The organism is Paenibacillus oryzisoli (assembly GCF_001653565.1).
GTDB classification, from domain to species: domain Bacteria; phylum Bacillota; class Bacilli; order Paenibacillales; family NBRC-103111; genus Paenibacillus_E; species Paenibacillus_E oryzisoli.
The window spans coordinates 1-111,085 of sequence record NZ_LYPB01000045.1; the positions used below are offsets into that span (position 1 = coordinate 1).

Sequence of the window (111,085 nt, forward strand, 5' to 3'; positions counted from 1 at the left end):
CTAGCTACAAAGGTGGCCTGGCCCCTCCCTTGGTTGGACTTTCACCAACTAGATAATGCGTGCCTCTGGGCACGCCACATACAAAAAGGGCAATCTCTTCTGTAGAATAACTTCTACTTGAGAGACTGCCCTTATTTATTGTGAGAGGATTATTTAATAACTTTCAGTAACCGCTTAGCAGTACCGTTCTGTGTTTCAATGATCTCGTACACATGAATCGTGAACGGATAGGAGAATTGATCTGTTGAGAAGTTCGATACATCCATCATTTGAACGCCACTCACTAATTTGTTAGGACCTGCAAAAGAAGCATCTTTCGCACCAACGAGACGTCCTGCTGGATCAATAATTTCAAATCTTAACTTCGAGAAGTTGTTGTCGACAACGACATTCTCTTGTTGTGTAATACTTAAATCCATTCTTAACTTATACGTGTATGTCAACTGTGCAGTCGTTTGCATGCTCGTTGAGATATCGTTTATTTTCAAATCAAACGGATACAAGGAAAGTGGTGCATCCGCTTCTTCCTTCTGCAAATCCGTTTGCAGCGCAGCAATCGTCGTCGTATACGGAGCTGCAGCCTTTGCGTCTAATATTTTCAGAGCAAAGCTTTCACTATCTTCGGATTGCGGAACAATATAGGAATAGCTGACCACATAGCTGAGTCCAGGGTTCAGCATGCTAGTCACATTGGTTTGACGATCACCTTGGTAGGAGGCGCCTAGCTTGCTTGTTAACTCTGTCAGGAATACTGGAGTTGCAGTTGGTGTTGTGCTTGTGTTCGTTAACTTGAATTTCGCGACTGCCGTCTTGTAGCCTTCACCTGGGTTCTCATGCAAATGCAGTTCCATCAAGGAGACTTCAGTACTCTTATCAATCACTTTGCTTTGTGCGTTGAAAGAAATCGGTTTACCGATCGTATACGCTTCTGGAGCTGTACTCGCCCCATCTACCGGCCAGTTGATCGCAAGTTTAGCTGTTGCTAGTTCTACTGGTTGACCGCCATCTTTCGGAACAAACGTATCTGTCGATAACACGACCAAATTCGTTAAGGTCACACCGCTTTCCACTGGAATCGCGTAGTGGATGTAGGTTGTTTCTCCAGCTGCCAAGGCAACTGGCGCTATTTCTGTTCGTTTACCCTCATAATTCTTCGACTCTGATTGAGCATCCATGCGGAAAGCAGGTACCGTTTCACGGCCCCCTCCTGGATTGTTCACAAGCACTGTCACAACTGCTACACGACCTGCAGCCGTGTTCTGTAAGGAAGATTCAACCGTCTTGTACGTAAGGCCTGAATTCACGCCAGCAATCGTGAAATCTTGTCCCCACCCTGTACGTGCGATGCTTTCCAAGGCTGCACTGCCCGTACCGCCATACCATACTTGATTCGTTGGCATAGAAAGCAGCGTCGTTTCTACTTTCGGATACGCATATAAATCAACATTCACGAACGAAAGTCCCTCAATTTTGCCGATTTCCTTCGAATCTACGGATGCGTAATAGACAAGCTCTGCAATTTCCTTCGGTTGCAAGGAAGCTTTATTGCCTGCACTTGGTTTCAGCGTGTAAGAGATTCCGCTCGATGTCTGCACGCGAAGCTCATGCTCAGGCACGCGATTCTGCGCTGTGCCGCCATTGTACAAGCGAACCGTCACAGCAAGCTGTGACCCCGTCGCTGTCGGTGTTTCAGCTACGCTTTTGATAGCAGCGCGAATATCTTTCGTTAAACCATAATTCACAGTTGGTGCGACAACAGTTGGCGTGGAAGGCTCCGCAGCCCATGCTGCGGTTCCTCCTTGAACGATCATTGCTCCCAGCATAATAGCTGTTAGACTGGACTTCCATGGTCTTTTCTTCATGTATAACGTCTCCCTTAAAATGAATTTCAAAGATGCTATTTGGCAGCTGGTGATGCCGTCGGTTGAGTGGATGGGGATGGGCTAGTCACTTTTTGACCGTCTTTCAATGTATTCTGTCCTGTAATGACCAACTGTTCGCCCTCTTTAACACCTTCCAGTACTTCTTGGAACTCGCCATTAATGCGTCCAAGCTTCACTTTGCGTTTCGTATATTGATCACCCTGTTGAACGAATACGAACGTATCGGATTCTTCACGGATGATACTCAGTGTAGGCACGACAGCAACCTTCTCTTCTGTCTCTGTTGTTAATTGAACTTGATAACGACCACCTGGTTGAATCGTACGATCTGGATTCGGAACTTCCAATTCCAGCGTATACGTTTTGGAAGTAGCACTCATGATTGGCGCTAAGTAGCTGATCTTAGCTGTGCCCTTCTTATCAGGTGTATTCGGGTTATAGTACACGAGTTCCTTCTTGTTTTTCACAAGTTGATAGTTTGTTTCTGCTAGTTCTGTTTTGATTTTGATCGGATCGATCTGCTGGATTTGACCCACTTTACCTGCTTGAGCAGATGCTGTTTGACCAACCACGACAGTGAAATCTGTTAGAACACCGCTGCCTGGTGCTTTCACTTCGTAATTCTCCAAAGAACGAGTAGCATCCTCTAAAGATAGACGTGCGGACTCTGCTTGCGTTTCAATTGAAGAGATGGAATCCGTATTATCGAAAGCAGATAGCTTGCTTTGCGCAGCATCTAAGCTCATTTGAGCGTTGTCCAACGCTTGTTTTACTTGATCTACCTGGCGTTGCACGACACTACCTGCTTCAAAATCATTTCTAATTTTGTTGTAATCTTGCTGCGCATTATTCAATGCCGTTTGCGAGCGCGCCACGTTATCGGCCAAATCCTTCCGTGAATTCACTTTATTATCTCTTGCTTGCTGCAAGGAATCTTGTGCACTCTTCACTTGCAGCTCGCTTTTGCGCTTATTGGATAGGGCATCTTTGTTATCAATAACGAAAAGAACATCGCCTTTCGTCACATATTCCCCTCGTTGTTTCAGAACACTGGTAACTTCACCGTTCGCTTTCGCCATCACATCAAGCGTTGTTCCGGCAACAACATCTGCCACCTGTTCAATCGGATTACTTATTTTCTGAAGCTTGATTACTTCTGTTTTGACCGGTTTCGGCGTCAACTGGACTGTCGCTGCATCCTTAGCCCCTGGTGCAGAGCAGGCTGTCACCAACACCGTTGCTGCGGTTAACAGCGTGATGACCCCCATCCAGCGATATTTGCTATGCCCTCTTCGTGAACCTTCGTTAATCATCGATGTGCCTCCTTATACCTCTAACGAACTCGTTGTCATTTTTTCTTTATTCTTCTCACGGTTAAACATACGGCTAGCACGGTTTTTCATACTCTCAATCAATTCATAAATAATAGGTACAACAACCAGAGTCAAGATCGTCGAAGATATCAAACCGCCAATAACGACAACTCCAAGGCCTTTACCGATCAATCCGCCTTCTGCAGAGATCCCGAGTGCGAGTGGTACTAACGCCATAATGGTTGCTCCGGCTGTCATAATAATCGGACGAAGTCTGACTTTCCCTGCTTCAATCAGGGCATGACGTACAGTATAACCTTCTTCGCGCAGTTGTTGAGCACGGTCAATTAGTACTATCGCATTCGTAACGACGATACCTATTAACATGAGGAACCCGATCATGGAAGTTACAGTTAATGGTTCCCTAGCTATGACGAGTCCTAGGAGCCCGCCAATAACAGCTAGAGGAAGAGAGAAGATAATAGCAAATGGAGCACCTAGATTACCAAATGCCAAAACCATAATCAAGTAGACTACGAAGACTGCTGCAGCCATAGCAACGAACAACTGGGTGAAGCTCTCAGTAACATCTTCAGATACGCCTGTAATTTGCGGTGTCACACCCTCTGGCAATTCAAGCTCCTTCAAAGCTGTCCCTAACTTTGCACTTACCGCTGTTTTATTATCGGAGTTAATTTTCGCTGATACTTTCACAAGCTGTGCCTGATTCTCTCTTGCAAGCGAAGCAGCGCCTTTTGTTTCATTGATTTTGGCAACTTCCTTCAAAAGAATGGTCGAGCCATTCTGAGCCGTCAACGGAATATTGCCCAACTTCTCTAGAGAATTTTTGTCCGTTTTTTCCAATGAAACCGTTGTTGTATATACAATATTATCGAACTTCATATCGCCTAGGTTCTGATTTGAAATCCATGTGCGTGCCGCATCTCGAACAGATGCCGCGCTTAAGCCGTAAGCTCTAGCCTTCTTCTGATCAACGGCAATTTCAATCTCAGTTTTGGCATCACTTAGATTATCTTCAACTTCAGCCAGTTCAGGGAAAGTGTTCAATTTCTCTTTCACCATTCTAGCCGCCTTCTCTAATTGAAGCTGATCATCCCCCTGGAGTGTGTAAGCGAAGTCTGTACTCGATACCCCGAAATCACCTTCCATGGACTTAGGCTCAACTTCGGAACCAGCCGGCAGCTCTGATAAAATATAAGCCGTCGTTTGCTCTTGTACTTTTACAGGATCCACATTCTCATTGACTTCAAGGAAAATCTGGGATGCATAAGGCGTCTGCTCATCATCATTTCCTGCGTAACCAACAAGCGCTTCAACAAATTTAAATACGGGCTCACCTTTTGAATCCTTCAAGTCTAGTAGAACAGTTTCAATTTCTTTCGTTTTGCTATCTGTTGCATCAAATGAAGTCGAATAAGGCATTTTTAATTGGAAATACATGATGTGGGAAGGAGCTGATGCAGGTAAGAAAGATATAGATAAGAACGGAATCGTCCCAGCCATGGTCGCAACGAGCAAGACTAGTGCAACTAGTAACGTTTTGATCTTATTTTTCAAGCTCCACGTTAGTGCTTTTTCATAGAACATAGTTAACTTCGTAGGCTTAGACTCATCATGCTGAACCTTTCCTGGCTTGCTGCGCAATACTAGTAATTTCGAGAGCATCGGAATAACCGTTAAAGCTACGATTAAGGATGAAAGAAGTGCGCAAGCAATCGTTAGGGCAAACGGCCGGAAGAAACCACCGACAACCCCTGTTACCAAAGCAAGTGGAGCAAATACCCCAACGGTAGCTAAAGTAGACGACGTAATCGCCATCGAAACCTGTTTCGTTGCTAGGGCAATAACGGACTCTTTGCGTTCCTGCGCTTTTTCCAAGGACGCATAAATGTTCTCAATAACGACAATCGAGTCATCGACAACCCGCCCAACTGCGATAAATATACCGCCAAGTGTCATCGTATTCAGTGTGAGGTCTAGCGTCGACATTAATAATAAGGTGATCAAAATGGAGAGCGGAATCGAGACAAGCACGATGAGTGTCATCCGTACATTCCGCAAGAACACTAGGATCATCAAGGATGCAAGGACGGCACCTACGATCCCTTCGCGGACTAGTCCAGAAATCGATTCTTTAATTTGATCGGCACTATCATAAGTACTCTTGAATGTAATGTTCGGTAAAGTTGTTTTCCATTCTGTAATGTTCTTCTCGATTGCTTCAGAGAATTCAACGGCGTTCGCACTTCCGGCTTTATATAGAATCATACCAATCGCCGGTTTGCCATCGAGACGTCCATTGAAATCAGATTCAGTGATGGCTTTGACTTTGGATACTTGATCCAGAGTAACGATGGCGCCTGTAGGCGTCGTAATCTCTACCTTTTGGAGATCATATAAACTGGATAAATTACCGGTAACGCGGGTCATCTTGCTATTCCCATCGATTTCAACCGAACCGATTGGTGTCTTCGTCGCCGCGGTATTAATAGCGTTGCTCACCATGCCTGGTGACAACCCGTACACATCTAGTGCTGCTGCATCTAGCTCAATATCGAGCGAGGTATCTCTAGCACCGATAATGTCAATATGGTCAATCCCTTTGATACCTTCTAAACCTGGTTTAATCGTATCTTTGAACGTTTTATCAAGCTCTGTTTGGCTGACTCCCTCGTTCGCATAGGCGACTAAGTAATTCGAAGGGAAGGACGCGGCACCGAAGGTAGAAGCCTTAGGCGCACCTGCTGTAGCTGGTAAGGAAACCGTGGATAGAGCATCCTGTACAGCTAGTTTCTTTTTGTCGATATCGACATCTTGTTTGAATAAAATAATAACCATGGAGAAATTATCGCTCGATGTGGATTGAATGGAATCTAAATCTTCTAGATTCGCTAGTTTCTTCTCAATCGGTACGGTAATTTCATCCATAACGTCCTTTGGGGCGCCTGTGTAGGTCGTAGTAACGGCCACAACAGGGAAGGAAACGTTCGGCATGTTCTCTTCCTTCAGCTGTGTTGCTGAATACAAGCCGCCTACAAAAAGCATGATCATGATGATGAATAACGCGGAAACGTTTTTCATCGAAAAATGTGTGAGTCGATTCATTCCTGTACTCCCCTCAACTAATGATTGTGAGTTAAAGATACAGGTTCAATATGAACTCAATATGAACAAAACAAAAAAACTTGGTGTACATTTGGTGTACAATCCCAAGTTTCTTGTTCAACTCTTTTTAGTTGGCGAGTGCGTCGTCGGTAAAACGATGAGAAATAACGTTCCTTTGCCTACTTCACTCTGAACCTCGATCGTTCCATCGTGCATATCAATGATTTTCCTTACAATAGCAAGTCCAAGACCGCTGCCACTGTCACGCTGCCTGGCCTGATCCACTTTATAGAAGCGGTCGAAAATACGACCTTGTTCATCGATAGGAATACCAATCCCATTATCTTGAATCCATATTTGAACCCGGTCTCGCAGTGGAACGAGTTTGATATAGATATGTCCGCCAGTTCCTGTAAACTTAATCGCATTGCCAATCACATTCATCCACACTTGATTTAATTGATCGCTGTCTGCAAAGATTTTCACACGTGGCAAAGCCAGATCCATATCCAACTCTTTCAATGACCACTGAGGTTCATAGAATACAACAATGCGACGCAATTGCTCGTCCAAATCATAGATGGTTGGGTGAAACGGATGATGCTCGGATTCTAGTGAAGCCAGCTTCAGTAAATTTTCACTTAGACGAGATAAGCGTTCACTCTCGCGTTCAATGATTTCCAAGTACTTGTTCCGATCATTTTCAGCGATATCCGACTCTCTTAATGCTTTGGAGAAGCCGCGAATCGACGTCAGTGGAGATTGAATCTCATGTGACACGTTGGAAACAAAATCTTGACGCATCTGCTCCAACTGCTTAAGCTCGCCAGCCATATGGTTGAAACTCTCTGCGAGTTTACCTAATTCATCCTTATTATTCACATTCACATTGACGTTAAAATTACCTCGTGCCAGCTTCTCTGTCGCTAGAGTCAGCTTCTTCAAAGGGTTCACTAGATAGCGCGAAGCGATGAGAATAAGGATGCTCCCCACAATAAGGACCATGGTAAGAACCGATACGATCAATGTTTGGAGTTGTCTGCGTGCAGCATCTGTGATATTCGTATGTATGAATAACGCGTAGCTCTGATCGCCAACGATCAGCGGCACGCCGACTTTAATGCTGTTAATCCCCCGTAAAGGCGCACTGAAATCTAGGCTTTTATAGGTATGACCCTTCAATACGTCAGCAACTTCGGACACTTGTATGCGGGGCCTCCCTTTTACATCCACTGGAGACTGCCCTAATGAAACGCCGCTGGAATCAAATAGCGTAAACAAATAATTTTCATTCAGTCGATTGCTTCCTGCTACAAAGGAATAGAGGTTCTTAGGCTGCACTTCATTGCTTAATGTGACAATTTGATTGCCTACGGCTAACATCTCAGATTGAAATTGCGTTGATATCATGTTCGTAAAAAAGTACTCGGCCAAAGGAAATGCGACAAGCACACTGACCACTACAATCGCCAGAAAGGTTAAAACCACTCGCAAATATAGCGATTTGATCATACCTTCACCTCAAGCCTGTAGCCTAATCCCCGAATCGTTGTAATCTGGAAGGCTTCCGTGAAGAGCTCGAAGCGTTCTCGCAAACGTTTGATGTGCACATCCACCGTACGTTCATCGCCTTCATAATCCATGCCCCAGATTTGTTCAATCAGCTGCGTACGCGTAAAGATTTGACCTGCATGACTCGCGAACTTATAAAGAAGTTCAAATTCCTTCAACGGCAACGTAACCCGTTGGTCTAGATACCGCACTTCATACGTTGTACGATCGATGGTCACGCCGCCAATGAGAATGACTTGTGAGGAATGTATCCGATATCGCTTTAACAGCGCCTTGACTCTCATGACTAACTCTACGGGATCAAAAGGCTTCACTAAGTAATCGTCGGTACCGAGCTGGAAGCCCTTCACCTTATGAACAGATTCACTCTTCGCGGTCACCATCAACAATGGGAGTTCTGGGTAATGGGATCGCAATTCACGGCACAACTCCCAGCCATCCATCAACGGCATCATAACATCCAATACGACCAAATCAGCTGGCACGGATTCCATAAGACTCAGCGCTTCTTGCCCATTGCTGGCTTCCACGACCGTTAGGCCTTCTCCTGCCAAATAAACGCGAATCAACTCTCGGATGTCCGCGTCATCATCAACAACCATAATTCGTGTCATGCAGGCACCGCCTTTCTCAAGCCTTACTCCTATGGTAAATAAGCGATGGGGTCTTTAGAGCCCGCTTCTTCGAAACCTTTTAAACGCAATCGGCAGCTATCGCATTCGCCACACGCTTCAGCTTTACCATTGTAACATGACGTTGTCAGTTCATACGGAACACCGATCTTCAATCCTTCTTCTACGATCTTCGCTTTCGTCCAGTTGATCAAAGGTGTTTCAATCGTGATACCTTTTCCTTCTACACCCACTTTGGTAGCTAGTGCTATAACCTCTTCGACTTTATGAATGAATTCAGGTCGACAATCTGGATAACCACTGTAATCTAGCGCATTCACCCCGATATATATGGCACTAGAGCCCGTTACTTCTGCATATGAAGTTGCAATAGAGAGAAATAAAAGATTACGTCCCGGTACGTAGGTTACAGGAATTTCTTCCGTCTCAGGCGCATTCGTCACATTAGGAACTGCAATCGAATCGTCTGTCAGAGCACTCCCACCGAAATCGCGTAGGAAATCTAGCTTAATGATTTTGTGACGAGCCCCAACCCCATAATGCTCAGCAACTTGCTTGGCATTCTCAATTTCAATCTTATGACGCTGTCCATAGTCAAAAGAAATCGGAAACAATTCATAGCCTGCTTCCTTCGCTAGTCCCATACATGTCGTACTATCTAAACCGCCGCTGAGTATAATGACGGCTCTCTTCGTATTCTCACTCATGTTAAGCACCTCTTTATCATAATTTGAAAATGGCACTGTACACTTGGTGTACAATGCCTGCAGGCTAGACGCCTCGCATCGCTGGGTCCCAGATAATCTTATGCAACTGCATATTCAGCTTCACCTTCGATAACCCTTCGGCTAGCATCAGGTCTACCAACTTGCGCGGCGGCATGGTTTCCCACACGGGGCTGAACATCGGCAGCGCTTTGGTTGGATATTTCTGCAGTACGCTGACTGCTGTTTGGAAATCGAGATCGCTGCCGATGACGAACTTCAGTTCATCTTGCTCGCGCAGCAGCTCGAAGTTACTGTAGATCATCCGATCCATTTCACCGGAATCAGGCAGCTTGAAGTCCATCACGTAGCGAACCTTCGGGGATGATACTTGCGCGATGAATGGTGCTAAGTGAATCGCGCCATTCGTTTCGATGTGCAGGTCATCAACCTGCGCCAGTTCAGCGATCGCTTCAATCAGCGCGAGCGATTTGTCGCCATACAGGAGCGGCTCGCCGCCTGTTAGGCAAATATGCCGGGAGCGGAACGTCTGTACCTTGCTGATGATTTCAGCAATGGTCATGACGTTCTCGGCTTCCGCCGGTGGGTAGCTGTACGTGGTGTCGCACCACGAGCAGCGGAGGTTACAGCCAAAAAGACGGACGAAGATCGTCGGAAACCCGGCACGGGTTCCCTCCCCTTCAACCGTCTCGAAGATCTCTACCATGGGAATGCGGATATCTCGCATTACAGATCCTCCTCCATCATCGAGCGTGTGATGGCTGCATAGCTAGTCGGCGTTTCCCATAGGCGAATCTCGTCCAATGAAATGGCTGGATAGAGCTTCTCATCGAGCAATGCTTGATGAATTTCTTCATAAATCCAAACCACCATATTCTCAGCCGTCGTATTCATCGGCGGCAATACGTCGTTCAGATAGCGATGATCCAAGCGATCAATCACGCGTTCTTTCGTAATTCGTTTGATATCTCCAAAATCAATTGCGATCCCTCGGCTGTCTACTTTACCCCGCATAATCACTTGCAGCTTATAAGTATGGCCATGTAGACTTTTACATTTCCCCTCATAACAATGCAGATGATGCGCACTGTCAAACGTAAATTCTTTGGAAATCAAAACGGATTTATGGTGATATTTCAATTGATTCTCTTGGATGTCACGCCCCAATTCTTGCACACTTCTTGGGATTTCATAGCTCATTATTATCACCTCATATTTTCAAAAAAAACAGTACTCTAAATTATATCATAAATAGACAGTTTGTCACCTTACTAGGATGGCATGGAAGAATTTCGCTCTTTCTTGGGCAGCCAATCTAAGTGTCCACGGATTTCTTGCATCCGTTCATTCTCATTACGCAAGTCTGCTTCAATTAATGCAATTAACCGCTCGATTTGTCCTACAACTGAATCAGGAAGTTCCACTTCTTCAAGTGATTTCACAATATAGAGTAAGCATTGCAGAGTTTCGTCCATAAGGCCCTTCTTTTTCGCTGTCAACACGACTTCGCTCAAAAAAACAAGGTGATTCAACTCTTCTTGCGTTAATTTCAAGAGGAACAACCCCTTTCTTTTTCCATTATCCAACATTTTACGACAACGGGAAAGACTCTCTTGACAACCACAACTATAACATTTATGATTACAGTAATTTGTTACAAAGTTATTTACAGTTCTTCGATCGATTACCACCGAGATACGCGAATGCTTTTCGATAGTTGAACAACACTATATAGAACTTATACTATCCTTGGAGGGATCCCTTTTGAGCACACAAGTACAAAATGAAGTTTTGAAAGTAATCGAAGACCGTCATTCCGTCAAGCAATACCAAGCAGGGCACACAATTCCGAAAGCTGATCTTGATCAAATCCTAACTTCCGCTTCCTTGGCACCATCTTCTTGGAATCTGCAACATTGGAAGCTTCTTGTTATCGACGATCAAGCACAAAAAGAGAAATTGCTTCCAATCGCTTATGGTCAAAAGCAAATCGTAGAAAGCTCCGTTGTTATCGCTGTTCTTGGTGACCTTGAAGCAAACAAAAATGCACAAGATGTTTTCGGACCAGCTGTTGCTGGCGGGTTCCTCCCACAAGCTGTGATGGATACGCTAGTTGGACAAATCGAAGGCGCGTACCAATACCCGCAAGTTGCTCGCGATGAAGCGATCCGTAACGCATCTTTGGCAGCAATGAACTTGATGCTTGCAGCGAAAGCACTTGGCTATGACACATGCCCAATGGGTGGTTATGATGCTGGTAAATTCGTAGAAGCATTCAATGTTCCTGCTCGTTATGTCCCTGTCATGTTGATCAGCGTTGGTTTGGCTGCTACGCCAGCACGCTCGGGTGGTCGCTTTTCACTAGAGCAAATTACAGTATCTAACACTTTCTAATTAACCCTTCATATAAGAAAAGGCATGATCTCTCATGTTAGGATGAGAGATCATGCCTTTTTGCGTGCACTATTCAGTGAAATTGTTCGGTTTCAAACAAAATTTCATCAATTAGCTTATTCCGGTAAAGCATCGATAAATTGAACGTTTCGTATTCCTTCTCTTTATCTAACTCGTCTAATAATAACGTGGCAATCAATTCACGATCATCCGAATCTCCAGGTTCACGGAAATCAATAAATCCTGTAAGCTGCCGCGAACTAATATCGACCGTTGCAGTTCCGATCGGCAAACTGCCGTAGGATTGTTGATAAATCTCATAAGTTAATGTATCCATATCATCTCTGACCAGAATGATGGAATAGTCATCGCTTGTTGGTATCCACATCTCATCTTCCGACGGGATCTCATCCACCAAATCCAGCATATCGATATGGGTTAATTCCACCGTATCTACGGTCTCCCCATTAAAACTCATATGGAAAACGAACGAATCTGTTTGTTCTTCATTGAAATCTGCTACCATAAGCTCCGTCACAATATCCATCTCTTCATCAAAAGGATCGAATTTCCAACTAATATCCCCGATGACTTCGGATCCATAGATATGCAGGATGGCCTCTGCAATTAACTCGGCGTCTTTATCATACACATGATATTCGACACTGCTCCTATTTTCATTCACAATAACGAGTTCATAACCCTGTTCTTTCTTCCGTTCTTCCAGCATGTCCACCTGTTCCGAAGACAGTTCCGTTTCCTGATCCTCCAAGCTAATATCTTCCCCGCGCCACGAATAATCCAGCTCATCATCATGTAAAAGGTCTACATTCGATAGATAATCCCCTTGATACGTAGGTGGTTGAACGGCATGTTCGGTTACAATGACATAATCATAATCACTATAGCTAACCGTAACCTCACACTTGGCGATTCCAAGCGCATCAATCACATCCTGAATATAGGATTGAGCATAATCATAAACTGCTTGCTTATTCACAATCGTGATGGATTGCTGCTCCAGATGAATCGCGCCTTTGAGACGATCCGATTCCCTGTAGACTAGCGTTAACGTACCGACAAACTCCCCATTGTACATAATATCGCAGACTTCGCCGCCTGCTGTTTTCAGGTCGGGTCTAAGCATAATATCGGCCACGACTTCGTCGCCTCCTCTACAGATCTTGTGTCATTCTTCTGTAGCATGCCCATTATCAACCAAAATATGAGTAATCAGGACATTCGTCTATACACTTGTGCCCCAACTTACATATCTTATCTTATAACACTCACCACGAAAGGAGGGAATGTCCATGTCAGCAGTAGGAACTTCTTCAGCTGCAGTTCTCGTACTTTTTATCCTTCTTGTTATCATCACTAGCGCCTTCGTTATTTAATTTAATTAAGCTATAGGCAAAAAGACGATCATCAGCCCACTGAGGCATGATGATCGTCTTTATTTATTCGTTTGTTGTTCGGTTTCATTCAACCGCAGTCGTTCTGTTTCAATAGCGTTTAATTTAGGGGATACTATCTCGGATGCACCTGGTTTATCCTTGAATTGCGTGAAAATCTGTTTCGCTCGCGCAAGTTTCCCCGAACGTAAGGCCAACTCGCCAAGCGACATAGCCGCCTTCCACTCGCCAATGTGGTAATCCGCGCTGACACTGCCGCGGTAATTAGGTAGACTGGACAAGGACTGCTTAATACTCGTTTCTGCTAATCGCAGAAGTTCATCTGCCTGTCTCATTCTCACTTGCGCGAGCAAATAATGTGCATCAGGAAAATCAGGCGAATGTGCTAACGCTTTGTGGCAATATGCTTCTGCTTCCCCGTAGTTTTTGCGTTGCATATTAATTTGAATTTGGAGCCTGTATATTTCCGTCATTCGACCGAATAAAGGCATTTGGACGCCTAAGCGTTCAGCTTCAAGCAGGGCAGTTACCGCTTGCTCCTCTAGCCCCATTCCTAACGATTCTCGGCCGTAGAATAACCAGTGACCTGGATTCTCAGGCTCTTCTTTAATCATAAGCTTAAGCAAACGAAGGTTACGTTCCAGCTTTCCTTTGCTTTGAATCACAGTTGGATCATAGCCGTTATGATCCAGTCGGATTTTAACTGCTCTTCGATAGGTATCGAGCTGGTAGACCCCTTTGTCAGTGGCAATTTGCTCATGGATGCGACCATAGTACCGCAAACCTCTTTGAGCAGGAAACATCCGCACTTGTGAGAAATCATGTTGAATGGTCCCCTTCACCTTATTCAGATGCCAGACATGCAGGGCTGGGATAATGGGCAAATGGTCGAACATACCTGCAATCTCACGAATTGCCTGTACATCTTCCGGAATTAGCACCTCATCCGCATCAATCCAAATCACCCAGTCCGTTTGGACATGCTGCAGGCCGACGTTCCGCGCGCCTCCAAAGTTGTCCTCCCATACGATCGGAACAACCTTCACCTTCGGATATTGCCCAGCAATCCTACGGGTATCATCTGTGGATGAATCCACTAGTAAGATTTCATCCACAGCTCCTTGCAGAGCAACGATACACTTCGCGATGTTCGCAGCTTCGTTGTGCGAAAGAATCGCCGCGGTTACGGTAACCTTGGGAACAACCAGGAGATCATCGATATCAGGTCGCGGATCTCCGTGAGGCATCTGCTGCATCGCCCTATAGATGTGATTCACCCATTTGGCCTGCGGGTCCAGCAGCCACGCGCGGTCGAATACTCGCTTCGCAGCGCCTGCTTGCTGCTGTAGGAGCAGCGTTTCACCAAGCATCACCCAGAGCTGCGCTTCGAGAGGCTTCTCCTTGATGGCTCGGAGAAGCTCCGCTTCGGCTTCTTGGGGTTTGTTTGACTGGATGAGGGAGATGATGTGGTTATGGTTAGACATTATGGTTTAATGAACGGTACTTGGAATACTTTCGTACCATTGAAAGGATCGATATTCAGTTGAACTCCAGCTCCCTGTGCTGCTTCATATCGGAATACTGCAGTAACGGTCACGACCTGAGTATCTGGATCTTTCCAATATTCCAGAAAAACATCCTGTATTCGTTCTGAAGTTACGAAGTTTCCGAGTTCACCTGCTCTGTTCGCCCAATATGTATCGGAGACTTCTGGGTATAAACTTTTTATGTGGACTGTGGGAATGTTGGTGTTTGCCAAAGGCGTTTGTGCTGGAGAGACTAGTCTAAAATTAAAATCATCTAGATACAAATTACCAGGTATGGAATCGTGCGCATAAACTTTCACCTTCGAAATATTAGGGTTAATTTCATTAGCAAAATCGAATTTGAGATAATTATTTTCATATACGTATGCCGTAACTGAAATCGGAGTATTATTTTGAATGTCACTCGGAGTAACTAGCATTTTATTTCCATTAAATCCTTGATCGCTCTTATAATTCAATATGTAAGAACTAGTTAGTGCTGGATTGTTTTGATTATTGCTTTGATACATGTCAATTGAGGCAGGGAATGGATCTATCGTGGTATGCTGAATATTAACATCAATGTTCGTTTCTTTGTTTGAAGTCACAGCAGTAATTCCTCTGATATTCCGAACGGTATCTGTTGTACCCATCTGTTGGGTTAACAACTCATTTAACTTCGACCATGTAATCTTACTCGCATCATTGTCCAGATAAAGTGTGGCCGTATGAGGTGTATATAAACCATAATCAACAGAAACCGAATAGTCTAAATCCCCCTCACTATAGAAAATCTCATTGAGGTCAATTTCCGCGTCATTTGACAAGTACAGGGTAGAAGAAACGTCTGGCATTCTAAAATGATTTGCAACCACACTTGTTGGTTTAAATTGCGGTGCTGCTACATACGGATTGACGTGGATAGGAATATGTCCTTTCGTGAATCCCCCCTCATGATCCGTAACAATTACATCTAGGTAAGCAATTCCTTCTGTAACAGGCACAACTTCTTGGTCTACAAGTGTTTCACCTTCATAAATCGGTGTAACATTGATATTCGCATTGCTTTCAACAGAGACTAGTGAGAGACAACTACGTGTAATCTCACCGCCTTCTTCTCCTTCTTCTTCTCCATAACATAAATTACTATAATCATCACTGAAATAATTACCAATCTGATAGTTAATGGACCATTGGTCAATGGGGACCCCGACCTCAGCCTGAAGAACGGATGGAGATGTTGGTGTAATTTGATAAGGAGGGCTATTGTCAATATTGTAAGAGAACGGCTCCGTGTTTCCCACAGTTTCTGGAGCAATATTTTGAAGGATAGCAATCGTATTGTCCTTGCTTTGTGTCGACTTTACTAATAAATCAAATGCCTTTGTAATGTCAAATTTGTAAGCATCCGGATTCGCTGTATTAGCAACAACGGAAACTTTAAACGTATCTGTGAAATTCACATATCCTTCTTGTTCATCAGAATGTCCGATCCCAGATACAGTAAATGTTGCATCACCAATGTCTAAAGCCCTTACTTCGTAAATTCCTTCATCCCAAAATGAATAACCAGCCTTTACCTTATTCGACCCACTCATTGTGATATTTACGTAATCTGCTTGATATAATGCTTTGAAATCTAAATACTTCACACCATTTTGCGGTAGTACAATCGTATGTATTTTGTCTAGAACAACTGGGGGAGAATCTCCTATTGTAGTCGCATAACTGTACTGTGAAGGAGCTAGTACCAATGGAGCAGCTAAAACTGCTGTACTGGCAATCGTCCCAATCAACTTATTCTTCGAAATAAGATTTTTCTTCATCATTACACCACCATCATCTATTAGTCTTTCTCTCATTCTATCATACGAAATATGCCCGAAAAACCCCTTAAACGACAAAAAACCTCAAAATACGAGGTTTTTTCGCCGATTTCTTTTTAAAAACAGTACTTTCGTATGGCTTCATGAACACCTTCATCATTATTGGATGATGTCACGGCATCAGCTGCCTCTTTCACAGCATCTGGTGAATTCGCAACAGCAATTCCCAATCCAGCGAAATCCATCATTTCCAGATCATTGTAGTAGTTGCCAATCGCCATAACCTCTGAGGCTTCAATCTCTAAAGTAGCTGCCAACGCCTTCAGTGCGTTCCCCTTATTTGCCGCGGGATTCATCACATCTATGAACAAATCTCCACTTCGAATCATCCTCAAATTGCCATACAGCTTCTGAGCTTCCCAGTCCAGTTGAACACGATCCAACACATCCGGTTGCGCAAAAAGCGTAAACTTAACGATCGGCACCCCGAGCTCTGAAACAGAGGTAACGAGTTTAGGGTTGATGAGGAATTTTTGGTACATCAGTTTCTCATACTCACCTGCACGTTCGATATACATATTAAAAGCCGTACACACATCGAAGTGAATCCCTTCTCGGCGAGCATATGCCAACATACTTTCAATTTCACTAATTTCAAAAGAGAACTCATTTACCAATGATTGTCCTCGCTCATCCGCATGAACGGTTACTGCGCCATTGTGGGTGATCATCGTTCCTTCCAGTCCCAATTGCTCCAGGATCGGCAATGTACTAGCTGGTGCTCTCCCTGTACATAAAACAATATGACAGCCCTGATCATGAACCTCCTGTATCGTTTCAATCGTTTGATCCGTTAATTCATGGTGATCGTTAAGCAGTGTTCCATCTACGTCTAAGGCGATTAATCGATAATTCAAGGTTTTCTCTCCTCACTCTTGTCTTATCGACTAATTGTACCATAGGTGCCATAGCAGTTCATTGATTTTACAATAACAATAACGACTTCCCAGATCCTTTATCCATTATTGCACTCGATGAACTCCAACTGATTGCCCAGCATTCCCAATGATTTCAATAGGAATATCTTCCTTTCTCACAACACCATTCCTATACGTAATTTGAAAATGAATCGTCTGTGCACCTCGAGGTAATCCCTCCGTTAAGGATTGGAATCGGTTATCAAATAGTTCACCACTGAACATTGTGGAATCACTGGACTGTGGTTCTAACTTTGTAGAAACAGATAAAGCCTTACCATCCAAACCAATCGTATCCATCCATGCGATGACCTCGTCAACTGGGGCGGCTGCACTCTGACTCTTCACAACAAATATTTCCCCAGCATAAAATTGTTTCGGATTTACTTGGGTTTGGTGCCCTTTCTGATTATGAATTATCAACCAATTGTCCGTGTAAGTCACGATAGAATTGATGGTCAAAGGCACCGCGGCGATCGTTTTGACGACTGTTGATGTTAGAAACCCATCCGTAGCAGAGAGAGTAACGAGATAACTACCAGGATCAGTGAACTTTTGCACAAAATTTGATGTTGTAAAAGTCTTAGTAGCCCCATCTGGCCCCTGAATGATCCATACGTATGTGAGCATATCGCCATCAGGATCTATCGAAGCATTCATGCTCCGCACCTCATCCCCTTCCCATACTGGCTTAGGGGTCCAATCGAAACTAGCAACTGGTGGTCGATTGATATAAAGCCATGTTTGTGGTGAATAGTCTGACCAGATAATCCCATCGAATACCCTCACACGTACTCTTAATTTTTGACCAGCGGGTAAATCGGCATTTACAGTCCAGCTTCCAGTTGTTGAAAATGTGCCTTGATAGTACTGGCCTGAGTCTACAATCATGGTATCGTTGGCTTCATTCGTGATTTGAATTTGAAAATATGTAAACGTTGTGCCTGGATCGGGGTCTGTTTGATTCCATTTCAGTGTTGGCCGTAAAGTAGTAAATCGTGTTGGCGAAGATTGTGTACCGTCAGGATCCAACATCGTTGCAGTTGGAGGACGATTGGTAATAAGCCACCCTATGTTTGACCATGCAGACCAAGCTATTCCATCGAAAACCCTTACTTGAACTTGGTACTTCTGTCCTTGTGCTAACGCTTGTGAAGTTATCCATTCCTGTGTAGTTGCAGCTGTTCCTTGTGGTTTAATCCCACTGTCAACGTAAACATTTCCTATTTCATCTTTCATTACGACTTGGAAAGCGGCAAACGTTGTACCTGCATCTGGATCCGTTTGATTCCATGCATTCGTAGGCTGTTGCGTATTCACATGACTAGGATTTGTTTGCGTGCCATTTGGGAATGTAAGCACAGCTGTTGGCGGTAGATTGGGCAATGGGATCGTAATATTAATTGTTTGTTCTACCCAATCGCTCCAGGCACCGTATTCGTCTGCAACGGCAGCTCTAACGGTGTATAGCCCTGTTTCAGTGGGCCTCGTGAGCTTTCCTAACTGAGTTACGTCACTAGGTGTTGTATAACTGTACCTGTTGTTAAAAATACCTCTCGTGGTCTGATAATTTCTCCCTGTCGCTTCGGATGAATAATCTACCGCGCTAAGCCAGCGATCAGGGTCGTAGCCAGTTTCTGTCCATTGAATCGTATGATCTGCATTCTCAGCAATCGTAAATTGTGCTATTGGTCTTCTGTGAACAAGGATTGAATGAATTGCAGGATCGGACATTTTCTGAAACATGGCAAAGACAGGTGATGGATACTTAAATCCATCTGGTGCAGGATCATCCGGTTCTTGGAATTCAACTTTGAATATCCCGACCTTTGAAATACTAGGACTTGGCGATTGAATAGCAATGCCATTATAGCTGTTAGTTCCAACAGGATCGGATGCGCCGTCCCCAGCATTTAGAAATTTATAAGGTTCCATATTCGTAAATTTCCATTGGGCTAGATTAGGAATAGCTGGATCGTTCTCTATATCCGAATAACTTGTGCTATAGGTAATTGGCATATTAACAATCGCTTGATTGGCAACTGCCGTATCACCACTCTCATAAATCAAAGCATTGAAACCTTGAAGCTCAACATACGGGGATTCGGAGTAAAGTCCGTAAGATCCTGCATCCGCAAATGTATCATCGTAAGCATCAATGATTGGAATTCCAGCTGCGTAGACGATAATGTGATTAGCTCTTACCTTAGCTTTAATATCTGTGTATACCCCGATCTTCGAATTATAAGTCTTGCTCATAATCGTAGTTGAAACACCATTAACAATTTTGGTCAACTTGATTAGATTCGGTGTCATTTCGACTCTGTACATGTTTTTATTATCTTGCACTCTAAATCCGAGACCTGCCGTGACGCTATCGCTATACGTATTTAGATTAAATTTGGTTCTCATACTGATATCACCGTTATACAGACTAGCATCATTGTTAGACAGGAAACCATAACTGCTATTTCCAGTTGTGTTGTTTACATCTGTTTTCACAGACAATATCCATTCATATCTACTCTGACTACCACCATAATCTGAATTTCCTTGATACACAACTTTAATTGTGCCATCCTCTGTCAAATTAATGCTTTTTGTACCATATGTGTTAGTTCCATTTCCTGAATCAGAAAAATTCGAAAATGCTACTCCTGTTGGTATATCCACTTCTTTGACACCCGTAGTCATGTCAAAGGCTAGTATGTTTGTTTCACCGTTAGCCACAATCAATTTTCCATCTGAGGATATTGTAGCTTTTGGATTAGGTTGTCTATATTGAATGTCGCCATCATCTGGCCAATATTGAATTAAGTATTGGTATGTTTTCACTCGATCTACCGTCGTAGTTTGTCCAGTTCCTAGATCATAGTACATCAAATCCCAGAAACCATTCTTACCAACAGTGGTGTAATAACCAGGCTCTACCGTCTGCTTGATATAAGCAATGCGATTCTTAAAGGCTCCTAGGTAGTAAATTACATTGTTATGCGGATCAGAGGCATTCCCCCCACCTACCAAGTCTAGCAAAACAGTACCCGTAGTGGCATCTAGAACAAATTTTCTTAAACCATATCTAATAACAATCTTAGCGTCATTATCTGATATGTATTCTATAATGATGTTTTGGCTAAAATTTGCGATCGGATTACTATATTCCCATATCACAGCTCCGCTACTGTTATACTTGATTAGGGTACATGATGTTGAGGAACCATCATAATATCCCCAGTAACACTTATTCTTGTAGACGTTACCACTCAAATCTTTATTGAAAGGCGAGCTAATCTGCGTGGTTCCACGCTGAACAACATAACCATCCCAATCTAAGCCCCAATTTATCGAGTCCATGAGCACGCCATCTGTAACTTTAGGGTTTGGACCAGTAAACATGGTTGGATATGTACTTGGCTCTGGAGGTGGACAAGTAGGAGAATTAGACCATGCAGATCCACAAGTTAACGTTTTAATCTCCTTATATGCAGGAGTTACTAACTGGTTGGTATCGTTCTTCGTAAAATTCAAGATATCTGAAATTCTAGTTACGATATCATTATACGTACTAGTTTGCCAGTAGGAGTTATAGCCACCTTGTCTTTGAAATAACATATCTGAGTTATATTCCGTCTTAAAAGCCCATTCAACTTTTGGTATTACTGGCTCTCCCCAACCGCCATTGTTACTAATTTGTGTTGCGGCACTGTAAGTCGCTCCATAAGGCATTTGAGGATTGTCTTCATTATAAAAGTAGATGCCATCGGTATTTTGCGCTGATTTCCAAAGATGCTTGGCAATTCTATTCTCTTTGTTAAAAGTAGCATAATAACCATCTAAATCACCTGTATTACCACAATCACGACAATAACCTTTGTATGTGCTAAACCATTTTGTTACAACATTAGAACTAGTAATAGACTTATACGGTTCGTAATTCGTCATATTATTCGTACTTATGGAGTTGTCGCTTGCATTGTAATTATACAGTTTTGGTGCAGAAAAGCTTGTTGAAGAAGAGGCTGTCCACGTTGCCGAATTAACGATTGTATTGGCAGTTGGTGCAACAGTCGTTATGTTTGCAGGCTCAGGTTGAACACCAAAAGCTGAGAAATCTACTTCGGGCATTTGGTTAACCACTTCAAATGGGAAATCTTTATCCGTTGATTTCTTTAGACCAAGACCTTCTCTTAGGTGAATGTGAACATTACAAGTTTTTGCCACCTGAGTGGGTGTAAAGGTAAAATCCCCTCCACCATCAGGAGTAATATTAATTAGAGTGTCATCTGCTAATTGTCCATTATTATTGTTGTCGCAAGCTAGTGTAACTGTGTGCTCCGAAATTGGATCACTATCAGGGCTAAATGACTTGTCTTGAAAGGTAATAGGAACATTTCTTATCCCGATATCGTTATAGTCTAATTTTGCAACAGGTGGTAAATCTGCTAAGACGCTTAGAGTAGAATGCGCTGTGTTAAGTGACCGTAATCCTGCGCTATCTATTACATCAAGTTGAATGTCATAATCACCGAATGTTGGATATATAGGTAGCTTAGTTCCATGCCAGTCACAATTTGATATTGACCTAGATCTATAAGGACTGTAACTATTTGCACAACTAATATCTGGTGTATATGTTCTGCCTTCGACTACTTTTGGAGGTAATGTAATAATTGGGATTGGGTTGGGAGGAACAACGTTCATGCTTGCCGAGGTTTGTGACTGGTTACCACATGTATCTGTTGCTGTTACTTTAACACTATGATTGCCAAGAACATTCGCATTGAAATTATACGTCCATCCATTAGGTTCATGATCCCATAGATCATAATCAGCTTTAAGCTGTTTTACCCATGAACTAGAGCTACCAGCAAAATCCCAAGATAAAAAGTAAGGATCTCCGTCAGGATCATAAGGTTCATCGTGATCGCCCGGAAGCATAGCTGGTTTTTGAATGACCCGCAGCCAAACACGTTCATCTACAGCAAACATACTTTCGGGTGTGATGCTCCCACTGTCATAAGCATTAAACCAACCTATACGTACGACAGGTGGGCTATTTGCTCCTGCACAAGATGCTGGCGAAACTACTTGGAATGTTTTTGGCCCTGCATTAGCTTCTCCACCACATGTGGACGTTACTTTAAGTGAGACACTGACAGTTCCGATTGTCATCCAACCTGGATCTGGTGGTAATCCCCCAACATTAAATGAAAAAGCACTGGTATTCGAATACACTTTAGAGTTTCCATTTTGCGAGACCGTATAGGCGACTTGTTGAATACCACAACCCTCGCCACCCGAAACAGAAATTCCATCTGCTATAACACCGTTGTAACTTCCAAATTCAATTGAGGCTTTTTCGATTTTAAAATTGGCTGTAATGACTTCAGCTGGAGGGGAAACGGTACAAGAAGTTTTGGGAGTGATTGTAAGGGTTTTGGTGTTGTCGGAGTTGTTCGATTCACCTGAGATGGGATCAATAAGGATAGAGATTCCGTATGGGGACGTGCTTGTGAAGGATTTGGTGAAGTTTTCCGTTTTCTGCTGACCAGAACTGAGTCCTGTTGGGTAATTAAAAGTTTGGAAAGTTGAACCATCGATCAAAACCTTCACTTTAAATGCAGTTGTTATATCTGTACCACCTGTATTGCTTACTGTAAATGAGAAAGCAGTGGATGTATTAACTTGCACACATGAAGGGCTAACAATTGCACCTGCGACTAAGTTTGAAGCTCCTGATGGATCCTCATATACAACTTCGACTGTTGACTTATATTCGTATGAATATCCTAAAACATCAACAATAAAAGCGGCGAACCACACTTTAACCATAGCTCCTGTGCTTGGAGCTGGGGTCTGTTTAGAATCGAATTCATCGAGAAATTCTGTAAACTTTTGATTATATACAACTCTAAATCTACTTGCATCAGAACTATCCGATCTAACCTCTTTCACGTCTATTGTTTCTTCGCGGGGGAATCCCTTCCCCGTAGGTCCTGTTATTTCAGCCCCTTCATTGACTTTAGCAGTTCCAGAAGAAATATCAGGTTTTACCGCAGAATATGGTATCAATGTATTATCAATAGTACTTCTATATGACTGATCAATTGTTGAATCCAACCCCAAATCATGAACCCCTTGTGATACAAATGCACTTTCATTAGATGCACAGTATGGAACTGTCGGGAGTGAGTGTCCGTTTATGGTTTCGGTAGGTGCCCCTGTTGTCTGAAAGTGTATTCCATCCGAAGTACCTAATGATGGTCCACAGTTTATTCGATGGGTATTACCGTTTCCATCTTTAACATCAGCATACCAATTGTACTTGTGAGAGTCAGTAGGTATGTACCGAAACCACGCGTAATAACCTTGAGTTCCTACAGTATTATTTCTTGAGGCCACTGGAATGATAGCAATAGCTTGAATATCATTCAGAGCTCCAGAATAATTGTTTACTCCCTCGGCAGATGGCGGTGTAACATCTTTTCCATCGTGAAATATTCCCTTTATGATTTTTCCGGAAGGAACAGTTACATTAATCTTAGCACCCGAAACATAGTCGTACTTTGAATAATGCTTACCGTTAGCATCTGCACCTGTTCCATGAAAATCTATTGTAGCGGTCATACTCGTGACTGAGGCTGCAAATGCCTTACTTAACCACTCTCCAAAATATTGAGAGGGTAAAAGTCCGAAAATTAAAAGTCCTAACATAACAAGGCTAATAATTTTGTTCCATTTTCTAAACTTCGATAAACTCATAAAGTCACCGCCTAATTAACCTTTACAGGTGCGGTAATATCTACGATTGTTCTGCCATAAGTTTGTTGCGGTGGAATCGATGGTGCTGCAATATTAATTTGAATTCCCGCATCAGTTATATATCCGTTCTTAGGCATAACATACATATTTCTATCCCCTGGTCGATCTATGAATATGCGCCCCATAGTATTTAGAGTACCATTCTTTAATGCATCAACATCTGGACTTTTTATCCCTACAAAACTAAGTAAAGGAGAGGAATTTTCAGCATACAAGGATGTATCCTTGTTAAAATCCAGATGACTCTTAACTATAATTATATAGTAATCTTTCAAGTCAGATACTTTAAAATCTAATTTCCTAACCCCAGCTGCCCACCACTTTAATTTACTAATATCCCCGACAGCCGATCTATTAGGATCGTTTGGATTATCCATATCGACTGCAATGATTTGTTCAATCTGTCCTTTGTATTTTCCATCTGGTGTTTCCAGAACTAACTTCTCAGGACTAAACGGAGTTAAACCGAAGTGCTCGTCAGTGTTTTGTTTTCCACCAAAAACAGGAATCATAGAAAATATATTAGTCCCCTTTACTGCTAACTCAGCATTTCCGATTGCATACTGGTCAACTTCAAGTGTTCCACCTTTATTCACACTAAGAATACGTTCAATGATAGTCACTGATTGGGCACGCGTAGTAGAGTTTTCTGGCTCTAATGCACCCTTTACTAAACCTTGGATAAGTCCTATTTTCGCTGCGTTATACATGACCGAATCATTGTCTACTTGGATCGCTTTATTCTGTAAAGTCGCATCAGTTGCCCGCAATGAAATACGCGACATTTCCAAACGTGAAATCGGTGCATTCACATCATCTATCGAGAAATCGGATTCTCTAAGAATACCTTTGTTTATTGCGGCAGTTAGGTAAGGAGATGACCAATCCTCCCCTGATGAATTACTTTTTACAGGTTCCTTGATCGCCGTGACAACCATCTTCACAAACTCAGCTCGGGAAACATTATTTTCAGGCTTAAATGTAGCATCCTCATAACCGTCAACATAACCTTTTTTTACAGCACCTTCGATTGCAAACATAGCCCAGTGATCAGCAACATCCTTTAATTTGATGGTAGTGACTGCGCTCGAGGTTGGTAATGGAGAGTCGGCAGCTGAGGTTGAGGATTGGCAGGCTGTGAATAAAAATACACTGGAAAGCAACATATATGTTTTTTTCAAATTAAACTCCCCCTATTTCTGTATAACCAATTATTGTTAGTATCTCATGTCATAAATGTAAATGTCTACCTATTTTCGACATATTTCCTCTGAAAATAGCAAAACCGCCTAGCATCGCTAAAAATCAGCAATAACTAGGCGGTTCTTCCGCACCATTACATTTCACTATCAAGAAACTACCATAATTTAGTACTTTTGTATAGTTAATTTTGATTCTCGTTGGCTGTTCTTAAAGCCGTAAGCTCATCTGAGCTTAATTCCCTGACTTGACCCAATCCTAAAGCAGGATCAAGTCCCAGTGGGCCCATTGAAATTCTTTTTAGAAAAATGACTTGCTTGCCGACGGCCTGGAACATGCGTTTCACCTGATGAAACTTACCTTCCATAATCGTAAGTTCGATTTCAGAAGGAATTCCAGCGACTTCATTTCCGGTCTGTAGAATCTTCAAATCACCAGGCAACGTCTCATAACCATCATCTAATGTTACTCCATGGCTAAAAGCTTCCCGATCCGCCTCGTTAACTTCCCACTCAACTTTGGCGTAGTAGGTCTTCGGAACGTGCTTGCGCGGTGAGAGCAGGTTATGGGCGAGTTTGCCATCGTTTGTGAGCAAAAGGAAGCCCTCTGTATCCTTGTCCAATCGACCTACTGGGAACACCTCGAACGGAGCATATTCGTCGTCCAAAAGATCTACCACTGTGCGATCCCGATTATCTTCGGTTGCTGAGACGACCCCTTGCGGTTTGTTCATCATCAAATAAACAAATTCACGGTAAGTCACCACTTCACCATTTACGGTAATGATGTCCTTATCGGGATTCACCTGCATCCCGCTGTCTTTGACCTTCACGCCGTTGACATAAATTGCGCCTTCTTTGGCGAGGCGCTTAAGTTCAGAACGAGTGCCTACGCCTACATGGGCGAGTATTTTATCGAGTCGTTGTGTTTGTTTCATGACCGTTAGGTCCACCTCCAGCCGGGCGGATATTCGTTCTTCAGCATCCCGTCGAGCCATTTGCCCCAGCCGACGGGATGGTCGTCAATGCAGACTAGGCAGTAGCCTTTGGCTGCCTTCGTCTCTTGCGGATCGCGGAGTATTTCGCTCTCCGCGACTTCGAGCGTCTCGCCCTTTAGGTACCGAAGGGCTCGCTCGTCGCTCGAAGCCAAGCTCAACGCTCGCTTGGCTTCGCGCAACCGCAGTCCCATGGCTAGCGCATGGGACGGTTCAAATCGGCCGCGGTGCAGCGCGCCGATGTACCAACCCGGCCGCACGACTTTCAGTCCGTGCAGCTCGGGCAAGCCCGCCGGCGACGCATACGCGTGCTCGCCGTAACAGACAAGCCGCCTCAGGGCGAAAGGCTCGCTGCGCAGCAGCTCACCGGAGAACGCCTCCAGCGGCTCCAAGCTCACCCCCGTGCTAGGCTGCGCCTCAGCACGGCCCTTCCCCCGTGGCGCCTGACGGCCGCTACGCTTCCCAGCTGCCGCCACAAAGTCGGCAGCCCCCGCACTTGCACTCGCACCTGCACTTGCACTCGCACCTGCACTCGCACCTGCACTCGCACTTGCACTCGCACCTGCACCTGCACTCGCGCCAGCACCCAAAACCGCCAAAAAATGCCCCTCACCCCGCAACTTATGCGGCCACAATCTCGCCGTCCCAGCCACAGCATCCTTTGCCCTTGAACTATAACCATCCGCCTCGCACCACGGCTCCCTTAACCAATCCGGACGTCCAGGGCTGAATCCCTCAATCGGCACGACATCAAACGCAGGATGCTTGTCCAAAAACTCCGCGATCTGCGCCTCATTCTCCTCCGGTGAGAAGGTACAGGTCGAGTACACGATCCTTCCCCCAGGGGCCAACATCACCGCTGCTTGCGCTAATAGCTCCCGCTGCATCGCAGCGAATTCCTGAACAGAATGACGCTCCCATTGTCCCATCATTTCCTCTTCTTTACGGAACATGCCTTCACCTGAACAAGGTGCATCAATCAAAATTTTATCAAAATAACCTTGGAAAGCTGACAACATCCGCTCCGGTTTTTCATTCAAAACAACGGCATTTCGCACGCCTAGCAGCTCGAGATTTTTAACCAAGGCTTTAACCCGATCTGAATGGATATCGTTAACAACTAGCACACCTTCACCTTGCAGCTTCGCAGCAATCTGTGTCGATTTCCCGCCTGGGGCTGCGCACAAATCCAGAACCCGCTCCCCTGGTTTTACCTCAAGCAATTCCACCGGTGCCATCGCACTCGGCTCTTGGATATAGTAAAGTCCAGCATGATAATACGGGTGCTTACCTGGCCGTTCACCTTCTTGATAATAGAAACCATCTGGCACCCAAGGTATTGCCGTCAATTGAAATGGACTCTTCTCTATGAATTCAGCCCGCTCCACCTTGCCAGTATTGACTCGTAATCCATAAACTCGCGGCTCGTCATAAGATGCGAGAAACTGCTCAAACTCCTCTTCACCCAATAAATCAATCATTTTCTCCCTAAAAAGGGGTGGTAGCTGCTTCGCCATTCGTCATCTTCGCTTTCTATATAAAATCCCATATGATCAGACATTCTGTTATTTCTATGAACGGTGTAACGGTATTATAGCTGAGTTGTCACGAAACAGCCAATATTTTTACGAAATCCTACAGGATATGCTATACTTTTTATAGAAGATAGTAGAAAGTTCACATTATATAAAGAGGTGCATACATGAAGAAGTTGCTTATTTATTTAGGCATAGTTGTCATTTTATTCGGTGGGTTATACTTTGTTAATCAGCAATCTACCAAATCCTCGGATAAAGCGAATGCAGGTAATCCATATGGTGTTGCCGCATCCAAGCTCAATCCAGAGACGGTGAAACAATTAAACGATCCGAACTACCAGAACTTAATTTTACCAGCAGATTTAGATGCAAGATTAAAGAACAAAGAAACCTTCTTCCAGTACTATTATGCGTCAACTTGCCCACATTGCAAAGTAACGACGCCAGTTCTAGTTCCGATCCAGAAAGAGCTTAATCTTGATGTCAAACAATTCAATTTGGAAGAGTTCAAGGATGGTTGGAACAAGTACAAGATCGAATCCACACCTACTTTAGTTTATTACAAAAACGGCGTAGAAGTAGATCGCATTGTTGGCGGAGTTCCTGAAGCTGGATCTACAGTCGGCAATACACCTGAAGTGTTCAAAGCCTTTTTCAATAAGTATAAAGGTTAATGCCATTAATCAATTCACTTACAAAAGGACTTCTTCACCATCGGTGAGAAGTCCTTTCTCATTACTCATTACTCATGCTCACTACTTGTAGGTGGATCTGACCTCAAAATATTCAGAAGATCTTCCAACTCTTGATCCAGAACCTTAATGTCCAAATCATATGGAAGAAACAGTTCGTCTTTTAAATTCAAAAGCTTCGCCAGATAAACCTCGCTATCCTTCACTAATAAACCAAGATCGATGCCTAACGTATGATCCGGATACGGAGCCAACTTGTCTAACCCTGCACTAAAAAGTTTAATAGAACCGTTCGGATTGCCATTCCCATGATGATAAAGGCCTACTGCAATTTGCAGCAGACCTTGGTATAACGGATTTCGGCCTTCTTCCAACCAAAGCTCCTCCATCACTTCATGACATTCGAAATAATCTCGCTGATCGTTCCAATAATACAGAAAAGCGACATACAATCGGTCATATTCGCTCATGGATTAGTTATTATCTCCTTTTTTGGCTCTAGAAATGGCAGCCTCGATATCGGCAGATAAATCACTGAGTCCTTCTTCAGTTTCCCAGATCTCATTGAAACGTAATTGAAATTGTGCGGCTTCTCTTACACGATGATAGAAATATAGTTCTTGGATATTGCTCAGCACACGGTTAACTAGATTGGAATTATCTTCGAACATCCGTTGGGAAGCCATAATCTCGCCGCGAATACTCGACATCTCCTGATCTAGCAGATAGGCCGCCTCTGCCGCTTTACTCAAACGTGCCCGAACCTCACTAGGTAATTGTTCTTTATATTTATAATTCAAGGAATGCTCGATCGTCGCCCAGAAGTTCATGGCCAGGGTCCGAATTTGCACTTCTGCTAATATTTTCTTCATACCCAGAGCTGTTTGAACGGGATACTCAATGATAATATGAAAACTGCGATAACCGCTTGGCTTTTTATTCGTAATATAATCTTTCTCATACACTACATTCATATCTTGTCTACTGCGGATAAGTTCAGCAAGCACTTCTGTATCTTCCACGAATTGGCACATAATGCGAATGCCCGCGATATCTTCAATGCCAGACTCTAACTGATCCATTGGTACGCTCAAACGCTTTGCTTTCTCTAACACGCTTGATATTTTTTTGACACGTCCCGTTACAAATTCAATTGGTGCATACTCTTCACGACTTTTGAGCTCTCCACGTAATGTTTTGAACTTTACTTTCAACTCTTCTACTGCTTGCTCATATGGCAGTAAAAATTTCTTCCAGTCTCGTCCATCCATCCATGTATCCTCCATCCTGAATGAAACTAGTGCGAATCTACGCCTATTGCCTGGGAAATATGTGTGAATCCATCCCTCTTTAACAGTTCTTGCAGACCTTTGTTTATCTGGCCTAACAAGCCCGGTCCCTCGTAGATTATTGCTGTATATACTTCAACAAGGCTTGCTCCTGCTCGGATTTTGTCGTACGCATCCTGCGCAGTGAAAATCCCCCCAGCCCCAATAATCGGCAACTTGCCTTCCGTCAATTGATACACACGTCGAATCACATCTGTTGAACGCTTTGTAAGTGGCAAACCACTAAGTCCGCCAGCTTGTTCGCGATTCGCATGTCGTAAACCTTCTCTACTGAGCGTTGTATTGGTAGCGATGATACCCGATATTCCGCTTTCCTTAATGATTTGAACAGTAAGAACTAGTTCATCATCCGATAAATCTGGTGCTATCTTGACAAGTACCGGTTTCGCGGCACCGCCGTGCTTCTTATGTTGGACTTGCATCTCATCACGAACTGTAGACAACAATCGCTTCAAATCATCGCCATGTTGTAAATTACGCAAATCAGGTGTATTTGGTGAGCTTATGTTAACAACAAAGAAGTCTCCATATGTATATAACGCTTCGATACAAGCACGGTAATCTTCTTCGGCCTGCTCGTTCGGCGTAGATTTATTTTTACCAATGTTTACGGCAACTGGAATTGCTCGCTTTCCTGTCTTCTTCAGGTTGTCTGCCATCTCAGCAGTACCTACATTATTGAAACCCATTCGATTAATAAGTGCTTTGTCTTCTGGTAAACGGAACAAACGAGGAAGCTCATTACCTGGTTGTGGCTTGGGTGTAATCGTACCTACTTCCATAAAGCCAAAACCCATTTGAGAGAATCCTTTGACCGCTTTCGCATTTTTATCCAACCCTGCTGCAAGTCCGACTGGGTTGCCAAAGTGTAATCCCCATAACTCTTGCGTTAATTGCGGAGATACAGGGACCCCATACATGAATTTAAGCAATTGCTTGCTCCCTGGTACATTCCCAACAGCACCAAGGCCGTCGATGATCAAATGATGCGCCTTCTCCGGATCCATTCGGAACAAAACGGGCTTGGCTATTTTCTTATAAAGCATGTCCTATGCACTCCGTTCTCTAAGTACTCTAACAGTCAGTTTAGCTGACAATGTAGAAATATGCAATCCACCGCAGACCTTAAAACGTCTATTCACACAAAAAATCCCTGCTCCACAAAGGTTGCAAGGGAATACTCGAGCTTATTTATTTCACCTAAACTTCTGTACGTTGCAGCAAGCGCTCCAAATGCATCGTCAAGTAACCAGTCTCATCGTCCGGTACTTCTAATTGCAGTGAATCACTCAATAATAACGATAATACTTTTGCCTTCACGTAGGTATCGCCGTATTCTTCCTTAATTTTGGAAAGGAGTGAATTTTGAAGAGTTTTCTTTGACTTAACCCGTTCAATGACACCTTTTAAATGGGAGATGAAACGAAGGGTCGAGAACGAATCATCGAAATTAAAGCCAAGTTCCTTCGCAGATTCGATCGTTTGTGAAACCACTCTGACAACCGCAAGAGAATCGGATGCTTGCTCCTTCTTACGGGCACTATTGAAATGCATCGTCAAGAAAGCAACCTCATCCTCCGGTAATTTCACATCCAGATGTTCATTCAAGAACTCAACAGCCTTCTTAGCCACTTTATATTCCTCAGGGTACATGTAGCCAATTTCGTAGGCAAAAGGGTTCGTGATAAAGATTCCGCGCTTCTGTCTCTCCACTGCAAAGTTAATATGATCAACAAGCGATGCATGGATTGTTTCAGAGAAATCGCCTTCCAGCATGCTTTGTGCGTAGGCAATCACTTCTTCGGTGATTCCGATAATTTTCACGTCGACTGCATTTAGGATTTGTTCATAGTTTTTCAATACTTCTGATGTGTGTAGAAGGAACTCTTGCGTGATTTCACCTTCACTAATCATCATGCCTGGTGTTTTCTTGAATCCAATCCCCTTACCGAATGCAATGGAATTTTTGCCTGAACTTAAATGCGCCATTACCACGTTATGGGATAGCACATGTATGATCGTCCGTTCAATCATAAGACACCTCCCTATTTATGTTTTCGGGGTCCCCGCAAAGTAATGTCTAAACTCTTATCGAAGCAATTCGACGTAGTATGACAGCTTTGAATGGTAAGCTTAGACGCAGATTGAGCTAAAGCTCAATGCGGACGGGAATAGCTTTTGAAGGCATACGTCACTTTGTGGGGTATATTTAGGCTTGTCCTGATTATTTCTCATTTTGTACCTAGCAAAGGTTTGATGCTTTCACGAATTTGTTCCGACTCTGTCCCAAAAACAACGTGAACATTTCCTTTTCCTAACCGAATGACACCAATCGCACCCAATTCCTTTAGCTCGTTATCTTGCACAAGTACGTCATCTTTAACCAGAAGACGCAACCGCGTAATACAAGCATCAATGGAAATAATATTTGAAGCTCCGCCGATATGTTTAAGCACTTGTGTTGGTCGATCAGCCTTAGAAGGTTTTTCATCAACCGCTTCAATCTCAACACGTTGCTCCATGTCATCCTTACTTGATGCTTTCATCGGAAAGAAGTGTAGATACGCTCGGAAGGTTATAAAATATATCATAAAATACACGGCGCCAATGAGTATGATCCAATAGGGATTCGTCGCCAAGTGCCAATTCAGTACAAAATCAATAAAACCTGCAGAGAAACCAAAGCCCATTTTCACTTGAAGTATATTCATGACGAGCATCGAGAAGCCCGCAAGCAGAGCATGAATGACGTAAAGACCAGGTGCTACGAACATAAATGCAAATTCAATCGGCTCTGTGATACCTGTCAGGAAACTTGTCAATGCAGCTGTTAGCATCACGGGGGCTACAAATTTCCTTGTAGATGATGAAGTACTTCGTACGACAGCAAGTGCTGCTGCTGGAAGCCCAAACATAATAACAGGATAGAAACCTGTCATGAACATCCCTGCTGTAGGATCGCCTGCGAAGAACCGAGAAATATCCCCATGTACCATTTTGCCTGCTGGCGTTACGAAATCCCCTATTTGAAACCAAGCGATGTTATTAATCACGTGATGCAGACCTGTTGGAATGAGCAAACGATTCATGACACCATAAATGAATACTCCGATGTTCCCATTATCAACAACCCATAAACCTATTTCACTGATTCCTCGCTGAACAGGTGGCCAGATGAGCCCAACTACTACACCAAGAAAAACCATAACCAAGGATGTCACAAGTGGAACAAATCTTTTACCACCGAAGAATCCAAGCGACTTTGGCAGTTGAATATGACTAAATCGATTGAAGAACGTAGCAGATAGCATTCCTACCATCATCCCACCAAGCACGCCAGTATCCAAAGGCTCCGAACTGCCTGAAACCATCTGGAAATGTTTAAGAACGTTATCAAAGACCAAATAGCCAACAGCAGCCGCTAAAGCAGCAATGCCTTCTCCCGAAGTTAATCCGATCGCAATACCGATTGCGAATATAAGTGGCAAATTATCAAAAATTGCACTTCCACCTAGCTCAAAAATTTGAGCCACATGAACAAGGAATGGATCATTAAAAGACATTTTACCAATTCGAAGAAGAATGGATGCTGCCGGCAGCACCGCAATAGGGATCATTAGCGATCTCCCCATCTTCTGAAATGCATACATTACACTCATCAGATTCACCTATAGCCCACAAGTTTGGCCGTTCCTTGTTTGCTTTTACCTATCCCCATTATAGTAGAAAGAACACCCTCCCGAAAGGATAAATTCCTCTAGGTTAAGGTGTTTTTTCTATGCATTTCCATATACCGTTATTTCACAGCTCCAGCTGTAATCCCGCTTGCAATCTGGCGTTGATATATCATATATACGATCAATGTCGGCAATGTCGTGATCAGCAATCCTGCGAATAATGGACCCCATTCTACCCGATATTGCATCTCTGCCTGCATAACAGCGAGACCAATTGGAAGCGTGTACTTCGTCGGCTCATTCGTAAGAACGACCCCAAGGAAGTATTCATTCCAGTTATTCAACATGTTCGTAATCATAACCGTAATCAGACCTGGCTGTGACAATGGTAACATAACGCGGAAGAACGTGCCATAGTGAGAAGTTCCATCAATAATTGCAGCTTCTTCAATTTCTTTGGGCAGTGATTTGTAGAACCCAACGAGCAAGAAGATCCCGAATGGCAAGTTGAGTGCCGCATAGACGAGGATAAGCCCCAGCCAAGTATTAATGAGGTGCAAATCATTCAATAGAAAGAACAAAGGAATCAATGCAAGTGCGAACGGAATCATCATCGAGGAGATGTATATCGTAAAGAGAATTTTATTCCCTTTAAAATCATATCTCGCCAGAATATATGCCGTCATTGCTGCTAAGATCATACCCAGTAGCGTACTTCCTACCGTCACCACGATAGAGTTGAGGAAGTAGGTGCTGAAGTTGTATTTACTCCACACATACGAGAAGTTTGACCATAGCAATGGGAATTTAGGCAATGCCCATGGAGCATTTAAGAAAAATTGTTCATTATTTTTGAGCGCATCGAGCAACGTCCATACCAATGGATAGAGCACCGCAACACTCCATATGATTAGAATGATCCACACTAACATTTTCGCTAATGGATTTTTGACAGTCATAACATGGTTCCCTCCTTCAGTATCTTGGTCTATGATGACTTAGTGCATTTCGATGGTTTCTTGGCGCATGATACGTTGCAAGATCAGTGTCGTAATGAGTGACACGATAAGAATCATGACACCAATGGCCGCTCCATAACCGAAATGATACTGTTGAAAAGCCATCCGATACAGATAAGAACCCATAACTTGCGTTGTATTATCTGGTTGTCCCCCGTTGGTCATTAATTGAACAATAACGAAGGAACCGTTAAGCGTTGTAATTACAATATTAACGATGGAAACCTTAATCTGCTCCCAGATGAGCGGCATGGTAATATGGCGGAATTGCGCCCCTTGACCAGCTCCGTCTATATTAGCTGCCTCATAATAAGAAGCAGGAATATTCACGATTGCAGCAATCATTAGGATCATATAGAAGCCGATGCCCGCCCATATGGTAGGTGGCAGAAGCATCCAGATCGTATGCTGAGGAAATCCCAGCCAAGTAATATCTACCTTTTTCTCTGTAAAAAGTGACAAGAAAGCATTCAAGAATCCGATTTGCGGATTGTAAATGAAATTCCAAAGTACGCCGATAACAACGACTGAAATGACATTCGGGATAAAGAAGATCGCTCGGAAGAAACTGGAACCCTTCAGGTTAAATCTTGTTAACGCCACGGCGAAGAACGTCGCCAGAATCATAATTCCAATGACTTTACCGACAACTAGAAAATAGTCATTCCCAATGGCTCTAAGTACAATCGGATCTTTAAATAGTTCAACGAAGTTGTCAAAACCAATAAACTCGCTATTTTCAGACATCCCTGACCAATCATAGAAAGACTTCTGTAAGGCTTGTATAACGGGATAAATCGTAAATACGCAGAAGAAAAGAAAAGTCGGAATGATGAATGAAGCGATGAACAAATTCCGTTTCATTTTTTTCGAGTTGGTCTTCATTCTATCGTCACCGTCCTATCATTAAAATGGCGGAGAACGCCATAGGCAGCTTAGCCCTTGAAGTTCTCCGCACTGCTTCATTCAGTTCCTATTTCTTTTGTTTGGCTACAACATCAGATACACGAGTTACCCATTGTTCAGGTGTAATTGTGCCGATTGTCAGAGCAACTGTTGCATCTTGCATCGCCTTGTCTACGTCAGCAGCGAAAGAAACGGTTGGTACAACGATAGTGTCAGGGGAAGACAAGAACTTCGCAGCATCCTTTACGAAGTTAGGAGCTTTGGAAGATGAGATGTCACCCTTAACATTGGAAGGAGCACCACTTAGCTCAGCCCATTGAGAAGCTTGTGTCTTAGAGAACACGAATTGCATAAATGCTTTTGCTGCTTCTTTATTTTTCGCTTTTTTCGCAATTCCGAAAGTAGAAGTGGACGTGTTAGCTACAACTTTTCCACCTTTGTCTTGTGTGATGGATGGAATGAAGCCGAAGTCGAAACCACCAGGAACGTCTTTCGCCATTTCGTTAGGCAACCATAGACCGTTCGGGATAAAGGCATCTTTGTGTTGAAGGAACAAGGATTGGGAATCCGTGTGGTTGATTTGTACGGATGCTTTGTCGATGTAGCCTTTGTCACGCATTTGAACGATTTTGTTCAGACCTTTGATGATTGCTGGGTTTTTCCAAGCTTCAAGATTGTTTGTGGACATATCTTGCAGCAATTTGTAATCATTGTTGTTTGCAGATACGATCGCTGGAAGCAATACGCCGCCGTTGATGTAGTACGGATATTTGCCAGTGTGAATGAATGGATTAATGCCAGCGCCTTTAATTTTCTCACTTACAGCCAAGAACTCTTCGAAGTCTTTCGGCTCAGCCCAACCTTTGTCTTTGAAAAGAGCTTTGTCATAGAAAATCCCCCATGAGCTCATTACGAAAGGAATATTGTACGTTTTGCCGTCAAATTGTTGTGGCTTCTGTGCAAGCAAATCAATGATTTTCTCGCCATCCACGTTTTTAGCGTCTTTGATCCAGTCCGTCAAGTCTTCGAGTTGTCCGTCTGTCACCATTTGACGATCGAACAATTCAGGTCCATCGATGTATACGAAATCAGGTGGGTTACCAGCGATCCAACGGGGTTTCATTTGCTCGTTGATTTTTGGTCCCGCACTTTCCTTAATTTTCAAATCAGGGTTTTTCGCTTGGAAATCAGCAATAACTTTTTTCCACCATTTGTCGCCGTAGCCGCCAACAAAGTATTGGATTTCGAAATCACCAGTAAGTTTAGTTGAACCTGCTGCAGTAGGTGCCGCGGAAGCTGCCGTTGTCGGAGCAACAGATGCTGCTGGTTTTGTAGTTTCTGCTGGCGTGGATTTACCGCAACCTGCAGCTACGAGTGCCATTGACGTTGCCAAACCAATTGTTGACCATTTTTTCATGTTCATGTGATCATCTTCTCCCTTTTTTAATTCATCTACTTATTTATTGGTGAAGCGTGTACCCGGGTAGTTTAACTCTTGTTCGTTTGCGCGATCAACCCCTTTCATGCTTGGAAATTGGCAAAAGAAAAAGGGCATAGTTATAGAAGAAAACTTGCATTCCTTCTAATAACTAATGCCCTTGCGGTAACATGTTATTAAAACTGACATATTCAATTAGTTCAAGCGTTCTATGTGACTAAATCTTACAATAAAATGACATGAACGTCAATACTCTTTTTGAGACCACTCATAATTCTTATTCATTGTATGCGCATTCTTATGATATGATAGAATCATCTCGTTTAATCCTAATGGAAAAGGTGATTCTTATGGCCAAACGCAAACCAGTGACCGCTTCGCGCAGACAGAAAAACGAAATTAATTTGAAAGCGATTTACTGGACAGGATCGGTTTTCTTAGTAGTTATCATACTTATGACTTTACTGCTCATTTTGAACAAATGATTCATTTAAAGTGATTGAAAACTTCACATTTCGAATTGTAATCGCTTTCTATATGATTGTCAAGGAAAAACTTGCAGCAATTACATATGTCAAATTATTATCCCTTAAACCAAAAAAGGAGAGGCAAGCATACACTTGCACCTCCTTTTTTTCAATCCAGCCATTTATATTTCTTATTCGGATTGTTATCCTTCGTCTCCAGAGGCAAACCGATTGCTTGTTGAGGTATTCCACCACCAGCACCCATACCTTCACCCGTTACAGAGGGAGGTAACACTCCTTTCCCAATTGTCACTTTCGTTTGCCCGGGAACCATGTTATATAACTCTTCCACATCCTTCTGCAACATACGAACACATCCATGCGACTCGTCCTTGCCTACGCTCGAAGGCTTATTCGTCCCATGTATGGCATAGAGTGTATCTGACAATGTCATTCCGCGGCTGCCGAACTCCCCATTCGATCTACCATTCGGATTCCGCACTTTTTCACTGATTATAAAATCCCCTTCCGGTGTTTTATTCCCACCAAGACCTACCGGATATCGCCTCAGAATGAAATCTCCACTCACAACCGCCAACTGATGCTGTTCGGTATCAATAACAATCCTAAGCGGCTCTTTAAACGGATCTGGCGAGGCATTAGACTGAGAGCTGCTTGCTGCAAGCACCTTCTCTTCGTTCAATTGCTGAGTGTGTTCAGCAGTGGTCCCTCCCGTTACATTCGGCACCTTCGGTGCTTTTCCACTTGAAAGTTCAGCCACCTTTTGCAACGCAGCAGGGAATGCCTCTTTCATTTGTGGCGTAAGCCCTGGCAACAGATTATCTGGATATGGCATCGTCAATTGCTGGGGAATATCCGGTAAACCACCAGTTTTGCTTTGGTATGCCTGTATTGCACTTTGCAAAATAATCGCTTCTTCGCGATCATGCATCCAAGCTTGAATGATAGGCACTAGCTTTGAGCTATCTACCACCTCACAAGCGCATATTTGTGCCTGATAATACTTTAATACAGCTTGATTCCCCACTGTCCCTGTATGCTCAACGCTAAGCAAGGGACTGACGGATCGATACCATTCTTTCCATTGGCCATCTTTACTAGGGGGGGCATCCATAATCACAGATTCCCCTGTCCTTCTAACAGGAGGTTGTAGGATTTGTTGCAGCTTTTTCCCCCAATCCCCATCAGAGAAATACAATTTTAATCCGGGATTATCCACCTGAATCTCTGTATGCGTCCCAACCGCACCTCCAGCTACTGGTTGCTCCGCTGAATCGAACATACGTTCCAACCCATCTGATTTAGCAAGATCCATCCCAGCAGGAAGCAACAGTAGAATGAACATCATTAGATATGGTAGCCATTTCCGCCTTCTACGTGATTGGGATTGGCGAGCTTCGACCGCTGCTGCTTCTTTTAACAACTTCGGATTCGTCAAGTTAAGAGGCAAAGGCTCTTCCAATACTATTTTTTGTTGCTCAAATGCTTCATATATTTCCCCGGCCTGTGCAAAACAGTACGCCGCCTTACCCGCTTTCCCCTGAGCCGTGTACTCTCTGCCTAGTAAATACCACGCCATTTTGTGATCGGGATGCTCTTTAACATATTTCTTGAGATACAGAGGATCCTCGATCGGATTATGTTGGAAGAATTTTGTCACCTGATCCCTTTGATTATTCGATTTCAAGCTCTCAGTCCCCCAGTCCGATTTCCACTATTCTCCGTTTTTATCGGCAATCGAGGCACAAAGTTGAAGTCCCAATAAAAAAAGACTTGGTCAGGGAACACCCCTGCCAAGCCTCACTTTACTTATTTGTCTATTTCACGCGTAAAATTGCCGTTTGAACCTCTGCCTGCCACTGCACATCCAACCCAATCTGTTCAGCGAAGAAACGGACAGGCACGTAAGTACGATCTTGCTTCACATAAGGCGCTACATCTGTCTCCACTTTCAAATCTGGCAGGCCTGCTTGCATACGTGTGATCCCCGATTCACCAATGGTTAACTCTACCGTCAGGTCACCTTTGGAGAGCTGTACGACTGATTTACCAGCCCGTTCGACATAAGTCACTTTATAGCCAAAAGTTTCACTAATCGCACGTACCGGCACCATTGTACGCCCATCTTGAATTTCAGGTTGCGCATCGAAGGAAATAAGTTTGTTACCGCTGACTACCTTCACTTGTCCATCATTTGAAACCGTCTCAGGCAATTGATACGGTGTAATTTTGCGGATTTTGTTATTGGATGCATCAGCTACAACTAGATTACCTTGTGTTGACACCAGTACGTCTGACGAATTATAGAATGCTGCGGATTGCTCAACACCATCTGCCTCACCGGTTTGAGGCGTACCTGCTATCGTAGTTACTTGACCATTTAATAAATAACGCACGGAATGATTCAGACTATCCGCGATGAGTAAGCCACCCTCCGAGGTCACTGTCAAACCTTTAGGGAAGTCGAACTTCGCTTTTAATGCTTCTCCATCCGCATAATCACCACCTGCATATAACTCGTTCTTCCCATAGATCGCAGAAGCACTAACAGTTGGTGTAGATCCAGCTACCGTCGATACTTTGCCAGCATCCAAATCTATATAACGGATACGCTGATTTCCTGTATCACTGACGTATAGATTGCCTTTGCCATCCAGAGCTAGTCCGGAAGGTTCATTAAATGTCGCCGTAGAGAGGCTTCCATCGTGATATTCTCCAGCAAATGAAGCCTCACCTGGACGAACCTGGATAACCCGCGTAGTAGCCGCCGTAAGCGTTGTAACGCGACCATCTCCTGCGATTTTACGAATAGTATGATTGAGCGAGTCAGCCACATAGAGAGTGCCATCAGCGCTAGCCGCAATATCACTTGGATGATTGAAAGTAGCTTCTGAACCGTTGCCGTCTTTGTTACCAGGAATCCCATTTCCTGCAACTGTAGAGACAATCCCATTTACGTCGATTTTGCGAATAGCATGATTGCCAGCATCCGCCACGTAGACATTCCCTTTCGCATCCAGAGCTAGACCCATCGGCTCGTTAAAGAAAGCTTCAGACGCCTTCCCATCAAGGAGACCGCCGGTCGGGAAGCCTTGTGCATTTTTTACAACAGCAAGAGCAGGACCCGCAAAAGTGGTTACTTGACCATCTTTCAATTTGCGAATCACATGGTTGCGCGTATCCGCGATGAGAATACTTCCGTCAGCGAGTTGAAGCACACTTCCCGGTGAACGGAAGGCTGCCTGCAAGGCAGCGCCATCTGTATCTTCGAATTCACCAATACCTGCAAGAGTCGAAACGTCGGATAGAATTTGCCCTGTGCCCGACTTCAAACCGTCCGCATCTAAGCCAGCAGCCAAAGCAGACGTGCCTCCGATTAATGTGGCTGCAATTACGCCTGAAAATAAGATATGTTTTAAGGGTTTCATTGGAATCTCCTTTAATTCAACTGGTAAACTTAATGAGTTCGAATACTACGCTGGTGGAAAATCGATATTTGGCATAGGTGTCCCAGTGCCCACTGACTTCGATGGAATATTTGTTATTGGAACACTAATATTTTCGACTTCACCATTAGTCTGCTTGCGAACAATTACAATTTTACCAACAGTTATCGTTGTTGCCCCATAAGTTTCCATTGGAATACTTACTAGCCTTTTCGTTCCTGTAACTGAGTTATTGGGCACACTCCCAAAATTGGTCACTGCATATACAAGTTCGTTCTGTGGGCCTTGCGATTCATAGGCTCTGATATAATCAGCACTTGTAAGTGGATTAGTAAATATTGTTGAATTGGCAGTAAACGGTACCTCAGAATGATAATTATAATGAGCATTGAAACCATACAGTAAATGGATTTCTACTCCATAGATGCCCTTACCATAGCTATCGATGAAATCAGTCATATTGATATTGAGATTAAAGCGTGTATATGAAGGACCTTCTACATTCGGATTTGGCTCAACGACTGTATCCACAACTTCCATACTGACAACTGGTGTTGGTGCTGGTGCTGGCGTGCTGGTGTCTTCATCACCACCGTTATTGTTACCTGTACCTGGTTGCGTTGTAGTATCTTTCTTCGAATCAGCAGCGGCATTAAATTTATCTAACTCATCCTTAGTCATACCAGCTTTCAACTGCGCTGCCGCCTCAGCCTTTGCCTTCGCTTCTGCAGCTAGCTTCGCTTCAGCAATTTTCTTCTTCTCATCCTCTAGCTTTTTCAGAGCATCTGCAAGCTTCTGCTTAGCAGCAGCTTCTGCCTTTTCCTTCTCAAGCTTACTCTTTAACTTTGCTTCCTCAAGCTTTTTAAGTTCTTCTTGCTTTTTCTTCTCTAATTCAGGATCAACACCTGCTGTTTTATCCAACGGCTTCACCTTAGATAGATCAAGCTTCTTATCAGTTGAATCGATTTTTTTATTGACCTCAGCAATAATTAAGTCAACCGTTTTTTGATCGAGCTTACTGCTCGCAATAGCTTGCTTAGCAACGTTACCAATGAGATTATCTAAGTTTTGTTTTACTTTGTCGAGGTCAGACTGATTTGTAATACTCAAAGAATTTTTATCATTCGTAGACGTGCCATCTGTAATTTCTTTTTGCTTTTTCGCAATGAACTCATCGTTTTCTTTATCTATTTCTGCTTTATTAAGGATTAATTCTTTAATAATTTCTGGTGAAGCATTTTTAATGAAATCCTCTAGGTCGAAGAACTCCACTTTCAAGTCCAGATCATTGGTTTCTCCTCTAGAATCCAAAGAAATTTCTTGCGTTGGGTTCACGTAGGTAATGGTTGTGGTTTGTGTCTCTTCAGAGCTGGACGTTACAGTGGAAGCAGATACTCTACCTGAGCCTACAGCCATTTTGGTTTTACCAGAAACAGGATCAACGGAAACGAAGAATTGCGTTCCGCGTACACCCATTACCGCAGTTGGCGTTTCAACCTCAAACTCATCATCTGCACCAGCCAATGATTTAACTTTGACCCACATGGAACCGGCCCAAACTTTCAGCTTGGACTTCTTATTCCCGTTAGCAGAATTGAGATCAGATACATTAAGTTCGGCGTTGTCACCTAATGTAACATCAGCATCGCCACTAGCTAAGTTAAGTGTTACCGAAGAGCCAGCCCCTGTATAAACGGTATCTCCTTGGTTTAAGCTCATATTTTCATAAGCGTCATACGTTTTCGAACCGCCGCCTTTTTTAATCGTGACGTCACCAGACAAAGCCGAAATAATGGCTACCCGGACCGTCTTTGCATCCACTGGTTTTACCAACAACACAGAAACTAAACTAAACACTAAGCTAAAACTTAATAACACTGATATAAATGATTTCTTGGTCATTCCCACTCCGCATGCCTCCCAGCAATTTTATTTCTTTATATGGCCAATAACTTCATAAACTGCAACCGGTTTTTCTTTCCCTTTTACTTTAATTTCACCGATGGACTCGATCTCAAAAAGACCTTTGACACGCTCATAAGTCTGCTCACTAATCAAAATTTGCCCTGGCTTCGCATTAGATTCTAATCGTGCTGATAAGTTAACGGTGTCTCCAATGGCTGTATAATCCAACCGCAGATCTTCAGAACCGATATTACCAACAACCGCAGGACCACTATTGATACCTAATCCGAATTTCACACCGATGCCATAATTCTTAATTAGTTTCTGTTCTAGAATATCCGCTTGAGACTTCATCTCAATCGCAGCGCGAACAGCCATTTCAGGATGATTCTCATACTCAATCGGTGCGCCAAACATCGCCATAACGCCATCACCAATGAATTTATCTAACGTACCATTAAACTTAAAGATAGCTTTCGTACAGACATCTAGATATTCATTTAACACTTGAATGACCTGTTCCGGCTCTAGTCGTTCCGACATCGGTGTAAATCCACGAATATCAACAAATATTAATGAAATGTCCTTGCGACTTCCGCCAAGCTTTACATCTTCACCGGACTGCAGCAGCTCGTCTACAACGGTTTTGGAAACGAATCGCCCGAATATACCAGTAACCCGATTCCGTTCTTTGCGTTCTTCTAAGTAATGGCTGACTAGCGACCATACATAGATCGTTACTAGTGCAAATTGTGGATACACCAGCGGTAAGAATGTAGAACCGATACTATAGAATCCTAGCCACACTATGCCATATGCAACGAAAATTCCTAGGAAAATGAACAAGGCCGTCTTCCCATTGAATTTTTCGAATAAAAATATAGCTAACAAAGATATTAACAAAATAATAGCAATTCCAGCTGATTTCGATACATCTTTGAAGAATACACTCTCTAGTAACGTTTGAATCATATTGGCATGAATTTCAATCCCGAACATTTTAACCGAGGAGATTGGTGTTGGGTATTCATCCTGCATGGCCGTAACAAATGGACCCACCAGTACAATGCTGCCCTTTAGTGGCAGTGGTTTTGTACTATTCAGTACATCAACAAAGGATAGCAACTCATAACCTGTCGTCGCATCAACCTTTTGTCGAGGCTGTGTGAAGAACTCTGTCGTCACTTGATTTCTATCATTCGTTGGTAAGACTACGTTACCACGCTTCCATTCTCCAGTTGCTCCATCACGCTTTACCTTTTCATTGTCATCCAAAACAAAATTTGCGAGCGCGACACTGAATGCAGGTATGTACGTACCTTTCTCATCAGGCAAACCGACAGGCAGTTTACGTGCTTTGCCATCCTTATCAACAAATACATTGATATGGGCCATTTGGTCTCTTTTGGTTGTTAGGGTTGAGGAGGGATAATCAATTCTCTCAGGAACTAGTTCGCCTGCTGACTGTTGTTTGGAGGGATAATTAATCTGTACGGGCAAAATAATATTGGAATACTTCGCTAGCACATCAGCTAACGCTTTATCATCTGCTGGATTCTTCGATGGCTCAGCAAGCACAACGTCAATCCCAATAGCCGCTGCACCCGACTGTTCTAACTTCTCTATTACTTGTGCATATGTACTTCGATCCCACGGAAACTTTCCGATGGCAGATAGGGATTTCTCATCGATTTTAACAATCTTAATCCGATCATCCGGCTGACGCTCATCCAACGACTTTGCACCACGCAAAGTATCTTGGAGAGGGCCTTCTACAAAATAAAATAAACCACTAGAGTTCACCGTGTAGAAATATGTCGAAAACACCATCAACAAGAGTCCTACTACTAAAGTCTTAATCCATTTCTTCTTACCCATATAATCCTCCCCGAGTTTACTCCTTTCATTGTAAGATGCTAACTGTGAATTGGCAATAAATTGTTACAAATTTCCCATCATTTCATCAAAAAAAGAGCCCGTTCCCTCTCAGGAAACGAGCTCTTTCGACATTATGCGGTATTCCACAAAATGATTTTGAAATTATGATTAGCTAAAAGGTGAATCCGCAACTTTAATGGAGTCTGTTGGGCAGCCATCTTGAGCATCTTGTAGATCATCAAAAAGATCATCAGGAATTTCAGTAACCCCTTTGTTCCCATCGCCTTCAAAAATCACTTCTGCCAAACCTTCATCATCGTAATCATAGATATCTGGAGCTGTAGCTCCGCAAGCGCCGCAAGCGATGCACGTATCTTTATCAACAAATGTATACTTAGCCATGTTTTCTACTCCTCCTCTAATTATCCTCATTGTAAAATATAATATAAATACGGACAAAGTTCAAACCTTAAAATTGACAATTCACGAAAAACTGCTCAATGAAGTCTGCAATTCCGCGGATATCGTTCAAATTTAATCGCGGAAGCGCCAAATCATCATCTACATTTGTGAGATCAGTTGCAACCGCAATTAAGCTTGGAGCCAATCCTTTTAATAATTCCTTTTGTTCTATTGTACGATAAACACCTATTTTTGGATGCTTTTCCTTCTTGAACCCTTCAATAAAAATATAATCAAGATGGTCATACGCTGCTAATTGTTCTTCCAGACAGGGAGACTCCATCTTCTCATAGACATGTAAGGCATTCGGAGAAATAGTAACCACAACGTCGGCATCCCTCTCGACAAAAACGGTGGAATCAGCGCCTTGCACTTCCTTATAGTGTCCATGGGCATCGTGTTTCATTACCCCAATTCGATGGCCGCGATATTTCATTTCAACGAGAAGCCTAGCTATCAATGTTGTTTTCCCGCTATCGGAATATCCCGCGAATCCTAAGCAATAAGCCATGCTCCTCACTCTCCTAAGTCTTTATGAAGAGGATTATTTCGCAAATGATCCATTTGCAAGGACGTTCCTCTTACCTTGTGATTTCGAATTAAGGCAGATGGATCGTCACTCATCATTCCCGCAGTAAGAATGACACCTTCCCCGAATTTATCACGGAGTCCATCCATGACTTTATTAAGATTCTCCCTGCGCGGCTGTTTCTCGTAATCGAATAAATCCAACTGAACGTAGGATTCTTCCTTCGCAATCAGATTCTGCAGCGTGATGCCGAGGAGCCGAACAGGATTACCATCTTCCCACTGATGATCATACAATTGACAGGATGTTCGATAAATATCATCCATATGCTCAGTCGGCGTCGGCAAGGTAAGAGAACGGGTAATGGTCCTCATTTCAGGATCGCGAATTGTAATCTGAATCGTCGAAGTCATGAGTTCCTGTTTACGAAGCCTTCTCGCTACTTGATCCGCTAAATTAAGCAGGACGCGATGAATCTCAATGCGGTCCGTATAATCACGCGGCAGAGTCGTCGTGTGCCCGATAGACTTACTCTGCTCCTGCTCAGGATTCACAACCGAGGTATCAATCCCATTAGCTGATCGCTTCAAATGGGCCCCCATGACACCGAAATGTTTACTTAACAGTGTCTCATCCGCAATTGCCAACTGACCCAATGTAAAGATCCCAAGCCTGGTTAGTTTCTCTGCTGTTTTTTTCCCAATTCCATATAAATGCTGACACGGCTTATCCCAGAACACGTTCGGTACATCTCGAAGCCGCAAAACCGTAATCCCATTCGGCTTCTTCATATCAGAGCCCATTTTAGCTAGCAACTTATTCGGTGCAACCCCAATAGAACATGGTAAATTCAACTCTTGCATAATTCTCTTTTGAATACTATTTGCGATCTCTAGTGGCGTTCCAAACTGTTTGGATCCTGTGATATCTACAAAACATTCATCAATAGACATAGATTCTACCATTGGTGAATATCCATAGACTATCTGCATAAACCGACGAGAGAAATTTCGATAGAGATCAAAGTCAGGTTTGATTAAAATAAGGTCAGGACAAATTTTTAGCGCTTGCCTAACTTGCATGCCTGTCTTGATCCCTATTTTGCGCGCTGCATATGATGAAGTAACGATGATCCCTTTGCGCAGCTCAACACTCCCAGCGACAGCAAGAGGCTTCCCTTTATACACATCAGGTTCTACAGCTTCATGAACCGAACAATAGAAGGCATTCATATCAATATGTAAAATGACTCTGCCTTGCTTGGGATAATGATGTTCAACAGACACCATATTCATTACCTCCCAGGATAATTGATTCAGAATTCAGAGCCGTCTACTCGAGTGAAACATAACCAACCTGAGATGTCAAAAAAATAATCTTTCAAGGCATCACGATTTTACGTTATGATGTCTTTAGCTCTACATTTATGTTATAATCGTAAATTATACATTAGCGCTTTAAAGCAAGCGAAACTACTCACATATCGATGCACCAAAGTTACTTTGCTAGCTTTTGAAGGAGGAACCTATGCCAACATCAGTCAAAATCTTCGATACCACCCTACGAGACGGAACCCAAGGAGAAGGTATCTCCCTATCCGTAGAGGATAAAATCAAAATTGCCCGCAAGCTCGATGAGCTCGGGGTTCATTATATTGAAGGCGGATGGCCGGGCAGTAACAGCAAAGACATTGAATTCTTTGAACGCGCACGCACGATGACTTTCACCAACGCCAAAATTACAGCATTCGGAAGCACAAGACGGAAAGATTCGATTGCCGCAGACGACATTAATCTGAATAGACTCGTAGAATCCGGCGCGCAAGTCGCAACGATTTTCGGTAAGTCATGGGATTTCCATGTAACGACAGCGATTCAAACGACACTTGAAGAAAACTTGAATATGATCTATGACTCCGTACTCTTTTTGAAAAGCAGCGGCATGGAAGTTATTTACGATGCCGAGCATTTCTTCGATGGCTACAAGAATAATCCTTCCTATGCGCTGCAAACCATTAAGAAAGCTCAAGACGCAGGCGCAGATTGGATTACCCTTTGCGATACGAACGGTGGCTCATTGCCTAATGAGATCACCGCAATCGTAACAACAGTTACAGGGCACGTTTCTACGCCAATCGGCATTCACGCTCACAATGATTGTGAACTAGGTGTTGCCAACTCTTTAGCTGCCGTACAAGCTGGCGCTAGACAAGTCCAAGGGACGATCAATGGCTACGGAGAGCGCTGCGGAAATGCTAACCTCAGTTCAATTATCCCTAATTTACAATTGAAACTAGGTTATGACGTTATCACGGCGGATCAACTGAAATCATTAACATCTGTTTCCAGATATATTAGTGAGATCGCGAACATGCATATGCCGGTTAACCAACCTTATGTTGGCAACGCAGCATTTGCACACAAAGGCGGCATTCACGTTTCTGCTATTCTCAAGGATGCCAGCACATATGAGCATACGAAACCCGAATACGTTGGCAATAAACAACGCGTACTTGTTTCCGAACTTGCTGGCCAAAGCAATGTGTTGGTCAAAGCCCAAGAGCTTAATCTTGATTTCAACAAAGAGCATCAGAAAACCAAAGAAATCATCGAGAAGATTAAAGACATGGAACATCAAGGCTATCAATTCGAAGGTGCAGACGCTACGCTTGAACTTCTGCTGCGCGAAGCTTTTGAAGGACTAGAAGAAATTTTCACTTTAGAATCCTTTAAAATGCTTGTCGAGAAAACAGCGAATCATGCCGTTGTCTCCGAAGCCATTGTCAAGGTGAAAGTCCATGGTGAAACTATCTATACCGCGGCCGAAGGTAATGGTCCAGTTAATGCCCTTGACAATGCCTTACGGAAAGCTCTCGTTCAGTACTATCCGGACATTAAGAATGTTCATCTTTCTGATTATAAAGTGCGCGTACTGGACGAGAAAGATGCAACAGCCGGTAAAGTTCGCGTGCTTATGGAATCCACTGATTTCAACACAACATGGAACACACTGGGTGTATCCAGCAACATTATTGAAGCTAGTTGGTATGCACTTGTTGACAGCTTACGTTATGCCCTCATCTCCAGAAAACGCGTGGAGCCTGTTAACAAAGAGCAACAAGAGCGATTAGGCTTAGTAAATCATTAGTTAGCATACGAAAAAGCTGCAAGAGCACCCATTGCTCTCTTGCAGCTTTTTTGGTCAGCCTTCTTTTAGAAGGTTCGCCATCTTCTTGTCGAGTTCCTTCGGGGAAAGCACATGGATAATTTCCCTGATTACGCCATTTTTATCGATAAGAAAACTCGTAGGAATGGCAATAACGTTATAGGTATCGGCATTCGCCCCCTGTTTATCAAGCAGTACAGGAAACGGAAACTGATAAGTATCCACGAACTTTTTAATATTGTCCATTTTATCCCCCGGCGTCACATTTACCGCATAAAGATCAAACTTACCCTCATATTTCTTATACAAATTCACCAGATCAGGCGCTTCCTCTTCACAAGGACCACACCAGGATGCCCAGAAGTTCACAAACATCGGCTTTTCACGAGGCCCGCCAACTGAATAGTCCTTCCCATCCAACCCTTGCAGTGTAAACGAAGGCGCTAAGAAATTCACTTTTGCCGCTTGCTCGCTCGGCATGAGGGTTTGTTTATCTTCATTTCGCACATTTTGATAAATCGCAAAGCCCGCCAGCAGAACGACGAAAGCAATTACGATGAGATTCTTCTTCACAGTATCAACCTCCACTCTCTCTATATTATCTCCAAAGCAGCGAAAATTCCAACATCGCATTCCTGAAGTATGCTTTCATCCTATTTGGGAAAAGTAAACTTACTCTCTGCGATGAAAGGAACCACTGAAATGAAACCGACAGCTGCGAAACCGAGAGGGAAGAACCCGCTCAACCCAATGAGAATATACGAACACGAAGAAGATTCCTCATCCAACAATGCTAAGAACGAAACAAGCGAGAAAGGCAACGTTTGGCAATATATCGCACTTGCCTCCATCCCTTTGGTGCTAGTTCTCGGCAATTCAATGCTTGTTCCGATTTTACCAGACTTACAAGAGAAAATGGCCATTTCACGTTTCCAAAGCTCTCTCATCATCACCTTATTTTCACTGACAGCAGGCCTTATTATTCCAATTTCTGGTTATTTATCGGATCGCTTCACTCGCAAAGCGGTTATTATCCCTTCACTTATCGTATACGGCGCTGCCGGGGTACTAGCAGGGCTTGGCGCCATTTGGAACTCCTACCCCCTACTTATCGCTTCCAGAGCTATACAAGGCCTTGGAGCCGCAGGTACAGCCCCTATTGCCATGGCACTTGTTGGCGATATATACAAAGGCCCCAAAGCCAGCAAAGCCCTCGGACTTATCGAAGCCTCCAATGGAGTCGGCAAAGTAGTGAGTCCCATCCTAGGATCTCTTCTAGCACTACTCATTTGGTTCGCACCTTTTTTTGCTTTTCCACTGTTTTGTTTACTAGCTTTGCTTGCTGTTATTTTCATGATTAAAGAGCCCGCCAAAGAGAAAGAAGCCGAACCACTTAAGCTCTACCTGCAGCAAATTAAAGCCATTTTGAAAAGCAAAGGCCACTGGCTCATCCCTGCATTTATAGCGGGCTCGATCACCTTATTCATACTATTCGGTGTACTATTCTACCTCTCGCAGATTTTGGAAGAGAAGCCTTACAGCATTGAAGGTGTGCGCAAAGGTCTCATCCTTGCGATCCCCCTACTCTGTCTCGTCATTACTTCCTATACCACTGGAGCGAAAATCAAACAAAGCGGCAAGCTCATGCGCTGGCTCATGAATATTGGACTCGTGACCATGGTCGTGTCCCTCTCCCTAGCTATCTTTCTAAATGGGAACCTGTATGTGTTCATTGGTTTATTGTCACTGAGTGGGATAGGAACAGGGCTCCTGCTCCCATGTCTAAATACACTCATCACCGGATCGGTAGAGCGTGAGCAACGCGGGATGATTACTTCCCTTTATAATAGCTTACGATTTATTGGCGTCGCCTTCGGCCCCCCACTTTTCGGTTGGCTAATGAGCATTTCACACAAGACACTCTTTGTCACGGTCGCCTCATTATCGTTTGCGATGTTAGTTGTGGTGTTTTTCTTTATCAAACCCAAGGCAGAATTACAAGAACAATCATGATATACTAACCTCATATCTGTGGCATGTGAGGAGTGAGCGCTAGTGAGCATACTTATATCAAGGAAATCATATGACGACATGCTCACACACAGTATGCGTTCTCTCCCTAACGAAGCATGTGGCATCCTTATTCAGGATGCTTCTTCTTCTGAATATGACGTACACATCCACACATTCATCCCTCTTCATAATCATGCTGCACATCCAACACGAGAATTCTCCATCCATCCCGTCGAGCTGCTTCCCTATCTAACCGATAAACGTCGAACGGTCGTCGGAATATTTCATTCCCACCCTAAGGCTGCATCAATCCCTTCCGCTGAGGACCTTACAACACTTTGGCATACCATTCCAACTTATTGGATCCTTTCCCTGCAACAGAGAGAGAATCCTGACTTACAGGTGTACGCCCTAAAAAAAACCACCACAACCGCATATCACAAACTTTCGTTTGTCATCGGTCAATGATGGCTTAACAAAGCATATAAATCACCTAATGTGTCTACATCTCTCGCTCTTATTTCTTCCATGAACCTGGACCATAACTGCGCTGTCATGAGTGCATCCTCAAGTGCGTGATGTCTACCCGTAACCGGGATGTCATACGCATGTAAGAGTGAGTCTAAACCCAGATTTTTTCGTTTGGGCATGAGCCATTTTGCAATCATCATAATATCCAAAACACGATGGGATAAGCTCACTTTGGACGTACGCCACAAAGCCGAGTTCAAAAAACTTTTATCATGCCCAATGGCATGCGCAACTAAGATTTTCTGCTGCACGAACTCTAAGAAATCACTTAATACTCCGATTAAGTCAGGTGCATCACTGGCCATTTCATTCGTAATACCCGTCAACTTTACGACTTCATCTGGAATCTTGCGTTTAGGATTCACCATTTTATAAAAAGTATCGCCCATTTGCACTTCACCGCCAATTACGGAGACAGCACCGAACGAGATAATTTCGTCACCATTGTACGGAGAGAAGCCCGTCGTTTCTAGATCAAACACAACGATTTCCATCGCATGCAATGGAATTTCAAACAAAGAATCTTTACGTTGCTCTTTCAGCATCGACCGTATAAAAGCCATTTGTTGCGCACTTTGCGCATCAAACATCGAGGTTAAAGCTGGGGTCAAACCGCCCATTTTATACAAATGCCACATACGACCTGCTGGACGCATATCCTTCACGCGAGTCACCTCTCCCAACGCAATGAAACGTGATTTCCGATTCCGATATATCTACCTTTTTTCTCTCTCTATGTGTAAGTCTATCGATTTACTGACATACTTCTGCAACTGAATGCCCGTTCGTAAACATTGTTTTAATTCCAAACGAATCTCTTTGTTAAGTTGCTCTGCCGTAAGTTTACCTCTTGTTGTATATTTCTCTTCCTCTAATTGGAAGGGGGTTAGATCTCTTAGCTTTAATGCGATGGTAAAAGCCATCTCCCAATCATGGGCTAACTGTTCAGACACAAATCCTGTTACCTTCAACTGTTTAATTCGCTCAATCGTAGAAGTAGCTAGAATCCCTGCTTGAATAGCAAGCAGCCGAATCCCATTGACGATCGGAATATAGGCGCCATATTTGATATCAAATCCACCTGCATCTTCGCCATAACGCTCTGTAATCAAATGACTAAATATACCTAACGAAATCTTGTGATGTAACGTGTTTGACAACAGGTATCTCAAGAGTTCCGGATGTTCCTGAACATAATCTATAAACGATTGTTTCAATTTCTTGACCAATACCTCTGATCCATACATACAACGCATATCCGCCAATATGAGCAGATAGCGAACATTTTCCCAATCAGGTTCCATGAACCAACTAATCATCATCTCCGTGTATCCTTGCAGGGATTTACGCCATTGCGGATTACTGGAGATTACATTCCCTTCACAAGGCGGGTAGCCCAACACATCTAAACCACGAATAATATAGGAGGCCAGCTTATCAAAATATAGATCTAACTCATCTTGCGTGTGCGTTTCACTATCTCCATAAATGATTCCATTGTCCTGATCACTCCACAGCGTTTGCTCTCTTCTGCCACCACTGCCTAATAAGATAAAAGCATATGCAACAGGCGGCTTTCCGTAACCTTCATCTTCAAGTAGATGTTCCGCAATTTGCGTCGTTCTATGGATCAATGCATCATGTACTTGATTGATTTGTTGTCCCAGTTCAGATCTATAGGGAAAAAGGAGATGCTCCCGAAACATCTCATGCACCTGATCTCTGGTTATTCGCATCTCTTCGAATTGTTCGGAGAGATATATGCGTTCCAGGATCTGTTCCATTGAGAGATGATTCATGTTGCATCCCCTTTGCTCTAGTAGAAAGTATATGTGTTATTAAACGGACACACCGTTTTGAGCTGCTTTTTTCATTTGTTCCGGATAACCGTATGAACCATGCTCGGAAAGATCCAGACCAATGATTTCTTCTTCTTCTGTAACACGAAGGCCGATTGTGGCTTTAAGAATACCTAGAATAATGAAGGAAAGAACAAGTACGAATGCTAGAGCTCCAGCAAGACCAAGCGCTTGAACTCCTAATTGATGGAAACCACCGCCGTAGAATAAACCTGCACCACCAACACCTACTTTAGCTGAAAGCTCCGGTGTTGCGAACAAACCAGTGGAAAGTGTTCCCCAGATACCAGCGATACCATGTACAGAGAATGCATAGATCGGATCGTCAATTCCAGCTCTTTCGAACCATTGTGCCGTGAAGAAGGTTACAATACCCGCTACAGCACCAATTACGATTGCAGCCCAAGCGTCTACGAACGCACAAGCAGCTGTAATAGCAACAAGAGCCGCAAGAACACCATTCAACATGCTAGGAATATCTGCTTTACCGAAGTACATCCAAGAGATAATCAATGCAGCTACAGCACCTGCCGCAGCAGCCATATTCGTTGTTAATGCGATATAACCGAAGAAGCCATCACCCATCGCGCTAAGCGTACTACCTGGGTTGAAACCGAACCAACCAATCCATAGGATAATTACCCCAAGAACAGACAACACTTGGTTATGACCAGGAATCAAGTTAGGTGTTTTATCTTTATTATATTTGCCAATACGCGGTTTCAGCAAGATGGTTGCCACTAACGCAGCAGTTGCACCTTGTAAATGAACGACAGTTGAACCAGCGAAATCTTGCATACCCAATTTGCTCAACCAGCCGCCACCCCATACCCAGTGCGCTACGATTGGATAAATAATTACGGTGTACAGAATTCCGAAGATGAAGTAAACCGGAAGTTTCGCTCTTTCTGCAAAACCACCCCAAGCAATAGCAAGGGATACACCAGCAAATGCTAGTTGGAACAAGAATTTAATACCGATTGGGACATCGGAGAAGGAAAGAGATCCAAACGCGGCAGCAGCTTGATCTTCTAAACCTGTCACGAAGAAGCCTGTTTCTCCGAAGAATGCATTACCATCACCGAAGGCGAAACCAAATCCTACAGCCCAGAATGCAATGGCACATATCCCGAAAGTTAAAATCGTTTTACCGGCTACGTGACCGGCATTTTTCATTCTAGTTGACCCCGCTTCTAATAGTGCAAAACCAGCTTGCATGAAGATGACTAAGATTGCTGCTAACATAACCCATACTGCATCAATTGCACTTTGAAGTTGCGGTGCTGTCGCCTCATCCGCAGCAAATGCGAGTGTAGGGAACAGTAATGACATAACGCCGAAAGCTAACAACAATTTCTTAACCATACGACCACTTCCTTTAATGTTATATTAAGTAACATGTAATGAAACTCTTAATGTCATTATATACAGGTTATTTTCGTTTGACAATAGGATTTTCATTAAAATATTGAAAAAAACGAAAAATAACCTGACATGAAACAAGCATAATTCGTGTTTCGGCTCATATGCAGTCCTAAAACACCATTATTACCCCCATTTCCAATGTCAGGTTTCTGAAGCATCACGTTTGACTGTACGGTTTATTATCAGGTATCATGGTTATATAGAAGAAAGAAATTCATACCAGTGGAGTAGAGGTGAATTTAGCATGGGGAATGAGAAGCTTTATAAAATTGGAGAGCTCGCTAAGCTTGCTGATGTCAGCCCTCGTACCATTGATTACTACACCAAGCTGAGCTTAATCGAACCCGAAAGAAGATCAGATACGAATTATCGTCTGTACAGTGATGAAACTTTGCACCGACTGAGGCGTATTGAATCTATGAAGAACGAGAAATATACCTTAGAGGAAATCAAAGTAAACTTACAACAGTGGAGTAAAGTAACCTCAGATGATACCGTGACAGATAAGCTTACATCCCTTCAATTGCATTTAGAACAATTAATGAAGGAAGCCAAGGAACTCAGCCCACTTGTTCAGCAATTGAAGCCCAAGCAGCTGAAAAAACTGTATCATATCTTGACACAACCAACCGCTGCCTGCATCGAAGCACTAATTGTCCTTTTAGGTAAAAATCCGTTCTCATAAATTGAATTACGGAGGCATGCCCTATGTTTTTTCACCCGATGGATTTCCTAATTATCATTGCATTCGGCCTCTCCATGTGGGCTTCGTTTCGAGTGCGAGGAACATTTAACAAATGGTCAAACGTACCTGTCTACTCAAGAATGACAGGAGCGGAAGCTGCAAGGCGGATGTTAGACGCCAATGGCCTGTACGATGTCCCTGTTGAAGCTGTACCTGGGACATTAACAGACCATTACGATCCAACGACTCGGACTGTACGCTTGTCAGAGCCCGTCTACTTTCAGAGTTCCATCTCAGCTGTATCTGTTGCCTGTCACGAAGTAGGGCACGCGATTCAGCACCAAGTCCATTACCCAATGCTCGTTGCTAGACACAAGATGTTCCCTGTTGTGAATTTCGCTTCGGGTGTGGCTCCTATCTTGATCCTAGCGGGATTCTTCTTTCAACAGATCCCATGGCTCTTGGGCGTCGGTATCATCTTCTTCGCGGCAGCCGTATCTTTCCAATTAGTAACGTTACCAGTCGAGTTTAACGCTAGTTCAAGAGCACGTGATGAAATGGTATCACACGGCTTCATCTCTAATGAAGAAGAGCGTGGTGTAGCTAAGGTACTGAATGCTGCCGCGCTAACTTACGTAGCCGCTGCCCTGATCTCCGTCCTCGAGCTCCTGAAGTACTTAATGATATTCAATGGTCGTAATAACGACGATTAAACACGAAAGCTCTCCCGCGCAGGTTCAATTAGACCTGACGGGAGAGCTTTTCTCATTTAAAATAATCATATAAGAAACGCCGGAACACTTCAGCTACCAGAGGCAGCTTTACACCCTTACGACAAATTAATCCAACCGTCCTTGTAACTTGCGGATCCGTTATACGAATCTTAACAGGCTGCATTTGGCCACCTTCCAATAACGCCATCGCTGGAAGCAGACTGACTCCCATACCCGCGGCAACAAGTCCTCGAATCGTATCCGTCTCCTCACCTTCAAATTCAATCTTAGGAACGAAACCTGCTGTCTGGCAAGCATCCATCACGATCGTTCGAAGCGTATACTCTTCACTAAACATAACGAAAGGCTCGTTTCTCAACTGTTCAAGGCGAATTGACGTATAGTCTGCCAGAATATGATTAGAGGGAATGATCGCATACAACTCTTCCGTTAATAGAATTTCACCCGTCACGTGCTCATGGGACTCGGGAAAGGGTGAAATAAATGCGAGATCGATTTCTCCTCTTGAAACATCACGAATTAATGACGTATATGTACCCTGACGCAGCCTAAACTTCACATTGGGATGATTTTTCTTAAATGCCGCAACCACAGCAGGAAGTAAGTTAATAACAAGACTATGAGGGAAGCCAATTCGAATCTCACCAGCCTCCGGATCAAGAAACTCATGGATTTCACCGACCGCACGTTCCAAATCCGTAAGAATCCCTTCTACTCGACTTAAAAATAAATGCCCAACAGAGGTCAGATGTAAATTACGCCCCTTTTGCACAAATAAATCAACACCGAGTTCCTCTTCCAGCATATGAATTTGCCGACTAACCGCAGACTGCGCTACGTGCAACTCTTCCGCCGCCTGTGTTACATGCTGCTTCCTAGCAACTTTCACAAAATATTGCAATTGTCTTAATTCCACTTGAATAAATCCCCCGACATTTAACTACTTAGTGAAGAAACAAAACACGTTCTTTGATTCCGATTATAGCGTGGCAGCAACGATTGGACAACTTATCTGCAAAAAGCTTATAATAAGTGAGTTGTTATTTAGCATGGATAATAAAGGAGGAAATCATTCAATGGCACAAGAACGCACTGGTGTTGCTACCCTGAAAAGCAATCCTATCACTTTGGTAGGTCCCGAAATTAAAGTAGGTGACAAGGCTCCTGATTTCAAAGTTAACAAAGATTTGATGACACAAGTTTCACTTGCTGATTACGCAGGTAAAGTTAAATTGATCTCCGTAGTTCCTTCCTTAGATACAGGGGTTTGTGATGCACAAACTCGTCGTTTCAATGAAGAAGCAGCTAGCCTTGGCGACAACGTTGCTGTTCTTACAATCAGCGTTGATCTTCCTTTCGCACAAGCTCGCTGGTGCGGCGCTGCCGGTATCGACAAAGTAATCACATTGTCTGACTACAAAACAAAATCTTTTGGCGAAGCTTACGGCGTATTGATCAAAGAAATTCAATTGGATATGCGCTCTATTTTCGTAATCGACGCTAATGACACTGTTCAATACGTTGAGTACCTTGGCGAAATGACAGCTCACCCGAACTATGAAGCAGCTGTAGCAGCTGTCAAAAAATTAGTGTAATCCACACAAATAAAACAGCAAGGAGGCCAAGCTTCCCTGCTGTTTTTGTTATCCATCAATTTTATATGAAGCAAGCTTACGATCTAATTGTTTATAAATATCTAATATCGTACGATAATTGGATCCAAGATCCCCCATTGAACCACGTGAAGCTGAATAAATATCAACAGCCGTTTTCACGGGATTGATGGCAAATAAAGTCAACGTTACATCTTGGGTTCTTCCAGTAACCGTCTTGCGCTCAGCAAGAATTTCACCTACGTTCGGGACCTCATGCAATAGCTTGTACCCTGGTGTTTTCTTCAATACAGCCGTTACCTCTTCCCAAACTTGCTCCTTCGGCAGCTTAAAATATCTAGTTTTAAGTAAAGGATCTCTAGCTTTTTCCCCTGTCGTTTCATGACTACGTACTAATCCGATTAAAGTTCTCTTTAGCAAAAGCCCTTTCCCCCTTCAATGAAGTGCATGTAGACCACTTGCCATTTCAACACTATTCTCTATAATACCATTGATTATGCTTTAGAAAAAGAGGTAAATGAAAAATCGAGGGATCACTCCCCCGATTTAGTAGAATCTATTCCTAACTATTCCTTTTTATCCAAAAAAAGTAGTATACAGCAGATAAGCGTTCAATCCCGCGATTAAAATAGCAACAAACCAACTCAATACAGCCATCCATTTCGGGATTACGAGCACGCCCATTTTTTTACGATCAGATGTAAAAGTAACTAACGGGATCACAGCAAATGATAATTGCAAGGACAAAATTACCTGACTTAGAATAAGCAGATCTGTCGCACCACTCTCCCCATAAATCCCGATGACAATGACTGCAGGAATGATGGCAATTAAACGAGTAATCAATCGACGCAACCAAGGTGTTAGTCGAATGTTCAGAAAGCCTTCCATGACGATCTGTCCAGCCAGCGTGCCTGTAAGTGTTGAATTCTGACCGGATGCTAAGAGTGCAACGGCAAACAATATACTGGCTGCTCCCGTGCCCAACATGGGCCCAAGGAGATGGTATGCATCTTGAATTTCAGCAACTTCTTTCCCTGCCGAATGAAAAGCGGCCGCCGAAAGAATGAGAATCGCCGCGTTCACGAATAACGCTAACATTAAGGCAATCGTTGTATCAATGGTCGAGAATTTGATCGCTTCGCGTTTGGCTTCAATTGTAGGTTCGATTTTGCGCGTCTGTACGATGGATGAGTGCAAATACAAATTATGCGGCATAACTGTCGCTCCTAGAATACCAAGGGCAATATATAACATGGCTGGGTTCGTTACAATTTCAGTCGTTGGAATGAAGCCAGCAGCTACAGCTGCAAATTCAGGTTGCGAGAATATAAGCTCCATAATAAAACAAACCATGATAAGTGCAATCAAACTAATAACCATTGCCTCAATATAGCGAAAACCTTTCTTCTGAAGCATTAACACCAGAATAACATCTAATGCCGTCAAGATCACACCGTAAATGAGGGGCAAACCGAACAATAACTGCAAAGCAATCGCGGCACCGATAACCTCTGCTAGATCACAGGCGGCGATAGCAAGCTCACACAGAAACCAAAGCACATAAGAAACTGGCTTACTATAATGATCGCGGCACGCTTGCGCCAAATCTCGACCTGTCACGATGCCCAGGCGACCGGACAGGGCTTGCAAGAGAATCGCCATAAGATTAGAAATTAAAATAACAGAAAGCAGCGTATACCCGAACTGCGAGCCGCCTGCCAAGTCAGTCGCCCAGTTGCCAGGATCCATATAACCGACCGCTACCAAATATCCTGGTCCAACGAAAGCTAACAATTTCCGGAAAAAGCCTGCTTTCTTCGGCACTTTCATACTATGATGAACTTCAGGCAGACTTGGCGTCGAAGAATCTTTGCGCCATCCGATCCCATCCTGAATCGGTTCTTTTTTGGCAATATCCATAGCTTTACCCTTCTTTCACAAGACCAATAATGTTGTTCTAGGGAAACATTTATATGTAGTATACTACATAACCCCATCTTATGCTACAGGTAAACAATTATGTTCCAATGAAATTTTCTTTCCCAAGGGAAAATTTTGAGACATGTTATACCACCATTACAAAAGAGATTACTTCCATATTTTAAGGATACCCTTCTTAGCAAAAATTCATAGAAATAATCGACTGGAAAAGAAGGATATTTGAAAGCATAAGCGAATACATTGATTATGTTATCTTTGTATATTCAATAAACAAACAAAGAATATCGAAGCAATGACCATATTACATGACAAAAGGGTGATCTCATGGCTTATTTTATGGGTTTAGATTTAGGTACTTCTGCAATTAAATGCATTCTAGTCGATGAAACCGGTACAGTTATCGGTTCACATTCTGCTCAATATCCGCTGCAACAACCTCATCCAGGTTGGGCTGAGCAGCATCCCGAAGATTGGTGGAATGCCACCATTGAAGGCATTCAAGGACTGTTAGCTAGCACCGGCGTTTCCGGTGATGCAGTCGCGGGTATCGGCTTCTCCGGCCAAATGCACGGCTCGGTCTTCCTCGACGAGGCGCAGCAGGTCATCCGGCCTGCGCTGCTCTGGTGCGATCAGCGCACCGCGGAGCAGTGCGCCTACATCGAGGCGACCGTCGGCGAAGCCGAGCTCGGTCGCCTCACAGGCAATCGGGCGCTGACGGGCTTCACCGCGCCTAAGCTCTTATGGCTCCGGCAGCATGAGCCGGAGCACTACGCTCGCGTTCGGCATCTGCTGCTGCCGAAGGACTACGTCAGGCTGCGCCTGACGGGTGCGTTCGGCATGGACATGGCCGACGCCAGCGGCACGCTGCTGCTCGATGTCGCCCACCGCAGCTGGTCTCAAACCGTCGCGGAGCGGTTAGAGATCCCGCTCGAGTGGCTGCCGCCGCTCTATGAGTCCGGCGACATTGCCGGGCACCTGCTGCCGGAGGCAGCAGCACTGACCGGCTTAGCCCCAGGCACGCCGATCGTTGTCGGCGGCGGCGACCAAGCTTGCGGCGCCGTTGGTGTTGGCGTCGTCCGCCAAGGCATCGCCTCGGTCGCGCTCGGCACTTCTGGTGTCGTCTTCGTCCACGACGACACCTACCAAGTGGATGAAGCGTATCGGCTTCATTCCTTCTGTCATGGCGTGCCTGGCAAGTGGCACCGCATGGGTGTTATGCTCGCGGCAGGCGGATCATTCCAGTGGTGGCGCAATCACTTTGCTAGTGAAGAGCTCGCACGCGCTGAGCAAGAAGGCAAAGACGTGTATGAAATACTGACAGCAGAAGCTGCAACAGCACCACTTGGAAGTGAGGGCTTACTGTTCCTTCCTTATTTATCTGGGGAACGTACGCCACATCCTGATCCTAAAGCTCGCGGGGCTTTCATCGGGCTTAATCTTCGGCACGAGAAAGCACATTTGACCCGCGCTGTTCTAGAAGGCATTACCTTCGGACTTCGCGATTCCATGGAACTGATTCGTGAATCCGGAATTGAAGTGACCGAACTTCGCGTTAACGGTGGTGGTGCTAGAAGTCCTTTCTGGCGTCAAATGATTGCGGATATCTTCGGTATCCCTGTCGTTACAGTTAATTCGACAGATGGCCCAGCTTATGGAGCAGCTATCATGGCAGCATCTGGCGTACGCCAAGTCGAAATTACGAAATTATGCGAGGATTGGATTAAAGTCACAGATCGCGTAGAACCGAATCCGACGAATCAGCTTAAATATGAAGCTTATTATAACATTTACCGCAGTCTATACCCGACATTACAAAACACGTTCCATCAGTTGACGGATCTTGCGGAGCAGCAATAAGACTGGTAGAACATTAACTGAATTTCCTACATCTATTTCCGAGCACAACAGCACTCCAAGGAACTTAACTGGATTTTTGCGGCTAATCTCATTCAGATAGCCCCGGAACCCCAAACACATCTTTCAAATAAAAAAGAGGTTGAGCAGGCAATCCCTGTTCAACCTCTTTTTTATTCGAAGAAACCCGCCTATGCCGTCCGGTTTCCGTGCTTCAAACCCGCTCTCGCAGGTGGGTGTCCGCAGACGTGTATTTGAGGTCCCCTTTCGAGGGCATGTCAGCCACACATCAATATAGGTCTCCCTAGAAACAGTCATTGGTTTAAAACAACTTAAAACCGTTACGAACATCGCAGATTTCTTCTGTTTTCTTATTATAGATCCAACCACGCTGATAATCAACTGGTAGGATTAATCTCTATTCTTGTCATTATCATCTTTTTTATGCAAACTAACTGGAGTTTCATTTACGACTCCCTCATTTGCATCCTCATTTCCTTCTGCAGCCGCTTCCGCTTCTTCAGCTAGTCGCTGTTGCTCCTTCTCTTCAAGCTCTTGTTGCTTCGTTTGAAGCTTAGTAAAGCTTCTGTTAAACTGCCAGAAGGAGAACGTTGCCACAATAGCACCCATGAAGAAAACAACTAAGAAGAAATTGAACTTCGTCAAACAAATATAAACAATAACACCATTACAAACGAGCAATACAATCGAATTAATAGGATTGCCAATTGTAATTAAAATTGAATTTTTGACAATTTGAAAAATCTTCATGTGCAAATGTACGATTATGGAGAAGAAATTAAACAAAGCAATAATCATAATCACGGTGAAAGCAATAAACAAAACAGCCAAAACCCTTAACGAACTTCCTTGCTTCAAATAGAAGAAATAATTCACTCCGATTATCACGAAAATAAGAACAAAGAAAATTCCACCCAACATACTCTGCAAGTAGTTTTCTTTATATCCACGGAAAAATGTCTTTAACAATGGAACATCTTCTTCTCCTGTCACCCATTTCCTAGCTACGGCAAACATCGCTGTTGTCGCAGGAAATAAAGTAAACGGTGCCAAAACTGCAAGAATCGGCAACGTAGCTTTTAAAGCGTCCGGCGTTTGACTCACTAACCCCATAAAGAGGAAAAAGAATACCGGAATTGAGCAAAGCATCCAAAGCAAATTAATAACGGATAACCGCATAATCCACTCCGATATTCTATACAGTCCTCCCATAACTCCCTTAAACTCCAAAACTGCTTCCTCCTTAGCGTTTCCTTCAGGAAACTTTCTACGTTGTTAACTACTGACATGACGATAGCATGTCTAATTTGTATATAGACTCAATTATAGCCTATTTTTCACGATATAGGTAGCCGTCTAGTCGTTATAGGTACTTTTACATAAGATAGTATTGTCTAGTCGCACCACCCCCAAATCATTATTCAGGAGGTTGATACAATGTCTAATCCAATCGGAACATCTGCAGGTGCTATTTTGGTGCTTTTCATCTTGTTAGTAATTATCACTAGCTCATTCGTACTTTAATCCATATAGGTAAAAAGAAGGCGGAGATCCTCAGGATCTCCGCCTTTCTTCATGCTGCATCTTATTTATTTACAAGTGTATCTTCACTTTTACGCGGCGCTCTGGAACGATCACGATTTCCGGAGTTATTGCTTCCGTATTCGCGGTTTCTCGATGTTGAACTGCTTCCGCCTTCTCTGTTTGAACCGTAGTCTCTGCTATCCTTACGCGGGTAACGTGAGCCACTGCTGGAGGAGTTGCCTGAACCGGAGCCACCATAGCCGCCACCTTGACGACGATCGCTTGAACCTGATCCTGAACCGTATCCGCCGCCAACACGTCTACCTGAGCTGCGAACATCGAATTTTTTCTTTCTTGCACGAATCGGATCCTCTGGTGTCAATTCAATCGCAAGATCTTTCTTGTCACCTGTAAGAAGTTTCATCGCTGCTGCAAGCAAGTTAACGGAATCGTATTGCTCAAGCATTTGGATTGCAAGACCTTTAAATTCGCCATGCTCTTCTTTTTGAAGCATATCCAGAATACGCTCAGCTGTCATTTTTTGTTTGCCTTCTACTGCTTCAGCAACGCTTGGCAAAGGTTTTTTGTTGATTTTGTGGCGTGTAACCTTCTCAATAAAGTGAAGGTGATCGATCTCACGTGGCGTTACGAAAGTCCAAGCCGTACCCTCTTTACCTGCACGACCTGTACGGCCGATACGGTGAACGTAGCTCTCTGGATCTTGCGGAAGGTCAAAGTTAATAACGTGTGTAACACCAGATACATCTAGTCCACGAGCAGCTACGTCAGTTGCTACTAGAACATCGATACTGCCATCACGGAATTTTCTCATGACGTTATCACGTTGATTTTGGGACAAGTCACCATGAAGACCCTCAGCGGCATACCCTCTCTTTTGAAGAGCTTCAGCCAACTCATCTACCCGACGCTTCGTGCGTCCGAAGATAATTGCCAAGTCTGGTGCTTCCATGTCGATCAAACGGCTAAGCGCTTCGAACTTTTGTTTCTCATGCAATTCAATGTAAGCTTGCTCGATCAAAGGAGCACTAACTTGTTTCGGGATAACCGAAACATGCTCTGGGTTTGTAAGGAATTGTTGAGCCAATTTCTGAATGTTCGTCGGCATCGTTGCAGAGAACAACATTGTGTGGCGTTCTGAAGGAACTAATTTAAGAATAGATTGGATATCGTCCATGAAGCCCATATCGAGCATTTCATCTGCTTCATCCAAAATAACCGTTTGTACATCATCAAGTTTAATCGTTTTGCGGTTAATATGGTCAAGAAGACGTCCTGGTGTTCCGATAATGATTTGTGGTTTCTTTTTCAAAGCACGAATTTGTTTCACGATATCCTGTCCACCGTAAATTGGCAAGGAACGAATGCCTTTGAAACGACCGAGTTTTTCAATCTCTTCCGCAACCTGAATGGCAAGTTCCCGTGTAGGACACATGATCAAAGCTGAAATACGCTCTTCTTTTACATTGATTTTATTAACTAGCGGAATACCGAATGCTGCCGTTTTACCAGTTCCCGTCTGTGCTTGCCCGATCAAATCACGGCCTTCCATGGCCAGTGGTATTGTTTTCTCTTGAATGGGTGTGGACTCTTCAAAGCCCATCTCCGTAATCGCACGTAGTACTGATGCGTCTAAACCAAACTCCTGAAATGTTTTCAAATAAATTCAATCTCCTTTTGTACAGGGCAGGCTAATGCCTTGTATCTTTTTTACCCTTAAGTACGACTTCCTATCCGTCTCTATAGTTTCTTGGTGGAATACACTTTCGATTCGTCATCTTCCATGATCCAACTGGCCGCCCTTAAGAACATCTAAAATATTATAGCACAAGTGATATACACATTGCCAGTGGCTACTTTTAACGATTCGAACGAAACCGAATGAATAAGCAACTCGTATTAAAGGGGAGAACAATAAAACGGAATCGAACAGAGGAGAGTTTCTATGTCCATATTTAAACGTGTCAGCAACATTCTACGCAGTAATAAGGAGCAACCACCTTCTACCGCATCCGCAGGTAATCCTTTGGAAGTCGCACGTGTTGGCGATATCGTCAGTGTAGACTTAGAAGAATACGTCATCTCCGGTAAAGTCATCTATTTTGACCGCGGCTTTGAGCCACATCGCTACGCTTATTATCTACAAAGCGGCAAAAATATTCAGTGCTTGATTGTGGAAAAAGGCAGAACCTACGACTGCTTCCTTTGCAGCTTTATCGAAGGAGCTTTGGATGATCCCAATGATGTTCCTACGCGATTAGAGTTAGATGGCGATGTCACTTTTGATCTGGAATTTCATCGCAACGACGTTTCACGAACAGAGGGCAACACCGATTTCCGCAGTGGCGATGATATCATATTTTGGCGATATTTTGGACCGGACCAGCGCTTCTTCTTCCTACAATGGCAAGACGGTAAATTCATTGCTCTAGAAGGCGAACGTACCCCAGGCAACCAGATAAAATTTTTGAAAAATTCTTAAAATCGACACTGATGACGATAAAGCTATGTTATCATGAAAGCATGTTTCCGAAACACCCCTGAAAGGAGGACTACAAGACAATGAAGAGATGGACTTCATGGCTTTCCTTCATCCTTATTATCGCTCTTCTTACCGCTTGTGGCGCAGATGCCGGACGTTATATCAAGGATGAATATCCTTTAGTAAGTGTTGATGGCAAGGGAACCACCATGTCTAAGGTTTACGCGGTTGAAGGCAAGAACGTACCCACAGTTGCCAATGAACTGGCTGCCAAAGAAACACCCAAAGAGAAGAGTAAAGAATCTGATGATCAGATGTTCCTTGTCTATAGGGACAAGGTTATTAATATCCAGAAAGATCCAAGTGATAGTAACAATACTTTAGTTCAGCTCGATAGCATTGAATATGCCAAGACTCATTATGACTCCTCCTTCTTGCAAGGCTATTTAACCGCTACGCTGCTTCAATCCATTTTCGGTGGCGGATGGAATAACAATAGAGGAGCTTCATATGATTACCGCGGCTACACGAAGACGCCAACTTATAAGGCAACAACACCAAATACAGGTTCAACCAATGGTTCAACCAAAGCAACGAAACCCACAACATCCGATCGTACGGGAGGTTTCACGAGTGGTGCAGCAAATCCAAGCTCTGGAAGCTCTTCAACGGCCCGGAAGAATGATGGTTCAACGACTAACAAAGTAACGAAGCCATCTTCAAGTAAATCAAGTACAAGCAAGCCAAGTACAACCAAGAAAACAGGCTCCTTCAAGCGCCGATAAATTTCACGAATAAGCTGCTGTCCATCTTTTGGACACAGCTTTTTTATGTTTTTCGAATTAATTAACCATCGTCTAAATAATGATTGCAGTTTTATAAGAATGAATTATACTTGCAATATGCTGCATACTATTTTAGAGGTGATTTGTTTTGAAAAAGGCGCTAGACGTTGTAATCATTCTAGTTGGCGCACTGCTTGTCGCAGTTGGCTTCAATATGTTCCTTATTCCCCATCAGTTGCTTAGCGGTGGTGTTTCGGGGATAGCAATGATTATTGGATATTTTACGGATTATAATATCGGCTTTCTTTATTTATTGTTTAATATGCCTCTCATGATCTGGGGACTTGTATCCATTGGTAAACGATTCATCATAATTAGTGTTGCCTCAGTCGTGTTGACGACTTGGATGATGCAATTAATCCCTATGAACTTCGTAGCCAAAGATTCCATGCTAGGTGCAGTATTTGGCGGTGTTCTCATCGGAATCGGCAGTGGAATTACGCTACGTATTGGCGGCTCCAGCGGCGGCTTCGATATTGTCGGCCTCATTTTAACCCGGAAATACGATTTCCCTCTTGGCACTATCCTATCTTCCATGAACGGAATTGTTATTGTCGCACTTGGTTATTTCAAAGATAACTGGGATCTTGCATTATTTTCAATGTTAGCAATTTTCATTAGCGGGAAAACTGTTGATATGATACATATCCGCCATATTAAAGTAACCGCGTTCATTGTAACGAAGCATAGGGATGCCATTATTAATAAGCTGCTTATGATCCCTAGAGGGGTAACACTTATTAAAACGGAAGGTGCCTATACAAAGCAGCAGCATGATATGCTAATGACGGTTACGACGCGATATGAACTCGTGGAATTAAAGCGAATTATTAAAGAAATTGACCCGAAAGCGTTCGTAAATATTGTGGAAACTGTCGGCGTTGTAGGGGAATTTCGAAAGCCCCATTGATAAATTAGCCAACTGCCCCTTTATTCCATTTTGAATTGTGTTATAATGAATATAATTTCATATAGTTCTGGTTTTCATCGATGGTAGGTTCAGGCGTAGTTCTTATTCTAATCTTCTGATTGGAAGGGTGATGCTTGTGGAGACAGTCAAATTATCCAGGATTGTAATGAAATTAACGCCCGAGTTGTATCCCTCTTTAACCAACAATGAGTTGGAATCCGAGATCGTACTAAGATTCGGTATAGAGGCACTCGCAGCGGAAGATGTCATGGAAATTATTCAATTTAGCATTTCGGAACATCATAAGGACACCCTGTACCATTAAGGGTGTCTTTTTTGCATATCTTTTGCGTATCATGTTATTAAAATTGTAATAAATAGGCTATATGGGTTATGATAAGTCCATGATATACTATAGGTAACATAAACTTTACTGGAGGTGTCTGGAATGGGAGCTCTATCTCCTTGGCACATCATTCTCATTGCGATCGTTGCCCTGCTTTTATTTGGGCCTAATAAACTGCCAGAGCTTGGACGAGGTTTCGGCAAAATGTTCCGCGAGTTCAAAGATGCAACAAATGGAAACGGCAATAACTCATCAGCAGATGATCAACCTACGCTTGCACGGAAAGAAATTAATCCCGAAGTATCGAATAGCGAATCGAATAAGTAAGTCCAAGCACCTGGAGGCCAAGCTTCTAGGTGTTTTTATTTTAAATCCTACTTAAGACTGTTTCATCTGTGCCAAATGACTCATACAAACTTCTACAAAAGCCTACAAATTTCCTCTGTGCGTAGTTTCCCGCTTGGCTTATAATAAAAGCTAGAAACAAGGATTGGAGTGGACTTATACATCATGGAAATTTTACTTGCCTCACTTGCCCTCATTTGGGGGAATGTCACGGCTGCTAACCCCGATGCAAGCTTTGAACAGCTTGTGCAAGCTTCGCTAGATGCGAAGAACGCTGTTGCTATCGTTCAACCCGTCAACCCTACGACTCCTGCGGATACTACGGATCCACTCGCACCTGTCAATAAGGTAGATCCACAGAAAGATGCCCCTATCGTTAAAGGGATCTACTCCACTGCTCACAGTGCTGGCGGCTCACGACTTAATACGCTCGTAAAACTTCTTGATGATACCGATTTGAATGCCATGGTTATTGATGTGAAAGATGACTGGGGCTACATCACTTGGGAAACTGGGAATGCAGAACTCGATGCATTGGGAACAACTCAGAAAATTATTGGCAATATGCCAGGTTTGATGACAACACTTCAAGAGCATAACATTTATCCAATTGCTCGAATTGTTGTATTCAAAGACACCATCCTTGCCAAGAAAAAACCGGAATTGTCTTTCGTTAATCCAGACGGCACGCTGTGGGATAACGGGAAAAAACCGGCTGACAGCTTTGTCAATCCGTACAGCAAAGATGTATGGGATTACAATATCGCTGTAGCCAAAGAAGCTGTCAAAGCAGGCTTCAAAGAAATTCAGTTTGATTATGTCCGTTTCCCAGAAGGCTTCGAGAAACGCGCGGATGTTCTCAAATATACCAAAGATGAGCGTTCACGGATTGATGCAGTCTCTTCTTTCGTCAAATATGCGAGAGAGCAATTATCTCCATTAGGTGTTCGCGTCTCGGTCGACATTTTCGGATACGCAGCTTCTGTGCCTGCTGCTGAAGGTATTGGTCAAGATTTCGAGAAAATTTCACAAAATGTCGATGTTATCGCTCCAATGATTTATCCAAGCCATTACAGCACAGGTTGGTTCGGCTCCAAAGTACCTGATGCTGCACCGTATGCCACTATCAATGGCGCTTCCAAGGATACAACGAAGAAGCTCGAAGCTATTGACAAAAAGGGTTGGAAGCCTGTTGTCCGACCTTGGATACAAGACTTTACTGCTTCTTGGGTACCAGGCTATATTAAATACGGCAAGCATGAATTAGATGAGCAAATTCGAGCTTTGAAGGATAACGGCGTCAATGAGTATTTGTTGTGGAATGCCAACAATAATTACACGGCTAACGTCAATTATTAATCGTCACATGTGATAATCCCCCGAGAGCATCCCTATGCGCTCGGGGGATTTTTACAGAGGGTCCGTGTTTACTTTCGGTTTCCATTTCATTTATCATGGTAGTATTCTTTTCAATACTAATAAGGATGTGATGATATGCTGAAAATAGTTGCTGTGACAGGTATGAATCTAACTTCAATGAGAGAGCAAATCCCGCCAGATTTGAAAGAACGCATCGAGTTTCATTGGTTTGCCTCTTCTAAGGATGCTGGCGACATGCTCCCTGACGCTGACGTGATCATCTCAGCAGGTCGATTACACCCTGACATCGTAAGTCGCGCCTCTAAGTTAAAGTGGGTGCAAACCTTATCCGCTGGGGTTGATAAACTGCCACTTGCAGAGCTGGCTAAACGTCAAGTAACGGTTACGAATGCTAGAGGTGTTCACACCATTCAAATGAGTGAATTTGCTTTGAGTCTCATGCTGCAATGGGTTCGGAAAGCTAATTTACTTCATGATAATCAGCAAGGGCAAGTGTGGGATAATCAAGTTCGCTTCGGTGAATTGCATGGTAAAACACTAGGCATTATCGGGGCTGGAGCCATCGGTGAAGCGGTTGCTCGAAAGGCCAAAGCATTCGATATGTCAGTCATTGGTTTGAATCGTTCCGGGGTACCACAAGCAGCCTTTGATACGACAGTTCACGGTGAAGAAGGTCTACAATTACTGCTAACACAAAGCGATTTCATTATCGTTCTGCTTCCAAGTACGACGAAAACGCGAGGCTTCTTGCAAAAAGAACATCTAGCCCTTATGAAGCCTAGTGCTTTCTTCATTAATTTGGCTCGCGGCGATGTGCTCGATGAACATGCATTGATTCAAGCCTTGCAAGAAGGCAAACTTGCTGGCGCAGCTTTAGATGTTTTTGAGCAAGAGCCGTTACCCGCTACTTCCCCAATTTGGGGTATGAAGAATGTCATCCTAACCCCCCATATTGCTGGGTCATCTGTTCATTATACAGATCGCGTGTCCACCATTTTCTACCACAATTTGCGCGTGATGCTGGACGGTGGAGAAATGATCAATGTAGTGGATCTAACAGAAGGTTATTAGACACGGAAGGCAGATAAAGCCACTTATCCTACTGTAACACTGAGGATAAGTGGCTTTCTTTTTTTAAACGCGAATCGCTTCCAAACCTCGCATATACGGTCGCAACGCTGGTGGAATATAAATCGAGCCATCCGCCTGTTGGTGATTTTCCAGTAGTGGAATAAGGATTCGTGGCGAAGCAACAGCTGTATTATTCAGTGTGTAACAATAGCGCAATACACCTTCTTGATCCCGATACCGCAAATTACTGCGTCTAGCTTGGAAATCCAGTAGGCTTGACGAAGAATGCGTTTCACCGTATGCCCCGCGGCTGGGCATCCACGTTTCGATATCGAATTGTTTGTAGTTCTTGGCACCCATGTCTCCCGAACAAACGGCTACAACGCGATAAGGCAGTTCTAAACATGCAAGTAAATCCTCCGCATTCCGTGTGATTGCCTGCAGCATGCGCTCTGCCTCATCCCTATTATTTTCACAAAGGATTACCTGCTCAACCTTCGCAAATTGATGGACACGATATAACCCCCGCACATCTCTTCCCGCCGAGCCCGCTTCTTTCCGGAAGCAATTCGACACAGCCGCTAACTGAATTGGCCCCTCCGTGAGATCCACGATTTCTCCAGCAAAGTACGAAACTAATGGACCTTCCGATGTACCCACCAGCCATGTGTTGTCCTCAGGAAGCTCATACGTTTGATCTTTACCAGTTGGGAAGAAAGCTGCATTGAGTAACGTTTCCTCCCGTACCATAAGCGGCACATCCATAACCGTAAAGCCACGATCCGTTAGCAGGTCTACCGCCAATTGTTGAACAGCCCTATGCAAATAAAGCCCCATTCCCTTGAGATAATAGTTCCTGCTTCCCGCTATCTTGACTCCTCTAGCAACATCGATGATATTTAGCGCCTCACCTAGCTGAAGGTGATCTCTCATCTCGAATTCAAAATTCGGTTTATCACCAACAACCTTTAGCTCTACGTTTTCTTGGTCGCTCTCACCTATTGGCGTATCTGGCGAAGCTAGATTCGGTATTTTCAGCATAAGCTCCTTGAACCGCTGATCATACGCGTTCAGTTCCGCTTCGAGTAGTACTAAACCTTGATTCCAGCTGCGTACTTGCTCCTTCAAGGTTTCTGCCTCCGCGTCTTTCCTCTGCATCATAAGCGATCCGATCTGCTCCGAGGCCCGATTACGGTCCTCTCTCAACAAATCTACTTGGCCCTGATAATCCCTTTTCTTCTCATCGACCATGAGCAATTCTTCAACGTAGCAATCGACTCCTTTTTGAATCGCTGCTGCTTTCACTTGTTCTGGGTTGTTACGAATCCATTTGATATCCAGCATATCCCGTCACCGCTTCCTCTTCGTATATGTGAAAAAGACAAAAAACGCCCTCAGTCCGATTGGGACGAGGAGCGTTCTGCTCGCGGTGCCACCCAACTTGATGATGACATGAAAGGTCATCATCCGCTTGGTTCCGCGATAACGGGCGGTCCGACTTATTTAGTGAGAAAGGAAACATCCTTCCGATCGTCATAAGTGTCTCCGAGTTGGATGCTCTTCATAGACATGATGTCGATGTATATGTTGTACGCAATTATAGCTGAAATACGAATGAAGATCAACACTGAATCTCATAATTAGGCTTATTGAGACAAACGGCTAGCCAATTCATACAGCTCCATGTTAAAGGTACGTTTTGTATTCACAACAAGATCGATATCTGTTGCTACAAGCTCACCTTTGATAATACCGCAAGCTTTGGAAGAATCACCCTCCATCAGTTTGCGAACAGCAAAATCACCTAAACGGCTTGCTAGTATACGGTCATTATGCGTTGGCGCACCACCGCGTTGAATATGACCAAGAACAGTCACACGAGGTTCGATTCCGTTCGTTTCCGTAATCTGTTTCGCAATCCCCTCACCAGTTCCTGCACCTTCAGCTACAAGAATAATACTGTGACGCTTGCCATGGTTGAAGTTATCCTTCATCCGATTAGCAACCTCTGTAACATCCACATCTACCTCTGGCACAATGATGGTTTCAGCACCGCTGGCAAGTCCAGCATACAGGGCAATTTCACCGCAATGACGACCCATAACTTCGACAACAGAGGAACGTTCATGAGATGTCATCGTATCCCGCAGCTTATTAATCGCATCGACTACGATACTAACCGCTGTGTCGAAGCCAATTGTGAAATCTGTAAACGGAATGTCATTGTCAATCGTTCCTGGCAGACCCATCGTTTTAATACCCAATTTTGCCAATTTGTTTGCTCCTTGGTAAGAACCATCCCCACCAATAACAACTAAACCGTCAATCCCACGTTTACGCAAGTTGTCTGCACCAATTTGCTGTCCTTCAGGTGTCATGAATTCTTTGCAACGAGCCGTTTGGAGAATTGTTCCTCCACGCTGGATGATATCACCTACGCTGCGCAAGTCCATTTTACGAATATCATCGTTAATTAGACCTTGATATCCACGCTGAACGGCATACACTTCGAGTCCATGGTATAATGCACTTCGAACAACCGCTCGAACCGCTGCATTCATCCCCTGAGAATCTCCTCCACTAGTTAAAACGGCTATTGATTTTACTGCTGACATAATTCCATTTCCTCCTTCATAATCCTTGTGAATGTCATTCATGATGTCGTACGGATGTACATGCTATTGATCCAGAAAAAAAGCCTGGTTAAAGGACTGTTTTTCATCAGACGCTTTGAGATTTTCTTCACTTGGTGTTGACTGTTGACCTTAGGGTCAGATAAATAGAGAGCAAGCAAACCTTCGATTATCATACGATGAAATCTCGGATGTTCCAAGAACAAAATTTTACTCCTCGCCTCTTGGACAATGAAAGCAATCCGCTCTACGGTTGTATCTAATGAATCGTAGTAGGTACAGAAATTCAAGTCGCCACCTACAATATCTTCTTCCTGATCTATTAAATAATCAAGCAGAATATGAAGTCCACACACATAAGGGAAATAAGCTTCGCGAATGGATTCCACCTGCTTGTCCGTTAGTATAGGATCACACGCTGCCAAAAATAACATAAACATGCCCAAGGTTGATCCCGTTGCTGCAGCAAACTCATTCCAATCAATCTGCCGATACTTATGGTGATGATGATTCCACCATTGATGCAGCTGTGGTTCGCGTAAATCCTTACGAATATGCTTGTACACCTGCAAATCACAATATAAACCTACAAACTCTTTGACCTGGTCTGCTACTTTCAAATACGATGGCATCTGGCTAATCGAGGTCTGGCATTGCTGAACAAGATCTCTTAAATATCCGCCATCTTCCTTCTCATCTCTGAACGCATAGTAATCATGCAGAGGCTTCGCAGGATCTACCGCATCTAGCATGGATTGATGCAGTTGCCGAAAATCCTTAGGATCTAACGATGTGCTTCGATCGCATAAGTTATCCAAGTAGTCGCTGATTGACTGGAATGCGACGATGAGCGGAATAAGTATATGGCGCATCGATAAATGAGCAGCCGCATACACAGCTCCTCCTTGACAATGAAATTGCTTCGTTGCAATGCTTGCTAAAGCTTGTGTACGAAGCTCTTCATCGGGAATACTCGACGCTCTACTTTTCCAGAAACTCAATTGCTCATCGACACCAGGCAAAATATAGCGATATACACAAATCATTAATCGGATTGGCCCTTGCGGAACCTTCGCATGGCTCCTTATTCTACTTTTGTCCAATTGCTCCAAGTAAACTTCCTCCACAACTTTGTTCATAGCAGAATTGAAGTAGTAATTGCATCTCAGATCGCTGTATTTGGCGTAACCAACTATCGACTGTAGGATTCTGAACAAGCGACACCTGAATTTCAACCACATCAATAAATACATATGGATTCCAAACTGGCGATGTTACTAGTACTTCAAGCTTATGTCGAAGTGCTTCATTTTCCAATTCCATGAAGTCTTTAAGCGATAGATTATCTCTTACAAATTGGATTAGATTAGAAAAAATAGGATGATGACCAACATCGTTAAACCAGTACTTCGCGTTACTATAATCGCCTTCCATCCGGTGCATCAGGGCATGCCAGTAACTGCCGGTTGGATTGGTAATTTCCTGTGCTATCTCGTGAGATTTATCTAGACTTTCATTTAGGAGAAACAGCCCTGCTTTAATAGCTAACCCGTAGGGGAGCTGTTCAGGACTTCCTTCCGTAATCACTGACGTAGAGAGAGCTTCGATACGCGCATCCATGGCGACGTCCCATTCCTCAATTGGATACAACGCAGGGAGATGCTCCAGAAGTGGCTTTGCTATCGTCCCTATCCAGTTATTCCCATCCTTATTGCTATGCATGCAGTCATTCTCCCTTCATTGACAACCATTAATGGTGGGTTTTTGATTCCAAATCCTGATTAATTCGGAACCAGAGATGAAGATCATTTATGATTGAAGCCAAGTCAGCAATATCGGAATTCAAACGGCAGGAGGTTACAAAATCGTCTTCCTTATCGAGTTTATTTTGCTTTTCAATGATTTGTGCTTCCAATTTCATAATTCGATCCGGAATGGCACCTCGTATTTGTTCCCACTGTAATAAAAGATTTATGCGAATACCAGCATCATACATGTCCCACTCCAATTCCAAAACGGGAATCTCGATGCCAAGTCTCTCATCATACTGAAAATAGCTGTTCATTTCTGTGTACCTCCTTGCAGGCAAAACTGTCGGTCATGTTCAAGAAACATACTACCTTTAAATGTATCACTTCAAACCTTCGGTTTCCAGTTAAAATTGTATGTCATCCCCATTTCATTTTCTGATATACTTAAGAAATGTTTTGCAACACGCGAAGGAGTGCGATTTGGATGAATGCTACGACATTAAAGGAAACGATCACATGGAAACAGCTCATCTCCTTTTTCCTCCCCCTCGGACTTTCTGCAACGCTCGTAACCCTCTCACATGTTATTATTAATAGCACCTTGGCAAGGGCTGACAATCCGGAAGTCGTCATCGCCAGCTACGCCATCCCCCTAAGTCTGCTAGGACTTACAGAAAGACCCGTTGTATTGCTGCGGCAAGCCTGCTCGGCACTCGTCAGAGATCGGATTTCGTTCCGTGCCATGGGCGTTGTCAGCTCATATGTATTTGCTTGTATTATTCTTCTGGGACTCATACTTTGTTACACACCGGTTGGAGAATGGGTGTTTCTTTACTTTTTCGGTGTAGAACGTGAAATGCTCGCTGCTACATTAAGCGTTTACCGCATCCTCATGTATGTCAGCATCTTCTCTGGCCTGCGCTGTTTGTTTCATGGCATTATTATTTTCAATATGCGCACCAAATGGCTCACGATCGGCATGGGCGTACGAATTATCGCGATGTACCTCTTATCTTTGTACTTCATTACAACGGATAATGTTTCAAGCGGTAAAGTAGGAGCCATTATTTTCCTCGTCGGCATGGTCATTGAAGCGGCTGTTGCGATTTGGGAGGGTACAAGCTTACTCAAGCATGTTATTCCAGAGAAAGCACCGAATCACCCGATTGAGACGAAGGGGCAAATTTTCAGCTTTTATAAACCCTTATTATATTCATCTGTCATCGCGGTAATTATTGGACCTTCTATAAATGCCATGTTGGGCAAAACAACACATATCCATCTAGCCATCTCTTCCTTTGCGATCGCTGGATCGTTAACCCAGTTAGTGATGAGTTTCTTCTCTTACATCCATCAAATCGTCTTAAATTTCTATCGCAAAGATGCAGTACGAGTACGCAAATTCATTCTCATGCTCAGCTTTATTCCTGGAACATTAATAGCCATACTGGCTTACACACCGATAGGCCCCTGGTTTATGACGCATGTCATGGGTGTGAATGCGGAGCTGAAGCACGCCAGCCTGAGTGCAATGCGAATTTTCATGATTATGACGATTGTCTTTCCGTGGCTTGACTATATGAATGGGATTATCATGCTGCGCGGTCAAACAAAAATCATGGTTTTCTCGCAATCTGCGAATGCTATTATTACGGTATTCACATTATTCGTTGCCATTGCAACGGTTCCTGGCTGGAACGGGATGATTGGTGCTCTAGCGCAGTCGCTCGGCATGTTGGCAGAACTGTTTGTGGTCATCTATGTGCTCAAACGCACGAATGATGTGCAACAACCTAATCAACCTCAAGAAAATATGTAACGAAATGGTGATGATTACGCTTGGCAAATTCGAACGCGATTGATAGAAATGATCGATTGCTCAAAATGTTTACGTTCTCTTTTTTTATGACGATGGGGATTGTTGTCACATTCTTCCCACTTTATTTCGACTATAAAGGATATTCAAAGATTCAAATTGGCTTACTATACGCCATTGGACCACTGATCGGAATTGCTACAAATCTGTTGTGGGGGTTCTTGAGCGACCGGTTTCAAACAGTTAAGAAGATCATGATAATCTTGATCCTTGGTCAGCTTGTTACTGCAATCTTGGTATCTACAGCAGGCTGGTTCTCCCTGTTATATGTCTGTTTGGCAGCGTTCTTCTTCTTCCAACAGCCAGTGAACTCATTAAATGACAGTCAAGTCATGCTGCATATCCGATCGAGTGGAAAAAGCTATGCCTCCTTCCGGGTATATGGCTCTATTGGTTTCGCACTATCAGCTGGCGGATTTGGTCTAATTCTACGTGCTTATGGTACGGGACTTACGCCTCTCTTGCTTTTTATCACGATAGGATTTACATTGATCATTCTTTTACTACTCAAAGATACGCGCTCAGGCGGTAAAAAGATGGCCTTTGGCGGCATGGTGAACATCATCCGTTCCAAAAAGTTCATTTGGTTCCTGATACTCGTGATCATCATGTCAGTTTCACATCGATTTAATGATGGCTTCTTGGCCTTATATATGCGTCAACTCGGTGCATCAGATTCACTCATCGGCTATGCGTGGATGACATCGGCGCTCAGCGAGATTCCTGTATTTTTCTATCTGAGCAAGCAAGGGCATCGCTTTAAGGAGCTGCCGTTACTTGCCTTTGCTGGTGTGATTTACGCTTTCCGATTCGTTATGATGAGTTTTATCCAAGATCCCATATGGGTTATCGGCATACAACTACTACATAGCTTAACATTTGGCGTGTTCCTCTTCACAGCGAATCGATATTTGAGTCAAATTATTCCGGATGAGTACCGTTCTTCAGGTCAAGCCATTTTCGCTGTGGCTTGGTCAAGTATAGCTGGTTTGATTAGCGGCACGGCAGGTGGCTGGATTTATAACCAAGCAGGCGGAAGTACCGTTTATCTCATTGCAGCGTGCTTATCCACAACCTCTGCAATAGGCTTTCTATGCACATATTTGTTTCAAAAGAATGAAGACGCTCTCCCTAGTCGATGATAAGAGAATCGGTTCTTCCTTACCATTTGAGCTTGTTAGAAGTAACGGCAGTTGTACTCCAAGTAGATCTCCCCTATAATACGGATATAGTCTTAGTACCAAGTATTAATCCATGATGAACATTATGAGCAGCAAAGGTAGGTACACATTTATTATGATGTATGAAGAGTTCAAAACCATCGTTCTTGATCGACGCAGTATTCGCAACTTTACCGAGCAACCCGTTGCAGTAGAAGATATTCGAGAAATCATTGACTGTGCTCGCTATGCGCCCAGCGATACCAACTCACAAACATGGAAATTTATTGCCATTCGAAATACAGACAAGATCAAACATATCGAGCAATTAACTTGGGACCAACTGCACCTACGTGCCGCGGCTGCCGAGGAGAAAGGGCTGTCTAAAGAAGCGCGCATGCTGGTCAGATCCTTCGGGCCATACGCAACGGCCTTCTCGAATGCACCTGTGCTCATCATTTGCTTGGCAACACCTTATGAATCCAAGTTCCGTGATCGCATTTTTGACCCGATTCAATTGGTCGATGATCATGTTTGGGCCGAGGAAGGGATCAAGAGCTCTTGCTTAGCTTCGCAGAACCTGATGCTTGCTGCGCATGCAAGAGGCCTCGCGACATGTCCTATGACCGGCCCTGTGCTCTTAGCACAGGATCAAATCCGCGCTTATCTAGAGATTCCCGCAGAGTATCAAATTAATATGGTCATTTCCCTTGGTTATCCAAAGGATACACCAGGCAAAATGGCACGCAAAGAAATTGACGATATCCTTGAGATTATCGACTAGTTAGTACGTACTATCTCTTCGCCACAAATAATTTAAATGGATTTTATGTTGTTATTTTTGTTTTTTCTCGCCAATTGGGAGCAATAGATGGATTTCCTACAGTTAATTGTTACGAAAATCGCGTTAACAACCAATATCGCTCAAATTAGATGTACTTTTTCCATCTATTCATTAAATCGCAGGTAAATTGGTAAAATTAACTGTACTTTTTACATTTATTTGAAAATCCAGCTACTCAACTAACCGCATTACGCTATCCCAAAGAACTCCCCAGCTAGTTGCACTTAAAAAGGAGCCCTCCGCAAAATTGCGGATAGCTCCTTTTTGCCATGCTTAATTCCTGGAACCAGACGCGAGCGGGGCCCGCTTCACTTTACTTGGCCAGAACACCGCATCTCCAAGTAACATCGTGATGGAAGGAACAAGGAACGGCCTTACGATGAATGTGTCTAAGATCACACCGACGGCGCATATGACACCGAATTGCACAAGCACTTGAATCGGTAGTGAAGCTAGAACCGCAAAGGTGCCTGCCAAAATCAAGCCTGCGGAAGTGATAACACTGCTCGTTGAGCTTACGCCTAAACGGATCGCATCCTTCAGTTTCATCCGATTTTTTTCCTGCCAGATGCTCGAAATCATGAAGATATTATAGTCCTCACCTAGCGCAACGAGGAAGACGAATGCATACAGAGGTATCAACCCTTGGATCGCTGAGGTATCCATGAAATAATGCAAGATTAGCCACCCTGCACCTAACGCCGAGTAATAGGAAAGCAATACCGTTGCAATTAGATAGACGGTAGCAACAATGGAACGTAAGTAAATTAGTAATAGAATTGCGATTACCGTGATAACAACAGGGATGACAATTTTCGTATCCCGCTCCACGACGGTTTTGGTATCATACTGAGTTGCTGTCTCTCCTCCTACCCAAACCTGTGGGTTAGATATACCCGCCTCAGTTAACTTTTGTTCCAATGTGCCTCGAATCTCTGGAATTCGATTGATGATATCCAAGTCGTAGGGGTCTTGTTTGAAAATCAATTCATACGCCTTATAATTAGCGTCCTTCTTACTATCCTCTGGTTTGCTCACCGATTCCACATAAGGTAATGCAGCAAGCGCTCCTTGGATGTCTGCTGTCTTTCCTTCCGTATTAACGACCACTTTTACTGGTGCAAGTGACCCTGGTGAAACATGCTCTGACAACAAGCTGAAGCCTTCTCGTGACGGCATTGTGGAAGGAAATGATTCCAAGATGTTATAAGTAAACTTAATTTGCGGGGCAAAGGCTGCCAACGCGATAAGGATAATTAGTGAAATAGCGAGTACGCTTTTGGGTCTTTCCGTGACAACTCGGCCAAGCGCCGCATTCATTGCACCAACAGGCTTCTGCTCGCGAATGCGTTTCCCTTTGCGTGCTTCTTTCTCCGCTCTCATTTCTGCTGTTAAAGGAATGAATGGGTAGAAAGACACGCGTCCAATAATGGCAAGAAGTGCTGGTACAAGTGTTAGACTCGCAATGGCCATAATGAAGATGGCTACACTAAACGGTATCGCGAACCGATGATTGGAACCATAATGAGCAAATAATAAGCCCAGTAAGGAAACAATTACGGTGAGTCCGCTCATCCCGATCGCACCTGTTGAGCCACCGAATGAAACACGTAGTGCGGAATATTTGTCTTTCTCAACCAGAAGGGCCTGGCGGTAGCGAGCAACGAAGAAGAGACAATAATCAGTTCCTGCTCCAAACAATAGGACTGTCATAATGGAGATCGACTGCGCATCTATCGTGATCCAACCTTGTTTGGCCATGAATCCAAGAATAGGTGAAATAACGCCATAAGCGAAGCCTACGCCAACCAGCGGAATGAAAGCCAGAATAGGCGAGCGATATAGTAAAATGAGAAGAACAAGTACAAGCAGCACCGTTGCTAACAAGAGCGTAAAATCGGCCCCTTTGAATAACGCCGTTGCATCCGTCTGAATGCCGATAGGGCCTGTAATTCGCGCATGTAAACCATCTTCCTCTATTTTCGCTTCAAAAGGGTCAGTGCCTAATAGGCTAACGGTTATCTCTTCCAGCTTCTTCATACCTTCCTGGAGGACTTCCGTTTCCGTCCCTTCGTTAAACGAAATTGGAAGGACGAGTATCTGGCCATCCTTGGATACCATGCCTTTAAGCGCAGGAACTGGCATCTGATGCAAAGGAGGCAACCCCTTTTGAGCAGCCAAAGGTGCTTCCGTGAGCTGTTTCGAAACCTTCTGAACGGCTGCCAAATCTTGATCTGTCAGTCCTGATCCACGAAACCAAACTACAAGCGCTGGCACGCCCTCATTGCTTGGGAATTGTTCTTTCATCAAAGCTGCTGCTTCTAGAGACCAAGAATCGGTGGGCAATTGTCTAGCCGCATTATTTTCTTGTGAATTGACGTTAGGTAGAAAGACAGATAAAATGCCTGTAAGTAAAATCCATACAGCCAATGTTACCCATTTACTGCGTCGACCTGCGACAATACCGCCTATTTTACTGAAAAAAGGATTTTCATGCATGACGTAGCCTCTCTCCTAAAAAATGAAATAGTGTTATAATTATTCTTGTAACATAATTAATTATATATACTAGATAGTTAATTAATCAAGTTTTATTTTAGAACCCTCCTAGGAGTGACACATATGGAAAAAAAATCAAAGCCTCTCGGCAGACCCCGTGCTTCCCAGGGAGACATGCCTCTGAATCAGAAAATTTTAATGACGGCTATACCGTTGTTCTTATCCCGTGGGTTCGAATCCGTCTCCATGGACGATATCGCCAAAGAATGCAAGGTGACGAAGGCATCTGTGTACTACTATTTCCCTTCTAAGTCGGATCTTCTTACAGCCTCCATGATTCAATTGATGGATAACGTAAGACGTGTCACCCTGAAACGTTTGAGCGAGCCAACTTCTCTTCGCGAAAGGCTCCTCAGCATTACCGAAGGACATCTGAAAGCGGTCGATTTCGACCTGCATTCGTTCATGCGCAAGATGGAGGCTACACTTTCCGAGGAGCAAATGAAAGCCATGCGCAAATCCGAGCAGGGCATTCTGGATACACTCGAAACCGAATTCCAGAAGTCCATTAACTCCGGAGAAATTGGTCCCGTTAACCCACGTGTGATCGCACGTGCGTACACCTCCCTCCTCATGATGGGCCATGCGACTGACGCCGATGGCAATAAAATGTTCCCTCATGAGGGAGAAGCCGCTACGCAAATTATCGACATTCTATGGCATGGCTTATACCCGCCACAATGAAACGGCTTCTGGAATCCATTGCTTGTTATAGTAAAAACAAACAAAAAAGACAGCCTCGAGTGAACTCGAGAACTGTCTTTATTGCTTGTGCTATGACACTATTTATAAGTAGGGACTCCCATTGGCTTATAATTTGGTGACGTTAGCTGCTTGAGGACCACGGTTACCTTGAGTAATATCAAACTCAACGGATTGGCCTTCTTCTAATGTTTTGAATCCTTCGCCCTGAATTGCGGAGAAGTGAACGAATACATCGTCGCCTCCATCAACAGAAATAAAACCGTACCCTTTTTCTGCGTTAAACCATTTCACTGTACCCTTCAAATGAACAACCTCCTAAAAATATCGCCATCTATGGCGAATAAGGAAATTATACCATTCGAGTGGTGAAAAATCAACGGAAATTCCGCGGTGGATAAGCTAAAATTTGTTGATGTAGCAAGGTTTTTCACTATGCAGAGGGCGACTTTTTTATGCTTAAAAATTGATGAGAATTCGGTAGAAAAGGTAGACTGGCTTCTCTCTTTTGAAGCGTAAATCCAGCCAACTCGAACTCGTTGATTAGTTCATGAAGCCGGGAATATTCTTCCGTACGGAAATTCATCAATGGGTATATCCTTACCTCGCCGCCTGGCTTGCAAACACGTAGCAACTCACGAATGGCCTCTACGTGAAACGCATAATCAAACTGCTCTTCATATAGAAAGAGGAAATGACTGCACATAACGAGATCAAAGCTCTGCGTTTCGAATGGCAAGGAAGGTAAACCAGCTATATGATATCTGGCTGATCCATCTGTCTTGGAGAAATCCTCTACAAATCGCTGCAGCGCTTGAATACGACCTGCCCGATGCTGCTCGACGGACCCGTAAAACGTCCAGTCGTATACATCAACTAACCTGGACATCTTAGCTGCGACAAGCTCAATTTCTTCCCTACCATGCGCTGAAATAGCACTTGGCGACTTTGCATACAACGGATCAACCGCTTCTGCGTATACCCCAAGCTGCCTAGCTTCTGCTGTAAACGAAGATGCGCCACCAGCGACATCCAAAACGCGTTTACCGATCAATGCTGACGTCTGCAACATAAACATTTTCTCATATTCAACATACGATCTTGAGGTCATTGCAACCCCAACTTGCTCATACACTTGTTTCTGTTCCATGCTCATCTCTCCTCGGCTCGTCTCATAACCCCTTCCCTCTGGAAAGGATTAGGAAAATTCTATCATGAGAGCTTTCCTAGCGCAATATGGAAATAACGAATATAACGATCTATCCGTTTGGAAATAGCGGCAATATATGATACGATTGTAGACATATATAAGCTTATTAAAGAAACGGGGAAAAAACATGTCGCATCAACCCTTCAAAAGACATACGATTTATAAAAAAGATAAATGGAACATGCTTAATGTTGAGGTTCAAGGCACCAAAATTGTCTTAACCGAGATTTCCGATCAGTGGGGCGAAGAATGCCACAACTTTATTGGACGTCCTGCCATGCTGCACTGGGCTAGCGAGCGCTTTGCCAAAGATAAATTCGAGGGCACTGAAGAAGAATGGCAAGCCATTATGGATGCATTCAAAAACGTTTGAAAAATTTTCGGACTATTATGAAACGCATCGCATATAGTAACGTATAATCTTATAGTAACACTCCAAAGGGGAGTAGCTGATACAGTAAAGTCGTCAATTCGGATCCTCATCAGATCCCGGCTTTATTGGCAACGACAACGTTGTTAGCAAGACCTTTGCCATGTTCATTGGTGAAGGTCTTTTTTGATGAAAGAGAGCCTTCACCGGTCAAGCGGTGCTAGGCTCTTTTTGCATCAAAAAAAACTTAAAGGAGTTGTTCGTATGGATTGGTTGTCAACAGGCTTTTTCGTCTCACTGCTAAGTATTATTCTGATCGACTTGGTTCTTGCAGGGGACAATGCAATTGTGATTGGGATGGCTGCACGGAATTTGAAAAAGGAAACTCAAAAGAAAGTCATTCTTTGGGGTACAGTTGGCGCTATTGTGATTCGGGCAGGAGCTACACTAATCGTTGTAACGTTGCTCAAAGTACCTGGTCTACTGCTCATCGGGGGAATCTTGCTGTTATGGATTTCGTATAAGCTTCTGAGCGAAAAGAAAAATCATGACAATATGCAAGCGAAAGATAGCATGTGGGCAGCCATTCGGACCATCATCATCGCTGATGCGGTCATGGGTTTGGACAATGTCATCGCGGTCGCTGGCGCGGCACACGGGAATTTCCTTCTTGTCATTCTCGGTCTACTGATCAGTGTTCCTATTGTGATCTGGGGAAGCACTTTATTCATCAAATGGATTGAAAAGTACCCTTCGATTATTTATATCGGCGCGGGTGTACTTGCACTAACAGCAGGTAAGATGATCACAGGCGAAAAGTTCCTTGCTCCCTTCTTCGAATCCAATCCGTTAGGAAAGTGGTTATTCATTGGATTACTCGTCGTGCTTGTGTTGGGTGCAGGCAAATGGTCAAAAATGATTGGCTATCAAGTAAGTGTCGGGGATAGCGGCCAACTAACACTTCCTAAAGAGCTTAGTGAAGAGGCACAAATTTCACCTGAGGATCGTTTCACAGTCAAAATGGATTCGCGCGGCAAGTTCATCCTGGTGAAAGAGGAAGACGATGAGACGCCAACAGATTCGATGCAACATGCCGGTTGAAAAAGGAGTTTGACCCTGCGTAGCGAAAATTAGTATGATACAAAATAAACGATTCCGCCGTCCTAAGCGGACGAGAGCGTTTATGGAGAAATATATCAAATTTATTAAGTGAACATATAAATTCTATATTTTGGAACAAGTATCATACTCTATAGGAAAAAGGATGATTTTCGATGACCGATTCTGGATCTATACTCACATTTATAATTGTATCCTTTTGCCTGGCGATCATTTTAATCATGAAAAAAGACAGTCTTCCGGCACAAATGAAGCGCTATCTAGCTCTGCTGGCCATTGTGATGGTTTCCATCTCCTTCGTGCTGATTGTGCTAAGCTTCTTCCGAGCAGGAACTTGAATTTACTTCCATCCAGCTTTTTCATATAATGATAATTAAACTTGCAATCGGTCATACTAGGTGAAAACCATGGATTGGGATTATAGTTATTACATCCCACATGGGTATATGCCGGGAGCGTGACCGCAATGCGACTGCTTTATGTAACAGCTGTAATGGGAATTCTGCTTAGCTCTGTCCCCATAACAGATTTACACGCAAAGGATTCCAGCTTACCCCAATCTCAAAACAAGAACAGGAGGGCTCCGATGACTCAATTATTGGAACGCAAGCAAGTACCTGCCGAGCACCGTTGGCAATTGGAGGATTTATTTGCCGATCAGAAGGCTTGGGATCAGGAATTTCAAGAGGTGAAGAGCTCGCTTAGCAAAGTCAGCGCCTTCCAAGGAAAACTTAACGATGCGGCTTCCGTGAAGCAGATTTTCCAATTGGAAGATGAGCTCTCTGTGAAAATGGAAAGATTATATGTCTACGCCAACATGAAGCATCATGAAGATACAGCTGAACCTGTTTATCAGGCTTTATCCGAGAAAGCCAAAAAACTCAGTGTTGAAGTTGGCGAAGCAGCTTCCTTCATTTCTCCTGAAATATTAAGCCTTTCGGACGATAAGCTGCAGCAGCTTGTAAGTGACTCTTCCTTATCTTTTTATAAAGATACGCTTGAAGAAATGATTCGTCAGAAGCCTCATACGTTATCCAAAGAACAAGAAGCCCTTCTTGCTCAAGCAGGCACAATGGCTGGGGCACCAAGTACGATTTTCGGCATGCTGAACAATGCAGACTTGAAATTTCCGAAGGTGAAGAATGAAAAAGGTGAGGAAGTTGAACTTACCCATGGCAGCTATATCCAGTTCTTGGAGAGCCGTGATCCTGAGGTTCGGAAAAATGCGTTTAAGGCTGTCTATGAAACGTACCGCAACAATCGCAATACAATTGGCGCGACGTTAAGCGCGAATATCAATAAAAACATTTTCTACGCTAAAGCGCGCAACTACCCTTCTGTACTTGAATCGACACTCTTTGGTGACAATATCAAGAAAGAAGTGTATACGAACTTAATTTCCACCATTCACGAATCCTTGCCTCAGTTGCAGCGGTATCTCAAACTCCGTAAAAAGCTGCTCAAGGTCGATGAATTACATATGTATGACCTGTTTGCACCGCTCGTAGAAGAGTTCAAAATGGATATTACGTATCAGCAAGCAAAGGAAGAAATCAAGAAAAGTTTGGCGCCGCTTGGCGAAAATTACTTAAAAATTCTTCAAGATGGTTTCGACAACCACTGGATCGATGTTTATGAGAACAAAAATAAGCGCAATGGTGCTTATAGTTGGGGTGCTTACGGCACGCATCCATACGTATTGTTGAACCATAAAGACAATTTGAACAGCATGTTTACCTTGACTCATGAGATGGGTCATGCGATTCATTCTTATTTGTCCGATGAGAATCAAGAGTACCGTTATGCTCAGTACACTATTTTCTTAGCGGAAGTAGCTTCAACGCTTAATGAGGCCCTTCTCATGGATTACCTGTTGAAACGTGTAACGGATCCGAAGGAAAAAATGTACTTGCTCACGTACTACGCTGATCAGTTCCGTACGACAGTATTCCGTCAAACGATGTTTGCTGAGTTCGAAATGATCACGCATGAGAAAGCAGAAGAAGGCGAATCCTTAACACCACAAGAGTTCAGCGAAATCTACTACGGTTTGAATAAGCTGTACCATGGCAATGACATGGTGGTGGATCAAGATATCGAGATGGAATGGGCTCGGATTCCTCACTTCTATAACAGCTTCTATGTTTATAAATACGCGACAGGCTTCTCTGCTGCTACTTCATTCGCGAAACAAATTTTGGATGAAGGTCAGCCAGCAGTTGACCGTTACCTCGGCTTCCTCAAAAGCGGCGGCAGTGACTACTCGCTAAATATTCTCAAGAAGGCCGGTGTGGATATGTCTTCACCTGAGCCAATTAAGCAAGCGATGAGCGTATTCAGCTCGTTGCTGGATCAAATGGAAGAGCTTACGAAGTAATCGTTCAAAGATGTATGGGAAGCCCTCCCATGCCTTGCGAGGGCGGCTAGCAAGGAACACGAAAAGGTTGAAAGCATTGGCTTTCAACCTTTTTCTTAAAATAGGAAGGGATGATGGCTATATGAAGATGCAATGGATCCTAATCAGTGCCTTAGTGTTTGCTCTAATCACAGCAGTATTCGCTGTCGTCAATGTAGAACCTGTACAAGTCAACTTCATGTTCACCACGACGTCCACACCTTTGATTCTCGTCATTTTAACCTCAACCTTATTAGGTGGTCTCATTGTTGGTCTCTTCGGTATGGTGCGTCAATACAAGCTGCAGCGTAAAGTGAAACAGTTAGAGAAACAACTTCATGAAGTGCAACTTCCACCGGCCGTTTCCTCCACAACTTCGGAGGTCGAACAGAAAGAGCCGATTGAATAAACGCTATTGAGGATTACGGATGAACAACCATTAGAGAGGTAAGGTGCTTAAGTAGAAGCATATTACCCCTCCGATTAATGAGGAAGATGCGTTTACCACATCGTTACTCATCCCTCGCAGACCACGAATTTGCCTAGCTTTCTGAGAGCAATGTTCCTGTTTTTCAATCGTTTTGCCGCAAACGTCACAATGAAACATCACCTGCAAGGTAGCCCCGAGCCAGGAATCCACAAGAGATCCACTTAGTCCTGCAATTGCACCTATCGAGATTATGATAATAATCGAGCTAAAGGACGCTTGCGTCTCTCCAATATGATTGAAAATGCCCCCTATAAGTCCAATGAACGCCCCGCCTAATAAAGATGCTACAATCCCTAACCTTGTAATTCCGCCTGAAGTACCCGCTACAACCCGCTTCCCATTCACGATAGACCGAGGAATTGACTTGCTCAACCCACCAATTTCTGTAGCCCACGTATCGGCATTCACAGTTGCCATAACCCCGATGTAGATGTACCACCACGCGGGATCTGGCCAGATGACATTGCCAATACATAGCAACAAACCAAGCCCCCCATTGGCAGCAACTTGGCCTGCATCTCTTCGCCCACCTTTGGCATAACCACTTTCTGCAGCAGCTTTACGCTGATGTTTGAGTTTCGATAGCAAACTAGAAGAAATGAAGAACGCGATCAGTGTCCCGAACCATGCAAGGCTCCCACACGCATACATCGTCGTTCCTAGCAGTATAGCAGCAATCCCTCCCGTCACAGATAATGATTTCTTCCAGTAGGCAGCCCCTGCAATCAATACGCTTCCTATGAATCCGTAGACGACCGGCATAAACAGCATAAATAGACTTCTCCCCTATCCTTCCAATTTCTGCAACCACATTAATTATTTACATTGTATCATATTCGAGAACGTCGCTTTATTATGGTATTTTGTAAAATTAATTCGACATTTTTCGGTCGTTTTCTCCAAATTGTTAACCATAAATCACCTATTCTATGATAATATAAAAACTATAAGCGATAGGAGGCTGACATGGAGCAAGATCACTTCTCTACCAATCCCACTTTCAAAAGAGACCTAGAACCCGAAGAAATGCTGCGTGTCATATTCGACTATGCTTCCAAGATTGCAAATGAACGGCTACTTGATAACGTACTTATGCTGATGGCGGATATGGGACGCGAGATGATTGTCTCCGATCGCTGTACTGTCTGGCTGCTCGATACACAGAAGAATGAACTATGGTCGAAAGTGGCTCATGGTCTCGATGAAATCCGAATTCCAAGCTCAGCTGGCCTTGTAGGCTACGCCGTAACGAATGATCAAGCTGTCTTTATTCATGATGCTTATACCAATGAGGAATACAAATCTTATCTGCAAAATGGTGCCATTCGTACGGATCAACAAACGGGTTATCGCACGAAAGCGTTAATGGTCATCCCCTTCCGCAATAGCCAAGGAGAGATCATGGGAGCATATCAAGCAATTAATAAGCTAACTGCAAGTGAGCAATTCTCAGATAAAGATATGGAATATTTAACCTTAGCCTCCTCTTACGCTGGTAAATCCCTGGAGTCTGCACTCCTCACAATGGAAATTGAAGAAACACAGAAAGAAATCATTTTCCGAATGGGGGAAATTGGTGAAAGTCGTTCGAAGGAAACAGGCAATCATGTAAAGCGTGTTGCCGAGTATTCGTATTTACTAGCTCTTGCGTTAGGTATGAGTCAGGATGAAGCTGAACTCTTGAAGATTGCATCACCTATGCATGATATCGGCAAAGTCGCTATCCCTGATGCGGTCCTCAATAAGCCCGGCAAGTTGACCGAGGACGAGTTCAAACTCATGCAAAATCATACAGTGATCGGCTATAATCTGCTTCGAAATTCGACTCGTCACATTCTCAAAACCGCCGCGGTTGTTGCCTACGAGCATCATGAGAAATGGAATGGTCGTGGGTATCCTCGTGGTATCCAAGGTGAAGAGATCCATATATATGGTCGCATCACAGCTATAGCTGATGTATTCGATGCCCTCGGCAGTGATCGTGTCTACAAGAAAGCTTGGGAGCTCGATCGCATTCTCCAATTGTTTCAGGAGGAACGCGGCGAACATTTCGACCCGGATGTGGTTGATGCCTTCTTTAAAGAACTACCCACTATTCTCCGTGTAAGAGAGCAATATTCCGATGAAGCTTTAGCCAATCCCCTTGAAACGAATACATAGAAAAATTAAAGAAGGGCAGTTCTCTGAAGTCGATATGACCTAAGAGACTGCCCTTTTATGCTATAACTGAATGGAAAAAGCGCCAAATTGTTCTTCTCCCCAATACAAAGCTAATCGGTCGCCGTCTTGGACTGAGCCTACACCTTCCGGTGTTCCGGTGAAAATAATATCGCCAGGGCCTAATCCATAGTGCTTCGCTATGTAATCGATGATGGTTTGAAGATCAAAAATCATATGCGATATATTCCCATCTTGAACAACTTGTCCATTCTTCCGGAGCTGGAAGTTGGATTTCGTCAATTGGGATGCTCCGGGAAACGGACGAAACGCTGTAAGTGGCGCTGACTTGAGGAACCCTTTGGCTGGCAGCCAGGGTTGCCCTTTTTTCTTAATTACAGTCTGCACATCACGAAGTGTAAAATCAATCCCCAGTGCATATTGATCGACAATCTCATCGACTTTCATGCCTTCTATGTAAGGTTTTGCTATATGTATCACGAGTTCAGTTTCATAGTGAATCTCACCTTGATCATTGGGGAGAGACAGTTCCCCGCCATCCATCTGTACTAACGCATGAGTAGGCTTCGTGAAAATCATCGGTTGGTCAGGAACGTCATTCCCAAGTTCTGCCGCATGTGCGCGATAGTTTCGTCCAACGCAATATATGTTTCGGATCGCTGTTGTCATGTTAGATGAACTCCTCTTCTATTTCTTATTCACATTGCCTTGTGCATCCACCGTAGCACCGATAGATATTTTGCTTAAACGTTGGAATAGCTTCGCACCATCTTCCTCGTTCATTGGCGTCGGCAATGCTGATTTCGTCAAAATCGGTACGAGATGAATATTGCAGGACTTATCCTTCGAACAAGCTGCTTCTAAGATGACAGTTTCCCAGGTTTTGGGCGTGTCATTCGTCGTAAAAATGAAGTTACCCAAACTGTAAGCAATCCATTTACCTTTGTACTGTTCGAAGCCTTGCAGGACATGCGGATGCCCGCCTATTACCAGATCTGCCCCGGCATCAATATAACGATGTGCAAGTTCCTTCTGATACTTGTCCGGGTTATCATCGCGCTCTACGCCCCAATGAGCCACAACGACAACGAGATCAGCTGTTGCTTTGGCTTTCTCAATAGCTTCGACAGGCGGCTTATAGTTATACGTTTCGGCAACGCCAGGATGACCAGGCGCAGCTTTCCACGAAGCTTCTGGCACGACGCGGCTGAATCCAAAAACAGCAATCTTCATTCCATCTTTTTCCACAATCGTAGGTTGGTAAGCTTCAGCAAGATCCTTGCCCGCTCCCACTCGCTTAATTCCCTCTTGATCCAAGGCTTTCATTGTATCTAACAAACCTTCAGATCCATAATCCATGATGTGGTTATTGGCTAGGTTGACAATGTCAACACCCGATTGTTTAAGCGGGGGCAATGCCTCAGGCGCAGAACGATACACATACTCTTTGCTCTGAACGCTGCCTCTAGTCGTTATTGGCGATTCCAAATTGGCGATTGTAAAATCAGCTTTGGTTAAGAAATCTTTTACATGCGTGTACGGGTAATCATAGCCTTTTTGCTTAAGAATATCTTCCACTTTGGAGGCCATTATGACATCACCCACAAAAGTCAACTTCACTTGTGCCCCAGTTCCTACTTGATTGACCACTGTTGCATTCGCTGATGGTGTTGGTGTCGGGGTAACGGTGGCAGAAGGCTTGGGACTTACTCCCACAGTCGAACTTCCATTCGTCGTGTTGGTTGATGGTTTCGGTGAAATAACAGCCATTGGCGTTGAAGCCGCTTCCTCTTCTTCCCCCGTATTATAATTGGAGGACAAATACGATGCCCCGATTCCAATAGCAAAACAAGCAATCGCTGCAACCGTGAAGCCACCTAAAACTTTAAGTGAAGGCTTTTTGCTCGGACTTGATTCTTTCTTCGCTTTTCCGTGACGATCTTGTCTAGATTCCAATTCAAACATTCCCCTTTCCCCCTACAAATTATAACAGATGTCGACATCGTTGGGTAATAGGGAGGGACTCACATTTTCAGATTGTCCACCTTGTGGTATAACAGAATCATTACATAGATTATATGGTTAGAGAAAGGACACGGATTGCTTGGAGAAAATCGCTATCATTTCCGATATTCATGGCAACCTGCCTGCTTTGGAAGCCGTGCTTCACGATATTGCGCGCAGAGGCCTTACCCGTATCTTCTGTTTGGGCGATCTTGTTGGCAAGGGGCCAAGCTCAGCTGAGGTTGTCGACCTTATTCAATTAACCTGTGAAGCTGTTGTACAAGGCAACTGGGATCTCGGCATTACGATGCCTCAGGAGTTACCTGCTGGTATCTGGCAGCAGCAATCACTTGGAGATGAGCGGATTGCTTATTTGAAACAGCTCCCTTACTCAATCGACGTGATGCTTAGCGGGAAACTGATTCGTTTGTTCCACGCGTCAGCTCAAAGCGTCTTTCATCGCTTGAAACGGGAAGCATCCAAGAATGAGCGGCTAGCTATGTTTGAGAATACAACGATGACCGGAGATGGGATCGAGCCGGATATCGTCGGTTACGGGGATATTCATATCCCTTATATGTTGACGTTGAGTAATCCTTCGGAGAAGCGAAGAAGTGTGGAAGAGCCGAAGCTGCTGCTGAACGATTCCTTGGAATCGGGTGAATATGAGGGGGATGGAAGCGTGCTGCTGAACGCGGATTCTGTGCAGTCTACAAGCCCGCGTACAGGCGAGCAAAGGAGTAGCCTGGGAGAGCGGAGTGCAAGTACAGGGGAGCGCAGCGGGTTGCTGTTGTTCAACGTCGGAAGCGTCGGCGTTCCCTACGACGGCATACCACAGGCATGCTACTGTGTAATCGAGGGCGAGATCGATGATGCGAATCCTGCAGGGGTTGCCCTGCAATTCGTGCGGGTGCCCTATGATATCAAGCGTGCTGTCCAGATGGCGTACGACGTTCAGATGCCAGATCGTGAACGGTATGTGTTGGAGATTACGACAGGTTTGGTGCATTTGGACGTTTGAGTGTAGCCCAAGTCGGCGGCTGTTCGCGCTTTTAGCCAATGATAAGGCCCGAAATGGGCCTTATTTGCTCCCGCAGCAGCCTGCGATCGGACTTTAGCGCCCAAAATGGGCGTTAAAGTCTTCGACTCGCTGGCTGTTCGCGCTTTTAGCGAATGATAAGGCCCCAAATGGGCCTTATTTGCTCCGCAGCAGCCTGCGATTGGGCTTTAGCGCCCAAAATGGGCGTTAAAGTCTTCAACTCGCTGGCTGTTCGCGCTTTTAGCGAATGATAAGGCCCCAAATGGGCGCCTTATTTGCTCCGCAGCCGCCTGCGATCGGACTTTAGCGCCCAAAATGGGCGTTAAAGTCTTCGACTCGCTGGCTGTTCGCGCTTTTAGCGAAACATGCCGTAAGTAGTCACCATACGTTTCCCAAAAACTTGTATGTCGAAGTATACCGAATGATTTTAGCTATGAATCGCCTTTCCACTACTCTAACTCCGGCCCTCTACTTCCGACTCGGCAGCGCCACCTTACCTTTATTATCTTCGTTCATGTGCCAATTGCGATGGTGTACCTTTGGCGTCACGCCATATTCCTGCTTGAAGACACGGATAAAATAGTTCGCATCCCACCCCACCGAGTTCGCGGTATCGTTGACAGAAATGTCGGGATGTTCCTCCATGAACTGAATAGCCCGCTGTAAGCGGATACGCTGCAAATATTCGTGTGGCGAGATATCGTAATGCTTGCGGAAGATCCGGTTAAAATGCTGCACGGAATATCCGACCGCATGCGCCAAATTAGTAATGAGCAGCGGCTCTGCATAGTGCGCATTCATTAATTGGATGGCGCGATTAAGCGGATTGCTGTGTTCCGCGGTCGAGCTGACCGCACTGGGAGCTGGCAAGCGGAGCTCTTGGTACATACTCAAGATAAGCGAGTACAGGATGACTGAGCCCTTCCATGGGGCATCTTCCACTTGGCTCGTCGTCATTTGCCAGAGGTGAGCCATATCGTTCCACAAGCGTTGAAACAGCTCCGGCGACAAGGTCAGCGGCTCTCCTTCGGGCATACCGGAGAGGATTGCATCTGCAGCATGCCCATTAAAGCCGATAAATCCGAGATTCCAGTCCTCTTCTTTTGCCGGGTAGTATTCATGGGGAACCCCGCGACGAATGATGCAGACTTGTTGTTCGCCTAACGTAAATTTACCCTGCTCGAACAAGTCGAAGGTACCGCTCCCCTCATAAGTCATGAAGATTTGTGTGGCTCTATAACCTTCCGAACGGGATAAATATTTTTCATAATGATTACCCACGCTGTAGAGGTACAAGGGGAGATTCACCAGATTTTCGGAAAACTCCGAGAAGTAAAAAGGACGAATCATACGGTTCGCCTCCATCATGTTCAATTTGTGCTATAATATACAGCCAATTTAGCTATATAAATAAAGCGTTTTCTTTTATTATAACAGTAGAAATATTAGAATCTCAATGGAGGTGACGCCACGGATTAATGATTGTTTACACGTGCAAAGTTTTTGACTCAGAACATGGCATCATTTGAAATGTACATGGTTTCTTTGTTGCGTTCATTTTGTGCTATACATCTTACGAAGGGGGATAGGTCCGGCTATCGCTAGGTTTACCAAAAATATATGATGAGAGGGTGTATGTTTCATGTCAATGGAAGTTTCTTCCTTAAGTAAGAAAATTATAGCGGGAGTGATGGCAGTTCTCTTTGTCCTTTCGATGATTTACGTCCAACCGGCAAAGGCCGCCTCGGTCGATATTGTGAACAATACCAATTGGTATGACACAGATGGCAACGAGATTTGGGCGCAAGGCGGTTTCGTCATTCAGAAGGACGGCACGCATTACTGGTATGGCATGGATTATTCTGTGTCAGGCGTGAAGAAAATCAATTTATACACATCGACGGATTTGAAAGCTTGGACGAAGCATGAAAGCGTCGTGGACTTTACATCCATTAATGTGAAGCTGGATGCGATTGGAGACACAACCACGAAACGTTTTCTCAATACACAGTGGGTCGGAAGACCAGTCGTCGCGTATAACAGTGCAACTTCGAAGTATGTCATGATTTCCGAGTGGGGCAGTGGTGATGGCAACCGGAACAAATTGATGTTCTTTACAAGCGACAATCCGGATGGCCCTTTTACGTACGAGAAGAACATCGCTCAACCTGGTGGCTTCAAAATGGGTGATTTGGGCTCGATCTTTACCGACGATGATGGCAGTACTTACATTACGTACACGATCGATTACGTAAACACGAATGGTGGTTTGCAAATCAGTCAGTTGACTTCCGATTATTTGGATTTGGCGGGAACGACCAAAACTTTTGTTTCAACGGGACCCTATAAAGAAGCAACGACACTTTTCAAAAGAAACGGCAAATATATCATGTTGGCTTCAACAACCAATGGATGGAGTTCAAGCCAAACCTGGTGCTACTCGACTTTGAGCTTGTCCGGCACTTGGGCCAATCCATACGTTTGTGCAACGAGCCCGTATTCCGGGAATTCCTATGATACACAGACGGATCAAGTGTTACCGATTCAGGGGACTTCAGGCACGATGTATATGTATATCGGGGACCGCTGGAATAACATGGGCGGATCTACGGGAATCGGTCGCATTCAATGGTATCCGCTTACATTTGACAGCAATGGAGCGCCGACCATTAACGGGTACGGTCAGTGGTCATTAGATGCGGCGGCAGGCACTTGGGCGCCAAGCGCAGGGATCGTTGATACAACGAAACAGTACACGATTACGAACCGTTGGTCGAATAAAGCCTTGGGTACAGTAGGCAATTCCACGTCTACCGGTGCAAGCATTGAGCAACGCGGATATACGGCAGCAGCAGGTCAGACGTGGCAGTTCATCGATGCAGGTTCAGGGTATTATCGCATTAAAAATGTGAACAGCGGCATGTTCATGGATATCAGCGGAAACTCGACAGCAGACGGCGCTTCTAATATCCAATGGACGAATACCAGCGGCAATAACCAAATGTGGCAGCTTATCGATGCAGGCGGCGGCTATGTGCGCATTAAAAATCGCAACAGCGGCAAAGTGCTAGGCTTTACTGGCGGATCTACCGCAGACGGCGCATTGAGTGTGCAAGTCACCGATACGAATTCTTGGTCTCAGCAGTTTACCTTGTCTGTTAGCGTACCGATTAATGTGACGAAAACGTATGCGCTTATGAATCGCAACAGCGGCAAGGCTTTGAACATCTCCAACGATTCCACCGCAGACGGCGCTACGGTCGTGCAAAACACTTACGGAACCAAAACCAGCCAAGCGTGGCAATTTATCGATGCAGGCGGCGGTTATGTGAATATTAAAAACGTGAACAGCGGCAAATTCATGAATATTTCGGGTGCTTCGATGGCTGACGGAGGGCAGACGATTCAGTGGACAGACAACGGTAGCAATAACCAGCAGTGGTTGCTGGTCGATGTTGGCGGGGGCTACTTTAAACTGAAAAATCGCAATAGTGGCAAAGTGCTGGGCATGAGCGCAGGCACAACAGCCGAGGGTGGCGTTTGTATCCAATGGTCGGAGACAGGTTCACTGAATCAAAACTGGAGTTTTACAATTTTAAACCCATAAATTTGTTTTTTGTGAAGCCAGCGCACATTACTGCTACAGGATGGATGACTTTATTTTGGGCGTGAAGAAGGTTAGTTTGTATTTGTAGGGATTTCCAATGGTGCTGAGTGGTTATGTCGTATACAGTAGATGAAAGTAAGCAAGTGATTAATTAAAATAGTCTAAAACTATGGAAAAGCTCGGAGGATATGAGGAAAATTCAAAGCTATGACAAAATTCATGGAAATTACTTCCACTATATGCTAATATAGGTGTGTGATGGAAAGTGAGGCTTATCGAATGAAGCTAAATTGGCGCAAAATCATACTGATTATCGTTTGTGCAGAATGTTTGTTTATCTACTGGAACAGCCTTAGCACGATGAGCTTTAAGAAACAACGTACAACGACTCATCTCGAACCTGCCAGGCAACCTCAGACTCCTATAACACAAATTCAACCTCAAATGAAAGATATGAAAAGAATCGATTCTGAAATATATACGAAAGATAAAGCGTCCTAACACACGAAAGAGCGATTGGCTGGCAGCAGCGAATCGCTCTTTCGTTCGATTACTTATTTGACACGTGCTAACGCTAATCCATCATACGCCGGTAAAATGGTACTTTCCAGCCTCTCATCTGTCGCAATTCGCTGATTAAACGTTCGCATCGCTTGAACCGAAGCCTTCGTTTGCCCCTCGTCAACAACTTTGCCGCGCATCAGCGTGTTATCACCAGCAATAATTGCTCCTGGATTCGCCAGCTTGATTGCGAGCTCCAAATAGTTCGGATAATTCACTTTATCCGCATCAATAAAGAAGAAATCGAAGCGCTCTCCCCGCTCCAGCAGGTCATTCAAGTGATCGAGTGCTTGGCCAATCCGATACTCCACAAAATCGCCAAGACCGGCATCAGCCACGTTCCGCTTCGCCACATCTGCAAACTCTTGTTTCAACTCCAAGGAAATGAGCTTTCCGCCCTCTTTTAACCCTCTTGCTAAACAAATGCCACTGTATCCGCCTAACGCACCAATTTCCAACACTCGCTTCGCACCAATCATCGTAACTAGCATCGTTAATAATCGGCCATATCCTGGCGCAATCGAAATCTCAGGCATGTTGTGAGCAACAATGACTTCCTTAACCCGTGTTAGAACCGCATCTTCTTCATATAGAGCTTCCATATAGCTTTCGGCAGTGATATTTTCCATGTATTTGTCCTCCTAAATTTGCATCATAGGCAGGTACTTTGTAATACCCGTTTGTAAGTGTAACCTATTTGTCCTATACTTGTTAATTGTATGAGTTTTCTGAGCGTTGTACAACCCGGATGGAAGGACTATACCTATGCCACAAAAAATTGAACTAATCGCCACTTGTCCGATGGGACTTGAGGCTATCGTTGCCCGCGAAATCCGTGATCTCGGCTATGAGGAATTGACCGTCGAGAATGGACGCGTCCGATTCTTTGGTGACGAATTGGCGATCTGTCGCACGAATCTTTGGTTGCGTACAGCAGATCGTATCCTCGTGCTAATGGGACAATTCAAAGCAACAACTTTCGATGAGCTTTTTGAAGGCACCAAAGCCCTTGCTTGGCCAGACTGGATCCCGAACGATGCCGAATTCCCTGTCGAAGGGCGTTCCCATAAGTCCCAATTATCGAGCGTTCCCGCTTGCCAAGGGATTGCCAAGAAAGCTGTCGTCGAGAAGATGAAGCAACGCTATGGCACCGAGTGGTTCCCTGAGAATGGGGCACGCTACGTGATCGAAGTCGCACTTCTGAATGATATCGCGACGCTAACGATCGACACGACCGGACCGAGTCTTCACAAGCGCGGTTATCGGAAGCTCGTGACAGAGGCGCCGCTGAAGGAAACGATGGCGGCCGCTATGATCTTATTAAGCCGCTGGAACGTCGACCGGCCGCTGTACGACCCGTTCTGCGGGTCTGGAACCATCCCGATCGAAGCCGCGATGATCGGCTGGAATATCGCGCCAGGCCTGCGGCGCAGCTTCCCTAGTGAAGCTTGGGGGAACGTTCCCCGCAAGCTATGGGACAAGGCCCGCGACGAAGCCTTCGACGCGGTCAAAGACAACGTGCCGCTGCACATCGTCGGCAGCGATATTGATCCTGCTGCCATCGAAGTGGCAGAGGCGGCCGCCAAGGCAGCTGGACTGACGAAGCAGTTCCAGCTGAAGGTTGAGCCCATCGCCAAGGCGCGCCCGCGCGGCGACTATGGCTGCTTAATCACCAATCCGCCCTATGGCGAGCGTCTTGGTGAAGCACCGGATGTCGAGCTTACGCTGCGCGAGCTCGGCGCACTTACGCGGCCAATGCCGTCGTGGAGCCTGTTTATCCTTAGCCCGAGCACGCAGCTCGAGCACTACATGAACCGCCGCGCTGATAAGAAGCGTAAGCTGTTTAACGGACGGATTGAGTGTAATTTGTTCCAATATCTTGGCCCTTTACCTCCGCGCCGATAAGAAATCCAACAAATGAAACAGCGGCCGCTGTGACTTCTATTAAAGTCATAGCGGCCGCTTTTCTTTATCCGGATCGATTGCTACTGGTTTCACTCACCAATAACCTCCACCAATTCCAAAGGCAACCCATCCGGATCTGCAAAAAACGTATACAAATTCCCGGTAATGGGATCAACACGTACCGGCTCTACCTGAATCCCCTTACTTTCCAACTCGCGTACACTTTGCTCCATATTCGCTACCACAAAGGCCAGGTGACGCAGTCCCCTAGCTTCAGGTTGATTTACACGCAGTGGCGGATTCGGAAAAGAAAACAATTCAATTTCCTGTGCGGTATCCCCGATTCGTAAATCTAATTTGTACGAGTCTCTTTCGGCACGATAGGTTTCGTGAATGACGGTGAGTCCCAGTAAATCCACATAGAAATGCTTGGATTTCTCATAATTCGAACATATAATTGCAACATGATGCATGTGTTTTATGTCCATGGATTATAATCTCCTAACAAAGAAAAACCGCACGATGGACTGCTCCCTCGCTGCGGCTTATCCTCCTATTTTAACCTGCGATTTGCATCGTTTCAACGATTTTGCGCAATACCTCATCAGCTTGTGCATAGTCCACTTGGCAAGTCCCCGCAGCGTGATGCCCGCCTCCACCATTTTGCAGCATCAAATCACCAATGTTTGTTTGTGCGGTGCGATTGACGATGCTGTGCCCACAAGCGAATACGCAGTTTTGTTTGTTGCGGCCGTCCACGATCCAAATAGAAGTGTTTTGCTCTGGATACAGTGCGTAAATCATGAAGCGATTCCCTGGATAAATCGTCTCCACATCGCGCAAATCCGTTATAACGACATTTCCCTCTACCCGCGTGTAAGTTTGCAGCATGTCCCGATATAATGCATCCAGTTCAAAGTAACGAGCAACACGCTCTTTGACATCAGGCAATTCCATAATCTCGTCAACTGATTTCGTTGCACAATGTTCAACGAGATCCTCCATCAACTGATAGTTGCTGATACGATAATCCCGATAACGACCTAACCCCGTTCGCGCGTCCATGATAAATGACAACAAATCCCAACCGCTCGGATTCAGAATATCCTCTTTGCTAAATTGTGCAGAATCCGCTTTATCTACACCACTCATAATATCGTCGATATCGCCGAAAGTTTCTTTGCCGCCATAGTAATCATAGACAACGCGCGCTGCGCTTGGAGCCAGCCGAGTTTCACCTTTGAACGTTACAGATTCCCCCATCCGAGTAAGTTCACTGGAATGGTGATCGAACCATAAGCCACATCCTGCGACATATGGCACATTTGCCAAAATATCATTCTCTGTCACTTCAATTAATCCGTCTTGCATATCTTTGGGATGAACAAATTTCATTTCGTCCACCATGTTTAATTGTTTGAAGAGCATCGCGCATACTAAACCATCGAAATCAGAACGTGTGATCAATCTCATGCCATGCATCCCCTTCATATAGTCCTTAAGAACTACGAATATGTATTGGTCATATTATATCAGCTAGTGTTGATTGATGACAATGAGAAAATCATCAGGCATTGGGTTACTGGATCTTCCATATAAGAAAAAAAGCGATTCACCTAAATAGGTTGAACCGCTCTCAATTTGGATGATAGACATTGTAAAAGTCTTGTGACAAACCCTTCAATTTGAGCCATTGGAGGCATTTTCACAGATAGCTTCACTTCGCCTTTCCAGTAGAAAATCAAAATGCTGTTATTTCTACCATGAAACATTTCAACATCCCAACAAGCTTCGTTCAATGCATATTCTTCTCGGTTAATCATAAGTTTAGGTCCATCCGTGGATGGCACCAAACGCGCAACATGGTTACCGCATAACGATGTCGCTTTCTGTTCACCCTGCAATTTTTCTTCCGAATTCATGCCGTTAAGGCCCCCTTTGTTCATGTCGTTCCATTTGTTCCTATTGTTTCATTTACTTCGCTATGACAGAGAAAAAAACCCCACCGTAGTGAACCGACTAGAGGGGTTCTAAAGTGAATTCCCAATCGTTCGGCGGCTGGCTGGCTGCTTGTCCTTTGCAGGAGAAGTAAGGCCCCTGTAGCTTTGCGTCACTGGCTTTCGCCAGCTTTGCCTTTGTCGAGATGACATGCACATTCTTTAGATGAAGCTTTCATACACCTACTTGCTATACTCTCAAGAATAAGGGATGACGATTTGAAATCGAATAGTTCCGAGGAACTATTTTTACGAAATCCATCAAAATATTTGGATTTTCGACGATATTTTTACAAATTTTTGACGTTTCGTGCCTCTCCAATAGAAAATAGATCCAATTAACGACAAAATAGCTATTACTAGGAAAAGTGTGCTGCCGCCGTAGGATACCAATAAAAAGCCGCCGATCCATGGCCCCATAAAGTGCCCGATATTCGTTAACGTTTGAGCACCATAGTACGTTCCTCGCATATGTTCAGGAGCTAACTTATCTATTAGCATATTCGCGGCAGGATAGTTCAGAATTTCACCAAATGTGAAAATCCCCATGGAAATAATCAACCAGATCAATGAGTGAGAGAAAGCAAACCCAATATCACCTAATGCGAACATGAGATTGCCTACAACAATAGCCGTTAAAGGTGAATACTTCTCCGCCCATTTTCCAAGAGGAATCTGCATCGCAATGACGACAATCGCATTGGCGCTCATGAGTATAGCGAACATTTTGACCCCATTAGCAAAGTCCCTTTGTAAGTACTGCGATAACGTCACCATAACCTGTGAATAACCAATTGCTCCAATAATGCCGCCAATAATGTACAAACGGAAGGTCATGTCCTTGCGAATGACATCTATGGCCGAACGGAAAGTAATGACAGCTTTCTTCTCGCCTTCGATCTGCTTTATTCCGAATTTAATGAGAAGAGCATAAAGGGTCACACCATAGATCAAATAAATAATTCCAGTCAGCAGGAAAGGCAGCGCACCGTTCATTGTCGCAAAGAACGCTCCAAGCAATGGACCGACGGCTACACCAACGTTTATCGCCATATAGCGAAGTGAGAATACTTGCATTCTTTTGGACGGATCCGTTAAATCTGCCATAAGCGCTTGCGACACAGGCTCATAGAATGAGCGGCACAGTCCATTAAGCATATTCAACAGCATAAATAAGACCGGTAATTTAACAACACCGAAGCCTAGGAATACGAATCCCCATCCGAAGAGGGCCGCTAGCATAATAACCCGACGCCCAAATCGGTCTGACAATGTACCGCCGATAAAACCGCCGAACGTTCCAGCTAATGCTCCCATTCCAATTACAATTCCAATAAGCCCAGGACTCATGGTAGAATGCTTCGCTAAGTAGATAGCTAGGAATGGTAAACTCATGGAAGAGGCAGCCCGAGCCATAACCGTACCTAGAATAAGCGTATGTACAATAGGATGATAAGTTTGAATAAAGTGACGCATACGATTCATAGACGATGACTCCTCTCGCTGGCATAGTAATTACCCAACGGTTAATTAATGACCGAATCCAATTATACACGAAAACAACGAATTGTGTCGTCATTTATGCCTGAGAAGTTTGCCTTCTTTATCGCTAGCTGCTAGATGGTATTCATTGGGTAGAAAATTTATAATAAGGATATGGAGGTGCTTGCATATGAAAATAGCGATCACAGGTGGCAGTGGATTTATTGGAAAACGATTAATGACTTACTGGTTGGGCCAAGGTCACGAACTCATTAATATAGCGCGCTCTTCATCGAAGCAGATACCAGGGGTCAGAACGATAACATGGGACGAGTTGGAGCAAAGTTCGGAACTCATGAAAGGTCTCGATGCCATTGTAAACTTGGCGGGCGAATCCATCAGTCAACGTTGGACGCCTGCGGCTAAGACCCGTATTGTACAATCTCGATTGCAGGCTGCAGATCATGTAGCCAAGCTAGTATCGCGAATGAATCCAAAGCCTAAAGTCGTTGTGAACGCTTCTGGTATGTCCTATTACGGTATTTCGGAAACGGATACCTTTGACGAAAGGAGCCCCTATCGAGAAACGGACTTCTTAGCGAGTGTCGTTAAACAGTGGGAGGCCGCGGCTAACCTCATCCAAGGAACACGTATCGTCAAGGTGCGCGTTGGTCTTGTGTTGGATAATAAAGAAGGTGCGTTTCCTAAGATGGCACTTCCTTATAAGCTTGGTGTTGGCGGCACCGTGGGTAGTGGCAGGCAGTGGCACTCCTGGATTCACATTGAAGATATGGTGAGAATGATTGATTTTTGCATGAACAATGACGAGATTGTAGGTCCCGTGAATGCGACGGCTCCCAATCCGGTAACGAATAAACAATTTGGACGCGCGATTGCAACTGTCATGCGAAGACCCAATCTCTTTCCCGTTCCCGCATTTATGATGAAATTGTTGTTCGGTGAGCTTTCTGTTCTTCTTTTGGAAGGTCAGAAAGTCATTCCACGTGTCTTGCAAGAGCATGGGTTCGAGTGGCGATTTCCTGGGCTGACAGGTGCATTAGAAGATTTGGCAAAAAAATAACTTCCCTTCCCAATTAAAATTGTGTACAATTAAATTGCGAGAAACATTATTTCGGGAGGAAGTGTCATAATGAGTGTACATCAATTTCAAGTGGAGACAATTCGCGGTGAGGACAAATCTCTTAGCGATTACAAGAACCAAGTTCTGCTCATTGTAAATACAGCAACGAAATGCGGATTAGCTCCTCAATTCCAAGGACTTCAAGAGTTACACGATACCTATAAAGATCAAGGCTTTAGTGTTCTAGGTTTTCCGTGCAATCAATTCCGAGATCAGGAACCTGGCGACAACTCCCAGGTTGAGCAGGCATGTCAGCTTAATTTCGGCGTTAATTTCCCTCTATTCGCCAAAATCGATGTGAATGGCGCTGATGCGCACCCGTTGTATCGTTATTTGAAAAGCAACGCGTCAGGTCTATTCGGATCCGGGATCAAGTGGAATTTCACCAAATTCCTAGTCGATGGAAACGGTCAAGTGATTAAGCGCTTCTCTCCCACTACGAAGCCGCACAAGATCGATCATGAGATACGTAAGTTACTGGAGAAATCCGCCGTTCATGCCTAGGTTCAGCTATAATACGCCAAAAAAGCATCCTGTCCCATTGGACGGATGCTTTTTCATTATTTTACGTATTTTTTTGCTTTTTCAATCGCTTCGTCTTCCGTTGCGCCCGTAATATAGCGGCCATTAATAAAAATGAATGCAAATCTCGAACATGGACCGCAATATGATTTGCACGCAACTTTGACTTCCGTGTCCGGTGCAATGGCACTAATTTTGGCAAGTGCCGATTTCACCTTCATGTGTTTGCATTTATCACAAATGCGAATATCATTCCGCATTAGTGGTCTCCGTGGTTCCCCTTGCTTGGGTTAGTAATCATGAAACCTTCTTCTGGTGTGTAGAAGTAGTCAATACGAATACCGTCTAGAAGCGGCTCTGTTTGATCTAACAAAACATCAATTCCTTTGTCTGTGTTTACCACAACATCGTTTGCTGTTTTATCATCAAGACCCAAACCATAGTGAGCATGATCACCATGCTTATGCGTCACTTGTACGCGAACTAACAAACCTTGGTTTTCTTCTTTATTAAGCTCCAATTGAAGTACTTTTGCTGCATTGCGAGAAATTTTGACTTTCATATGTACACATCTCCTGAAACAATAAATTTTAATTTAACTCTATTGTAAAGAATCTAGCTCATGAAATCAACCTTGTCCTATTCTGCCCTTCTATTGCCAAATGACATAAGGAACTTTAAAATACATAGTAGTATGAGTATTAATCCCTTATTACAAAATGTTAACTTACTAACCTTTTAGTAAGTACCCTTCACAATTTTGATGAAAGGAAGCGATCTCATGTCCACGCTTGAAAATGAAAAAGTCGCTCCACTTAGCAATTACATTCCCAAAATCCCCAAAGAAATCGAGTGTTCCGTCGAACGAACCTTGGAGGTTATTGGCGGGAAATGGGCATTTCTAGTCCTTCGCGAATTATTTTGTGGAACGAAGCGTTTCGGAGAGCTTCAGCGCCAAATTACGGGCATCAGCCCCAAATCCCTTACGGATATTCTGCGCCATCTGGAAGAACACGGGGTACTCGAGCGCATGGCGTTCCCTACCGTTCCTGTTACGGTTGAGTATACCTTGACACCAAAAGGGCAGGATCTGCATCAAATTATTAGAGAGATGAAGCTTTGGTCAGCAAAATGGACATAATGTACAATTAGTGAAGCTAGCCCAAGAGGAGAGAAACTTGATGATTACGATTAAAACAAAAGAACAAATTGAAGCCATGGGGAAAGCAGGCCGAATTCTTGCTGATTGCCACAAAGAAATCGCCAAAATGATTCGTCCAGGCATTACTTCATGGGAAATCGACCAATTCGTCGAAGGCTTCCTGGCCAAACATGGCGCTACGCCTGAGCAAAAAGGATATCACGGCTATCCCTACGCAACTTGTGCTTCGGTAAACGACGTCATCTGTCATGGCTTCCCCAAAAAAGAGCCGCTTAATGATGGTGACATTGTTACGATTGACATGGTTGTTCGCATCGATGGATGGCTAGCAGATTCGGCGTGGTCTTACGCGGTGGGGAACATTTCGCCCATTGCTGAGAAACTCTTGAAAGTTACCAAGGAGTCCTTATATAAAGGTATTGAAAAAGCTGTCGTCGGCAATCGGATCGGCGATGTCGCCAATGCCATTCAAGTTTATGCAGAGTCGCAAGGCTTCTCCGTTGTGCGTGATTTCATCGGTCACGGAATCGGCTCAGAGATGCATGAAGAACCTCAAGTACCTCATTATGGACCAGCAGGTAAAGGGCCGCGCATCAAAGAAGGTATGGTATTCACCATTGAACCGATGTTGAATGTTGGCAAATATCACTCCAAAGTTGACCAAGATGGTTGGACAGCTAGAACGTACGATGGCAGCCTGTCAGCACAATACGAGCACACCATTGCAATCACAAGTAACGGTCCGATTATTTTAACTGAACAATAACTTTTCTGGGGGAACAGGGATGCTTTCTTTTTACAAGAAATATTGGCGAACGGTATTTGACATAGGGCTCATCGCATTGACCGTCTACTTATTCATGCTGTTATTCAGTTATTTGTACGCCATCGCCACGCCAATCTTCTTGGCCTTGATTATCTTCATGATGATCGAGCCATTAGCTCGATTCTTGAATCGTAAAGGGATGAGCAAATCGCTAGCCTCTGCGATCTCAACGTTAGTGTTCGTCCTAATTATTCTAGGAGCATTAGCAGGGGCTGTTGTCATTTTTACCAGCCAGATCATGAGTCTTGTTGATAAAATTGATGATTATGCAGCGATCTTTAATGATCAGATCATTCATCGGATTGCTGAATTAAATGATCGCTTCCAAGCCATGCCTGATGATGTGACGAGCAAAGCCAAAGACTACGCTGGACAATTTGCAGGAAAAGCTTCAACTTTCCTAGTTGCATTTTTATCCGGACTGGTTGCTTCCCTGACCTCCTTCTCTACGTTCATGTTCAATTTCATCGTCGGCATCATACTCGCATATTTCTTAAGCATCGAAATTGAATCGTGGAAACGTCTTGCAAGTGAGCAAACACCGAATACGTTTAAATCGGCCTTCTTTTTTCTTAAGGAGAACGTTGTAAAAGGTATTGTTTCTTATGTAAAAGCACAATCCAAGCTTATCTCATTAACATTCATCGTTATCTTTGTGGCCTTACTTGTTCTTAATGTGAATAACGCCTTTTCTATCGCGCTTTTGTCAGCGGTTTTCGATGTCTTGCCTTTGCTCGGCGTATCTACCTTGTTCATTCCTTGGATTATCTACCTATTCATCGTCGGGAATACCACGTTAGCAATTTGGCTTAGCGCCTTGCTCATTGTCGTGATTCTCGTTAGACAGATTATGGAACCCAAAATCACAGGTGAATCCTTAGGTGTATCGGCCTTTACGACCTTAGCCTTCATGATTGTATCCCTATCTCTATTCGGTGTGGCAGGCGTAATACTCTCTCCCGTACTGATCATTCTGATTAAGGCATTACATACGCAAGGTTATTTACAGCGCTGGATTCGCAAGCCCGAGAACGAATACGCGGAAGGCAAACTGCCTTATACGGGTGATTAAAATAAGAGTATAAAGGACAAACCCCCTATCTTCTATAAGATCTGGGGGTTTGTCCTTTTGCGCTTCCGCTATACCCGATGCATACTGCGATAAAGTGAGGGTGCCTTGCCGATTTTTTGTGTAAACACGCGGCTTAGGTAAAACCCATTCTCATATCCACATTGAGCCGCGATCATGTCCAGGGTGAACGTTGTATTTTCCAACAGATGTTTCGCACGCGTAAGACGCAAGTCGTTAATAAATTCGCTCGGCGTTTGGCCGAAGGCTTTCCGAAACTTACGAGTAAATTGAACAGGTGTCAGTTCCAAGGAAGTGGCTAACTCAAGCATCGACAGATTCCCAAACGCATGATCCGTCAGGAAGCTCCGCGCTTCGTCCATTTGTCCATCTACGATCATACTCTGAGGACTCTCCTCAATAAACCGATCCATATGCACCATTCGCATAAGATCATTCACAAGATACAGCTTGTGCGCAGTGCTTTCCTCATCCCATCCCTGCAACGTTCGTAAATAGCGATAACTGGAAGTCAGCCTAGGCATATCTTGGACAGAAAGCTTTCCCACCCAGCTAGCTTCGTGTTCCATATGGGGCTCTCCGATAAACTGTAAAAAGTGAAAGGTTAACGGCTCCAATGTTTTTCTGCGAAACACGGTGCGAGGGGGGCAAAGCACAAGATCTCCAAATCTAGCCTCCCCCTGCTCCCCACGAATTTCATAGAAGAAGCTCCCCTCTTCGACTGCAAATATCGTCCAACATGGATAGTCGTCACGTTCAAACATAAACTCTTTTTTGTGGTGCCAAAACACATGTGACAGGAGTTTCAAGGCTAGATCGCGATAGACCATATCACACTCTCCAATTAATGAAATAAAGTATATGCTTATTGTAACTCACTGTATGTTAAAAGGATATCACCTATTCTAAAATGAAAGCATAGATATTCTAATCCTAGTGAGGTGCTCATAATGAGACATGAAATCGTTACATCTGATATCACAGTCGTTGGCGGTGGCTTGGCAGGCGTTTGTGCAGCTGTTGCAGCAGCACGTTTGGGTCAAACTGTATCTCTGGTTCAAAATCGTCCGGTACTTGGCGGAAATGCCAGCAGTGAAATACGTGTATGGGTGTGTGGTGCCACCTCACATGGTGTCCACCGAAATGCGCGCGAAACTGGCATCATGGGCGAACTTTTTGTAGAAAACCAATATCGCAATATCGATGGAAATCCGTATATTTGGGATCTAATTGTCCTTGAGAAGGTCAAAGCGGAGCCGAATATTACTTTATTCTTAAACACAGATGTACATGAGGTTGATGCCTCAGGTGATGATCATAATCGCACCATTCAAGCCGTCACAGGTTGGATGATGGGCTCTGAACGCAGAATACGTTTCGAAAGTCGTGTGTTTCTCGATTGTACAGGCGATGGTCTGGTTGGTTTCCTTGCAGGTGCCCAATTCCGTATTGGCCGCGAAGCTAGGCATGAATTAAACGAGGAATGGGCACCTCTTGTACCGGATGATATCACGTTAGGCAGCACGCTGCTCTTCTACACAAAGGATGCAGGGCGACCAGTCAAATATATAGCTCCGAGCTTTGCCAAAGACATTACGCAAACCTCGATTCCTATGAAACGTGTCATTCGCAGCGGCGATAATGGGTGTGCGTACTGGTGGATTGAATGGGGTGGCGAACATGACACCGTCCATGATAATGAGCGAATTCGCGATGAGCTTTCCTCCGTTATCTATGGAATTTGGGACTATATCAAAAACTCCGGAAAATTCGACAGCGCGAATTTAACACTTGAATGGATTGGTTCGATTCCAGGGAAAAGGGAATACCGCCGTTTCGTCGGGGACTACGTCCTAAATCAGAATGACGTGATTGCACAAGAGTTCTTCGAGGACCGCGTTGCTTTCGGCGGTTGGTCGATTGATTTGCATCCGCCGCAAGGCATGTATTCGACGGAAAGCGGATCTAAACATATGCATATGGATGGTTCCTATCATATCCCGTTCCGTTCCCTTTATTCGGCCAACGTGTCGAATATGCTCATGGCTGGACGCAATATCAGCGCGTCCCACGTTGCTTTCGGCACAACACGTGTCATGGCGACATGTGCGGTTATTGGTGAAGCTGCAGGCACGGGCGCAGCTCTATGCGCAGCCAAAGGAATTTCGCCGCGCGAGCTGCACAGCGAGCACTTGAACGAGCTGCAGCAGACGCTGCTGCGGCAGGATGCTTCGATTCTCGGCGTTGTGAATAACGACGAGGGAGATCTAGTGCGAAGCGCGACGCTGTCGGCCTCCAGCACACTGACAGAGCTGGCATTGGAGCATTCGGCTGGTGTTCATCTTTTGGAGACACCTGTAGGGCTTCTAGTGCCCGTAGATCCGTTTATTAATGGCATCGAGCTGCTTATCGATGCATCTGCTGCGACAGAGCTTACTGTCGAACTTTGGGACACAGGCAAAGCTCAGAATTACGTCCCGCATACATTGATTGCATCCGTTGTAGTGCCTGTTCGTGAGGGAACTAACCAATGGGTCAACGCTCCTTTGCAATGGGAGCCTGCCTATGCTCAGAACGCATTCATCGTGCTCAGAAGCAACTCCGCACTCGCTGTACATCTATCCGACCGCCCGCAATCCGGCGTTCTGTCCTTTAAGAACAATAATGCAGCTACGACAAGTACCGCTGACTTCGGGGACATGCATCCTGATCAACCTGTGATCGACTGGAGCGCGCATAGTTTCAGACGGAAGCCATTGTGTTTCCGACTTCTCTCGCCTACTTCCGCTTTTGGGGCTGACAAAGCTGCTGACGGCCACAAACGGCCTTACGGAAGTCCGCATCTATGGTCTTCCTCTGGTGTCAGTGGTGGGGAAGAATGGCTCGAAGCTAGCTGGACAGAAGCTCAACCGATAAGAGAAATACATGTAACGTTCAATGATGACGTGAACGAGGATCTCATTAATTTGCATCATCATCGGACCGAATTCGAAGTTATTCCTGAACTTGTTAAAGATTATACGGTGCAAGCTTTGGTTGGTGAATCGTGGACAACAGTTGTTGAAGCAACGGACAATCATACACGTCATCATGTCCATGTGTTAGACAGCCCCGTGCCAACGAACCGTCTGCGTGTCGTAGTTAAATCAACGAATGGCTCTGCGCATGCAGAAATCGTGGAATTGCGTTGTTACCGTTAAATAGTACGAAAGATATAACCGATCTTAATCATGATCTTCATGGTTAAGACCGGTTATTTTTTCTGTGCATATCTCACTGAAAAAACGTTGATGCTATTCTCAACTCATGCCTTCCTGAAGGTGTTCACCCCCTCGGACAAGTCCCATTATTTATTTGAAAAACGGGCTTGTTTGCCCTTGTTTAACCTGACATGATGTGTTATATTAAAAGTGCGTAGAATCAATGTTTTCGCTTTTAAAAGCTGACATAGGAGTGATGAAAATGTTACAAATTCCGCATGGCGAAGAAATTATTCGTGTCGAAATGACAGTCAAGGAAGCGCTTGCATTAACAGGGACGAAATTCGCCCAAAGCAACAAAGTTGAGACAGAGGCAATGAAGAAACTCAAACAATCTTTAGCAGATAAATTACTCACACCACACCATTAATTCATACACGTCGGGCCCCCGAGATATTCTCGCGGGGCTTTTTATTTATGCTTTTTGTTTGTTTTCGTTGAAAGAAAGTGACTCGTCTGATTAGTTCCCCTCTCGTTAATCATCGGTTTTTAGTCGTTGCATATATTCAATTAGATGGAAAATGTACATCTATTATTTGCAAATCCACTCCAAAATTTTTATTAGATGGAAAATATGTGGTTAATTCAGCCTATATCGGTCATATTTGCAAAAACAGAGCTAAATAACTGTACTTTTTCCAGGCCTGTTGATTAACCAAAAAAAGGTAGCCAAAAAGGCCGCTCATTCGGTATGGTATTTGTACC

Annotated in this window: 99 protein-coding genes, 1 other RNA gene, 2 pseudogenes and 1 riboswitch; of the genes and pseudogenes, 39 read left to right on the forward strand and 63 right to left on the reverse strand. The window is 44.1% G+C overall.

The window, feature by feature from the left end; translation table 11 throughout:
• Nucleotides 1-149 precede the first annotated feature (149 nt).
• From A8708_RS03255 to A8708_RS03295, 9 genes are all read right to left on the reverse strand, one after another.
• Complete coding sequence (locus A8708_RS03255; protein ID WP_068662086.1) at nucleotides 150-1,862, reverse strand: hypothetical protein; 1,713 nt, start codon at nucleotides 1,860-1,862, stop codon at nucleotides 150-152.
• Between the two features lie 35 nt (nucleotides 1,863-1,897).
• Nucleotides 1,898-3,196 carry an efflux RND transporter periplasmic adaptor subunit gene (locus A8708_RS03260; protein ID WP_068662087.1) on the reverse strand — a complete coding sequence of 433 codons (1,299 nt, stop codon included), beginning with the start codon at nucleotides 3,194-3,196 and terminating at the stop codon, nucleotides 1,898-1,900.
• A gap of 12 nt (nucleotides 3,197-3,208) precedes the next feature.
• Complete coding sequence (locus tag A8708_RS03265) at nucleotides 3,209-6,322, reverse strand: efflux RND transporter permease subunit (RefSeq protein ID WP_068662088.1); 3,114 nt, start codon at nucleotides 6,320-6,322, stop codon at nucleotides 3,209-3,211.
• Nucleotides 6,323-6,439: 117 nt separating this feature from the next.
• Nucleotides 6,440-7,834, reverse strand: coding sequence for a sensor histidine kinase (locus A8708_RS03270; RefSeq protein ID WP_068662089.1), 1,395 nt, complete (start codon nucleotides 7,832-7,834; stop codon nucleotides 6,440-6,442).
• Nucleotides 7,831-8,508, reverse strand: coding sequence for a response regulator transcription factor (locus A8708_RS03275; protein ID WP_068662090.1), 678 nt, complete (start codon nucleotides 8,506-8,508; stop codon nucleotides 7,831-7,833). Before A8708_RS03275 ends, A8708_RS03270 begins: the two co-directional genes overlap by 4 nt.
• Before the next feature lie 29 nt (nucleotides 8,509-8,537).
• Complete coding sequence (gene queC, locus A8708_RS03280) at nucleotides 8,538-9,233, reverse strand: 7-cyano-7-deazaguanine synthase QueC (RefSeq protein WP_068662091.1); 696 nt, start codon at nucleotides 9,231-9,233, stop codon at nucleotides 8,538-8,540.
• 64 nt (nucleotides 9,234-9,297) lie between these two features.
• Nucleotides 9,298-9,978 (reverse strand): 7-carboxy-7-deazaguanine synthase QueE, encoded by a 681-nt coding sequence (locus A8708_RS03285; RefSeq protein WP_068662092.1) that lies wholly within the window; start codon nucleotides 9,976-9,978, stop codon nucleotides 9,298-9,300.
• Nucleotides 9,978-10,451, reverse strand: a complete 474-nt coding sequence (gene queD / locus A8708_RS03290; protein ID WP_068662093.1) for a 6-carboxytetrahydropterin synthase QueD — start codon at nucleotides 10,449-10,451, stop codon at nucleotides 9,978-9,980. Before queD ends, A8708_RS03285 begins: the two co-directional genes overlap by 1 nt.
• 71 nt (nucleotides 10,452-10,522) lie before the next feature.
• On the reverse strand, nucleotides 10,523-10,804 hold the full coding sequence (locus A8708_RS03295; protein WP_068662094.1) for a hypothetical protein: 282 nt from the start codon (nucleotides 10,802-10,804) through the stop codon (nucleotides 10,523-10,525).
• Between the two features lie 211 nt (nucleotides 10,805-11,015).
• On the opposite strand from A8708_RS03295, the gene A8708_RS03300 reads away from it, so the two are divergent.
• On the forward strand, nucleotides 11,016-11,645 hold the full coding sequence (locus A8708_RS03300) for a nitroreductase family protein (protein ID WP_068662095.1): 630 nt from the start codon (nucleotides 11,016-11,018) through the stop codon (nucleotides 11,643-11,645).
• Nucleotides 11,646-11,718: 73 nt separating this feature from the next.
• Here A8708_RS03300 and A8708_RS03305 read toward each other — a convergent pair whose 3' ends face one another.
• The gene (locus tag A8708_RS03305; protein WP_068662096.1) at nucleotides 11,719-12,804 is read right to left on the reverse strand and encodes a hypothetical protein; all 1,086 of its coding nucleotides are present in this window, start codon (nucleotides 12,802-12,804) and stop codon (nucleotides 11,719-11,721) included.
• Nucleotides 12,805-12,958: 154 nt separating this feature from the next.
• Between A8708_RS03305 and A8708_RS36340 the strand changes: the two genes are divergently transcribed.
• Nucleotides 12,959-13,042 carry a YjcZ family sporulation protein gene (locus tag A8708_RS36340; protein ID WP_420848525.1) on the forward strand — a complete coding sequence of 28 codons (84 nt, stop codon included), beginning with the start codon at nucleotides 12,959-12,961 and terminating at the stop codon, nucleotides 13,040-13,042.
• Between the two features lie 59 nt (nucleotides 13,043-13,101).
• On the opposite strand, the gene A8708_RS03310 is transcribed toward A8708_RS36340, so the two are convergent.
• The 7 genes from A8708_RS03310 to A8708_RS03340 form a co-directional block, all read right to left on the reverse strand.
• Complete coding sequence (locus tag A8708_RS03310) at nucleotides 13,102-14,544, reverse strand: glycosyltransferase family 2 protein (protein WP_068662097.1); 1,443 nt, start codon at nucleotides 14,542-14,544, stop codon at nucleotides 13,102-13,104.
• Nucleotides 14,544-16,412 (reverse strand): hypothetical protein, encoded by a 1,869-nt coding sequence (locus A8708_RS03315; protein ID WP_068662098.1) that lies wholly within the window; start codon nucleotides 16,410-16,412, stop codon nucleotides 14,544-14,546. The genes A8708_RS03310 and A8708_RS03315 overlap by 1 nt, the downstream gene beginning before the upstream one ends.
• Nucleotides 16,413-16,528: 116 nt before the next feature.
• Entirely contained in the window at nucleotides 16,529-17,329 is an 801-nt protein-coding gene (locus A8708_RS03320) for a Cof-type HAD-IIB family hydrolase (protein WP_068662099.1), read from the reverse strand.
• 105 nt (nucleotides 17,330-17,434) lie between these two features.
• Complete coding sequence (locus A8708_RS03325) at nucleotides 17,435-24,151, reverse strand: glycoside hydrolase family 78 protein (protein WP_068662100.1); 6,717 nt, start codon at nucleotides 24,149-24,151, stop codon at nucleotides 17,435-17,437.
• Between the two features lie 11 nt (nucleotides 24,152-24,162).
• Nucleotides 24,163-25,392: an S-layer homology domain-containing protein gene (locus A8708_RS03330; protein ID WP_068662101.1), complete on the reverse strand. Its 1,230-nt coding sequence runs from the start codon at nucleotides 25,390-25,392 to the stop codon at nucleotides 24,163-24,165.
• A gap of 203 nt (nucleotides 25,393-25,595) precedes the next feature.
• Entirely contained in the window at nucleotides 25,596-26,348 is a 753-nt protein-coding gene (locus A8708_RS03335) for a pseudouridine synthase (RefSeq protein WP_068662102.1), read from the reverse strand.
• Between the two features lie 5 nt (nucleotides 26,349-26,353).
• The gene (locus A8708_RS03340) at nucleotides 26,354-27,922 is read right to left on the reverse strand and encodes an RsmB/NOP family class I SAM-dependent RNA methyltransferase (RefSeq protein WP_068662103.1); all 1,569 of its coding nucleotides are present in this window, start codon (nucleotides 27,920-27,922) and stop codon (nucleotides 26,354-26,356) included.
• Nucleotides 27,923-28,107: 185 nt separating this feature from the next.
• On the opposite strand from A8708_RS03340, the gene A8708_RS03345 reads away from it, so the two are divergent.
• Nucleotides 28,108-28,617, forward strand: coding sequence for a thioredoxin family protein (locus A8708_RS03345; protein WP_068662104.1), 510 nt, complete (start codon nucleotides 28,108-28,110; stop codon nucleotides 28,615-28,617).
• A gap of 68 nt (nucleotides 28,618-28,685) precedes the next feature.
• On the opposite strand, the gene A8708_RS03350 is transcribed toward A8708_RS03345, so the two are convergent.
• From A8708_RS03350 to A8708_RS03385, 8 genes are all read right to left on the reverse strand, one after another.
• Nucleotides 28,686-29,105: a DUF309 domain-containing protein gene (locus tag A8708_RS03350; protein ID WP_068662105.1), complete on the reverse strand. Its 420-nt coding sequence runs from the start codon at nucleotides 29,103-29,105 to the stop codon at nucleotides 28,686-28,688.
• 3 nt (nucleotides 29,106-29,108) lie between these two features.
• Complete coding sequence (locus A8708_RS03355) at nucleotides 29,109-29,906, reverse strand: GTP pyrophosphokinase (RefSeq protein WP_068662106.1); 798 nt, start codon at nucleotides 29,904-29,906, stop codon at nucleotides 29,109-29,111.
• 26 nt (nucleotides 29,907-29,932) lie between these two features.
• Nucleotides 29,933-31,030 carry a quinone-dependent dihydroorotate dehydrogenase gene (locus A8708_RS03360; protein ID WP_068662107.1) on the reverse strand — a complete coding sequence of 366 codons (1,098 nt, stop codon included), beginning with the start codon at nucleotides 31,028-31,030 and terminating at the stop codon, nucleotides 29,933-29,935.
• Between the two features lie 154 nt (nucleotides 31,031-31,184).
• Nucleotides 31,185-32,018 carry a PRD domain-containing protein gene (locus A8708_RS03365; protein WP_068662108.1) on the reverse strand — a complete coding sequence of 278 codons (834 nt, stop codon included), beginning with the start codon at nucleotides 32,016-32,018 and terminating at the stop codon, nucleotides 31,185-31,187.
• Between the two features lie 197 nt (nucleotides 32,019-32,215).
• Nucleotides 32,216-33,634, reverse strand: a complete 1,419-nt coding sequence (locus A8708_RS03370; protein WP_068662176.1) for a PTS transporter subunit EIIC — start codon at nucleotides 33,632-33,634, stop codon at nucleotides 32,216-32,218.
• A gap of 146 nt (nucleotides 33,635-33,780) precedes the next feature.
• Nucleotides 33,781-34,620, reverse strand: coding sequence for a carbohydrate ABC transporter permease (locus A8708_RS03375; protein ID WP_068662109.1), 840 nt, complete (start codon nucleotides 34,618-34,620; stop codon nucleotides 33,781-33,783).
• Between the two features lie 39 nt (nucleotides 34,621-34,659).
• Nucleotides 34,660-35,565, reverse strand: a complete 906-nt coding sequence (locus A8708_RS03380; RefSeq protein ID WP_068662110.1) for a carbohydrate ABC transporter permease — start codon at nucleotides 35,563-35,565, stop codon at nucleotides 34,660-34,662.
• Between the two features lie 88 nt (nucleotides 35,566-35,653).
• Nucleotides 35,654-37,009: an ABC transporter substrate-binding protein gene (locus A8708_RS03385; RefSeq protein WP_068662111.1), complete on the reverse strand. Its 1,356-nt coding sequence runs from the start codon at nucleotides 37,007-37,009 to the stop codon at nucleotides 35,654-35,656.
• 365 nt (nucleotides 37,010-37,374) lie between these two features.
• Here A8708_RS03385 and A8708_RS36725 point away from each other — a divergent pair, with 365 nt between their 5' ends.
• Nucleotides 37,375-37,509 carry a hypothetical protein gene (locus A8708_RS36725; RefSeq protein ID WP_275667862.1) on the forward strand — a complete coding sequence of 45 codons (135 nt, stop codon included), beginning with the start codon at nucleotides 37,375-37,377 and terminating at the stop codon, nucleotides 37,507-37,509.
• Nucleotides 37,510-37,660: 151 nt separating this feature from the next.
• Here the strand turns inward: A8708_RS36725 and A8708_RS03390 are convergent, their stop codons facing one another.
• From A8708_RS03390 to A8708_RS03420, 7 genes are all read right to left on the reverse strand, one after another.
• The gene (locus tag A8708_RS03390) at nucleotides 37,661-39,199 is read right to left on the reverse strand and encodes a L,D-transpeptidase family protein (RefSeq protein ID WP_068662112.1); all 1,539 of its coding nucleotides are present in this window, start codon (nucleotides 39,197-39,199) and stop codon (nucleotides 37,661-37,663) included.
• A gap of 130 nt (nucleotides 39,200-39,329) precedes the next feature.
• A complete protein-coding gene (locus A8708_RS03395; RefSeq protein WP_082927243.1) occupies nucleotides 39,330-40,940 on the reverse strand; it encodes an NHL domain-containing protein in 1,611 nt (536 codons plus the stop codon).
• A 45-nt stretch (nucleotides 40,941-40,985) separates the two neighbouring features.
• A complete protein-coding gene (locus A8708_RS03400) occupies nucleotides 40,986-42,860 on the reverse strand; it encodes a FecR family protein (RefSeq protein ID WP_157264525.1) in 1,875 nt (624 codons plus the stop codon).
• 27 nt (nucleotides 42,861-42,887) lie between these two features.
• Entirely contained in the window at nucleotides 42,888-44,741 is a 1,854-nt protein-coding gene (locus A8708_RS03405) for an adenylate/guanylate cyclase domain-containing protein (protein ID WP_068662115.1), read from the reverse strand.
• Between the two features lie 168 nt (nucleotides 44,742-44,909).
• Complete coding sequence (locus A8708_RS03410) at nucleotides 44,910-45,143, reverse strand: ferredoxin (RefSeq protein ID WP_068662116.1); 234 nt, start codon at nucleotides 45,141-45,143, stop codon at nucleotides 44,910-44,912.
• A gap of 67 nt (nucleotides 45,144-45,210) precedes the next feature.
• The gene (mobB, locus tag A8708_RS03415; RefSeq protein ID WP_068662117.1) at nucleotides 45,211-45,714 is read right to left on the reverse strand and encodes a molybdopterin-guanine dinucleotide biosynthesis protein B; all 504 of its coding nucleotides are present in this window, start codon (nucleotides 45,712-45,714) and stop codon (nucleotides 45,211-45,213) included.
• Between the two features lie 5 nt (nucleotides 45,715-45,719).
• The gene (locus A8708_RS03420; RefSeq protein WP_068662118.1) at nucleotides 45,720-47,021 is read right to left on the reverse strand and encodes a DNA polymerase IV; all 1,302 of its coding nucleotides are present in this window, start codon (nucleotides 47,019-47,021) and stop codon (nucleotides 45,720-45,722) included.
• 238 nt (nucleotides 47,022-47,259) lie between these two features.
• Here A8708_RS03420 and cimA point away from each other — a divergent pair, with 238 nt between their 5' ends.
• Entirely contained in the window at nucleotides 47,260-48,879 is a 1,620-nt protein-coding gene (gene cimA / locus A8708_RS03425; RefSeq protein ID WP_068662119.1) for a citramalate synthase, read from the forward strand.
• 54 nt (nucleotides 48,880-48,933) lie between these two features.
• Here the strand turns inward: cimA and A8708_RS03430 are convergent, their stop codons facing one another.
• Nucleotides 48,934-49,470, reverse strand: coding sequence for a TlpA family protein disulfide reductase (locus A8708_RS03430; protein WP_068662120.1), 537 nt, complete (start codon nucleotides 49,468-49,470; stop codon nucleotides 48,934-48,936).
• Between the two features lie 177 nt (nucleotides 49,471-49,647).
• On the opposite strand from A8708_RS03430, the gene A8708_RS03435 reads away from it, so the two are divergent.
• Both A8708_RS03435 and A8708_RS37035 read left to right on the forward strand, forming a co-directional pair.
• Nucleotides 49,648-50,910 (forward strand): MFS transporter, encoded by a 1,263-nt coding sequence (locus A8708_RS03435; protein ID WP_420848526.1) that lies wholly within the window; start codon nucleotides 49,648-49,650, stop codon nucleotides 50,908-50,910.
• 42 nt (nucleotides 50,911-50,952) lie between these two features.
• Entirely contained in the window at nucleotides 50,953-51,378 is a 426-nt protein-coding gene (locus A8708_RS37035) for a M67 family metallopeptidase (RefSeq protein ID WP_068662122.1), read from the forward strand.
• Here the strand turns inward: A8708_RS37035 and A8708_RS03445 are convergent.
• From A8708_RS03445 to A8708_RS03455, 3 genes are read right to left on the reverse strand one after another with little or no spacing between them, the layout of a single operon-like run.
• A complete protein-coding gene (locus tag A8708_RS03445; RefSeq protein ID WP_068662123.1) occupies nucleotides 51,372-52,106 on the reverse strand; it encodes an exonuclease domain-containing protein in 735 nt (244 codons plus the stop codon). The two genes, A8708_RS37035 and A8708_RS03445, sit on opposite strands and share 7 nt — an antisense overlap.
• 51 nt (nucleotides 52,107-52,157) lie before the next feature.
• The gene (locus A8708_RS03450) at nucleotides 52,158-53,240 is read right to left on the reverse strand and encodes a DUF294 nucleotidyltransferase-like domain-containing protein (protein WP_068662124.1); all 1,083 of its coding nucleotides are present in this window, start codon (nucleotides 53,238-53,240) and stop codon (nucleotides 52,158-52,160) included.
• 39 nt (nucleotides 53,241-53,279) lie between these two features.
• Nucleotides 53,280-54,665 (reverse strand): ammonium transporter, encoded by a 1,386-nt coding sequence (locus tag A8708_RS03455; RefSeq protein ID WP_068662125.1) that lies wholly within the window; start codon nucleotides 54,663-54,665, stop codon nucleotides 53,280-53,282.
• A 304-nt stretch (nucleotides 54,666-54,969) separates the two neighbouring features.
• Here A8708_RS03455 and A8708_RS03460 point away from each other — a divergent pair, with 304 nt between their 5' ends.
• Together A8708_RS03460 and A8708_RS03465 are read left to right on the forward strand one after the other, a co-directional pair.
• Entirely contained in the window at nucleotides 54,970-55,410 is a 441-nt protein-coding gene (locus tag A8708_RS03460; RefSeq protein ID WP_068662126.1) for a MerR family transcriptional regulator, read from the forward strand.
• Nucleotides 55,411-55,433: 23 nt separating this feature from the next.
• Nucleotides 55,434-56,123 carry a zinc metallopeptidase gene (locus tag A8708_RS03465; protein WP_068662127.1) on the forward strand — a complete coding sequence of 230 codons (690 nt, stop codon included), beginning with the start codon at nucleotides 55,434-55,436 and terminating at the stop codon, nucleotides 56,121-56,123.
• Nucleotides 56,124-56,175: 52 nt separating this feature from the next.
• On the opposite strand, the gene A8708_RS03470 is transcribed toward A8708_RS03465, so the two are convergent.
• Nucleotides 56,176-57,060, reverse strand: a complete 885-nt coding sequence (locus A8708_RS03470) for a LysR family transcriptional regulator (RefSeq protein WP_068662128.1) — start codon at nucleotides 57,058-57,060, stop codon at nucleotides 56,176-56,178.
• 160 nt (nucleotides 57,061-57,220) lie between these two features.
• Between A8708_RS03470 and tpx the strand changes: the two genes are divergently transcribed.
• A complete protein-coding gene (tpx, locus tag A8708_RS03475; protein ID WP_068662129.1) occupies nucleotides 57,221-57,739 on the forward strand; it encodes a thiol peroxidase in 519 nt (172 codons plus the stop codon).
• Between the two features lie 48 nt (nucleotides 57,740-57,787).
• On the opposite strand, the gene A8708_RS03480 is transcribed toward tpx, so the two are convergent.
• Together A8708_RS03480 and A8708_RS03485 are read right to left on the reverse strand one after the other, a co-directional pair.
• On the reverse strand, nucleotides 57,788-58,177 hold the full coding sequence (locus A8708_RS03480; protein ID WP_056616306.1) for a DUF1499 domain-containing protein: 390 nt from the start codon (nucleotides 58,175-58,177) through the stop codon (nucleotides 57,788-57,790).
• A gap of 156 nt (nucleotides 58,178-58,333) precedes the next feature.
• Nucleotides 58,334-59,680 carry an Nramp family divalent metal transporter gene (locus A8708_RS03485; protein WP_068662130.1) on the reverse strand — a complete coding sequence of 449 codons (1,347 nt, stop codon included), beginning with the start codon at nucleotides 59,678-59,680 and terminating at the stop codon, nucleotides 58,334-58,336.
• 345 nt (nucleotides 59,681-60,025) lie between these two features.
• Here A8708_RS03485 and xylB point away from each other — a divergent pair, with 345 nt between their 5' ends.
• The gene (gene xylB, locus A8708_RS03490; protein ID WP_068662131.1) at nucleotides 60,026-61,558 is read left to right on the forward strand and encodes a xylulokinase; all 1,533 of its coding nucleotides are present in this window, start codon (nucleotides 60,026-60,028) and stop codon (nucleotides 61,556-61,558) included.
• A gap of 177 nt (nucleotides 61,559-61,735) precedes the next feature.
• Here the strand turns inward: xylB and ssrS are convergent.
• The 3 genes from ssrS to A8708_RS03505 all read right to left on the reverse strand — a co-directional run bounded on the left by ssrS (nucleotide 61,736) and on the right by A8708_RS03505 (nucleotide 64,778).
• A non-coding RNA gene (ssrS, locus tag A8708_RS03495) (6S RNA) lies at nucleotides 61,736-61,917 on the reverse strand.
• A gap of 49 nt (nucleotides 61,918-61,966) precedes the next feature.
• Nucleotides 61,967-62,806, reverse strand: coding sequence for a YesL family protein (locus A8708_RS03500; RefSeq protein WP_068662132.1), 840 nt, complete (start codon nucleotides 62,804-62,806; stop codon nucleotides 61,967-61,969).
• Nucleotides 62,807-63,161: 355 nt separating this feature from the next.
• On the reverse strand, nucleotides 63,162-64,778 hold the full coding sequence (locus A8708_RS03505; RefSeq protein WP_068662133.1) for a DEAD/DEAH box helicase: 1,617 nt from the start codon (nucleotides 64,776-64,778) through the stop codon (nucleotides 63,162-63,164).
• Nucleotides 64,779-65,063: 285 nt separating this feature from the next.
• Between A8708_RS03505 and A8708_RS03510 the strand changes: the two genes are divergently transcribed.
• From A8708_RS03510 to A8708_RS03540, 7 genes are all read left to right on the forward strand, one after another.
• Complete coding sequence (locus tag A8708_RS03510) at nucleotides 65,064-65,600, forward strand: DUF4178 domain-containing protein (protein WP_068662134.1); 537 nt, start codon at nucleotides 65,064-65,066, stop codon at nucleotides 65,598-65,600.
• 80 nt (nucleotides 65,601-65,680) lie between these two features.
• Nucleotides 65,681-66,385, forward strand: a complete 705-nt coding sequence (locus A8708_RS03515) for a DUF4247 domain-containing protein (protein ID WP_068662135.1) — start codon at nucleotides 65,681-65,683, stop codon at nucleotides 66,383-66,385.
• A 148-nt stretch (nucleotides 66,386-66,533) separates the two neighbouring features.
• Nucleotides 66,534-67,355 carry a YitT family protein gene (locus tag A8708_RS03520; RefSeq protein WP_068662136.1) on the forward strand — a complete coding sequence of 274 codons (822 nt, stop codon included), beginning with the start codon at nucleotides 66,534-66,536 and terminating at the stop codon, nucleotides 67,353-67,355.
• 130 nt (nucleotides 67,356-67,485) lie between these two features.
• Entirely contained in the window at nucleotides 67,486-67,680 is a 195-nt protein-coding gene (locus A8708_RS03525) for a hypothetical protein (RefSeq protein ID WP_068662137.1), read from the forward strand.
• Nucleotides 67,681-67,803: 123 nt separating this feature from the next.
• Nucleotides 67,804-68,028, forward strand: a complete 225-nt coding sequence (locus A8708_RS03530; RefSeq protein WP_068662138.1) for a Sec-independent protein translocase subunit TatA/TatB — start codon at nucleotides 67,804-67,806, stop codon at nucleotides 68,026-68,028.
• 183 nt (nucleotides 68,029-68,211) lie between these two features.
• Nucleotides 68,212-69,405, forward strand: a complete 1,194-nt coding sequence (locus A8708_RS03535) for a putative glycoside hydrolase (RefSeq protein ID WP_068662139.1) — start codon at nucleotides 68,212-68,214, stop codon at nucleotides 69,403-69,405.
• A gap of 135 nt (nucleotides 69,406-69,540) precedes the next feature.
• A complete protein-coding gene (locus A8708_RS03540; protein ID WP_068662140.1) occupies nucleotides 69,541-70,497 on the forward strand; it encodes a D-2-hydroxyacid dehydrogenase in 957 nt (318 codons plus the stop codon).
• Between the two features lie 63 nt (nucleotides 70,498-70,560).
• On the opposite strand, the gene serS is transcribed toward A8708_RS03540, so the two are convergent.
• The 5 genes from serS to A8708_RS03565 form a co-directional block, all read right to left on the reverse strand.
• Nucleotides 70,561-71,841: a serine--tRNA ligase gene (gene serS, locus A8708_RS03545; protein ID WP_068662141.1), complete on the reverse strand. Its 1,281-nt coding sequence runs from the start codon at nucleotides 71,839-71,841 to the stop codon at nucleotides 70,561-70,563.
• 302 nt (nucleotides 71,842-72,143) lie between these two features.
• Entirely contained in the window at nucleotides 72,144-73,112 is a 969-nt protein-coding gene (gene pfkA / locus A8708_RS03550) for a 6-phosphofructokinase (protein WP_068662142.1), read from the reverse strand.
• A gap of 38 nt (nucleotides 73,113-73,150) precedes the next feature.
• Nucleotides 73,151-74,176 (reverse strand): tetraprenyl-beta-curcumene synthase family protein, encoded by a 1,026-nt coding sequence (locus tag A8708_RS03555; RefSeq protein ID WP_082927249.1) that lies wholly within the window; start codon nucleotides 74,174-74,176, stop codon nucleotides 73,151-73,153.
• A 43-nt stretch (nucleotides 74,177-74,219) separates the two neighbouring features.
• Nucleotides 74,220-74,852, reverse strand: coding sequence for a hypothetical protein (locus A8708_RS03560; RefSeq protein ID WP_068662144.1), 633 nt, complete (start codon nucleotides 74,850-74,852; stop codon nucleotides 74,220-74,222).
• A 28-nt stretch (nucleotides 74,853-74,880) separates the two neighbouring features.
• A complete protein-coding gene (locus A8708_RS03565) occupies nucleotides 74,881-75,195 on the reverse strand; it encodes a MerR family transcriptional regulator (RefSeq protein WP_068662145.1) in 315 nt (104 codons plus the stop codon).
• 170 nt (nucleotides 75,196-75,365) lie between these two features.
• Here A8708_RS03565 and A8708_RS03570 point away from each other — a divergent pair, with 170 nt between their 5' ends.
• The 3 genes from A8708_RS03570 (at nucleotide 75,366) to A8708_RS03580 (ending at nucleotide 78,701) form a co-directional block, all read left to right on the forward strand.
• Complete coding sequence (locus A8708_RS03570; RefSeq protein ID WP_068662146.1) at nucleotides 75,366-76,700, forward strand: multi antimicrobial extrusion protein MatE; 1,335 nt, start codon at nucleotides 75,366-75,368, stop codon at nucleotides 76,698-76,700.
• A 20-nt stretch (nucleotides 76,701-76,720) separates the two neighbouring features.
• A complete protein-coding gene (locus A8708_RS03575) occupies nucleotides 76,721-77,899 on the forward strand; it encodes an MFS transporter (RefSeq protein ID WP_239696517.1) in 1,179 nt (392 codons plus the stop codon).
• A 154-nt stretch (nucleotides 77,900-78,053) separates the two neighbouring features.
• A complete protein-coding gene (locus tag A8708_RS03580; protein ID WP_068662178.1) occupies nucleotides 78,054-78,701 on the forward strand; it encodes a nitroreductase family protein in 648 nt (215 codons plus the stop codon).
• Nucleotides 78,702-79,034: 333 nt separating this feature from the next.
• Here the strand turns inward: A8708_RS03580 and A8708_RS03585 are convergent, their stop codons facing one another.
• A complete protein-coding gene (locus A8708_RS03585) occupies nucleotides 79,035-81,260 on the reverse strand; it encodes an MMPL family transporter (protein ID WP_068662147.1) in 2,226 nt (741 codons plus the stop codon).
• A gap of 123 nt (nucleotides 81,261-81,383) precedes the next feature.
• Between A8708_RS03585 and A8708_RS03590 the strand changes: the two genes are divergently transcribed.
• Nucleotides 81,384-82,004 (forward strand): TetR/AcrR family transcriptional regulator, encoded by a 621-nt coding sequence (locus tag A8708_RS03590; RefSeq protein WP_068662148.1) that lies wholly within the window; start codon nucleotides 81,384-81,386, stop codon nucleotides 82,002-82,004.
• Between the two features lie 126 nt (nucleotides 82,005-82,130).
• On the opposite strand, the gene A8708_RS03595 is transcribed toward A8708_RS03590, so the two are convergent.
• Both A8708_RS03595 and A8708_RS03600 read right to left on the reverse strand, forming a co-directional pair.
• Nucleotides 82,131-82,328 (reverse strand): cold shock domain-containing protein, encoded by a 198-nt coding sequence (locus tag A8708_RS03595; RefSeq protein WP_028556542.1) that lies wholly within the window; start codon nucleotides 82,326-82,328, stop codon nucleotides 82,131-82,133.
• 127 nt (nucleotides 82,329-82,455) lie between these two features.
• A complete protein-coding gene (locus A8708_RS03600) occupies nucleotides 82,456-83,172 on the reverse strand; it encodes a class I SAM-dependent methyltransferase (protein WP_068662149.1) in 717 nt (238 codons plus the stop codon).
• 187 nt (nucleotides 83,173-83,359) lie between these two features.
• On the opposite strand from A8708_RS03600, the gene A8708_RS03605 reads away from it, so the two are divergent.
• The 5 genes and pseudogenes from A8708_RS03605 to A8708_RS03625 all read left to right on the forward strand — a co-directional run bounded on the left by A8708_RS03605 (nucleotide 83,360) and on the right by A8708_RS03625 (nucleotide 87,525).
• On the forward strand, nucleotides 83,360-83,605 hold the full coding sequence (locus tag A8708_RS03605) for a hypothetical protein (RefSeq protein ID WP_068662150.1): 246 nt from the start codon (nucleotides 83,360-83,362) through the stop codon (nucleotides 83,603-83,605).
• Between the two features lie 261 nt (nucleotides 83,606-83,866).
• Nucleotides 83,867-84,508 (forward strand): annotated as a pseudogene (locus tag A8708_RS03610) (TerC family protein); the annotation flags it as partial.
• A 368-nt stretch (nucleotides 84,509-84,876) separates the two neighbouring features.
• Complete coding sequence (locus A8708_RS03615; protein WP_068662152.1) at nucleotides 84,877-85,059, forward strand: hypothetical protein; 183 nt, start codon at nucleotides 84,877-84,879, stop codon at nucleotides 85,057-85,059.
• Between the two features lie 248 nt (nucleotides 85,060-85,307).
• A complete protein-coding gene (gene pepF, locus A8708_RS03620; protein WP_068662153.1) occupies nucleotides 85,308-87,098 on the forward strand; it encodes an oligoendopeptidase F in 1,791 nt (596 codons plus the stop codon).
• Nucleotides 87,099-87,219: 121 nt separating this feature from the next.
• Nucleotides 87,220-87,525, forward strand: a complete 306-nt coding sequence (locus A8708_RS03625; RefSeq protein WP_082927250.1) for a LapA family protein — start codon at nucleotides 87,220-87,222, stop codon at nucleotides 87,523-87,525.
• A gap of 30 nt (nucleotides 87,526-87,555) precedes the next feature.
• Here A8708_RS03625 and A8708_RS03630 read toward each other — a convergent pair whose 3' ends face one another.
• Both A8708_RS03630 and A8708_RS37040 read right to left on the reverse strand, forming a co-directional pair.
• Complete coding sequence (locus A8708_RS03630) at nucleotides 87,556-88,335, reverse strand: DUF92 domain-containing protein (protein WP_420848524.1); 780 nt, start codon at nucleotides 88,333-88,335, stop codon at nucleotides 87,556-87,558.
• Nucleotides 88,313-88,417 (reverse strand): annotated as a pseudogene (locus A8708_RS37040) (hypothetical protein); the annotation flags it as partial. The gene A8708_RS03630 and the pseudogene A8708_RS37040, both read right to left, overlap by 23 nt.
• 155 nt (nucleotides 88,418-88,572) lie before the next feature.
• On the opposite strand from A8708_RS37040, the gene A8708_RS03635 reads away from it, so the two are divergent.
• Nucleotides 88,573-89,766: an HD domain-containing phosphohydrolase gene (locus A8708_RS03635; protein WP_068662156.1), complete on the forward strand. Its 1,194-nt coding sequence runs from the start codon at nucleotides 88,573-88,575 to the stop codon at nucleotides 89,764-89,766.
• A 60-nt stretch (nucleotides 89,767-89,826) separates the two neighbouring features.
• On the opposite strand, the gene A8708_RS03640 is transcribed toward A8708_RS03635, so the two are convergent.
• The gene (locus tag A8708_RS03640) at nucleotides 89,827-90,453 is read right to left on the reverse strand and encodes a fumarylacetoacetate hydrolase family protein (RefSeq protein ID WP_068662157.1); all 627 of its coding nucleotides are present in this window, start codon (nucleotides 90,451-90,453) and stop codon (nucleotides 89,827-89,829) included.
• A gap of 18 nt (nucleotides 90,454-90,471) precedes the next feature.
• The gene (locus tag A8708_RS03645; protein ID WP_082927246.1) at nucleotides 90,472-91,749 is read right to left on the reverse strand and encodes a CapA family protein; all 1,278 of its coding nucleotides are present in this window, start codon (nucleotides 91,747-91,749) and stop codon (nucleotides 90,472-90,474) included.
• Between the two features lie 139 nt (nucleotides 91,750-91,888).
• Between A8708_RS03645 and A8708_RS03650 the strand changes: the two genes are divergently transcribed.
• The gene (locus tag A8708_RS03650) at nucleotides 91,889-92,809 is read left to right on the forward strand and encodes a metallophosphoesterase family protein (protein ID WP_068662158.1); all 921 of its coding nucleotides are present in this window, start codon (nucleotides 91,889-91,891) and stop codon (nucleotides 92,807-92,809) included.
• Nucleotides 92,810-93,295: 486 nt separating this feature from the next.
• Here A8708_RS03650 and A8708_RS03655 read toward each other — a convergent pair whose 3' ends face one another.
• Nucleotides 93,296-94,177, reverse strand: coding sequence for an AraC family transcriptional regulator (locus A8708_RS03655; RefSeq protein WP_068662159.1), 882 nt, complete (start codon nucleotides 94,175-94,177; stop codon nucleotides 93,296-93,298).
• Between the two features lie 292 nt (nucleotides 94,178-94,469).
• Between A8708_RS03655 and A8708_RS03660 the strand changes: the two genes are divergently transcribed.
• Nucleotides 94,470-96,434, forward strand: a complete 1,965-nt coding sequence (locus A8708_RS03660; RefSeq protein ID WP_068662160.1) for an RICIN domain-containing protein — start codon at nucleotides 94,470-94,472, stop codon at nucleotides 96,432-96,434.
• Nucleotides 96,435-96,713: 279 nt separating this feature from the next.
• Entirely contained in the window at nucleotides 96,714-96,935 is a 222-nt protein-coding gene (locus A8708_RS36010; RefSeq protein ID WP_068662161.1) for a hypothetical protein, read from the forward strand.
• A 53-nt stretch (nucleotides 96,936-96,988) separates the two neighbouring features.
• On the opposite strand, the gene A8708_RS03670 is transcribed toward A8708_RS36010, so the two are convergent.
• Nucleotides 96,989-97,624, reverse strand: coding sequence for an O-methyltransferase (locus tag A8708_RS03670; protein WP_068662162.1), 636 nt, complete (start codon nucleotides 97,622-97,624; stop codon nucleotides 96,989-96,991).
• Nucleotides 97,625-97,760: 136 nt separating this feature from the next.
• Between A8708_RS03670 and A8708_RS03675 the strand changes: the two genes are divergently transcribed.
• On the forward strand, nucleotides 97,761-98,900 hold the full coding sequence (locus tag A8708_RS03675) for a THUMP domain-containing class I SAM-dependent RNA methyltransferase (protein ID WP_068662163.1): 1,140 nt from the start codon (nucleotides 97,761-97,763) through the stop codon (nucleotides 98,898-98,900).
• 89 nt (nucleotides 98,901-98,989) lie between these two features.
• Here A8708_RS03675 and gloA2 read toward each other — a convergent pair whose 3' ends face one another.
• The 4 genes from gloA2 to A8708_RS03695 form a co-directional block, all read right to left on the reverse strand.
• A complete protein-coding gene (gloA2, locus tag A8708_RS03680) occupies nucleotides 98,990-99,388 on the reverse strand; it encodes an SMU1112c/YaeR family gloxylase I-like metalloprotein (protein WP_068662164.1) in 399 nt (132 codons plus the stop codon).
• Nucleotides 99,389-99,458: 70 nt separating this feature from the next.
• Nucleotides 99,459-100,373, reverse strand: coding sequence for an exopolyphosphatase (locus A8708_RS03685; RefSeq protein WP_068662165.1), 915 nt, complete (start codon nucleotides 100,371-100,373; stop codon nucleotides 99,459-99,461).
• 143 nt (nucleotides 100,374-100,516) lie between these two features.
• Complete coding sequence (locus A8708_RS03690; RefSeq protein ID WP_068662166.1) at nucleotides 100,517-100,822, reverse strand: hypothetical protein; 306 nt, start codon at nucleotides 100,820-100,822, stop codon at nucleotides 100,517-100,519.
• Between the two features lie 128 nt (nucleotides 100,823-100,950).
• A riboswitch (cyclic di-GMP riboswitch) is annotated at nucleotides 100,951-101,044 on the reverse strand.
• A 114-nt stretch (nucleotides 101,045-101,158) separates the two neighbouring features.
• Nucleotides 101,159-102,382: an MDR family MFS transporter gene (locus A8708_RS03695; RefSeq protein ID WP_068662167.1), complete on the reverse strand. Its 1,224-nt coding sequence runs from the start codon at nucleotides 102,380-102,382 to the stop codon at nucleotides 101,159-101,161.
• Between the two features lie 187 nt (nucleotides 102,383-102,569).
• On the opposite strand from A8708_RS03695, the gene A8708_RS03700 reads away from it, so the two are divergent.
• Both A8708_RS03700 and A8708_RS03705 read left to right on the forward strand, forming a co-directional pair.
• Complete coding sequence (locus A8708_RS03700; RefSeq protein WP_068662168.1) at nucleotides 102,570-103,460, forward strand: TIGR01777 family oxidoreductase; 891 nt, start codon at nucleotides 102,570-102,572, stop codon at nucleotides 103,458-103,460.
• A 69-nt stretch (nucleotides 103,461-103,529) separates the two neighbouring features.
• The gene (locus A8708_RS03705; protein WP_068662169.1) at nucleotides 103,530-104,024 is read left to right on the forward strand and encodes a glutathione peroxidase; all 495 of its coding nucleotides are present in this window, start codon (nucleotides 103,530-103,532) and stop codon (nucleotides 104,022-104,024) included.
• Between the two features lie 56 nt (nucleotides 104,025-104,080).
• Here A8708_RS03705 and A8708_RS03710 read toward each other — a convergent pair whose 3' ends face one another.
• Nucleotides 104,081-104,302, reverse strand: a complete 222-nt coding sequence (locus A8708_RS03710) for a YuzB family protein (protein ID WP_028556521.1) — start codon at nucleotides 104,300-104,302, stop codon at nucleotides 104,081-104,083.
• The gene (locus tag A8708_RS03715) at nucleotides 104,302-104,604 is read right to left on the reverse strand and encodes a heme biosynthesis protein HemY (RefSeq protein ID WP_068662170.1); all 303 of its coding nucleotides are present in this window, start codon (nucleotides 104,602-104,604) and stop codon (nucleotides 104,302-104,304) included. Before A8708_RS03715 ends, A8708_RS03710 begins: the two co-directional genes overlap by 1 nt.
• 219 nt (nucleotides 104,605-104,823) lie before the next feature.
• On the opposite strand from A8708_RS03715, the gene A8708_RS03720 reads away from it, so the two are divergent.
• Genes A8708_RS03720 through ytvI form a run of 3 tightly spaced genes read left to right on the forward strand, consistent with a single transcriptional unit; the run spans nucleotide 104,824 to nucleotide 107,102 of the window.
• A complete protein-coding gene (locus tag A8708_RS03720) occupies nucleotides 104,824-105,183 on the forward strand; it encodes a winged helix-turn-helix transcriptional regulator (protein WP_068662171.1) in 360 nt (119 codons plus the stop codon).
• Between the two features lie 40 nt (nucleotides 105,184-105,223).
• Nucleotides 105,224-105,970, forward strand: a complete 747-nt coding sequence (gene map, locus A8708_RS03725) for a type I methionyl aminopeptidase (protein ID WP_068662172.1) — start codon at nucleotides 105,224-105,226, stop codon at nucleotides 105,968-105,970.
• Nucleotides 105,971-105,989: 19 nt separating this feature from the next.
• A complete protein-coding gene (ytvI, locus tag A8708_RS03730; protein WP_068662173.1) occupies nucleotides 105,990-107,102 on the forward strand; it encodes a sporulation integral membrane protein YtvI in 1,113 nt (370 codons plus the stop codon).
• 68 nt (nucleotides 107,103-107,170) lie between these two features.
• On the opposite strand, the gene A8708_RS03735 is transcribed toward ytvI, so the two are convergent.
• Complete coding sequence (locus A8708_RS03735) at nucleotides 107,171-107,950, reverse strand: AraC family transcriptional regulator (protein WP_068662174.1); 780 nt, start codon at nucleotides 107,948-107,950, stop codon at nucleotides 107,171-107,173.
• Nucleotides 107,951-108,070: 120 nt separating this feature from the next.
• On the opposite strand from A8708_RS03735, the gene A8708_RS03740 reads away from it, so the two are divergent.
• Both A8708_RS03740 and A8708_RS35760 read left to right on the forward strand, forming a co-directional pair.
• Entirely contained in the window at nucleotides 108,071-110,320 is a 2,250-nt protein-coding gene (locus tag A8708_RS03740; protein WP_068662175.1) for an FAD-dependent oxidoreductase, read from the forward strand.
• Nucleotides 110,321-110,576: 256 nt separating this feature from the next.
• Nucleotides 110,577-110,750, forward strand: a complete 174-nt coding sequence (locus tag A8708_RS35760) for a hypothetical protein (RefSeq protein WP_167355846.1) — start codon at nucleotides 110,577-110,579, stop codon at nucleotides 110,748-110,750.
• Nucleotides 110,751-111,085 lie beyond the last annotated feature (335 nt).

Bases quoted from the DNA above. Each gene is read 5' to 3' on its own strand.
- A8708_RS03255 (WP_068662086.1), bottom strand. From the start codon at position 1,862: ATGAAGAAAAGACCATGGAAGTCCAGTCTAACAGCTATTATGCTGGGA.
- A8708_RS03260 (WP_068662087.1), bottom strand. From the start codon at position 3,196: ATGATTAACGAAGGTTCACGAAGAGGGCATAGCAAATATCGCTGGATG.
- A8708_RS03265 (WP_068662088.1), bottom strand. From the start codon at position 6,322: ATGAATCGACTCACACATTTTTCGATGAAAAACGTTTCCGCGTTATTC.
- A8708_RS03270 (WP_068662089.1), bottom strand. From the start codon at position 7,834: ATGATCAAATCGCTATATTTGCGAGTGGTTTTAACCTTTCTGGCGATT.
- A8708_RS03275 (WP_068662090.1), bottom strand. From the start codon at position 8,508: ATGACACGAATTATGGTTGTTGATGATGACGCGGACATCCGAGAGTTG.
- queC (WP_068662091.1), bottom strand. From the start codon at position 9,233: ATGAGTGAGAATACGAAGAGAGCCGTCATTATACTCAGCGGCGGTTTA.
- A8708_RS03285 (WP_068662092.1), bottom strand. From the start codon at position 9,978: ATGCGAGATATCCGCATTCCCATGGTAGAGATCTTCGAGACGGTTGAA.
- queD (WP_068662093.1), bottom strand. From the start codon at position 10,451: ATGAGCTATGAAATCCCAAGAAGTGTGCAAGAATTGGGGCGTGACATC.
- A8708_RS36340 (WP_420848525.1), top strand. From the start codon at position 12,959: ATGTCAGCAGTAGGAACTTCTTCAGCTGCAGTTCTCGTACTTTTTATC.
- A8708_RS03310 (WP_068662097.1), bottom strand. From the start codon at position 14,544: ATGTCTAACCATAACCACATCATCTCCCTCATCCAGTCAAACAAACCC.
- A8708_RS03315 (WP_068662098.1), bottom strand. From the start codon at position 16,412: ATGAAGAAAAATCTTATTTCGAAGAATAAGTTGATTGGGACGATTGCC.
- A8708_RS03325 (WP_068662100.1), bottom strand. From the start codon at position 24,151: ATGAGTTTATCGAAGTTTAGAAAATGGAACAAAATTATTAGCCTTGTT.
- A8708_RS03335 (WP_068662102.1), bottom strand. From the start codon at position 26,348: ATGAAACAAACACAACGACTCGATAAAATACTCGCCCATGTAGGCGTA.
- A8708_RS03340 (WP_068662103.1), bottom strand. From the start codon at position 27,922: ATGGCGAAGCAGCTACCACCCCTTTTTAGGGAGAAAATGATTGATTTA.
- A8708_RS03345 (WP_068662104.1), top strand. From the start codon at position 28,108: ATGAAGAAGTTGCTTATTTATTTAGGCATAGTTGTCATTTTATTCGGT.
- A8708_RS03350 (WP_068662105.1), bottom strand. From the start codon at position 29,105: ATGAGCGAATATGACCGATTGTATGTCGCTTTTCTGTATTATTGGAAC.
- A8708_RS03355 (WP_068662106.1), bottom strand. From the start codon at position 29,906: ATGGATGGACGAGACTGGAAGAAATTTTTACTGCCATATGAGCAAGCA.
- A8708_RS03360 (WP_068662107.1), bottom strand. From the start codon at position 31,030: ATGCTTTATAAGAAAATAGCCAAGCCCGTTTTGTTCCGAATGGATCCG.
- A8708_RS03365 (WP_068662108.1), bottom strand. From the start codon at position 32,018: ATGATTGAACGGACGATCATACATGTGCTATCCCATAACGTGGTAATG.
- A8708_RS03370 (WP_068662176.1), bottom strand. From the start codon at position 33,634: ATGTATGCATTTCAGAAGATGGGGAGATCGCTAATGATCCCTATTGCG.
- A8708_RS03375 (WP_068662109.1), bottom strand. From the start codon at position 34,620: ATGACTGTCAAAAATCCATTAGCGAAAATGTTAGTGTGGATCATTCTA.
- A8708_RS03380 (WP_068662110.1), bottom strand. From the start codon at position 35,565: ATGAAGACCAACTCGAAAAAAATGAAACGGAATTTGTTCATCGCTTCA.
- A8708_RS03385 (WP_068662111.1), bottom strand. From the start codon at position 37,009: ATGAACATGAAAAAATGGTCAACAATTGGTTTGGCAACGTCAATGGCA.
- A8708_RS36725 (WP_275667862.1), top strand. From the start codon at position 37,375: ATGGCCAAACGCAAACCAGTGACCGCTTCGCGCAGACAGAAAAACGAA.
- A8708_RS03395 (WP_082927243.1), bottom strand. From the start codon at position 40,940: ATGAAACCCTTAAAACATATCTTATTTTCAGGCGTAATTGCAGCCACA.
- A8708_RS03400 (WP_157264525.1), bottom strand. From the start codon at position 42,860: ATGACCAAGAAATCATTTATATCAGTGTTATTAAGTTTTAGCTTAGTG.
- A8708_RS03405 (WP_068662115.1), bottom strand. From the start codon at position 44,741: ATGGGTAAGAAGAAATGGATTAAGACTTTAGTAGTAGGACTCTTGTTG.
- A8708_RS03410 (WP_068662116.1), bottom strand. From the start codon at position 45,143: ATGGCTAAGTATACATTTGTTGATAAAGATACGTGCATCGCTTGCGGC.
- mobB (WP_068662117.1), bottom strand. From the start codon at position 45,714: ATGGCTTATTGCTTAGGATTCGCGGGATATTCCGATAGCGGGAAAACA.
- A8708_RS03420 (WP_068662118.1), bottom strand. From the start codon at position 47,021: ATGGTGTCTGTTGAACATCATTATCCCAAGCAAGGCAGAGTCATTTTA.
- cimA (WP_068662119.1), top strand. From the start codon at position 47,260: ATGCCAACATCAGTCAAAATCTTCGATACCACCCTACGAGACGGAACC.
- A8708_RS03435 (WP_420848526.1), top strand. From the start codon at position 49,648: ATGAGAATATACGAACACGAAGAAGATTCCTCATCCAACAATGCTAAG.
- A8708_RS03450 (WP_068662124.1), bottom strand. From the start codon at position 53,240: ATGAATCATCTCTCAATGGAACAGATCCTGGAACGCATATATCTCTCC.
- A8708_RS03455 (WP_068662125.1), bottom strand. From the start codon at position 54,665: ATGGTTAAGAAATTGTTGTTAGCTTTCGGCGTTATGTCATTACTGTTC.
- A8708_RS03460 (WP_068662126.1), top strand. From the start codon at position 54,970: ATGGGGAATGAGAAGCTTTATAAAATTGGAGAGCTCGCTAAGCTTGCT.
- A8708_RS03465 (WP_068662127.1), top strand. From the start codon at position 55,434: ATGTTTTTTCACCCGATGGATTTCCTAATTATCATTGCATTCGGCCTC.
- tpx (WP_068662129.1), top strand. From the start codon at position 57,221: ATGGCACAAGAACGCACTGGTGTTGCTACCCTGAAAAGCAATCCTATC.
- A8708_RS03485 (WP_068662130.1), bottom strand. From the start codon at position 59,680: ATGGATATTGCCAAAAAAGAACCGATTCAGGATGGGATCGGATGGCGC.
- xylB (WP_068662131.1), top strand. From the start codon at position 60,026: ATGGCTTATTTTATGGGTTTAGATTTAGGTACTTCTGCAATTAAATGC.
- A8708_RS03510 (WP_068662134.1), top strand. From the start codon at position 65,064: ATGTCCATATTTAAACGTGTCAGCAACATTCTACGCAGTAATAAGGAG.
- A8708_RS03515 (WP_068662135.1), top strand. From the start codon at position 65,681: ATGAAGAGATGGACTTCATGGCTTTCCTTCATCCTTATTATCGCTCTT.
- A8708_RS03525 (WP_068662137.1), top strand. From the start codon at position 67,486: ATGCTTGTGGAGACAGTCAAATTATCCAGGATTGTAATGAAATTAACG.
- A8708_RS03530 (WP_068662138.1), top strand. From the start codon at position 67,804: ATGGGAGCTCTATCTCCTTGGCACATCATTCTCATTGCGATCGTTGCC.
- A8708_RS03535 (WP_068662139.1), top strand. From the start codon at position 68,212: ATGGAAATTTTACTTGCCTCACTTGCCCTCATTTGGGGGAATGTCACG.
- A8708_RS03540 (WP_068662140.1), top strand. From the start codon at position 69,541: ATGCTGAAAATAGTTGCTGTGACAGGTATGAATCTAACTTCAATGAGA.
- serS (WP_068662141.1), bottom strand. From the start codon at position 71,841: ATGCTGGATATCAAATGGATTCGTAACAACCCAGAACAAGTGAAAGCA.
- pfkA (WP_068662142.1), bottom strand. From the start codon at position 73,112: ATGTCAGCAGTAAAATCAATAGCCGTTTTAACTAGTGGAGGAGATTCT.
- A8708_RS03555 (WP_082927249.1), bottom strand. From the start codon at position 74,176: ATGATTTGTGTATATCGCTATATTTTGCCTGGTGTCGATGAGCAATTG.
- A8708_RS03560 (WP_068662144.1), bottom strand. From the start codon at position 74,852: ATGCATAGCAATAAGGATGGGAATAACTGGATAGGGACGATAGCAAAG.
- A8708_RS03565 (WP_068662145.1), bottom strand. From the start codon at position 75,195: ATGAACAGCTATTTTCAGTATGATGAGAGACTTGGCATCGAGATTCCC.
- A8708_RS03570 (WP_068662146.1), top strand. From the start codon at position 75,366: ATGAATGCTACGACATTAAAGGAAACGATCACATGGAAACAGCTCATC.
- A8708_RS03580 (WP_068662178.1), top strand. From the start codon at position 78,054: ATGATGTATGAAGAGTTCAAAACCATCGTTCTTGATCGACGCAGTATT.
- A8708_RS03585 (WP_068662147.1), bottom strand. From the start codon at position 81,260: ATGCATGAAAATCCTTTTTTCAGTAAAATAGGCGGTATTGTCGCAGGT.
- A8708_RS03590 (WP_068662148.1), top strand. From the start codon at position 81,384: ATGGAAAAAAAATCAAAGCCTCTCGGCAGACCCCGTGCTTCCCAGGGA.
- A8708_RS03600 (WP_068662149.1), bottom strand. From the start codon at position 83,172: ATGGAACAGAAACAAGTGTATGAGCAAGTTGGGGTTGCAATGACCTCA.
- A8708_RS03605 (WP_068662150.1), top strand. From the start codon at position 83,360: ATGTCGCATCAACCCTTCAAAAGACATACGATTTATAAAAAAGATAAA.
- A8708_RS03615 (WP_068662152.1), top strand. From the start codon at position 84,877: ATGACCGATTCTGGATCTATACTCACATTTATAATTGTATCCTTTTGC.
- pepF (WP_068662153.1), top strand. From the start codon at position 85,308: ATGACTCAATTATTGGAACGCAAGCAAGTACCTGCCGAGCACCGTTGG.
- A8708_RS03625 (WP_082927250.1), top strand. From the start codon at position 87,220: ATGAAGATGCAATGGATCCTAATCAGTGCCTTAGTGTTTGCTCTAATC.
- A8708_RS03635 (WP_068662156.1), top strand. From the start codon at position 88,573: ATGGAGCAAGATCACTTCTCTACCAATCCCACTTTCAAAAGAGACCTA.
- A8708_RS03640 (WP_068662157.1), bottom strand. From the start codon at position 90,453: ATGACAACAGCGATCCGAAACATATATTGCGTTGGACGAAACTATCGC.
- A8708_RS03645 (WP_082927246.1), bottom strand. From the start codon at position 91,749: ATGTTTGAATTGGAATCTAGACAAGATCGTCACGGAAAAGCGAAGAAA.
- A8708_RS03655 (WP_068662159.1), bottom strand. From the start codon at position 94,177: ATGATTCGTCCTTTTTACTTCTCGGAGTTTTCCGAAAATCTGGTGAAT.
- A8708_RS03660 (WP_068662160.1), top strand. From the start codon at position 94,470: ATGTCAATGGAAGTTTCTTCCTTAAGTAAGAAAATTATAGCGGGAGTG.
- A8708_RS36010 (WP_068662161.1), top strand. From the start codon at position 96,714: ATGAAGCTAAATTGGCGCAAAATCATACTGATTATCGTTTGTGCAGAA.
- A8708_RS03670 (WP_068662162.1), bottom strand. From the start codon at position 97,624: ATGGAAAATATCACTGCCGAAAGCTATATGGAAGCTCTATATGAAGAA.
- A8708_RS03675 (WP_068662163.1), top strand. From the start codon at position 97,761: ATGCCACAAAAAATTGAACTAATCGCCACTTGTCCGATGGGACTTGAG.
- gloA2 (WP_068662164.1), bottom strand. From the start codon at position 99,388: ATGGACATAAAACACATGCATCATGTTGCAATTATATGTTCGAATTAT.
- A8708_RS03685 (WP_068662165.1), bottom strand. From the start codon at position 100,373: ATGAGATTGATCACACGTTCTGATTTCGATGGTTTAGTATGCGCGATG.
- A8708_RS03690 (WP_068662166.1), bottom strand. From the start codon at position 100,822: ATGAATTCGGAAGAAAAATTGCAGGGTGAACAGAAAGCGACATCGTTA.
- A8708_RS03695 (WP_068662167.1), bottom strand. From the start codon at position 102,382: ATGAATCGTATGCGTCACTTTATTCAAACTTATCATCCTATTGTACAT.
- A8708_RS03700 (WP_068662168.1), top strand. From the start codon at position 102,570: ATGAAAATAGCGATCACAGGTGGCAGTGGATTTATTGGAAAACGATTA.
- A8708_RS03705 (WP_068662169.1), top strand. From the start codon at position 103,530: ATGAGTGTACATCAATTTCAAGTGGAGACAATTCGCGGTGAGGACAAA.
- A8708_RS03710 (WP_028556521.1), bottom strand. From the start codon at position 104,302: ATGCGGAATGATATTCGCATTTGTGATAAATGCAAACACATGAAGGTG.
- A8708_RS03715 (WP_068662170.1), bottom strand. From the start codon at position 104,604: ATGAAAGTCAAAATTTCTCGCAATGCAGCAAAAGTACTTCAATTGGAG.
- A8708_RS03720 (WP_068662171.1), top strand. From the start codon at position 104,824: ATGTCCACGCTTGAAAATGAAAAAGTCGCTCCACTTAGCAATTACATT.
- map (WP_068662172.1), top strand. From the start codon at position 105,224: ATGATTACGATTAAAACAAAAGAACAAATTGAAGCCATGGGGAAAGCA.
- ytvI (WP_068662173.1), top strand. From the start codon at position 105,990: ATGCTTTCTTTTTACAAGAAATATTGGCGAACGGTATTTGACATAGGG.
- A8708_RS03735 (WP_068662174.1), bottom strand. From the start codon at position 107,950: ATGGTCTATCGCGATCTAGCCTTGAAACTCCTGTCACATGTGTTTTGG.
- A8708_RS03740 (WP_068662175.1), top strand. From the start codon at position 108,071: ATGAGACATGAAATCGTTACATCTGATATCACAGTCGTTGGCGGTGGC.
- A8708_RS35760 (WP_167355846.1), top strand. From the start codon at position 110,577: ATGAAAATGTTACAAATTCCGCATGGCGAAGAAATTATTCGTGTCGAA.